The organism is Epibacterium sp. MM17-32 (assembly GCF_022348205.1).
In the GTDB taxonomy this organism is placed as follows: domain Bacteria; phylum Pseudomonadota; class Alphaproteobacteria; order Rhodobacterales; family Rhodobacteraceae; genus Epibacterium.
On record NZ_JAKRFC010000002.1, the window covers coordinates 227027 to 339824 of the forward strand.

A 112798-nucleotide genomic window follows, 5' to 3' on the forward strand; every position below is an offset into this window, starting at 1 on the left:
ACTCCGCCACCGATTGCTTTATTGCCGCAGGCTTTGGCCTGTTTGGCTTCATCCTCAAGCGCCTGCAACTGCCCGCCGTACCGATCATCCTCGGCATGGTTCTGGGCGGCATCATGGAAGTGAAGCTGCGCGCCGCCATGGCGCGGGTAAAGACCCCCTTTGATTTCATTGACCGCCCGGTGGCGTTCATCCTGTTCACTCTCATCTTGATCGTGCTGGCGACGCATATCCTTCGCATTCGCAAGGAAGCGCGCGAGCTGAAGGAGGCCGAATGGCAGACCAAGACCTCATCAACACGATTCGGAGCACTCCTGTTGCGCCGCAAAACCTCTTTCTTGAAGGAGCATGGACGCAAGGTTCGGGCACGCCACGCGAAGCTACTTCGCCGATTGACGGATCTGTTCTGACCACATTGGCCACGGCCACTGCGGCGGATGTCGACCGGGCCGTCGCCTCTGCGCGGCGGGCGTTCGAGGATGGCCGCTGGTCAGGGCTGGCGCCTGCGGCGCGCAAGAAAGTGCTGCACCGGATCGCCGACAGGATCGAGGCCGAGGCGGTGGCGCTTACGGTGCTCGGCGTGCGCGACAACGGCACCGAATTCAACATGGCGCTGAAGGCCGAGGCGGGCTCTGCCGCCGGGACCTTTCGCTATTACGCCGAGGCGCTGGACAAGGTGGCGGGCGAAGTGGCCCCCACCGCGCCGGATGTGCTGGGGCTGGTGCAGCGCGCGCCCGTCGGTGTGGTGGGGGCGATCGTGCCATGGAACTTCCCGCTGATGATCGGCGCGTGGAAATTGGCGCCCGCGCTCGCGATGGGCAACTCCGTGGTGCTGAAACCGGCCGAGACCGCGTCGCTGTCGTTGCTGCGGCTGGCAGAGATCTGTTCGGACTGCGGCCTGCCGGATGGCGTGCTCAATGTTGTGACCGGGCCGGGTGCTGTGACAGGTGCCGCGCTGTCGGAGCATATGGATGTGGACGTGATGGTCTTTACCGGTTCTGGCGCGACGGGACGGCGGTTGCTGGAGGCCTCGGCGCGTTCGAACCTCAAACGCTGCTATCTGGAGCTGGGCGGCAAGTCGCCCAACATCGTCTTTGCCGATGCCAAGGATCTGGACCACGCCGCCAAGGTTTCCGCCATGGGGATCTTTCGCAACTCCGGGCAGGTCTGTGTCGCAGGCTCCCGCCTGCTGGTGGAGGAGTCGATTCATGATGAATTTGTCGCGCGGGTGGTGGACCATGCCAAAGCACTGACGGTCGGTGATCCGTTGGATCTGGGCACCCAGATCGGTGCGGTGAATTCTGAGGTTCAACTGGAGGCCAACCTCGCCCATGTGGAGCGCGCCATCGTCGAAGGCGGCGAAGTGCTGTGTGGTGGCGGGCGAATTTTGCAGGACACTGGCGGGACCTATATGGCCCCCACAGTCGTGACCGGCGTGACCCAGCAGGCGAGCCTGTTTCAACGCGAGGTGTTTGGGCCTGTGTTGGCGGTGACCCCGTTCAAGACGGAAGAAGAGGCGCTGCGGCTCGCGAATGCCACCGACTATGGCCTCGCCGCCGGGGTCTGGACGCAGGATCTGTCGCGGGCGCATCGCTGTGTTGCGGGCATACGCGCCGGTGTGGTGCATGTGAACACCTATGGCGGTGCCGATAATACGGTGCCTTTGGGCGGTGTTGGCCAGTCCGGTAACGGACATGACAAATCCCTGCATGCGCTGGAGAAATACGTCGATCTGAAAACCGCCTGGTTTCAGTTGTGACGGGAGCGCGGCCCTGGCTGCGCCCGGACCGCGCGGCCTCCGGCGGGGATATTTGGAAGAAGATGAAGACGGGCGCGGGAGGCGCCTGAGGGGAGAATGAGATGAGCGGTGAAAAGACGATCCTTGTGGCCGGGACCTGGGACACCAAGGATGATGAGCTGTCCTATCTGTCGGAGGTGATCCGGGGACAGGGCGGTCAGGTGCTCCGCATGGATGTGAGTGTTTTGGGCGATCCAAAGCTGCCCACGGATGTCTCAAAACACGAGGTGGCCGAGGCGGCGGGCAGTTCCATTCAGGCGGCCATCGACAGCGGGGATGAAAATACCGCGATGCAGATCATGGGGGCGGGATCGGCCCGGCTTGCGCTGGATCTGTGGCGGGAGGGGCGTATTCATGGTGTGATCGTGCTGGGCGGCACCATGGGCACCGATCTGGCGCTGGATCTCTGCGGGGCATTGCCGCTTGGGGTGCCGAAATATGTGGTGTCCACCGTGGCGTTTTCGCCGCTGCTGCCGCCGGATCGCATTCCGGCGGATGTGCAGATGATCCTCTGGGCCGGGGGACTTTATGGATTGAATGACATCTGCAAGGCGTCGCTCAGTCAGGCGGCGGGGGCGGTTCTGGGTGCATCCCGCGCGGTGGAAGCGCCGACGTTTACGCGGCCGATGATTGGGATGACCTCATTTGGCAAGACGGTGCTGCGCTACATGGTAACTCTGAAACCGGAGCTTGAACGGCGCGGGTTTGATGTGGCGGTGTTTCATGCCACCGGAATGGGCGGACGGGCGTTTGAGAGCCTCGCAGGCGATGGTGCCTTTGCTGCCGTAATGGATTTTGCACCGCAAGAGGTGAGCAATCATCTGTTTGGCGGGCTCTCGGCCGGTGAGGGGCGTATGACCCACGCGGGTCGCGCGGGCATCCCGCAGATGATCGCACCGGGCTGCTACGATCTGGTGGATTTTGTCGGCTGGCAGGGCGTGCCTGCGCCGCTTCAGGGGCGGGAGTGCCACGCCCACAACCGCCTGCTGACCGCCGCCATGCTCTCGGCAGAGGAGCGCCGCACGGTGGCCCGGGCGATCTGCGAGAAACTGTCAGGCGCCAAAGCCCCCGTTGCCTTCTTTCTTCCCACCGAAGGCTGCAATGAATGGGATCGCAGCGGCGGAGATCTGCATGACGCCGACGGGCTGGCCGCCTTTTGTGACGAGATCCGCCGCGCGGTGCCCGGCACGGTCGACCTGCAGGAGCTGGCCTGCCACATCAACGACGCCCCCTTTACAGAGGCCGTTCTGGCGCAGTTTGACCGCTGGATCGCCACCGGGGTGATCGAGCGCTAAGGCGGGCCTTTCCGATGCCAGGCGGGGCGGCGATCAGCTCGGCGTCTCCGCGCGGGTGCAGGTCCAGACCGTGCGGCTGGAGACCTCTTCGACCTTCTGAAACCCCGCCTCGCGCAGGATGGTCTTGCAGCGACGCATGCCCTTGACCTCATAGGCCTCCGGGTGGAATTCGATGACGATGGCGCGGAAGGGCGCGAGATCCATCGCTTCGAGCAGCGCCAATTCGCCGCCCTCGATGTCCATCACCAAGACGGTGGGGGTCAGCTCGGCAACGACCTCGGCCAGATCGACGGTGGGGACCTGCACCACGCGCGACGGGCGCCCGGCCTCGTTCAGCAGCGAAGAGCCGAGAAAGCTGTTGCGCAGGTGGAAGTCCATACTGTCGGGTCGGTCCGTACCGGCAAAGAGCACCTGATTGCGCAGCTCCACCCGATCGCCAAGATCATTCATCTGGTGCAGGGCGCGAATGACAGGGACCAGTTCCGGGTTGGCCTCGAACGACAGCACCTTTTCGGGCTTGGCGTTGGTTGCGATCACCGCCCCCACCACGCCAAGGCCGGCGCCGACCTCCAGCACCCGATCGTCTTCACGCACCACATGCAGCGCGCCGGCAATTTCCTGGCCCTCGTACCGCGCCGCATTGATCCGATTGATCCGCGTTTCGGTCAAAAAGGACGACTGCGGCACCTTCACGCCAAGGCAGGTCGCAGCGACCTCCTGCGTCACCACCGGGCCCGCATCATGCGGTGCCACTTCTGTATCAGACATGTTCTGCTCGTTTCGCCTGAGTTGATTATGCCGTCACTCTGGCGCGGTCTTCGATGCAAAAGCAAGCGCAGGCCGCAGCGGGCCTGCGCATCGACCATCACCTGTGTCCCGGTTCAGACAATCCGTCAGACAAAATGCACGTAGAAATCGCGCAAGGCGTCGCCTTCCAGATCACGGGTTTTGCGGACCTCTTTTTGTTTCATGTAGACGTGATTGGCGACCAGATCAGCACCCACGGCCTGCGTCAGCGCGACGTCCTTCTCCAGATCCGCCACCGCGCCCTTCAGCGTCATTGCGGTGCTTTCGCGGGTATCGGTGCGATCGAACCCATCGCCGGTTTCCATCGGCCCCAGTTCATAGCCGTTCTCCACCCCAAGCCGTGCCGCCTGCAACAGCGCCGCCACCGTGGTGTAGGGGTTCGATGAGGCATCTGCCATCCGATGCTCCAGCCGTGCCTTGGCTCCGCCCTCGGAACTGATCCGCGTGGTGACATTGCGATGATCGCCGCCCCAGTTCTGCCAAAAGCCCGACAGGCTGCCGGGCTGCAAGCGCATGTAGCTGTTGGCGGTGGGCGCGATCAGACCGGCCAGACCCTTGTGGTGATGCAGAAACCCGGCAAGGCAGCCGCGCGCCAGATCATTCATGTGCTCCGGCCCGCCCTTGGGTCCGGAGGACAGCGCATTGCCCCCGGCCTCATCCGCGAATGACAGGTTCACATGCATGCCCGAGCCTCCGGCCTGCGCCACCGGCTTGGGCATGAAGGTCAGGACGATCCCGTATTCCAGCGCAATCTCCCGCGCCATCAGGCGAAACAGCACGATGTCATCCACCGCCTTCACGGCATCGTCAAAGGTCAGCGTGTATTCAAACTGCGGGCTGTCAAACTCGGCGGTAATCATATCGAGCGAGAAGCCCATCTCATCCGCCATCGCCCAGATCCGGTCGTTGAACCGCAACGGGTCCGCAAACGGTCCGGTGCCATAGACCACGCCGCCCGGCGCATCATAGGGCACCAGCCGGCCATAATCGTCCGGCTGCAGGGCAAAGGCCTCCAGCTCGATGCCGATTTTTGGCGAGAGCCCCTTGGCCTGCCAATCCGCCACCGCACGTTTCAGCGCCCCCCGTGGACAGAGCGTGAGCGGCGCGCCCGCATCATCATAGAGATCGCCCAGAACGATCTTAGTGGAGGCATGCCAGCTGTCGCGGATCTCCTCGCCGCGCCAGCGCAGTTCCATATCCGGCAGGCCCTGTTTCACCATTGATCCCGGCGCATCCAGCAGATCGCGGTCGTAGTGGGTGCCAAAGACGGAGCGGCAGAACCGGGTGTCATCGTCTCCGATCTTGGAATGCGGCAGATATTTTCCGCGCATGATACTGAGATGGTCGCAGAAAAGCGCACGCAGGCGGGTTTTCATTTGGCTTCCTTTCCTGTTGGAGGCCCGCGCATCTTTGGCGTGCGTCTTGGCCTTGGGATCTGCGGAACGCGCCCATGTAAGGGCAGCGCCCGATCCTAGGGTGGGCGCAAAAGCGCCCTCCCTGGGGGGAGGGTCGGGCGCTGCCCGGGCTCTTCGCCCGGGCGACCCAGTTTCAACCTGACGAGCTTGAGCCTACGCGGCTTCCACCCGAACCGGCAATTCCTTGATGCCGCCGACGAAATTCGAGCGCAGGAATTTATGCGCACCGGCTGGCTCGATGGACTTGATCCGCTTGGCAAGCTCCTGAAACAGCACGGTGACCTCCAGCCGCGCCAGCCACATGCCAAGGCAGACATGCGGGCCGAACTGGCCAAAGGACAGGTGCCGGTTGGGATTGCGCATCAGGTTCACCCGGAACGGGTCGTCAAAATAGCTGTCGTCGCGATTGGCCGAGGCAAACCAGTAGAGCACCTTGTCGCCTTCGCGGATGGTCTTGCCGTGCATCTCTACATCCTGCGTCGCGGTGCGGCGGAAATAGAGCGCGGGCGTCGCCCAGCGGATGATCTCATCCGCCGCCGTCTCCCAGACCTCGCCGCCCGCCTGCATCTGCGCCAGAAGCTCCGGCTGATGACACATCGCCTGAATGCCAGCCGCGATGGAATAGCGGGTGGTGTCATTGCCCGCCGCCACCAAGAGGCAGAAGAAATTGCGAAACTCGGTCTCGGTAATGACCGAGCCGTCCCGCGCCGGCTGCAGGATCATGTTGAGCACGCCCGAGGTGTCGCCCGCCTTTTCCTTCGCTTCCATCAACTCCTTGGCATAGATGTATAATTCCGCACCCGCAGGAGAGTTGAAGGGCATCATGCGGAATTCATCCGTGTCCATTTTATCCAGCACATGCGAGGTGAAATCCGGGTCGGTATTGGCGATCAGTGCGTCGCCCTTCTCCACCAGCCATGGCAGATCCGCGTCCGGCAGGCCCACCACACGCCCCAGCATCCGCATTGGCAATTGCCGGGCGATCTCCTTGGTGGCGTCAAAGGTGCCCTTTGCCAGCGCCGCGTCCAAAATTTCGGCGCAGAGGGCGCGGATGTCGTCCTCATATTGCGCCATGGTGGTTTTGGAAAACGCCTTCAGCAGCTTCATCCGCACCTGTGAATGGTCTGGCGGGTCGGTCTCCTGAAAGGTGCGCCGCGCGAGGTATTCCTCATAGGTCTGATCTTCCATGCGGATGCCGCGCGCCGAGGAGAACACCTCTGTGTTCTTGTTCATCCTGGTGATGTCATCGTAACGCGTCACCGACCAGAAATTCTGCCCGTCCGGGTAGTCTGTCCAATGCAGCGGATCATCACGCCGGAGCCGGGCAAAGGTGTTGTGCGGCGCACCACCGGCAAAGGCGTCATGGCTCGACAGGTCCGCGTATCCATCATCGGTCGGGGTCCAGATCGTCATGGCGGGGCTTCCTTTGGGTTGCTTCACATGTATATTATTAAGCACTGTAAATATGCATATGGGAAGCCTGAACATGCGCATTGCGATTTTGATGACCAATACGGACGACAGCGCCTTTGCTCACAGGCACCCGATGGATGGTGAGAAGTTCACCACGCTAGTACAGATGGCGCGGCCCCACTGGTCCTGTGATGTTTTCGCGGTGAAGGACGATATTTTTCCCGAAGATATAAGTACTTATGACGGCACGATGATCACCGGCAGCCCAGCCTCAACACGGTCCGGCGCGCCGTGGGTGACGCGCCTTTTGGACCTGATCCGGCAGATGCATGCGCTGCGCCTGCCGCTTTTTGGGGCCTGTTTTGGTCATCAGGCGATTGCGCTCGCCCTGGGTGGTCGCATCGACACTCTGCCCGGCGGCTGGGTGCATGGCCGCACCGAGAATCACCTGGTTGCGCGCCCGGAGTGGGCCGCCGACCTGCCGGATGTGGTCTCGATCTACGGCTCTCATGTGGAATATGTACGCGACTTGCCGAAAGGGGCCGACCCGTTGATGACCCGCGATGGCCACAACACCGGATTCACCCTCGGCACCCATATCGCCACCAGCCAGCACCACCCGGAAATGACCCATGCGTTCATAAGCGCGCTGACCGAAGAACTGCGGCAGGACATGGGTCCCGAGATCTACGCCCGCGCGCAAGAGAGCCTAAAGAAGAAGGTCGACCAGCCCGCGCTGGCAGAGGCCATCGCACGGTTTTTCGAGGCTGCGCGCGCCGCCTAGCCAAGGGCGGCCAGCAGATCCATCACCGTGACCTGATCAAACAGTACATGCGCCTGCATGGCGGCCTCGGCACCGTCGCGGTCATGCGACAGGATCAGCGTGGCGATCTCGCGATGTTCCAGCGCCGATTGCGCAATGGCACCCGGATAGCGGTAGCGGGCACGGTAATAGGCCATCAGCTTGCGGGCATTGGTCTTGATCATTTCGACCAGAAACGGGTTTGCCGCGCCCAGCGCGACCGTTTCATGAAACCGCAGGTTCAACTGGTAATACCCATCGGGGTCGGCGTCGCCCTTTTGGGACGCATGCGTCTCGCAGGCTGTGACCACCGCGTGCAGCTGCTCTCGCAACACAGGCGAGATTCGCCGCGCGGCCAACCCCGCCGCCTGCCCCTCCAGCTGCGCATGCACCTCCTGGATGGCGAGGAATTCCTCCAGCGTGGGTTTGAACAGCACTGCGCCCTTGCGGGGCAGACGCCGGATCAGACCGGAGGCTTCGAGCTGGATATAGGCCTCGCGGATCGGGGTGCGCGACACGGAATGGCGCGCGGCCAATGCGACCTCGTCAATCTCCTGCCCCGGCGCCAGCCGCCCGGCGTCGATATCCTCAAGGATCGCGGCAATCAGCGTATCTGTCTGCCCGGCCATCGCTGTCTCCTGCTGCCTGCCCCCTGCTTACGGCAGCAAGGGCAACCTTGGCAACGCGGCAGGGCAACCCGCCTGGGAGGTCACCTGAATGCGTTACCACTTTTTGCTAATGTGTATTTTTGTGTTACATTTCTCTTGAGCCGAATCGAGCGCGGGCGTAGATTGATCCTGCGTCGCGCAACATGCGGCGATGCACGCCAAGTTATTCGGGCCGAGTATTGGGCCAGGACCGGAGGAGCCAGCCATGTACGCGCAAATGGTCAAATCGACCGGCACGGGACTAAAATCCGCGGACGAGATGAGCGCCGAGGAGCGCGCGTTTCAGGCCCGCATCGACGCGGGCGAAAAGATCGAGCCCAAGGACTGGATGCCCGAAGGCTATCGCAAGACGCTGATCCGCCAGATCGGCCAGCACGCCCATTCCGAAATCGTCGGCCAACTGCCGGAGGGCAACTGGATCACCCGCGCGCCAACGCTGGAACGCAAGGCGATCCTCCTGGCCAAGGTGCAGGATGAGGCTGGTCACGGGCTCTATCTCTATTGTGCCGCTGAAACGCTGGGCGTCAGCCGCGATGAGATGACCGAGATGCTCTTGGATGGGCGGATGAAATATTCGTCGATCTTCAACTACCCGACGCTGACATGGGCCGATATGGGCGCGGTCGGCTGGCTGGTGGATGGCGCGGCAATCATGAATCAGGTGCCACTGCAACGCACGTCCTTTGGCCCCTATTCGCGTGCGATGATCCGCGTCTGCAAGGAAGAGAGTTTCCACCAGCGTCAGGGCTTTGACATCATGATGAAGATGGCGCAGGGCAATGCCCAACAGAAGGCGATGGCTCAGGATGCGCTCAACCGCTTCTGGTATCCGGCGCTGATGATGTTCGGCCCCTCGGACAAGGACTCGGTCCATTCCGCACAGTCGATGGCGTGGAAGATCAAGATGAACACCAATGACGAGCTGCGTCAAAAGTTCGTCGACCAGACTGTGCCACAGGCCGAATACCTCGGCCTGACGGTGCCGGACGAGAACCTCAAGTGGAACGAGGAAAAGGGCGGCTACGACTTTACCGAGCCCGATTGGGAGGAGTTCTTTGAGGTCATCAAGGGCAACGGCCCCTGCAACACCGACCGTCTCGCCGCACGTAACAAGGCCTGGGACGATGGCAAATGGGTACGCGAGGGCATGATGGCCCACGCCGAGAAGAAACACGCCCGCAAGATGGCGGCCGAATAAGCGCCCCCTTCGTTTTGACATTCCCTGCGGCAGCGCCGCGCGCCCGCAGCCCCGGGCGCGCCCTGTCTCAGCACCGAAAGGACCAAACATGAAAACCGAATGGCCCCTCTGGGAAATCTTTATCCGCGGTCAGCATGGCCTCAGCCACCGTCACGTCGGCAGCCTGCATGCGCCGGACGCGGAAATGGCGATCAAGAACGCTCGCGATGTCTACACCCGCCGCAACGAAGGCGTGTCGATCTGGGTGGTCGAGGCGGCGCAGATCACCGCCTCCTCTCCCTCGGAGAAAGGCCCCATGTACGAGCCCTCCGAGAGCAAGGTCTACCGTCATCCGTCCTTCTACGACATTCCCGAAGACGTGGGGGCGATGTGATGTCGCGCGACGCTGCTTTTTATGAGTTCCTGCTCAGGATGGGGGACAACACCCTGATCCTCGGCCACCGTGTCAGCGAATGGTGCGGCCACGCGCCGGTGCTCGAAGAGGATATCGCGCTGGCCAATACCGCGCTCGACCTGATCGGTCAGACCCAGATGTGGCTTGGTCTTGCAGCGGAGGTTCAGGGCGAGGGCAAGACCGCAGATGATCTGGCCTTCCTGCGCGATGCCTGGGATTTTCGCAACCTGCTGCTGGTCGAAATGCCAAACGGCGATTTTGGCCAGACCCTGATGCGGCAGTTCCTGTTTGATGCCTGGCATGTGCTGCAACTGCGCGCTCTGTCTCAGTCTACCGATGAACGTATCGCCGCAATCGCCGCAAAGGCGGTGAAGGAAGCGACCTACCATCTGGAGCGCTCTGCCGAGACCGTGGTGGCCCTTGGCGACGGCACCGAGGAAAGCCACGCCCGGATGCAGGCGGCGCTTGATTACCTTTCCCCCTATGTGGGCGAGATGTTCCTGAGCGACGCGGTGGATACGACGCTGGTCGAGGCCGGAATTGCCCCCGATCCCGCTGGTTTGCGCGCGGACTACGATGAAACACTCGCCCGTGTTTTGGGCGAGGCGACGCTGACGCTCCCCGAAGCCCGCCGCGCCCGTGGCGGGGGCCGCAATGGCAAGATGCACACCGAACACCTCGGGCATCTGCTGACCACCATGCAGTGGATGCAGCGCGCCTATCCGGGAGCGACGTGGTGATGCTCGCGTTTACGCGCACAGGGCATCCCCCGGCCTCGGGTGGGGGTGAAGCCCCCTCCCGGGGGGGAGGTCGGGGGCTGCCCGGCCTATCGTCCGGGCGAGGTGTCTGAATGCAAGACACGCAATCCAACCAACCCTCCCTCGCGCAGATCTGGGAATGGCTCGATGCGGTGCCCGATCCGGAAATCCCGGTGATCTCCCTCGTCGACCTCGGCATCGTGCGCGATGTTGAGTGGAGCGACGACGGTCTCATCGTCACCCTGACGCCGACCTATTCGGGCTGCCCGGCGACCTCGATCATTCGGCTGGATGTGGAAACCGCACTGGCCTCTCACGGGGTTGAGCGCGTGGAGATCAAGACCCAGATCGCGCCGCCCTGGACCACCGACTGGCTCTCGGACAAAGGCCGTGCCCGGCTGGAGGAATACGGCATCGCGCCCCCCTCCCCCGCTGGCGGCCCCGACCATTGCCCCCGCTGCGGCAGTCCTGAAGTGACCCGCGTGAGCCAGTTCGGCTCCACCCCGTGCAAGGCCCATTGGCGCTGCAACAGCTGCCTGGAACCTTTCGATTATTTCAAGTGTATCTGAGGAGGCTTGGCTCATGGCCCGCTTTCACCCGCTCGAAGTCACCGACATCAAACACACCATCCGCGATGCGGTGGTGGTCACGCTGAAGCCCGTCAATGGCGCGGCGGCAGAATTCGACTTCACCCAAGGCCAATACCTGACGTTTCGCCGCGATTTCGACGGCACCGAGTTGCGCCGCAGCTATTCGATCTGTGCGGGCAAGGACGAGGGTATCCTGCAAGTCGGCATCAAACGGGTCGATGGCGGCGCCTTTTCGACCTGGGCCAACACCGACCTCAAGGTCGGCGATACGGTCGAGGCGATGCCACCGCAGGGTCGGTTTTTCACCGATCTCGATGCGGCGGCCGAGAAACACTATCTGGGCTTTGCTGGTGGCTCCGGCATCACGCCGGTGCTGTCGATCCTGAAAACCACCCTGCAGGCCGAACCCCAGTCCCGTTTCACACTGGTTTACGCCAACAAGGGCATCAACTCGATCATGTTCCGCGAGGAGATCGAGGACCTGAAAAACCGCTACATGGGGCGTCTGTCGGTGATCCATGTGTTGGAAGCCGATGCGCAGGAGGTGGATCTGTTCACCGGGCTGGTCACGCAGGAGAAATGCGCCCAGCTGTTCGAGCGCTGGATTCCGATCCAGAGCGTCGACACCGCGTTCATCTGCGGACCTGAGCCGATGATGCTCGGCATTGCCGAGGCCCTGCGCACGGCAGGCCTGACGGACGCGCAGATCAAGTTCGAACTCTTCGCCTCCAACCAGCCCGGACGTGCAGCGAAAAAGGCTGCCAGCAGTGACGCCGCCGCCAGTGCGCCGGTCACCGCTGCCATCACGTTGGATGGGGCCACGCGCTCGGTGACGCTGGATCGCAATACCAGCGTGCTCGAAGCGGCATTGGACAACGCCATGGATGCTCCGTGGTCGTGTCGCGCCGGCGTCTGCTCCACCTGCCGCTGTCGCGTGATCGAGGGCGAGGTCGAGATGGCCGCCAACCACGCGCTGGAGGATGATGAAGTCGCCAAGGGTTTTGTGCTGTCCTGCCAGTCCTACCCGGTGACCGATCACCTGGTGGTCAGCTACGACGAATGACAGGCGCCTGGTCCAGACCAACCTGAGACGGGATTGGCTCTGGACCTTGCCGGGCGTGCCGCCTAACGTCCCGATCGTATCCAATCCGCATTCCCAGACCCGAGGTTCCCATGGCTGTCGGCAAGAGTATCCGCACCTATTTCAACGGCCAATGGCATGACGGCGATGTGCCGATCATGTCCGCCGCCGACCATGCCGCCTGGCTTGGCTCTTCCGTCTTCGACGGCGCGCGCTGGTTTGACGGCGTCAGCCCGGATCTGGACAAGCACTGCGCCCGCACCAATGCCTCGGCGGAGGCGCTGATGATGGCGGCAACGGTGCCCGCCGACCAGATGGTGGAGATCGTGCGCGAGGGGCTCGAAGGGTTTTCTGCCGACAGCGCCGTCTACATCCGGCCGATGTATTGGGCCACCGACGGCGATCAGACCCTGATCGCCCCCGCGCCAGAGGCGACGCAATTCGCGCTCTGCCTCGAGGAAATCCCGATGGCCCCCGAAGCCGCCTCGGCCACGCTCACGCGGACCCGCTTTCGCCGCCCGGTTCTGGAGTCCGCGGTGGTCAATGCCAAGGCCGGCTGCCTTTATCCCAACAACGCCCGCATGCTGCGCGAAGCGCGTGCCAAGGGCTTCACCAACACGCTGACCTGCGACGTGATGGGCAATGTGGCCGAAACCGCCACCGCCAATATCTTTATGGTCAAGGATGGTGAGGTGTTCACGCCGATTGCCAACGGGACGTTCCTTGCCGGCATCACCCGCGCGCGCCACATCGAGAACATGCGCGCCGATGGGATCACCGTGCATGAGACCGTGCTGGGCTATGCGCATTTCGAAGCCGCGGATGAGATCTTCATGTCCGGCAACATGTCCAAGGTGACCCCGGTCACCGCCTTTGACGATGTCACCTATCCCCATGGCCCCGTCACCCGCCGGGTGCGCGAACTCTATTGGGACTGGGCCAAATCCGGCACCTGAGACGCGCCGTCACGTCATCTCAACAAGAAAGGGAGCCCTCCCGCCCCCGCGCGATCTTCTGGCTGCGCCAAAGATCCCTGGCGGCGTTGGGCCGCGCATCGCAGCCCTGACGGGCCGCGATGCGGTTGCATCCAGATCCTGCCCTCGCCGCAGAACGCAACCGCGCCGGACGGCAGTCCGGCGCCCGGCCCAACGGATTCCATGGCATTTTCAATGCAATGGAAGCGGGCGGGAGGTCCCCCTTCCTCCGGTGGTTCGCCGCGCGGCGCGGACAACGGGCGCGACCGCAGACCTCTATTGCGCGGGACGGTTGCATCAGCCAATATGGCCGGGACACGACAACAGAGGTTTTGATGCGCAAGTTCCTGGTCGTCCTCGACGACAGCCGTGAATGCCTGAACGCCATGCGCTTTGCCGCCATGCGCGCGTCCAACACCGGTGGCGGCGTGGTCATCCTGTCGATCATCCCGCCGGATGAATTCAACCACTGGATCGGCGTCGGCGAGGTGATGCGCGAGGAGGCCCGCGAGCGCATCCACGCCCACTTCGAAGTCTTTGCCAAATGGATGCGCGACCGTCAGGGCGTCGATCCCGAACTGGTCATCCGCGAGGGCGACATCGTGCCGGAAATCCTCGCCCAGATCGAAGCCGACCCGGAAGTGGGCGTGCTGGTGCTGGGCGCCGCCAGCGACCGCAAGGGCCCCGGCCCCATCGTCACCCAGCTGACGCGCACCGCCGGCACGCTTCCCTTTCCGATCACCATCGTCCCCGGCGACATGTCCAAAGAAAAGCTCGAGGCCATCACCTGACGCAATCCGCCACGCCGCATCGGGCAAACCCTTGCATTTCGCGCCGCAGCCTTTAATTTAGAACCATTCCAAAACCCGACAGGCACCGGGCCGACCGCCCGGGCCAGTCTGACGGAGAACCGAGATGTTTATCCAGACCGAATCCACGCCGAACCCGGCGACCCTGAAATTCCTGCCAGGCCAGACCGTTCTGGATGCTGGCACCGCCGACTTCCCCTCGGCCGAAGCGGCGTCGAAATCACCGCTGGCGCAGCGTATCTTTGCGGTCAGCGGCGTGACCGGCGTGTTCTTTGGCAATGACTTCGTCACCGTCACCAAGGACGACTCGGTCGAGTGGGACCACATCAAACCCGCCGTCCTTGGCGCGGTGATGGAGCACTACCAGTCCGGCCAACCGGTGATCGACGAGGGCGGTCAGCAGGCCTCCGGCCATGCCGAGCACAGCGGCGAAGACGGCGAAATCGTCGACCAGATCAAGGAGCTGCTCGACAGCCGCGTGCGCCCTGCGGTGGCACAGGATGGCGGCGACATCACCTTCCACGGCTTTGACCGCGGCGTTGTCTACCTGCACATGCAGGGGGCCTGCGCGGGCTGCCCGTCCTCGACCCTGACGCTCAAGATGGGGATCGAGAACCTGTTGCGCCACTACATCCCCGAAGTGACCGAGGTCCGCCCGGTTGCCGTCTGAGGCAACCCCGGCTGAAACACTCCAGGCGCCCGATGCGGCGCCGCACGATTTTGGCGGGGGACGGATCTTGTTTCGTGCCCCGCACTTCCCCGCTCCGTCCGCCACGACCTTGACGACTGGCGCCGCACCGGAGCAACAGATGCCGCCACCGCGACGCTCTCCCCGCCCCTGCCAACCGCATGTTCCCGTGACGGATGCGTCCTGCATCATGCGGCGCCACGCGCGGACGGCTTGCCTTGGGCGGGCGGCTCTGCCAGAGACCGGCTGACCGCAGCCACAAACCACAGAGACTGAACCGAGATGCCGACAGACGCCCCCCTGATCCTGGGTTTTGACACCTCAGCGGCCCATTGCGCGGCGGCGTTGTTGCGCGGCAACGAAATTCTGGCGCAGCGCCGCGAGGACATGGCCAAGGGCCAGGCGGAACGCTTGATGCCACTGCTCGAGGACCTCCTGACCCAAAGCGGCGTGACATGGGCGGATCTGGACGCCATCGCGGTTGGCATAGGACCCGGCAATTTCACCGGCATCCGCATCTCCGTCTCTGCCGCACGCGGCCTTGCGCTGGGACTGGATGTGCCCGCCATCGGCGTCTCCAGTCTTGAGGCCCAGACCTTTGGAACCGCAGGCGTCGTGGTTTCCAGCCTCGATGCGCGCCGCGAGGGGCTTTATGTGCAGGTTTTTGGAACGCTAACCGGATCGCAGCCCCGCCACTGCACACTCGACACGCTGCCAGACATTCCCGCACACGCCGAGCCGTCGTGCATCGGACATCGCGACGAAGACATTGCCCCTCTTTGCGCAGGGACGGTCACCTCCCCCCGCTATCCCATTGCCGAGGCCATCGCCCGTGTCGCTGCCACTCGACTTGACCGGATCGATCTGCCCGCACCGGCACCGCTCTACCTGCGCGAGGCCGATGCCGCCCCCTCGCGCGAGCAGCCGCCTGCCCTGCTCGATGACTGATCCAATGCCACCGCAGGCCGACCCTGCGGCGCTTGCCGCCACGCACACAGCGGCCTTTACCCAGTCCCGACCGTGGACCGCGCAGGAGTTTGCAGAGCTTCTGGCGGATCGGTTCACCCATCTGACCGGCGACGCGCGTGCCTTTGCGCTGGTGCGCGAAATCGCGGGCGAGGCCGAATTGCTCACCATCGCCACCCATCCCGATCACCAGCGGCAGGGCCTCGGCCGCCAGATCATGCAGAGCTGGATGAAAACCGCCGCAGAGCGGGGCGCGACAGAGGCTTTTCTTGAGGTCGCACAAGACAATACCGCCGCACAGGCGCTATACTCGGCCTGCGGATTCGGTCTTGTCGGGATTCGAAAGGCCTACTATCCGCGCCCGACGACGGCAGCGGCGGATGCATTGCTCATGAAACGGCGACTTCCCTAGGGGAAGTTGGCGATTTTTGGACCGGTTGGTCAAAAAATTGTTGACCCCGGACCGGCACAGCAGGCTAAATCGCTCCACCTTTTTGAACGGACACGCCCGCCACGCGGGGCAGAAAAAGAAAAACTGGGAGTAACTGAATGACCCTGATGAAATCGCTCATGGGCGCGGCGGCAGCGGTTGCGCTGACCGCAGGTGCGGCTCTGGCAAACCCGGCGCTGATCTTCGATCTCGGCGGCAAGTTCGACAAATCCTTCAACGAGGCGGCCTATAACGGTGCCAAACGTTGGGCGGATGAGACCGGCGGCAAATATCTGGAAATCGAAATGAAGTCCGAAGCCCAGCGTGAACAGGCGCTGCGCCGCTTTGCCGAATCCGGCGCCAACCCGATCATCACCACCGGTTTCGCCATGAGCGCACCGCTGGCGGATGTGGCCGGTGACTATCCGGACACCAAATTCGTCACCATCGACGGCTGGGTCGATGCCCCCAATGTCCATGTGGTCAGCTTTTCCGAGCACGAAGGCTCCTACCTCGTGGGCATGATGGCGGCGCAGGCGTCCAACTCCGGCACCGTCGGCTTTATCGGCGGCATGGATGTTCCGCTGATCCGCAAATTCGCCTGCGGCTACGCCCAGGGCGTCAAGGCTGTGAACCCGGATGCCACCGTGATCTCCAACATGACCGGCACCACCCCGGCGGCCTGGAACGACCCGGTGAAGGGCTCCGAGCTGACCAAGGCGCAGATCTCCCAGGGCGCGGACGTGATCTATGCCGCAGCGGGCGGCACCGGCGTGGGCGTTCTGCAAACCGCCGCGGATGAGGGCATCCTCTCCATCGGCGTCGACAGCAACCAGAACCACCTGCACCCGGGCAAGGTCCTGACCTCGATGCTGAAGCGCGTGGACGTGGCAGTCTACAACATCCTGCAGGCCGGCGAAGACCTCGAAGTGGGCAAGGTCACCCTCGACCTCTCCGACAACGGTGTCGGCTATGCGATGGATGACAACAACGCCGAGCTGGTCAGCGATGAAATGCAGGCCACCGTCGAAGAGGCCAAGGCCCAGATCATCTCCGGCGACATCGAGGTTCACAACTACACCAGCGACGACAGCTGCCCGGTTCTGAACTTCTGATCGACATGATCCGCGCCCCGCTCCGCCATGGCAGATCTGCCCGGCGGGCGGGGCGTTTGCATATGGCCCGGAGGTCGCGTCCGCGTGCCCTCCGGGTTTGGTTTTTCCCGTCCCGGTCCTTCTTAACATGATCATAATGCGCAGCACGCACCCTGCGCGCATGAACCGGCGATGAGGCGACAGGGGAGCCCCGATGACGGCACCAGCAATCGAACTCAAAGGCATTTCCAAGGCCTTTGGCCCCGTCCAGGCAAACAAGGACATTTCCATCCGCGTCGAGCCCGGCACGATCCACGGGATCATCGGCGAAAACGGCGCGGGTAAATCCACGCTGATGAGCATTCTCTACGGGTTTTACAAGGCCGACAAAGGCGAGATCTGGATCAAGGGCAACAAGACCGAGATCCCCGACAGCCAGGCGGCCATCTCTGCCGGCATCGGCATGGTGTTTCAGCATTTCAAGCTGGTGGAGAACTTTACCGTTCTGGAAAACATCGTGCTCGGCGCCGAGGATTCCGGCCTGTTGATGCCCTCGCTCTCTCGCGCCCGCAAGGAACTGAAGGAGCTGGAGGAAGAATACGAGCTCTATGTCGACCCCGACAAGCGCATCGACGAAATCGGCGTGGGCATGCAGCAGCGGGTGGAGATCCTGAAGGCGCTCTATCGCAAGGCCGAAATCCTCATTCTGGACGAGCCCACCGGGGTGCTGACCCCGGCCGAGGCCGACCAGCTGTTCCGCATCCTCGACCGTCTGCGCTCGGAAGGGAAAACCATCATCCTGATCACGCACAAGCTGCGCGAAATCATGGAATATACCGACACCGTGTCGGTGATGCGGCGCGGAGAAATGACCGCGACGGTCAAAACCGCCGAGAGCAGCCCGGAACATCTGGCCGAGCTGATGGTGGGCCGCAAGGTACTGCTGCGCGTGGATAAAGTACCCGCCACCCCCGGCAAGCCGATCCTCGAGATCGAGAAGCTCTCGGTCGTCGACAGCGCCGGCGTGCAGCGCGTGAAAGACATCGACCTCACCGTGCGCGCGGGCGAGATCCTCGGCATCGCGGGTGTTGCGGGCAATGGTCAGTCGGAACTGCTGGAGGTGCTCGGCGGTATGCGCGAGGGCACCGGCAGCATCCGGATCAACGGCGCACCGCTGCCGCTGTCCGGCGCGGGCTCGGACGCCCGCGCCCGCCGTCACGCCGGCATCGCCCATGTGCCCGAGGATCGCCAGCGCGAAGGTCTCATCATGGACTTCCATGCTTGGGAGAACGTCGCCTTCGGCTATCACCGCGAAGAGATCTACAAAAAGGGCCTGTTCCTCGACAATGCCGCCCTGCGCGCCGACACCGAGGCCAAGATGGCCAAATTCGACGTCCGCCCGCCCAATCCCTGGCTCGCTGCCAAGAGCTTTTCCGGCGGCAACCAGCAGAAGATCGTCGTGGCGCGCGAGATTGAGCGCAACCCCGACCTCCTGCTGATCGGCCAGCCCACCCGCGGTGTCGATATCGGCGCCATCGAGTTCATCCACCAGCAGATCATGGAGCTGCGCGACCAGGGCAAGGCGATCCTGCTGGTCTCGGTGGAGCTTGAGGAGATCCTGTCGCTCAGCGACCGGGTTGCGGTGATGTTTGACGGCAAGATCATGGGCGAACGCCCCGCAGATCAAACCGATGAAAAAGAACTCGGCCTGTTGATGGCCGGCGTCGCGGGGGAGGCCGCGTAAATGGAAAAGATGCCAAAATGGGCCGATGTGGTGCTGATCCCGGTGATCAGCCTGCTGTTGGCCGCACTTATCTCCGCAATCGTGATCCTGCTCATCGGCGAAAGCCCGATGGAGGCGCTGGACCTGATGGTCACCGGCGCGCTGGGGTCGACCTATGGCTGGGGCTACACGCTCTATTACGCCACCAACTTCCTCTTTACCGGATTGGCGGTGGCGGTGGCGGCGCACGCCGGGCTGTTCAATATCGGTGGTGAAGGTCAGGCGATGATCGGCGGGCTGGGGCTGGCGCTGGTCTGCCTCTATATCCCCTTCCCGCATTGGACCATCGCGCTGGTCTTTGCCGCCCTCGGCGCCGGGATCTTTGGGGCAGCCTGGGCCGCGATCCCCGCCTATCTGCAAGCCAAACGCGGCAGCCATATCGTCATCACCACCATCATGTTCAACTTCATCGCGGCAGCGGTGCTGAACTACATGCTGGTGAGCGTGCTGAAGCCCAAGGGCGCGATGGACCCGGCCACGGCCAAGTTCCCCGAAAGCACGCAGCTGCCCTCCCTGCATGAGATCCTTGCGCCGATCGGCATCGAGTTCTCCAAATCCGCCCCCGCTAATGTCACGCTCTTTGTCGGCATTGCCGCCTGTATCGTGGTCTGGGGCCTCATCTGGCACACGCCGTTGGGCCACGAGATCCGCGCCTTGGGCAAATCCGAGCGCGGTGCGGTCTATGCAGGTATTTCGCCGGTGCGCACGGTGATGATCACCATGCTGATTTCCGGCGCGCTCTGCGGGTTGATGGCCACCAACAACGTCATGGGCGAGGCCGAGCGTCTGGTGCTGAACGCCACCGAGGGCGCAGGCTTCATCGGGATCGCGGTGGCCCTGATGGGCCGCAACCACCCGTTTGGGGTCTTCCTGGCGGCGATCCTCTTTGGGTTCCTCTACCAGGGCGGTGCGGAGCTGGCGCTTTGGACCAATATCCCGTCCGAGCTGATCGTGGTCATTCAGGCCCTCGTGATCCTGTTCACCGGCGCGCTCGACAATATGGTGCGCATGCCGATTGAAAAGATCTTCCTCGCCTTCCGGAAGGAGAACGCCTGATGGATTTCCTGACACTCATTCAGGTGCTCGACAGCACCGTGCGCATGGCAACGCCGCTTCTGCTGGCCTGTCTGGCGGGGCTGTTTTCCGAACGCGCGGGCATTTTCGACATCGGCCTTGAGGGCAAAATGCTGATGGCGGCGTTTTTCTCTGCCGCCGTTGCCGCCGTCACCGGCAATGTCTGGCTTGGCCTTCTGGCCGGGATCGCTGCGTCGATGGCCCTGTCCGGCCTGCACGGGCTGGCCTCGATCACCTTCCGTGGCAATCAGCTGATCTCCGGCGTGGCGCTCAACTTCCTGGCCTCCGGTCTCACGGTCCTGATTGCCGAGAGCTGGTTTCGCCAGGGCGGGCGTACGCCGTCGCTGTTCACCGAAGGCCGCTTCAACGGGATTGAACTGCCCTTTGCGATTGGCCCGACCGAGGCCGAAGCCGCCGACCGCCCGCTGAACGAGCTGATTGGCGAGGCCAATGTGATCCAGCAGATCTGGTCCGAGCTGATCTCCGGCCATTCCATTCTGGTCTATGTCGCCGCCCTGATGGTGCCGCTGACATGGTGGGTGCTGTTTCGCACCCGGTTTGGCCTGCGCCTGCGCGCCGTGGGGGAAAACCCGGCTGCCGTAGACACCGCCGGGGTCTCCGTGCGCGGGCTGCGCTTTGCCGCGATCGGCATTGCGGGCGTGCTCTGTGGCATCGCCGGCGCCTATCTCGCCACCGGTCTGCAGGCGGGTTTCGTCAAGGAAATGACCTCCGGTCGCGGCTATATCGCGCTGGCTGCCTTGATCTTTGCCAAATGGCGGCCCTGGCACGCGCTTGGGGCCTGCCTGCTGTTTGGTCTGTTGCAAGCGGTGGCTCTGCGGTTCCAGAGCATCCAGCTCGGGGGCGTGTCGATCCCGGTGCAGGTGATGGACGCCCTGCCCTATATCCTGACCGTCGTGATCCTCGCAGGCTTTGTCGGCAAGGCGATCCCGCCGCGCGCCGGTGGGCAACCCTATGTGAAGGAACGCTAGGTCCCCGGACCGTCTTGATCCGACCGGCAGGCCGATCAGCCCCCGCCCTCCCACAGGGCGGGGGTTTTTGCGTTCAACCGCGCCGGCCCTGTGCGCCTCGCCACTGTGTGCCCGGGCGATTCGAGCGCCGCGCGCCGCCCACCCCCTGCAGTGCGTCTGTAGCGCCTCCGCCTCACTTGCCGCACGCGGGGCGTTTTTCTGCCCATCACGGTCGCTTTCCCGGAGTGGCTGATCTAAGCTTTATAAAACCTCAGCCGGGTCACGCTGCGCGGCAGCATTTTTATTGATTCACCAGCCAATAAAAGACTAGTCAGGGATATGAATATCTACCTCCCCATCGCCGAAGTTGCCGTCAACGCGTTCCTTGTCCTGGGACTCGGCGGTCTGGTTGGCGTGCTCTCCGGCATGTTCGGCGTCGGCGGAGGCTTCCTGCTGACGCCGCTGCTGTTCTTTATCGGCATCCCGCCTGCGGTGGCGGTGGCGACCGGCGCCAATCAGATCGTGGCCTCCTCCGTCTCCGGTGTGCTGGCACATCTGCGGCGACGCACGGTGGACCTGAAGATGGGCGCGGTGTTGCAGGGCGGCGGGCTGATCGGGGCGACGCTGGGCGTGGCGATCTTCAACTATCTGAAATCGCTGGGTCAGGTCGATCTCTTCGTCACCCTGTGCTACGTGGTCTTCCTCGGCATTGTCGGCGGCCTCATGTTCATCGAGAGCCTGAACGCCCTGCGCAAATCCAAACGCGGCGCGCCCCCCAAGCGCAAACAGCGCGGCTGGGTCCACGCGCTGCCGTTCAAGATGCGGTTTCGCACGTCGGGCCTCTATATCTCGGTGCTGCCGCCGGTGGCGGTCGGGGTCTTTGTCGGCATGCTCACCGCGATCATGGGGGTTGGCGGCGGCTTTATCATGGTGCCGGCAATGATCTACCTCCTGGGCATGCCCACCAAGGTCGTGATCGGCACCTCGCTGTTCCAGATCATTCTGGTCACCGCCGCCACCACCATGATGCATGCGATCACCAACCAGACGGTGGACATCGTGCTGGCGGTGCTGCTGCTGATCGGTGGGGTCGTCGGCGCCCAGTTCGGCACCCGCATCGGCACGCTCCTGAAGGCAGAGCAACTGCGCATCCTGCTGGCGCTTCTGGTGCTTCTGGTCTGTGCCAAGCTGGGGCTCGATCTGCTGCTGGAACCAAGCGAGCTCTACTCCCTGAACCCGCTGCGGGAGGCCCGGTGATGCGCGCGCTTCTGACCTTCCTGCTGCTGGCCACCGCCCCGCTGCTGCCCGCGCTCCTCGTCACGCCACCGGCACAGGCCGAGGAGGTCGTGCTGGGTCTCAGCCAGGACCGGGTCGCCATCACCGCGACCTTTGACGGCTCCGAGATCCTGATCTTCGGCGCCGTCAAACGCGAGGCCCCGATCGCGACCGACGCACCGCTCGAAGTGGTCGTCACCGTTTCCGGCCCCAGCGAGCCGGTGATGGTGCGCCGCAAGGAACGCGAATTCGGCATCTGGGTCAACACCGACAGCGTCGCGGTGGATTCCGCGCCCAGCTTCTACGCGGTGGCAACCTCCGCCCCCTTCTCCGACGCCCTGAGCGATACAGAAGACCTGCGCCACAAGGTGTCGATCCAGCGGGCGATCCGCTCGGTCGGGGCGACGGTCGAAGGGGCCCAGGCCTTTACCGAGGCGCTGATGCGCATCCGCGAGGACCGCGGCTTCTACACGCTTCAGGAAGAGGCCGTCGCGCTGGATGAGCAGACCCTGTTCCGCACCGCCCTGCGCATGCCCGCCGATCTCATCGAGGGCGAATATGAGACGCGCATCTTCCTGACCCGGGCCGGGCGGGTGATCTCTCGGTACGAAACAGTGATCGAGGTGAACAAGGTCGGGCTGGAACGCTTCCTGTTCAACCTCTCGCGCGAACAGCCGGCGATCTATGGCGTGCTGGCGCTGGTCATCGCCATGCTGTCCGGCTGGGGCGCTGCCGCCCTGTTCCAGATGTTGCGCGACCGCTGAACCTGGCGCGACCGCGCCGCGCGTCAGCGCGGCGCCCGGCCCAACCAGAGGCCACGTGCCGCACGGCGCGGGGCATATGGGCGGGAGCGCCCCCGTCCCGGGTTTCGCCCCCTTCGGTGTCTCTCAGCCGGTGCCCCTCAACCGGCGCCTCTCAACCGCGGCCGATATAGGGCATTTTTGTTGCCATCACGGTCATGAACTGCACATTGGCCTCTAACGGCAGCTCCGCCATATGCAGAACCGAGCGCGCCGCATCCGCCACATCAAAGGTGTCCATCGGCGGCGCGTCCGGCTGTGCCTCGGCCTGCCGTTGCGCCAGGTCCGCCACCATCGGGGTGCGGGCATTGCCAATGTCGATCTGCCCGCAGGCGATGTCATAGGCACGCCCATCCAGCGACAGCGATTTGGTCAACCCGGTGATCGCCGCCTTGGTCGCCGCATAGGGCACACTATTAGGGCGCGGCACATGTGCGGCGATGGAGCCATTGTTGATGATCCGCCCGCCCCGTGGGTTCTGGTGGCGCATCCGGGCAAACCCCGCCCGCGCGCATAGGAACATGCCGTTGAGATTGACGTTCACCGCCGCAAACCAATCCTCCAGCGCGATCTCGTCAATGGTGCCCGGCGGGGTAAAGATGCCAGCGTTGTTGAACAGCACATCGATCCGCCCGGCCTCGGTGCAGAAGTGATCAAACGCGGCGTCGACCGCCGCAGGGTCGGTCACATCCGCAGGCAGCACCACGGCACGGCGTTGACCCGCGGCGATCTCCGCCAGCTTTTCCGCCCGCCGTGCCAGCAGGCCGACCGTCCAGCCGCGCCCGAGGAACAGCTCCGCCACCGCGCGGCCGATCCCGGAACTGGCACCTGTGACCAGAATGGAGTGTGTCATGCCGGCGCCTCCTCACCCTGTGCCTCAAGCGTCAATGTCGGGGCCGCCACCTGCCGCAAGTCATCGACCGGCAGCGGGCCTGTGGGCTTCGCCAACCGATTGCGCACCACCCAGATCAGCCGCTCCTGCGCGCGGGTGATGGCCACATAGGCCAGCCGCTTCCACAGGGGCTGGCCCGCCTCCACCCGCCCCATCCGGGCGGCTGCGTAAATATCGGGGGCAAAGACCTGTGCCGTATCCCATTGCGAACCCTGCGCCTTGTGGATCGTGACCGCCGCGCCATGCAAAAACGTGGCCCCCATGCGCGCGGCAAAGGGAATAAACGGTTCTTCTTCCTCGGGTTTTTCGATCTTCACGATGGAGGCGGCAGAGACCTGCGGGTCTTCTGCCCCCATCACATGCAGGCGCGAAAAACCAGGTTTGCGGCCGGGCCCGAGGTAGATCACCTGCGCGCCCTTAATCAGGCCGCGCGCCTCCAGATCCAGCCGTTTCTTGCGGTGCTTCAGCGGCAGCTCCAGCCCGTCACAGATCAGCGGTTCACCCTCAAGAAGCTGATCTTCGGGCGCGCCATGCACCGCGCGAAACGCGTTGATCAGCCGGATGCGCGTATTGTTGCGCCAGACCAGCACCGGCGAGCGTGCCATCAGATCGACCTCGACCCGCTGTCCCCAGACCACGCGCTCATCCTGACGGGCCTTGTCCTCCACCATACGCTCGAAATCTTCAAACCCTAGTTGCGGGTCCGCCAGCGCATGGGCCAGATCGAGGATCGGGTTGTCGGCCTCCTGGCGGTGAATCCGGTTGAGGATCAGCTTGCGCTCTTCGGGCAGGTCCTCAAACACCATCGACCCCGATTGGTTCACCGGTGCCAACTGCGCGGGATCGCCAAACAGCACCAGCGTCGGGAAAATCTCCTTCAGATCCTCGAACTGGCGATTGTCCAGCATCGAGGCCTCGTCGACAAAGCCGATGTCCAGCGGCTCTTCGCGCCGTTTCCAACCCGTGATGAAATCCGAACCCCGCAGCCCTGCCGCCGCCAAAGCGCCCGGCATGGATTTGTTGGTGGCATAAAAGGCTTCGGCGCGCGCCAGCGCCTCCTCGCTCAGCCCCTCGATCTCGGGCCGCTCCCCCTCGCCCGCCAGCCACTCGGCAATGCGCTCATATTCTGGGTCATAAACCGGGGTATAAAGAATGCGGTGGATGGTGGTGGCCGGCACACCGCGCAGGCGCAACACGCTTGCCGCCTTGTTGGTGGGCGCCAGAATGGCCAGGGTGCGTTTGTCGGCTTTCTTGCGGCTCTCGTAATCGCCCGAGACCACCTCGACCCCGGCTGCAGCAAGAGCCTTGTAGAACTCCGCCAGCAATAGCGTCTTACCCGATCCGGCCTTGCCGATCACCGCTGCCACGCCGGTTTCGCCGCGCGGTGGATGCAACAGATCCTCGCCCAGATCGACACCCGCCTTGCGCAGCTGTTCGGTCAGGGCATCAAAGGCTTGCGCCTGGTCATCGGAGAAGCGCAGCTCGGGCGCTGGCGTCGGGGCCTGTGTCATGGCGCGACCCTACAGCCGCACGCCAGAGGGCACCAGTGGGAAGGCGCATCGCAACGGCAGAAGTTCCACCCCGCTGCCCCCGGCAGGATCACACCGCGATCAGCCCCATGGTGATCGCCCGGGCCACCGCATGCGTGGTGTTCTGGGCTTGCAACTTGCCGCGCGCCCCTTCGATATAGACCCGCAGCGTATGCTCCGAAATCTCCAACGCCTCCGCCACACGCGCCCGGCTGCGCCCCTCGGCCAGCAGGCTCAGCGCCTCGATCTCGCGCAGCGACAGGGGCTGTTCGGGCAGCGGATAATAGGCCATTTCGAAATCCAGCGCCCGCCGGTTCACGTAATGCGCCACCAGGATCAGATCACGGCCATGTTTGCGGGTGAACTTGTCCCAGACATCGCCATCGCAGGTCTTGCTGACACTGAAAATGGCATATTGCCCCGCCGGTCCACGCACCGGCACGCTATAGCCCTGGCTGCCCATCCCAAAGGCAAGGGAATCCTTGCGATAGGCCGCCGCCAGTCGCGACGACCAGTCCAGATCCCGCCAATCGACGGGATGAACCGCAGTATAGCAGCCCACCGCCACCGGATCGATCCGGTGGTATGACATCGCGGAATAGCGGTCCTGCCAGGCGGTCGGCAGGGTGGAACAGCCATAGATGCTGCCGCAGCGATCCACCCAGCGATAAAAGACATGATCCACGTCGATCTGAGAGCGGAACCGATCCATCACCTCGCCGATCTCTTCGAGGTTGGCTGCGCTCTCGATCAATTCGAGAGTTGTGTTCAGGGTCTGACGTCTCACCATTCTCTCTCGTACCTACTCCCGACGCATTGCACCGCCGCAGCCGTCCCATCCGGAACCCGCCGCGTGGCACGGCGTGCCCCGCGGCGCCGGGCATTGGACGCCGGTCTGCGCCGCTCCACGCGCGCGCCATGTCCTTCAGAACACGGTCCTGCAGAACACGGGATCTGCGCACAGTTCAAACTTGGCGTAATGATAGTGCAACCTCCGGCCCGGCCCACTCCGGCCCGTGAGAAATCTCACTGATCCCTATCCTCGTCCGTCAGTTGTATCAGAACAATCCTCTCTAGTTCGACGACGAAAACCTATCAAAATGATAAAACCCGGCCGCGCGTGGCGACCGGGTCACGTTTTGCTGCAGTCTCCGGCCCCGTGCTCCGGGACGGGCGAGGCGCCTAGCCGTGCAGAACCTCTTCGAGGGTGCGCAGCCCGGTCCTCGGCGCCTGCACCAGCACCGACATATTGCCGGGCTTGTGCTCGTTGCGCAGCATCTTCATATGCGCCGCCGGCAGATCCGCCCAGGTAAAGACCTCGGACATACACGGATCCAGACGGCGCTCGATCATCAGCTTGTTCGCCGCCGAGGCCTGCTTGAGATGCGCAAAATGGCTGCCTTGCAGACGTTTCTGGTGCATCCACATGTAGCGCACGTCGAAGGTGCAGTTGAAGCCGGAGGTGCCCGCGCAGATCACCACCATACCGCCCTTCTTCACCACGAAGGTCGACACCGGAAAGGTCGCCTGGCCGGGGTGTTCGAACACCATGTCGACGTTATTGCCCTTGCCGGTGATCTCCCAGATCGCCTTGCCGAACTTGCGGGCCTCGCCGAACCATTCCGCATATTCCGGCGTATTGACGGTGGGAAGCTGTCCCCAGCAGTTGAAATCCTTGCGGTTGAGCACGCCTTTTGCGCCCAGGCTCATGACGAACTCGCGCTTGCTCTCGTCCGAGATCACGCCGATCGCATTGGCCCCGGCGGTATTGATCAGCTGGATCGCATAGGACCCCAGCCCACCGGAAGCGCCCCAGACCAGCACGTTCTGGCCCGGCTTCAGGTCGTGCGGCTCGTGGCCGAACAGCATCCGATAAGCGGTGGCCAGCGTCAGCGTGTAGCAGGCGCTTTCCTCCCAGGTCAGATGCTTGGGCCGCGGCATCAGCTGCTGGGCCTGCACATTGGTGAACTGGGCAAAGGAGCCATCGGGGGTTTCATAGCCCCAGATCCGCTGGCTGGTGGAATACATCGGATCACCGCCGTTGCACTCCTCGTCATCGCCGTCGTCCTGATTGCAGTGGATCACCACCTCGTCGCCGACCTTCCAGCGCTTCACCTTGTCCCCCACGGCCCAGACAATGCCCGAGGCATCGGAACCGGCGATATGATAGGGGGCTTTATGGCCGTCAAAGGGGCTGATCGGCTGGCCGAGTGCGGCCCAGACGCCATTGTAGTTCACGCCCGCCGCCATCACCAGAACCAGCACTTCGTTGCTGTCGAGGGTGGGCACATCGACCACTTCCTGCTGCATCGCAGTATCCGGCTCGCCATGGCGTTCCTTGCGGATCGCCCAGGCGTACATCTTCTTGGGCACATAGCCCATCGGGGGAATTTCCCCCATTTCATAGAGGTCTTTTTGCGGTGCGTCGTAGGTCATCATGCCGTCCTGCGTGTCCAGAGCCATGTCGGCCTCCCTTGGTCTCGATCTCTCTCGGCGCAGTGGTTCTGCAACGCAGAATCGCGCCGTTCTCCCCCAAGGAGTACGAACGGAAAGGTAATAAAGCAACCCCTGTCATTGCCTATTTGTAATTTTATGACCCAGCGGATGCAGAATTTCCTTTTGCGCCCGCAGAAACAGCCTCCGTTTCGGGAGGCGGCTCCAGGGCAGCGGGCACCAGATGGGCAATGGAGTTGGCGTAGTAGCGCAGCATGTCGATCTGGGCCCGCTCCGGGGTGACCAGCCCCCCGGATGTGCGGATCAGCCCGCGCCTGCGCATCTGCAGCACCGCGCTCCGGATCGCCACATCATGGGCGTGTTCGGGCAAATGAATGCTGGCCAACGGCATCCGCGCCACGGTTTCGCGCAGGGCCTGTAGGAGTGCCGCCTCACTCATCGCGCCGCGTTGCAACAAGAGATAGCTGACCATCGGCACTGGCAGCACCGGCACCACCTCTCCGATCCGGCGCATCAGCTCGGTCGACAGCATCCGCGCGCGATCTTCACGAGAGGTCTGCGGCAGTTCGCTAACGCTGAGCGGGCGGCCAAAGCTCACCGCCGCCTGCCCTGCATGCTGATACCGCCCGGTCAGCCAGAGCCAGAATTGCCGCAGCAAACGCAGCATCACCGCGCCGATCCGCGCCCGGAACCGCCGGTCGCCGGTCTGCGCCGCCCGGATCAGGATCTTGTCTTCCAGCACCCGGTCATAATTCAGCGCCACCGGCACAAAGACCACGTCCTTGCCCACCTCGGCGCTGCCATCCACGATGTATTTGAGCAAGCCATGTTTGGGCGGGGCCATCGCCCCCGTGAGGCTCAGGCCCCCTTCGGGAAACATCGCCTGCGTCACCCCCGCCCGCGTGGCCAGCCGCACATAAGCCGCCAGCACCGCCCGGTAGAGCGCATTTTGCGATTTGCGCCGGATGAAATAGGCTCCCATCGCCCGGATCAGCCGGCTCAGCGGCCAGACCCGCGCCCATTCACCCACCGCGTAGGACAGGGCCGAGCGTTTGGCGACCAGATAGGTCACCAGCACGTAATCCATGTTGGAGCGGTGGTTCATCACAAAAACCACGGTGGCGTCACGGTCGATGGCCTTCAAAAGCCCCTCGTCGTAACTGCCCAATCGCACCCGGTAGATCGCGTTCGACAGCAGCCGCGCCGCCCGGATCGCAAAACTGAAATAGGTGAACGCCGAAAAGGACGGCACGATCTCGCGCGCGTAGCGCCGCGCCTCCTCAAAGGCGACGTTTTCCGGGATGCCCTTTGCGGCCGCATGGTCCGAGACCGCCTGCGCCACCTGCGGGTCATAGATCAGCCGCTGGATCATATCGTAGCGGCGCGCCAGCTTGAACGGTTCGATCGGACGCTCCAGCCGCTGATTGAGCCGCGCCACTGCCCGTTCCAGCCGGCGGCGAAAGAACCAGCGCACCGAGGGAAACAGGAAATGCGACGCAAATGTCACCGCCGCAAACAGCAGGATCAGCACAAAAGCCCAAAGAGGAAGTTCAACAGTCTGCGTCATACCCGCACTCTTACTGCGCCCGCCTCTCGGCACAACTGCAACCGCGCATCTTCTGCGGTCGCAAAAGTCGCAGTGCAGCAATTGCCGCAACGCGGCGAATTGACAAGGTAGCATAATTCCAGTTTAGATCACCTCAACGTAACTTTATTGCTCACTCGATGATTCACGAGGCCCGCCATGTCGCTCGCGCAGAAAGACCGCCCCGAAGCCCCCAGCCGGGACCGGCCCTGGCTGATCCGCACCTATGCGGGCCATTCCACCGCCTCCGCGTCCAACGCGCTCTATCGCGCCAACCTTGCCAAGGGGCAGACCGGCCTGTCCGTGGCCTTCGACCTGCCCACCCAGACCGGCTATGACAGCGACCACGTGCTGGCGCGTGGCGAGGTGGGCAAGGTCGGCGTGCCGGTGGGGCACCTGGGCGACATGCGCAGCCTGTTCGACCAGATCCCGCTGGAACAGATGAACACCTCGATGACCATCAACGCCACCGCGCCCTGGCTGCTCAGCCTCTATATTGCGGTGGCCGAAGAACAGGGCGCGGACGTCTCCAAACTTCAGGGCACGGTGCAGAACGACCTGATCAAGGAATACCTCAGCCGCGGCACCTACATCTGCCCCCCGGCTCCCAGCCTCAAGATGATCGCGGATGTGGCGGAGTACTGCTATACAAACGTGCCCAAATGGAACCCGATGAACGTCTGTTCCTACCACCTGCAAGAGGCTGGCGCGACGCCGGAACAGGAATTGGCCTTTGCGCTCGCCACCGCGCAGGCGGTGCTGGACGAGCTGAAACCCCGCGTGCCCGCCGCGGACTTCCCGGCGCTGGTCGGGCGTATCTCGTTCTTCGTAAACGCAGGCATCCGCTTCGTGACCGAGATGTGCAAGATGCGCGCCTTTGTGGACCTCTGGGACGAGATCTGCCTGACACGCTACGTGGTCGAGGACCCCAAGTTCCGCCGCTTCCGCTACGGCGTGCAGGTGAACTCGCTCGGGCTGACCGAGCAGCAGCCTGAGAACAACGTTTACCGCATCCTGATCGAAATGCTCGCCGTGACGCTGTCGAAAAAGGCCCGTGCCCGCGCGGTGCAACTGCCCGCGTGGAACGAGGCCCTTGGCCTGCCGCGCCCCTGGGATCAGCAGTGGTCGATGCGGATGCAACAGATCCTCGCCTATGAGACCGACCTGTTGGAATACGGCGACCTCTTTGATGGCAACCCGGTGGTGGATGCCAAGGTCGAGGCGCTGAAGGACGGCGCCCGCGCCGAGCTTGCCACGCTGGAGGGTATGGGCGGCGCGGTTGCCTCCATCGAGTACATGAAATCCCGCCTCGTGGACGCCAACGCCGAACGCCTGAACCGGATCGAGGCCGGCGAAACCGTGGTGGTCGGCGTCAACAAATGGACCGAGGGCGAACCCTCGCCGCTGCAGACCGAGGATGGCGGCATCATGACCGTCGACCCGGCGGTGGAGGCCGACCAGATCGCGCGCCTTGAGGACTGGCGCAGGAACCGCGACACGGCCGAGGTCACCGCCGCGCTTGCCGGGCTCCGCGAGGCCGCCAGCACCGGCGCCAACATCATGCCCGCATCGATTCGCGCCGCCAAGGCCGGTGTCACCACCGGAGAATGGGCCGAAGAGATGCGCAAGGCCTATGGCACCTATCGCGGCCCCACCGGGGTCTCGGCCTCCGTCTCCAACAAGACCGAAGGGCTGGACGACCTGCGGGACGCGGTGAATGCGGTCTCCGACCAGCTGGGACGGCGGCTGAAATTCGTGGTCGGCAAGCCCGGTCTGGACGGTCATTCCAACGGCGCCGAGCAGATCGCCTTTCGCGCCCGTGATTGCGGAATGGACATCACATATGACGGTATTCGCCTCACGCCGCAGGAACTTGTCGCCAGTGCGCGTCAGGACGGCGCCCACGTTGTTGGCCTTTCGATACTGTCGGGCAGCCATTTGCCGCTGGTTGAAGACACCCTGACGCAATTGCGCGACGCCGGGCTCACTCATGTTCCGGTTGTTGTGGGCGGGATTATTCCCGACGAAGATGCAAAGAAACTGCTGAACATGGGGGTGGCGCGGGTCTACACCCCGAAGAATTTCGAGTTGAATTCGATCATGATGGATATCGTAGAACTGGCAGGTGCAAACTCTTCAGTTTAATTCACGCTCCGCTGAATTTCGCCAAAAAACAAAAAAATGAAAATTAGATGCTGAATAGCATCCAGAATTCGGGCAATAAGAGCGTTAGCCCGGATTTTGATCCGTGGCCACTAATCTACGGAGTAAAACAATGTCTCTTGACCTGACCGAGATGTCCCGCAAGGAGCTGCTTCAGCTCCAGAAGGACGTTGAAAAAGCACTGAAAGATGCCGAGCAACGCGAACGCACCGAGGCCCTGAAGGCCGTTGAAAAGGCTGCGGCGGAATATGGTTTTTCGCTGGATGAAGTCCTGACATCGCCCAACAAGGGGGCGGCGCGGAAATCAAAGGCGACGCCGAAATACCGCAATCCGGAAAATCCGGACGAAACGTGGACAGGCCGTGGCCGCAAACCGCATTGGGTGCATGCCGCCCTGAGCAAAGGCGTTGATATTTCTGAACTCGAAATCTGAACCGGGATCGCAATAAGTGACAGTTCATATTGGAGCAGAAAAGGGCGATTTCGCCGAAACCGTGCTCATGCCGGGCGATCCTTATCGTGCGAAATGGGCAGCGGAGACCTTTCTGAGTGATGTGCGCCTCGTCAACGAGGTCCGCGGCATGCTCGGGTTCACCGGCACGTGGAAGGGGCATCGGGTCTCGATCCAGGGCAGCGGCATGGGCATGCCATCGCTGTCGATCTATGCCAACGAGCTGATCCGGGACTTCGATGCCAAGACGCTGATCCGGATCGGATCCTGTGGCGGCATGCAACCCCACGTCAAGGTGCGCGATGTCATCGTCGCGATGACCGCAACCAGCGTCAACACGCCCTCCTCTAGCATTTTCAAGGACGTGAACTTTGCGCCAACGGCCGACTGGTCGCTGCTGCGCAACGCAGTACAGGCCGCCGAGGCGCAGGGGCTGACCCCGCATGTCGGGGGTATTTATTCCTCTGACACCTTCTATGACGAGCGCCCGGACCTGAACGAACAGATGGTCCGCCATGGTGTGCTGGGCGTGGAGATGGAAGCGGCGGAGCTTTATACGCTGGCCGCCCGCCACGGTCGCCGCGCATTGGCGGTCTTGACCGTGTCGGACCACCTGCAAACCGGCGAGGCCCTCCCGTCCGAGGAGCGGGAGCGCAGCTTTGGCGAGATGGTCGAAATCGCCCTCGCCGCTGCCTTCACCTGAGGTGACGCCACAGCGGGATCGGGACTGTACCACTCACCAGCCCCGGCCCGCGCAGAAAACAAACAAAGGGCCGCCAGCGCGGGCGGCCCTTTGTTATTGGCAGCCCTTTATATTGGCAGCCTGTCTATTGGAAGCCGGGCGTGCTCAGCGTCCGTGGCTGCGGTCATAGCCGTTGAGTGCGGGGCTGTGCCACGCGGCCAGGCTGCCCTCTTTGGGGGCGAAGACCTCCACCAGCATCGGATGGCAGGCCGCCGTATCGCTGGAATGCTCGGCCGAGCAATCCCCGCCCGGGCAGGCGCTCATGGCGCCAAGGAGGTCGATCTCGGCAAAAAACTCCAGGTAATCGCCCGGGCGCACCGGGCTTGCTTTCATGAAATACTGGCCGGTATCGCGGGTAAAACCAGTGCACATAAAGACGTTCAGCACGTCATGCACATGCGGTTCCGCCTCCGCCAGCGACAGGCCAAGGTGATCGGCCAGCGCCCGGGTCAGGTTTGAATGGCAGCAATGGTGATACTGGCTGCCTTGCAGCAGATTGCCGGTGTAGGGGTCACATCGCGTGCCAATCACATCATGCACGGAGCCGCCATAGGCATCGATGCCGTACCACTCCAGCGTATCGGCAATGATCGTCGCCATCGGGCGCATATAAGGCAGGTTCGACCACAGCCGCTCGCCCGTGGTGACATGGGTGCCATGCAGGGCGCGGGTCTTGCCGGAAAAGAACCGCTCGGAAATATCATTCCGGTTCCACAGGTTCAGATCCCCGACCTGCGGCCCCACAATGGAGGAGATACGGAAAAACTGCCCGGCGGCGACCTCAAAGGTGGCCGCTTCACGCGGCGGCACGGTGACCTCTGCGACCTTTTCCGCGCCGTCCCGTGCCGCGCGGTAGAGCGTCAGATCGGGCTTTGGCAGGGTCTCGTTCGGATAGCAAATCACCGGCGGCACCGCACGGCGGGTGTCTGCGTCGGCGGGGATGGGGAATTGGGTGTCGGACATTCTGCGCGGGTCTCCCTGTTCTGTTTTCTACCTGATACATGGCTTAACAGAACAAGGACAGCACCCGGACGACGGTTCACGCGCCTAGGGGCGTCTCAGCGTCCTGATGACCTCAGAGCACCACAACATCCAGCGGCGGGAAGCCGTTGAAGCCGATCGACGCATAGGTGGTGGTATAGGCCCCACAAGAGTGGATCACCACGCGGTCGCCGGATTTCAGCCCCAGCGGCAGCTGAACGGGCTGCTTTTCATAAAGCACATCGGCACTGTCACAGGACGGCCCCGCCAGCACACAGGCACCCATGGTCTCATGGTCGCGGTCGGTGGTGATCTTGTAGCGGATCGCCTCGTCCATGGTTTCCGCAAGACCGGAGAACTTGCCAATGTCGAGGTAAACCCAGCGGTGCAGGTCACTCTCGTGCTTGCGCGACACCAGCATCACCTCGGCAGCGATCGCACCGGCTTCGGCCACCAGTCCGCGGCCCGGCTCCGCCATCACCTCAGCCGCATCGGGGAAGCAGGCATTCACCCGTTTCATGACCGCGGCGGCATAATCCTGCGGCGCCATCACCGCATTGCGATAGCCTGCCGGGAAACCGCCCCCGATGTTCAGGAGCTTGAGGTCGTGGCCTGCCGCACGGGCCGCTTGCCAGACGTCGGCAACCTGATCGAGGATCGGCTCCCACATCTCAGGCTCGCGGGTCTGCGAGCCGACATGGAACGATAGCCCATGTGGCACCAGACCCAGCGCCACACAGCGGTCCATCAGCCCCACCGCCATATCCGGCGCGCAGCCGAATTTGCGGCTCAGCGGCCAATCGGCAGAAGACGCCTCAACGAGGATTCGAATGCAGATATGTGCGCCCGGTGCGTGCTCGGCGAGTTTCTCCAGCTCTTCCACCGCGTCCGCCGCATAATGGGTGATCCCCAATGCGTGCGCAAATGCGATGTCTGCGGGTTTCTTGATGGTGTTGCCAAAGGTGATGCGCGCAGCAGAGGCACCGGCAGCGCGGCACATCTCGATCTCGGCGCGGCTGGCGGCATCGAAATTCGACCCCAGCGCGCAGAGACGGCGCAGGATTTCCGGCGCCGGGTTGGCCTTGACGGCGTAGTGGATACGCGCCCGCCCCAGACCACGGGCAAGACCCACGTACTGACGCGCCACGGCCTCGCTGTCGATGACCAGCGTCGGGCGCTCGAACCGGGTGTTGGCGATATAGTGCAGGTGGCGGGGGACAGGGTGTGCGTCGTCGCGGGCAGCAGGCCCGGTCACATTTACATTCATGGTCATCTCCAAAAGACCCGGCCATATATGACCGCTCAGTTCCATCAGAGACGTTACCGTCGCTACGTAACCCTAGGGCTGTGAACCCTTTCGACAGAGGCGCGTGCGTTGGCGTCTTGAGCGCGCGTATCAGGCAAAACCTCGAGTCGATCAAGCACCAATTTCTGCAAGGAAGATATTTCTTTTCTGCATGGCTCCGCCTGCGGGCGCGCGCCACGGGGAACCGGCCTGGGTGACGCATCCCGGCGGCGCATCCCTCACTGCCATCTGCGACTTTGCAGCCTTCAAACAGCCGCAAGTCCCACGCGGCCGACCACATCGCATCCCCGAGAGTCCCCTCACGTTGGCACAACAGCCGCCCTGCGCGAGAGCGCGCATGAACTGGGAGGATGCGGGAGGAAGCGAACCTCCACGCAAGTTGAGTAAGCTATCAGCCAATGCTTTGGACACGAAGTTCCGGCCAGAGCGTTTGCCAGCGCTGTGCCTTGTTTTCGTAAGTTTCCGCGTCGAAGTAGGGAAGTGAATTCGGTCTGATAACTAAGTGATCGAGGTCCGCGAAGCCTTTGGGGGCATATACGTTCGCGATACCATCAGCCGATCCCGCGACGCCGAACATGCAAGCTGTCGCAAGAAAGCGGTCGATGCCGTCGGTCGCTCGTTGCAACGGGTCGTAAGGCACGCCAAATTTGTCCGGGTACCATAGATGGACCCGTGCTTGATTTCGAATTTCTATCTCTGCGTCAATACCGGCAAGTGCCTGCATGGCTTGGCGAATTGCGGCGTCCTCAGCTTCCCATGATAGGTCACTGTCATCGAAATAAAACAGGTCGTAATCTTTGATCCCATAACCGGGTGTGCGCCCGGTCTTTCTATTCCAGACGGTCTGGAAAAGACATCCGGACACCAACCAAACATCATTGAGCCCTGTGTAAGGCAGACGCTCCAAGATAGCCCGGTTCACTGGGTTGCCTAAGACAATTGAAGCAAATTCATCTGAGTCCATCTAAGCGCCAAGAAGAGTTTAAGATTCAGGTATACAGCAAGTACCTGAGAGTTCTTGCCAAAGCGATTGGTTAGACACCAAGGCAGGATCGGCATGGCGGAAAATTGCATTATTGAGCTTTTCGCGGAACTTCGCCTCACCGAGAACAAACGACGGGGTCTCCGGATATGGTCGTCGCATTCGCCGGGGGCGCTCCCGCCCCTTTGACCCTGCATCACAGATGCCGGGCAAAGCGTTGGGCCCGGCGCCGCCCCTGACGGGGCGGCGTGTCAACTGCCGCAGCCGAGCGCCGGGGTCAGCCCCGGCCCTGGCCGCGGCGGCAGTGCAGCGGAGCGCCGGGACCGCCCTCGACCGCTCCGCAGAAGGCACAGCGCCAGCCGCCGGCGCGGCGGTCCTGTCGCCAGCGGCAGTTGCGCGTCAGCGTGGTGGTGCGACGCCGCCAGTAGAGATAGGTCAGCGTGCCCAGCAGGAGGAGGATCAGAAGAACAGGCATATGCCGCATCTAGAGGCAGCGCCCCGGGGGACGCAAGCCATGGCGCTGGTGTTTTGAACCGCGACGCGCATCGGACCCTGCAGCCCGCAGCGCACCAGCCGGCCAGACCGTTGGTCGCACCACGGCAGTCGGGGCGCGGGGACTGGCGCGTCAGGCGGCCTCGTAATAGGCGACGACGCCGTCCTGCGGTGCCTCCACCTCGTGCAGGGTCACCGGCGGCTCCGGGCTGTAGTAGGCCCAGCTGTCTTCCAGCACGGCCAGGGCGTCGGTCGCCACTGCAACGGCGGCATCGGCAAGGATCTGCGGGGCGGACAGGGGGGATGTCATTGGGGAACCTCTCGGGTTGTCGGTGTCTGCGTCTCCCTCGACCGCCAATCTAGGCGCCCCGCCGCGGTGCCGCATCCCCTTGTTTTGCAAGCACGCCATGCATCCCGTGCAGATGTGGCGCCGGGTCGCATGGTCTGCCGCGCACCGGTGCCCCCTGCCCTGTTGCGGGGGAAGCGCACGCGGCATTGTCCCGGGCTTCAGATCTCTGTGGCACACTGGGCGGGTCGCGACACACCCAAAGACCAGGAGACCGGCCCGCCAGAGACCACCCCCTCATTGGGTGCAGGCAGGGTCCGATCCGAGCTCACTTTCGGACATGGGGCTTTCCACCCCATCCGATCCTCCGCCTTGATGGGCGGCCGCCTATTCTTCCTTCACGGGAGGACCCGTTAGGCCGATAGGCCGAACAGCCCCCGACCCTCCCCCCGGGAGGGGGCTTCACCCCCACCCAGGCTCGGGGGCCGTTCTCTGATCCCGTGAGGTCAGGCAAACAAAAACCCCGCAGCCGCTCTGGGCTACGGGGCAATTCATGCAACCTACCGGTCCCGGATCAAACGGTGCGTTCGACCATCATCTTCTTGATATGCGCGATCGCCTTGGCGGGATTAAGACCCTTGGGGCAGGTTTTGGCGCAGTTCATGATGGTGTGGCAGCGGTAGAGCTTGAAGGGGTCTTCCAGCTGGTTCAGGCGCTCTCCGGTGGCCTCGTCCCGGCTGTCGATGATCCAGCGATAGGCGTGCAGCAGCGCGGCGGGGCCGAGGTAGCGATCGCCGTTCCACCAATAGCTCGGGCAGGAGGTGGAGCAGGACGCGCACATCACGCATTCATAGAGACCATCGAGTTTCTTGCGGTCCTCGATGGACTGTTTCCACTCCTTGGCGGGGCGGTTGGTCTTGGTTTCCAGCCACGGCATGATCGAGGCATGCTGGGCATAGAAATGCGTCAGATCCGGGATCAGGTCCTTCACCACCGGCATATGCGGCAGCGGGTAGATCTTCACGTCGCCCTTCACCTCGTCGAGACCATAGATACAGGCCAGCGTGTTGATCCCGTCGATGTTCATCGCACAGGACCCACAGATCCCCTCGCGGCAGGAGCGGCGGAAGGTCAGCGTCGGGTCGATCTCGTTCTTGATCTTGATCAGCGCGTCCAGAACCATCGGGCCGCATTTGTCCATGTCGAGGAAATAGGTATCCACGGACGGGTTCTTGCCGTCATCCGGGTTCCAGCGATAGATCTGGAACTTGCGGACATTGGTTGCGCCTTCTGGCTTGGGCCAGGTCTTGCCTGTGGTGATCTTGGAGTTTTTCGGAAGTGCGAATTCGACCATGATCGTGTCTCCTTGCTTAGCTGCCCGCCACGGCTGCAAGGGGCAGCGCGCGCGGGGAGAGGGCTGGGCCCGGAGCGATCCGGGCGTCATGCGGGGCGCAGGATCTGCGCGATGTGTCGGGGCGGAGGCTCACGTCAGCACCTCCGGGTCAAAATCGGGCTGCGCCGCAACACGCGTCATCCGCGCCGCATCCGCAGGAAAGAGGGCCGCAAGCCGGTCCATGAAACTGCGGTCCAATACCGCCACGCGCAGCAGCGCGCGATACTCCGGGTCCGGCGCCATCGCCTGCCAGCGTGCCGTGACGCGCAGGCCTCCGGCCTCCGGGCTGCCCGCGTCAAAGCTGGATCCACCGCCATAGCCCTGCACCGCGCCGAGGGTGTTGTCCCGCACCGGCAGGCCCAGATCGGTCAGCACCCGCGCCCGATAATCCGCATCCGTCGCCCAGTCGTCATAGCAGATCGCGCAGCGTGCGGCGCTGTCGGCCTCCAGCACTTCGGCCAGGAGATCGCCATAGGTCGCCAGCGCCCGCGCCATCACCGCCATGCGATCCGCAGACCGGTAGGTTTCATTGCGTTGCAGCTTTTTCAACAGCGACGCGCTCCAATTGAGGAAGCTGCGGTAAATCAGCAGATCGCCGTCGAAACTGGTGCTTTTATAGGGGCCAGACAGGTTGTCCTTGCTGTCAAAACGCAGATGCAGCGTGTCCTCGTAAGAGAGCAGCAACAACGCCCCGTCACCTGCCCCTGCCGCGGCATCCCGCAGGCTGCCATCATATCGCTGGCCCGAGACCTCGATGCCATTGTGGTTGCGCAGCGGGTCATGACCGGGGCGGCAATTGTTCAAAAACAACGCATGATCCGCGTTGCGTTGCAGCCAATTGGCAATCGCATGGTTGCCGGATCGGCGCATGCCGGTCATCCGCAACGCCGATGCGGGCGCAATGCCAAGGGCGCTCCAGACATTTTCGACGGTGGCGAGGGCTGCGACAGAGGTCATGCCATCCCCCCTGCCGCCTGCGCAAAAGGGGCGCTTGCGGCCTCTGCCTGTTGGTCGGTTTCCAGCCGCGACAGCCAGTCCTTGTCGCTCTCATAGCCCAGCGTGATCAGATCGTCGCCATGACACTCCAGATAGCGCTCTGCGGCGGCGCGCGGCAGCTTGGACGGCCACTGGCGCGCCTTGCCCGAGGAGACATGGGTCGCGGTGCGCCCGACGCCGCTCTCGGAACTCAGGCCGCCAAACAGCGAATTGTCATAGTAGATCTGCCGCGCGGTTTCGATTTCGGCCTCGCTGAAGCCGAAGAAACGCAACACGCCAATAAAGATCGCGCAGTCCTGATCCGCAATCAGATCCTCATAGCGCAGATCCATCGCGCGGTCATGCCCATAGGGCCAAGCGAGCATTTCATTCAGTGTTTTCAGATGCATATTCTGCATCTCGAAATCCAGCTTGGCCGCCGGATCAGGCAGCGCCTGCAGGTGTTCCTGATAGCTCTTGCCACCAAGATCCTCGCGCGGGCCATGCAGGAACCTCTCTTGCCGGCCGGGACTGTTTTCGTGGTACCGCGCCCCGGACAACAACACATCGCGCGGATCGCGGATGATGTGCAGGAACCTTGCTTCTGGATTGTCGAACAGCTCCGGCGCAAAGGCCCCGGCCCAGTTCACCACAATCGCACGCCCCGTCTGCGGGATTTTTTTCCATCTGGCCGGATTGTGAACCGGCACGAAAGGAATATCGAGCGCCTCCCCGATCAAACGCCAGACACGCCGCATCCAGACGGTACCCGTCTTGTGATGCGTGCCGACGCACAAGATTCGAGGAGGCGCAACGCTCATTTAGAAGGTCCGTGCCTTCGGCGCGATGGTCTTGAGGCTGATGCCGCCTTCGTCCTCATTGGTCAGCGGATCAACGATCACCGGACGATAGCTGAGGGTGGTCTTGTTGCCCTCAACCCGCGCCACGGTGTGCACGCGCCAGTTGTCATCGTCGCGCTCGGCGTAATCCTCATGCGCATGGGCACCACGGCTTTCCTTGCGCGCCTCGGCCCCGACGATGGTCGCCAGCGCGTTGGGCATCAGGTTGGTCAGCTCCAGCGTCTCCATCAGGTCGGAGTTCCACACCAGCGAGGTATCGGTGACGTGGAGATCGTCAAGCTTGGCGGCGATTGCCTCCATCTTGCCGACGCCTTCCTTGAGGGTCTTGTCGGTGCGGAACACCGCCGCATCCGCCTGCATGGTGCGCTGCATTTCCAGACGCAACTCTGCGGTGGGCGTGCCGCCCTTGGCGTTGCGCAGCCCGTCAAAGCGGTCAAACGCCTTGTCGATCGACGCCTGGTTCAGCACCGGGTTCGGCGCCTCTGGGTCCACCACCTTGCCGGCGCGAATGGCCGACGCACGACCAAAGACCACCAGGTCAATCAAGGAGTTGGAGCCGAGACGGTTGGCACCATGCACCGAGGCACAGCCCGCCTCACCCACGGCCATCAGACCCGGCACGACGCCGGTCGGGTTGTCCTCGGTCGGGTTCAGCACCTCACCCCAATAGTTCGTCGGGATACCACCCATGTTGTAGTGCACGGTCGGCAGAACCGGGATCGGTTCTTTGGTGACGTCGACACCGGCAAAGATCTTCGCAGACTCGGAGATCCCCGGCAGACGCTCCGCCAGGGCCTCGGCCGGAAGGTGGGAGAGGTTCAGGTGGATATGGTCGCCGTCTGCGCCGACACCGCGCCCCTCACGGATCTCCATGGTCATGGAGCGCGAGACATAGTCGCGTGGCGCGAGGTCCTTGTAGTTGGGCGCATAGCGCTCCATGAACCGCTCGCCTTCGGAGTTGGTCAGGTAGCCGCCTTCGCCCCGCGCGCCCTCGGTGATCAGACAGCCGGAGCCGTAGATGCCGGTCGGGTGGAACTGCACAAACTCCATATCCTGAAGCGGCAGACCTGCGCGCGCCACCATGCCGCCACCGTCGCCGGTGCAGGTATGGGCCGAGGTTGCCGAGAAATAGGCCCGGCCATAACCGCCGGTCGCCAGCACCACCATCTTGGCGTTAAAGACATGCATGGTGCCGTCATCAAGCTTCCAGCACACCACACCCTGACACTGCCCGTCCTCGGACATGATCAGGTCGATGGCGAAATACTCGATGTAGAACTCGGCCTTCTGCTTGAGGCTCTGACCATAGAGCGTGTGCAGGATCGCGTGGCCGGTGCGGTCGGCGGCGGCACAGGTGCGCTGCACCGGCGGGCCTTCGCCAAACTCGGTGGTGTGGCCGCCGAAGGGACGCTGGTAGATCTTGCCTTCCTCGGTGCGCGAGAAGGGCACGCCGTAGTGTTCAAGCTCATAGACAGCCTTGGGCGCTTCGCGGGCGAGGTATTCCATCGCATCCGTGTCACCCAGCCAGTCGGAGCCCTTGACGGTGTCATACATGTGCCACTGCCAGCTGTCGGGCCCCATGTTGCCCAGCGAGGCGGCGATGCCACCCTGTGCGGCCACGGTGTGCGAGCGGGTCGGGAACACCTTGGTCACACAGGCGGTGCGCAGGCCTTGCTCTGCCATGCCGAGGGTGGCGCGCAGACCCGCACCACCGGCACCGACAACCACCACGTCATAGTCGTGGGTTTCATATTCATATGCTGTTGTCATTTGTATCGTGTCCTTCGCGCGGATCAGAGGGCGAGCTTGACGAGGGCAAACAGCCCCGCGGCAATCAGGGTGTAGGAAAACGCCGCCACGGCGATCAGCAGCAGTTTACCGGCCAGCCCGTGCACATAGTCCTCCACCGCGACCTGCGTTTCGCGCATCAGGTGAATGACGCCGACCACAAGGGTCAGCCCGGTGATGATGGCGGGAAGCGGCCGGGCGTAATAGGCCAGAACCTCTTCGTAGGTGCCGCCAAGGCCGAGGCCAAAGGTGATCACAAAGGCCGGAACCAGAACAACCAGCAGGATCGAGGTGACCATCATCTGCCAGTGGTGATGGGTGCCGGTGCCCCCTGCGCCCAGACCTTCGGCGCGCTTACGGTCAGTCAGAAATCGCATGTCAGATCTCCTTACAGCACGATGGCGGCGAGGATCGCCAGCACGGTTGCGCCCACGAACATGCCGCGCGCCATCTTTTCGGAGGTGGCGACCTCAAGGCAGTAGCCGAAGTCCCAGATCACGTGCCGCAGGCGGCCCAGCATGTGGTAGAAGATCGCCCAGCTTGCGAGCAGCAGCACAATGTCGCCGACAAAGCTGCGCAAGAGCCCGTCGATCACTGCAAAGGACGACGCGGAGGTCGCAGCCGCCAGCAACCACCACACCACCAGCAACGCCGCCCCGAGCGAGGCAATGCCGGTGATCCGGACCATGATGGAGGAGATGGAGGTAAGCTGCGGCCGGTAGTACGGCCCAATCATAAAGGGCGATAGCGGGCGGTTGCCCCGATTGACATCGGCCATGTTGGCTCCTTTCCGGTTAGCTGACGACGTTTTAGCCTATTTTTGCGCACTGTCACGCAAACGAGTGGTAAAAATCGCCTGTTAACGCTGCCGTTTGTGGCAATTTCTCCACGTTGTGATCACAAGCCAGATTGCTGTGATCACAAACTCCGATCCCAAGTAGAACAGTCAGAATCAGCACCGCCCATGCAAGGCAGAGGCATTCCCGATCCCCCCGGGACCGGACCACCTGCCACAGATCCGGTGCTGACCCGGGCCACGCAGCGCTGCCAGAGCGGCTTGCGATCGCAAGCCCGGCGCCCGCGCGCAAAGGCCGGCAGGGTCACATGCTGCCGGCCTCGGTATCTGATCCGCGCGCTGATCCGCGCCCTCGCGGTCAGGCGGCTTTGGTGTCAGGTTGCCTTGGTGTCAGGCTGCGTCGGCATCCGGGCGGCTGAAGTTGACCTCTCGCGTCACCTGCCAGCGTCCTGCCTCGAACACAAAGTCGATGCTGAGATCAATATGCATCCTGGGACCGCCCACCGGGATCTTGCGGGAGATCAGCACATGGCCGCGATCACCGCTCACCGTCAGGCTGTGGATCTTCGACCACATGTGCTCTTCGGGGATCTTGTCCTTGAAGGACTCGCCGATCAGCGCCATGAAACCCTGCTTGTCCAGGGTGACGAGACGGCCGTCGATGCTCAGATCCATGACCACGATGTCGTCGTGATAGATCCTGTCCAGCTCTGCCATATTGGCGCTGGTGCCGAAGGTCATCAGGTCCTGCACCTTGTCATGCAGGGCTTGCTCGGGGGTCTGTGTCATGGGGGTCTCCGTTTTAGGCGGCATAGGTGCCGTTGACAGGCGCGGCCTTCATGGGGCCACGACGAAACCCGATGCCCTTGGCGATCCAGGCCAGATCCGGGCGGGCAAAGGGCACGTTCGAGATGTCGATGATTTGCAGCACCCGATCCTCGTTCAGCACAAACAGGCCCGGCTCCGCGAAGGGCTCTGACACGTCCTGCCCGTTCCGGGGATCGGAAACATAGAGGCCGAGCGCCTGCATCTGGTCCACGGACAACCCGTAGGCCACCTCGTAACGAGGGTTCACCTCCGCCATCTGGGCGGCGGCACGGACGGCACTGTCGGCAGACACCGCCACCACATCGACGCCCAGCGCATGCAGATCGTCGAGGGTGTCGTTCAGCTGGCGCAGGTATTGGGTGCACAGCGGGCAATGTTTGCCGCGATAGACAACGACAAGCATCCAGTCAAAGCCCGCAGCGGGCGTTGAAATGTCGCGCGTGCCGCCATCAAGCACAGGAAGGGTGATCGCCGGAAACACCGTTCCGGCGGCAAGTTTGGGACTGGTCAATTTCGGGGACTCCTTATATGTATTGATTGATACATAAGTAGCGAACACACAGGGCGTCAAGGATTCTATATTGACTGTTACAAAAAAATTAGGCCGCCCCCGGACTTTCGACTACGATCAGGCGTTGCTGAAGGCGATGGCCGTGTTCTGGGAGAAAGGCTATGATGGCGCCTCGATGCGCGATCTCACCGGGGCCATGGGGATCACCGGGCCAAGCCTCTATGCGGCGTTTGGCGACAAGCGTGATCTCTACCTGAAGACCATCGACCACTACCGCGCCTCAGATGCCTGCACGCCGCTGGTCGTGCTGGAGGGCGAAGAGGACATCGAAACCGCGCTGCGCGGCTTTCTGGTTGCGGTCATCACATCGGCCACGGAGCATGACAGCGGCGCCAAGGGCTGCTTTATCAGCTCCAGCGTCGTGGCCTCGGTCGGTCAGGTGGAGGGCGTGGCCGCGCGCGTCGAGGAGACGATCTGCGAGGCCGAGGCGCGGCTGACGGCCCGCTTTCAGCACGAAATAGACAAGGGCACCCTGCCGCCCGATTTTCCGGCGCGGGAACGGGCGGCGCTGCTGTTCGACATCCGCCAGGGCTACATGTTCCGCGGCCGGGCCGGATGGACCCGCGCGCAGATGCTGAAGGACGTGCCGGAGCGGGTGGCCCTGCTGCTGTCCTGAGCGCCGCCGCGCCGACCCGCGCCAGTCATGTCAGGTCAGCTCGGGTTAGGTCGGATCAGGTCAGGTCGGATCAGCGGGCAAGCCCGGCGGTCTGCTTCACCACCTCGCGCAGCAGCTTCTTGCGGATTTCGCGCGGGTAGTCCTCATAACTGTCCGCATAGACCACAAAGGCGCCGGGGCCGTGGATGACATGTTCGAAGAAATAGGCGGCGAGGTCGTCCTCGCTGGCCTCGATCGCAATGGCGTTGACGGTGACCCGCGCCGCCGTCAGCCGGGCCCGCAGTGCCTCCGGGGCGATGCCCTCGTTGGACGGCCCGTCGCCCGACACATCCACCACCCGGCGGCGGCACTGCGGAACCGCGTCGAACATCGGCAAGGCAAAGGTCAGCAGCTCGCCGATGGCGGTGGAGTAGTTGCGCCACTTGCGGGAACTCTGTTCCACCGCATCGGCAAACCCTTCCAGCGCGACAAAATCCGGCACCGCGGTCCAGGGCACGGTGAGGGCCTGACGGGACATACCGCTCCATTGCACCAGCGCCACCTGCGCCTCTGCCCGCACCAGGGCCTCGCTGACCAGCGGGTCGCGCAGGGCAAAGGCCAGCCCCTGCATCTGCAGGTCATACTCGCGTGGGTCGACAGAGCCGGAGACATCCACCGCCAGCACCAGCGCAAGGTCGCAGGCGCGCGCGCTCCCCGGCAACAGGGCAGCGACCGCACTCACAGCCAAGAGGATCACATCGCGCATGGGATCGAGACTGCGGCCACCGGCCCGTGGGGGCAAGATCAAAGCGCGACCGCGGCCGCGACCTCGCGCATATGTCATTACCGGGCCGGGGCACCGGCGCATCGCCTGAATGCCAGCCGCTGGACCAGACGCGCGGGTCAGACAGGCAGCTCAGACAGGCATCAACGCCCAGTAGTCGAGATCCAGCAGCACCTCGGGCAGGTATTTGCCATCCGCGCCCCTGAGCTGGAACGGCGCGCCGCCGGAGGTCGCGACCAGCCGCAAGCGGATCGCTCCGACGCCGGGCCTGTCGGCCTCTGCCTTGTCGAGCACCTCGGACCAGGCGCGGATCGTGGTGCCGGACACGCAGGGGTTTGCATGCGCGCCGCCATTGAGCCCCACGATCATCTGCGCATTGGCCAGCCCGTTGAACGACAGCGCCCGCGCCATGGAGATCACGTGACCGCCATAGATCAGCCGGGTGCCATCGGGGCGCGCGGTGGTGTCGAAATGCACCTTGGCGGTGTTCTGCCACAGGCGGGTGGCCAGCATATGCTCGGCCTCCTCCACCGTGACACCATCGACGTGGTCGATCTGCTCGCCGATGGCATAGTCGCCCCAGCGGTGCGGCTCTCCGGCCAGTTCAAAATCATAGGCCGAGAAATCTAGCCCCGTCGGCAGCGACAGGTCTGCCGCAGTCAGGGCCGGTTGCAGCTCCGGCACCCGGGTCTCCGGTGCGTCGGCGTCGAGGTTGCCCTTGCGCACCATCACCCAGCGCACATAGTCCAGCACGCAGTCGTCGCGCTGGTTGAGCCCGCGCGTGCGCACCCAGACCACCCCGGTCTTGCCATTGGAGTTCTGCTTGAGCCCGATCACCTCGCTCTCGGCCCGCAGCGTATCGCCCGCATAGACCGGCAGATGCCAGCGCCCCTCGGCATAGCCCAGATTGGCGACTGCGTTCAGCGAGATATCCGGTACCGTCTTGCCAAAGACGATATGGAACGCCGCCAGGTCATCCAGCGGCGCGCCTTTGTCGTGACCAAGACCAACCGCGCGGGCAAATTCATCCGAGGAATAGAGCGCATGCCGCGCCGGGTAGAGCGCATGATAGAGCGCCCGCTCGCCGCCCGAGACCGTGCGTGGCACCGCGTGGCGGATCACCTCGCCCAGCCGGTAGTCCTCGAAAAAACGCCCGCGGTTGGTCTTGGTCATGTCAGTGCGCCCCCAGCTTGGTGTCGGGGGTATAGGTGCCGTCCACCTCCTTCACCACCGACTGGCCGCAGCGCATGATGCCCTTGACCGGGTCAAAGGTCTGGGTCGGGCTGCCGTAGAGCTCCCAACCCTTGTTCAGCGCCTCGGTGACCTTGTGGCAGAAGGCAGAGGTGTCGTCCTCGCTCAGGAAACGATAGAGTTTCATGTGTTACCCCGGAAATGGTGAGGGCCCGATCAGCCCGTGGATATAGCCGATCACACCGACCAGCAGGAAGGAAATCGCCAGGAACATCAGCCCCTTGGCGGTGGTGCCCTTGGGGCCTGGGGTCCATTCCGGCTCGGCGCGGTTGATCGCCATGACCTCGACCCCGGCCCAGACCAGCAGCGACCCGAACAGGATCACCGAGGCCAGATCACCGTTGACCAGCAGATGCGCCACCGCCCAGAGCGAGAAGCCCAGCAGCATCGGGTGGCGCATCTTGTGAAACAGCCGCCCCTTGCGCGGGCCCGGGCTGGTGAAGAACAGTGCCAGCACCATCAGCGCGTTGTTGATATGCACCATGAAGGACGGCGGCGCCCAGACATGGATGTAGTCGATGCCGCGATAGCCGATGACCATCAGCACCACGCTCGCCAGCAGCGCCAGCGCCACCAGCCCCTTGCCCTTGTCGCCGAGGGCCGCGCGTTGCGCCGGGGCGAGGCGTTTGAACAGGTGGGCGGCCCACCACAGGATTATGCCAAGTATCAGAAGTGCCATGTCTTTCTCCAACATCAGACCGGTGCCTGATTACAGCCCTATCCGCTGAGAGAGGCAATTGCATCTGCTTTCGCGATGATTTCACGCGCGGTCACAACATGCAGGTTTTCAACAATGCGGCCATCGACCACGGCCACCCCCTGCCCCGCGGCAGCGGCGGCGTCAAAGGCGGCGATCTGGCGGCGGGCCAGATCGACCTCGGCCTCCGAGGGCGCAAAGGCGCGGTTGGCGATCTCCACCTGCGCCGGGTGGATCAATGTCTTGCCGTCGAACCCCATGTCGCGACCCTGTTCGCATTCCGCCATCAACCCCGCGTCATCCTTGAAGGCGTTGTAGACCCCGTCGACGATCACCTTGCCCGCCGCCTTGGCCGCCAGCAGGCACAATCCAAGACCACTCATCAACGGCAGGCGATCGGCGCGGAACCGGGTCTGCATGTCCTTGGCCAGATCATTGGTGCCCATCACCAGCCCCTGCAGCCGCGGATGTGCGGCGATCTGGGCGGCGTTCAGCATGCCCTGCGGCGTCTCCATCATGGCCCACAGCGGCAGGTCCCCGGTGATCTCTGCCAGCGCGTCGAGGTCGGCGGGCGAAGACACCTTCGGCAGGAGGATGGCGTCACAACCCATGTTGGCAGCCGCCTCTGCATCCGCACGCCCCCATGCGGTGTCGAGCCCGTTGATCCGCACGATCTTCACGCGGTTGCCATAGCCGCCTGCCGCCAGCGCCTCGGCCAGGGTGGCGCGGGCGTTGTCCTTCTCCTCTACCGAGACCGCATCCTCCAGATCAAAGATGATCGCATCCACCGGCAGGCTGCGGGCCTTGTCCAGCGCGCGGGGCTTTGATCCCGGAATATAGAGGACGGAACGATGAGGGCGGGCGCGCGGATCCATGGGGCTCTCCAGATCTGACAAGGTCACAATATTACCCAAATCGCTACATTTGACGCGGAATAATTTCAAGGCGAATTGCGCCGCATCGCAGAAATTATCCAGGCGGCGTGTATCGGAAATCTGATAAACGCTTGAATTACAACATGAACGCCCCATTAACCAGTTCTTTGGACCTCTCTGTCAGTCTGAACCATACCGGCGCTCTTCTCCGGCGGGTGTTCCGCTCTGGCGCCATGTGGGCCTTGGGTCCGCAGTCATGATTACGTCACCAGAAAACCGGTCCGTCCCAGGTCGCCGGGGTGCCTGTTCGGCGCCCTGCCGGGGGAGCCGTTCCGAAAGGGGTAAAACCTATGATGAAGACGCTGTTCACATTCTCCGCAGGGCTGATCCTGGCCCTGACCGCCCAGATGGCCACCGCCCAGAGCCAGAATTGCGCGCCGCGCGAAATGGTCGTGAAGCGGCTGGCCGAGAAATATGGCGAGAGCCGCCAGAGCATCGGCATGGGCCAGCAGGGCATGGTGATGGAGACATTTGCCTCCAACGAGACCGGCTCCTGGACCATCACCGTCACCACTCCCAACGGCATGACCTGCCTGGTGGCTTCGGGCCAGTCCTATGAGGTCCTGGCCGAGGCGCTGCCGGCGATGGACACCGACGCCTGATCGCACCGGACCCGGCCGCCACGACCCGCACGCGGGGACGCGTTCGGGTCAGGCCACCCCGCGCGTGGGGACGCGTTCGGGCAAGGCCACATGGGGTCAGGGGCTGCGGGTCTGGGTGCAGGGAAGGGTCTGCAAAACCCGGGCATAAGGGATGCGCAGGTCCCCCGATTCGCCGCATCACCAGCGATGTCTCACCGCGTGTATCGTCTCGGCACCGTACTGTGCCGGGGCGCCCCGCGACGCCAGCGTCAGGGTGCAGCAGCGGGGTCGGCCGCGCCATCCGGTGCCCGACTTCCTTCGCAAAATCAACACATGTTGTCGCAAACAGACACAAAGCAGCACCCCTCTCCGGAAATGCCGCATCGCAGAACACTTGCGAAGCGGCACCGAACGCCGTAGGCATCGGGTCAGAAATCAACCGGACCGGAGAGATTATCCCATGGCACGACCCAAAATCGCCCTTATCGGCGCAGGTCAGATCGGTGGCACCCTCGCGCATCTTGCAGCCCTCAAGGAACTTGGCGACGTCGTTCTGTTCGACATCGCCGAAGGCACCCCCGAAGGCAAGGCGCTGGACATTGCCGAATCCGGTCCTTCCGAGGGCTTTGACGCCAGCCTCAAGGGCACACAGGACTATGCCGACATCGCAGGCGCAGACGTCTGCATCGTGACCGCAGGTGTGCCGCGCAAGCCGGGCATGTCCCGCGACGACCTGCTGGGCATCAACCTCAAGGTGATGAAATCCGTCGGCGAAGGCATCCGGGACAACGCCCCCGACGCCTTTGTGATCTGCATCACCAACCCGCTCGACGCGATGGTCTGGGCGCTGCGCGAATTCTCCGGCCTGCCGCACGAAAAAGTCTGCGGCATGGCAGGCGTGCTGGACAGCGCCCGCTTCCGCCACTTCCTCGCCGAGGAATTCAACGTCTCGATGAAAGACGTCACCGCATTTGTGCTGGGCGGCCACGGCGACACCATGGTGCCGTCGGTGCGCTACTCCACCGTGGCCGGCATCCCGCTGCCCGATCTGGTGAAGATGGGCTGGACCACCCAGGACAAGCTCGACGCCATCGTGCAGCGCACCCGTGATGGCGGCGCCGAAATCGTTGGCCTGTTGAAAACCGGCTCTGCCTATTACGCGCCGGCGACCTCGGCGATCGAGATGGCCGAAGCCTACCTGAAGGACCAGAAGCGCGTCCTGCCCTGTGCCGCCTATGTGGACGGCGCGCTGGGTCTGAACGGCATGTATGTCGGTGTGCCGACCGTGATCGGTGCCGGCGGCATCGAGCGCATCGTCGACATCAACCTGAACGCGGAAGAGCAGGCCATGTTCGACACCTCCGTGAACGCGGTCAAGGGTCTCGTGGACGCCTGCAAGGGCATCGACAGCTCGCTGGCCTGAGCCACGACACGATAACACAGATCAAAGCGCCCTGTTCCGGGGCGCTTTTTTCTTGTCCCTGCGGTGTCACGCTGCACCGCAATTGTGGAGCCCCCGCACATGCCCCCGCACCAGACACCGCCGGAGATCGAGACCCGACGCCTGCTCCTGCGTGGCTGGAAACCGGATGATCTGACCCCATTTGCCGCGATCTGCGCTAACCCGGATGTCATGCGCTACATCGGCACTGGCGCGACCCTGACGACCGAGGACACGGCGCGACGCATCGCATCCTTCGAGGCGCATTGGGCGGAGCGCGGATATGGTCTGTTCGCGGTGCAATCGAAGGCCACCGACGACCTGATCGGCTTTGCCGGGTTGTCCTGGCCCGGGTTCCTTCCGGAGATCCTCCCCGCGGTCGAGATCGGCTGGCGGTTTGCCAAGGCACACTGGGGGCACGGCTACGCCAGCGAAGCGGCAACGGCGGCGCTGGAGTTTGGCGTCGGGACGCGCGGCCTCACGGAGATCGTCAGCATCTACCAACCCCAAAACGCCGCCTCCGGGCGCATCATGCAAAAGCTCGGGCTGGTATTTGACCGGCGCACCCTGGACCCGAGCTGCGGGCGCGCGGTCGAGGTCTATCGCCTGCCCAGACCGTGACGGCCGGGGGATCGCCCCAACAGGGCGACGGGTGCGGTCGCCTGAAACGCACCCATCCCACATCGCCCAAGGGTGCAGAGGCGCCCGGATTCCGACCACATGAAACCGCCCCGACTGCCGCTGCAAACAGTGACCTCCAGTTGCTGGAAGCCTCTTGACGCCGGGCACATCCTGCATCCGCCTTCGGGGAATGCCTGCACGAATCGGCTGTTTTTTAGCGTTTCAGTTATGTGATCACACCCCCCAAACCTGTGATCACAAATCCGAAAAAACTTCATCATTTAGCGCTCACCGGGCAGAAAACCCTTTAACCTCCTGTTTGAAGACGGCGTACTAGCAAGGGACAATTGCAGCCAGACGGGACAGTTTCTCATGAACATCCACGAATATCAGGCCAAGGCCCTCCTCCGCAGCTACGGCGCTCCGGTTTCCGACGGGCGCGTGGTAAAGAAAGCCGACGAAGCCAAGACCGCAGCCGGTGAGCTGGACGGGCCGCTCTGGGTGGTGAAGGCCCAGATCCACGCGGGTGGCCGCGGCAAGGGCTCCTTCAAGGAGGCCGATGCGGGCGAAAAAGGCGGCGTGCGCCTGACCAAATCGGTGGAAGAAGCCGCAGAAGAAGCCAAGAAGATGCTGGGCCGCACCCTTGTGACCCATCAGACCGGCCCGGCGGGCAAGCAGGTCAACCGGATCTACATCGAAGCCGGCTCCGGCATCCAGACCGAGCTCTATCTGGCGCTGCTGGTGGACCGCGTGACCTCGCGCGTGTCGTTTGTATGCTCCACCGAGGGCGGCATGGACATCGAAGAGGTCGCCGCAGAGACCCCGGAAAAGATCCTGTCCTTCTCCGTCGATCCGGCCACCGGCTACCAGCCCTACCACGGCCGTCGCATCGCCTTCTCCCTCGGCCTTGAAGGCGCGCAGGTGAAGCAGTGCGTGAAACTGATGGGTCAGCTCTACCAGGCCTTCATCGACAAAGACATGGAGATGCTGGAGATCAATCCGCTGATCGTGACCGACAGCGGCGACCTCAAGGTGCTGGACGCCAAGGTCGGGTTTGACGGCAACGCGATCTATCGCCACGCCGACATCGCCGAACTGCGCGACACCACCGAGGAAGACCCCAAGGAGCTGGAAGCGTCGAAATACGACCTGAACTACATCGCGCTCGATGGCGAGATCGGCTGCATGGTGAACGGCGCAGGCCTGGCGATGGCCACCATGGACATCATCAAGCTGTATGGCGCGGAGCCTGCGAACTTCCTCGATGTGGGCGGCGGCGCCACCAAGGAGAAAGTGACCGAAGCGTTCAAGATCATCACCTCCGACAAGAACGTCAAAGGCATCCTTGTGAACATCTTTGGCGGCATCATGCGCTGCGACGTGATCGCAGAAGGCGTGATCGCGGCCGTGAAGGAAGTCGGTCTTGAGGTGCCGCTGGTTGTGCGTCTCGAAGGCACCAACGTCGAGAAGGGCAAAGAGATCATCGCGACCTCTGGCCTGAACGTGATTGCCGCGGATGACCTGTCCGACGGGGCCGAGAAGATCGTGAAAGCGGTGAAGGGCTAAGTTGGTCAATCACGTTGCCATAGCAAGCGTCGGCTTTGCCGTGTTCATATTCATGGTGCTTATTCTGCTTGGAGCAGAAGCCATGAGGAAAACACACGGTGAAGGCACCTTGCTGGAGGGACAACGAGATATTGCTGACAAATACGGTTGGGGTGACTGGGAGCGTATCAAACAACATCCGCACATGCTGATGGTTCAAGTCTGGATGCTTCGCTTTGCCACCCTCGCCGCCTTTTTCTTCACTTGTTGGCATGCAGCCAGTGCAGTCAATTCTTTGTAGGAAACTTCCAAGATGGCAGTCCCCGTCGACCATAACACTAAAGTGATCTGTCAGGCCTCACCCGCCCGCAGATTTCATGGTCGTGGGCCGGCAGCCATAGTGTGATCTGAGCAGAGATACTGAACCCGATGAAGCTTTCGACTTATATCATCTCTCTGACCCGTGCCAAAGGGCGTCATGCGCAGATGCGTGCGACGCTGGCGGATGCGGGTATAGAGGCGGAGTTTGTCGAGGCCGTGGATCTGGCTGAAGCCTCGGAGGCGGAGCTGTTGCAGCAGTGCAAGAGCTTTGGCCCCTGGGGGGTGTTTGCCCATGGCAACATGGCCTGCACCCTGAGCCACGCCAAGGTTTGGGAGCAGTTTCTGGCGTCGGATGCGGATGTTGCCCTCATTTTTGAGGATGACGTCTTCATCTCGTCGGAGTTGCGCCAATGGACCGCGGATCTGAGCTGGTGGCCGCAGGGCTGCGATCTGCTCAGTCTGGAGTTCTGGCGCAGCAATACCATGAAAGTGCTGCTGGGATCAGAAACGCACGCACATCTGGGCCGCGACGTGGCGCCGATGTTGTCGCGCTATCCCGGCGCGGCGGGCTATATGCTGACCCGGCGCGGGGCCGAGGTGCTGCTGGCACAGGCGCCGTTCGATCAGACCGTGGACTCGCTTCTGTTCAACCCGATGGTGTCCGGGCCCGCGCGGAGCCTGACCCCATATCAGATCACCCCTGCCCTGGTCACACAGGGCAACACCCCTCCTGACGAGGGCACCTTTCTGGGCCATGCGCAACGCAAGCCCGAGGGTGCGCTCTACCGCAAACAAAAACGCCTGCGGGGCATGGCCGAGCTGCGCGCTCTGCCCCTGCATCTCCTTCGCCTGATCTCGGGACGCGCACGGCTTGTGCGGGTCACCTATGCGGATCGGGCGCTCACCGACGACAGCGCGGCACGTGCCGCCGAGGCACAAACCGCATAATCGAAAGGAAAGGACATCATGGCAGTCCTCATCGACGAAAACACCAAAGTCATCTGTCAGGGTCTCACCGGCTCTCAGGGCACCTTCCACACCGAACAGGCCATCGCTTATGGCACCAAGATGGTCGGCGGCGTGACCCCCGGCAAGGGCGGTCAGACCCACCTCGACCTGCCGGTGTTCAACTCCGTGCATGAAGCCAAGCACGTGACCGAGGCCAACGCTTCGGTGATCTACGTGCCGCCGCCGTTTGCCGCCGATTCCATCATGGAGGCGATCGACGCCGAGATGGAACTGATCGTCTGCATCACCGAGGGCATCCCGGTTCTGGACATGATGAAGGTGCAGCGCGCGCTCGAAGGCTCCAAATCGCGCCTGATCGGCCCCAACTGCCCCGGCGTGATCACCCCCGACGCCTGCAAGATCGGCATTATGCCCGGCCACATCCACAAGCGTGGCTCGGTTGGTGTTGTGTCCCGGTCCGGCACCCTGACCTATGAGGCCGTGAAGCAGACCTCTGATATCGGTCTGGGCCAGTCTTCGGCTGTGGGTATCGGCGGCGACCCGATCAAGGGCACAGAGCATATCGACGTGCTGGACATGTTCCTCGACGATCCGGAAACCCAGTCGATCATCATGATCGGTGAGATCGGTGGCTCTGCCGAGGAAGAAGCGGCGGAATTCATCGCCGAGCAGAAGAAGAAGGGCCGCTGGAAGCCGATCGCAGGCTTCATCGCAGGTCGCACCGCCCCTCCGGGCCGCCGCATGGGCCACGCGGGCGCGATCGTTGCCGGCGGCAAGGGCGGCGCCGAGGACAAGATCGAAGCGATGAAATCCGCAGGCATCGTGGTTGCCGACAGCCCGGCCACCCTGGGCGAAGCGGTTCAGAAAGCGATCGCAAACGGCTGATGCAACCGCATCCGACATATAGCGAGAGATCATCTGATGATCTGCGGGGTGGGCGTTTTGCGCCCGCCCCGGTTCTGCCTGTCCTGCGCAGAGCCACGGACCCTGTTGCTGATGCGGCGCTCTGGCCGCCTTCGCCACAAGATCCGCCAGCCCCCTGATACGGAATTTACGCCCTTTCGGGCTTTCAGCCCCGGACAACAGGCTGATTGCTTACGGTCCAAACCCATATGAGGCATAACAATGACCGACCAAAGCCCCAACGACATCTTTCATGCGTCCTCTTTCATGCAGGGGCACAATGCGGAGTATCTGGAGCAGCTCTATGCCCAATACGCCAATGATCCGGGTGCGGTGGACGCCGCCTGGGCAGAGTTCTTCCGCGCCATGGGCGACGGCGACATGGACATCAAGAAAGAGGCCGCCGGGCCGAGCTGGGCACGCAGCGACTGGCCGCCGGCCCCCGACGATGACCTGACCGGCGCGCTGACCGGCGAGTGGCCCGCCCCGGCCGAGGCCAAGGCCGCCGGCAAGAAGATCGCGGATAAGGCCAAGGAGCATGGCGTTGCGGTGTCCGATGACGCCATCAAACGCGCGGTGCTCGACTCGATCCGCGCCATCATGCTGATCCGGGCCTACCGGATCCGGGGCCATCTGGCCGCGGACCTCGACCCGCTGGGCATGCGCGCCAACACGCCCCACCCGGAGCTGGACCCCAAGACCTACGGTTTCAACGATTCCGACATGGATCGGCCGATCTTCATCGACAATGTGCTCGGGCTTCAGGTCGCACCGATGCGCCAGATCGTCGACATCGTGAAGCGGACCTATTGCGGCACCTTTGCGCTGCAGTACATGCATATCTCCGACCCGGAGCAATCGGCATGGCTGAAAGAGCGTATCGAGGGCTACGACAAGGAAATCCGCTTCACCCGCGAGGGCCGCAAGGCGATCCTCAACAAGATGGTCGAGGCCGAGGGGTTCGAGAAATTCCTGCACGTCAAATACATGGGCACCAAGCGGTTTGGTCTCGACGGCGGCGAGAGCCTGATTCCGGCAATGGAGCAGATCATCAAGCGCGGCGGCAACCTGGGCGTCAAGGATATCGTCATCGGCATGCCGCACCGGGGCCGCCTGTCGGTTCTGGCCAATGTGATGCAAAAGCCCTATCGCGCGATCTTCAACGAATTCCAGGGCGGGTCGTTCAAGCCCGAAGACGTGGATGGCTCGGGCGATGTGAAATATCACCTCGGCGCGTCCTCGGACCGCGAGTTTGACGGCAACAAGGTCCACCTGTCGCTGACCGCGAACCCCTCGCACCTGGAGGCGGTGAACCCGGTGGTGCTGGGCAAGGTCCGCGCCAAGCAGGACCAGCTGAATGACCGCGCGGATCGCACCGCGGTGCTGCCGATCCTGCTGCACGGCGATGCGGCCTTTGCGGGTCAGGGCGTTGTGGCGGAGTGTTTTGCGCTCTCCGGTCTGCGCGGCCACCGCACCGGCGGCACCATGCATATCGTTGTGAACAACCAGATCGGCTTCACCACGGCGCCGCATTTCTCGCGTTCCTCGCCCTACCCCACCGACAACGCGCTGGTGGTTGAGGCGCCGATCTTCCACGTCAACGGTGACGACCCGGAGGCCGTGGTGCATGCAGCCAAGGTCGCAACCGAGTTCCGCCAGAAGTTCCACAAGGACGTGGTGATCGACATCTTCTGCTACCGCCGGTTTGGTCACAACGAAGGCGATGAGCCGATGTTCACCAACCCGCTGATGTACAAGAAGATCAAGGGCCACAAGACCACCCTGAGCCTCTATACGGAACGTCTGGTCAAGGACGGCCTGATCCCCGAGGGCGAGATCGAGGACATGAAGGCGGCGTTTCAGGCGCATCTGAACGAGGAGTTCGAGGCCGGCAAGAACTTCAAGCCCAACAAGGCCGACTGGCTGGACGGGCGCTGGTCGCACCTCGACAGCAAGGACGAGGATTACCAGCGCGGCGAGACCGCCATCAAGCCCGAGACGCTTGACGAGGTCGGCAAGGGTCTGACCACCCTGCCCGAGGGCTATCCGGTGCATAAGACCATCGGGCGTTTCCTCGATGCGCGCAAAAAGATGTTCGACAGCGGCGAGGGCTTTGACTGGGCCACCGGCGAGGCGCTGGCCTTTGGCTCGCTGCTCACCGAGGGTTATCCGGTGCGCCTGGCGGGGCAGGACTCCACCCGCGGCACCTTCTCGCAGCGGCATTCGGGCATCGTCAATCAGGACACCGAAGAGCGCTATTACCCGCTCAACAACATCCGCAAGGGTCAGGCCTCTTACGAGGTCATCGACTCGGCGCTGTCGGAATATGCGGTTCTGGGGTTTGAATATGGCTACTCGCTGGCGGAGCCCAACGCGCTGACGCTCTGGGAAGCGCAGTTCGGCGATTTTGCCAATGGCGCGCAGATCATGTTCGACCAGTTCGTGTCCTCGGGTGAATCGAAATGGCTCAGGATGTCGGGCCTTGTCTGCCTGCTGCCGCACGGGTTCGAAGGCCAGGGGCCGGAGCACTCCTCCGCGCGTCTGGAGCGGTTCCTGCAGATGTGCGGTCAGGACAACTGGATCGTGGCGAACTGCACGACGCCGGCGAACTACTTCCACATCCTGCGCCGCCAGCTGCACCGGACCTTCCGCAAGCCGCTGATCCTGATGACGCCGAAATCGCTGCTGCGTCATAAGCTTGCGGTCAGCAAGGCGCATGAGTTCACCACCGGATCGTCGTTCCACCGGGTTCTGTGGGATGACGCGGAAACCGGCGCGTCGGAGACCAAGCTGGTCGAAGACAAGAAGATCAAGCGCGTGGTGCTGTGCTCCGGCAAGGTCTACTTCGATCTGCTGGAAGAGCGCGACGCCCGGGGCATCGACGATGTCTACATCATGCGGATCGAGCAGTATTACCCCTTCCCGGCGATCAGCCTGGTGAAGGAGCTGGAGCGGTTCAAGGATGCGGAGATGGTCTGGTGTCAGGAAGAGCCCAAGAACCAGGGCGCCTGGACCTTTATCGAGCCCAATATCGAATGGGTTCTCACCCGCATCAAAGCAAAACACACCCGTCCGGTTTACGTCGGACGCGCCACCTCGGCCTCGCCTGCAACCGGCCTGGCCAGCGAACACAAAGCCCAACAAGCGGCGCTCGTTGACGAAGCGCTGAGCATCTGAGGAAGATTGAGATCATGACCACCGAAGTGCGCGTGCCCACCCTGGGCGAATCCGTGACCGAAGCCACCGTCGCCACCTGGTTCAAGAAACCGGGTGACAGCGTGGCGCAGGACGAGATGCTCTGCGAGCTGGAGACTGACAAGGTGACCGTCGAGGTGCCGGCGCCCGCCGCAGGCACCCTGGCCGAGATCGTCGCCAAGGAAGGCGAGACCGTCGGCGTCGATGCGCTGCTGGCCAATATCGCCGAGGCTGGCGAAGCGGGCCCGGAAACCCCGGAGCCGAAAGCCGACGACAGCGCAGGCCAGGCCCCGGCCGCAGGCGCGGGATCCGTCGATGTGATGGTGCCGACCCTGGGCGAAAGTGTCTCCGAGGCGACCGTCTCCACCTGGTTCAAGAAAGTCGGCGACAGCGTCGCGCAGGACGAGATGCTCTGCGAGCTGGAAACCGACAAGGTTTCCGTCGAGGTGCCCGCACCTGCCGCCGGCGTTCTGGCAGAGATCACCGCGCCGGAAGGCACCACCGTCGATGCATCTGCCAAACTGGGCGTCCTCTCCGGCGACGGTGCAGCGGTGGCGGCGGCCCCGGCTGCAGCGCCCGCGGCCACTGACGCGCCTGCCGCCGCGTCCAAGGACGTCGCCAATGCGCCATCGGCGGAAAAGGCGATGGCCGAGGCCGGTCTCTCCGCATCGGATGTCAAAGGCACAGGCCGCGACGGACGCATCATGAAAGAAGACGTCTCTGCCGCAATCGCCGCCGCAAAATCCGCGCCCGCCCCTGCTGCGGCCCCTGCGGCCCCGCGCGCGCCGGTGTCTGCCGATGATGCCTCGCGCGAAGAACGCGTAAAAATGACCCGTCTGCGCCAGACCATCGCCAAGCGTCTGAAGGACAGCCAGAACACCGCTGCCATGCTCACCACCTACAACGAGGTCGACATGACCGAGGTGATGGCGCTGCGCAACGAATACAAAGACCTGTTCCTGAAGAAACACGGCGTGAAACTGGGCTTTATGTCCTTCTTCACCAAGGCCTGCTGCCATGCGCTGAAAGAAGTGCCCGAGGTCAACGCCGAGATCGACGGCACCGACATCGTCTACAAGAACTTCGTCCACATGGGCATCGCCGCTGGCACGCCCACGGGTCTGGTGGTTCCGGTCATCCGCGACGCCGATGCGATGTCCTTTGCCGACATCGAAAAAGCGATTGCCGAGAAAGGCGCGCGCGCCCGTGACGGCAAGCTGTCGATGGCGGAAATGCAGGGCGGCACCTTCACCATCTCCAACGGTGGTGTCTATGGCTCGCTGATGTCCTCGCCGATCCTGAACCCGCCGCAGTCCGGTATCCTGGGCATGCACAAGATCCAGGACCGCCCGATGGCGATCAACGGCAAGGTGGAAATCCGCCCGATGATGTATCTGGCGCTGTCCTATGACCACCGTATCGTCGACGGCAAAGGCGCTGTGACCTTCCTCGTGCGCGTCAAGGAAGCGCTGGAAGATCCCCGTCGGTTGTTGATGGATCTGTGATTTGTTGGATGCAAACGGCAAACGGTGGAATGTTGCGCGACTCTCACTGAGAGTTGCGCAAATTCTCCTTTTCGGCGTCTTTGTTCAGCAAGCCTATCCGTCTGTTCGAAGTGTCTACCATCTGTGGCGCGCTCCTGATCTACTGTGGTACGCGCTCACTGACACTGGATTGGGTGCGCTGACCGTCCTAGTGATGTTTGCACTCTTCAGAGTGTCCAAGGCCGTTGTGGCAACGATGGCGAGCATGTTCGCAATAGCGGGCGTTCACGATTTCATTCTATATGAGTGGCGCGACTGGATGCTGGATGATCTTATGTGGGCAATTCCTTTCGGATTATCAGCCATATGTCTATTCATCTCGATTTATTTCGACAAACGTTTCAGCCCGCCCCTTCCCTCCGTTTAAACCTGATCCCCTGTCTCCCATGACGCAAAATCTCCCTGCTGCCGATCTACGCGAGACCTTGGTCCGATTAGCCGAGGGCCTAGATTACTTTCGCACGTGGCGCATTGCTCAGCTGGAAGCCACGCTCCCAGCGGGAGAAACGCTGGATCTCAACTCCGTTGTGGTGCCCGGGAGTTTCTTTCTAGATATTTACGATCAGCAGTCTCGCAAAAGCGATCGCAAGCAAATTCTAAAAGAGGTCCAAAGCTGGTACGCCCACACTGCCAATGAATTTCATGCGTTTATGAAATCCGGCGAGCAGGAGGTTGTGCAGGACATCACCGCTTTCCTCGCCCGGTTTCGCGCGGATATCGGGTTTGATTTCTTTTCGGAGTCTGGCCTCATACGCAAAACGATGAACAAGGCCGTAAAACGCGGCAAACTTGTAAATGACGCGGAGTGGTACGTGCTTCAGGAATTTATGGTGGGCGGTACAGCGGGCGATTTCACCCCCGAGGAGATCGCCCAGATCCAACACCTGATGACAGAGTATGAGAGCGCAAAATGACCCCCGAACTCACCGCCCTCACCCTTGCTGCCCTGCTTCAGGTTTTTCAGATCGCCTTGATGGCGGTGCCCGCGAACCTTGAGCTGAAGTCGGGCCAGACCATGGGGCCCCGTGACCGGGACCGCATGGGCGGGGACCTGCAAGATCAGGTCTCCAAACGCACCGCGCGGCTCTTCAGGGCGATGAACAACCACTTTGAGGGGCTGATCCTCTTTTCGATCGCCTGCGTCGTGGTCACGCTCGCGGGGCAATCCTCTCTGTTCACCACCGTCTGCGCCTTTTCTTACCTCGGCGCGCGGGTGCTTTATATCCCGGCCTATGCCTTTGGCTGGGTGCCGTGGCGCAGCCTGATCTGGGCCGTGGGCTATCTCGCGACCGCGGCGATGCTGGTGGCCGCCCTGATATGAGCATCACTAGGCATATCCTGCGCCTGGGCCTACTTGGGCTGGGGCTCGGCGTGTCCATTTTCGCCTATACCAAGGTGATGGCGCGCACGGGGTCCGGCACACCGCCGCCAATGGCCGAAGTCAACCAATTGGCGGATGAGATCCTCGTGGTCAAATCCACCCGCGCGCTGCATCTGCTGCGCGACGGCGAAACCATCCGCAGCTACGACATCTCGCTTGGGGCTGCACCCGAAGGCCACAAACAATCCGAGGGCGACGAGCGCACCCCCGAAGGCCGCTATAAAATCGACTGGCGCAATCCAAACTCCATCGCGCATCTGAGCCTGCATATCTCCTACCCCAATGCCGCAGATCAGGCCGCAGCCAAAGCCGCGGCGCGCGATCCCGGCGGCAACATCATGATCCACGGCCTGCCCAATGGCTGGGGGGCCTTGGGTGCATTGCACCTGATGCGGGACTGGACCGACGGCTGCATCGCGGTGACCAACGCCGAGATGCGCGAGATCTGGTCGCTTGTGCCAAACGGAACTCCGATCACCATCACGGAGGCGCTCTGATGATCCTTCAGATCGAACATATTCGCTCTGGACATTATCGGGCGCATCTTCATCTTTTCACCAATACCTCGGGGGAGGCCCGCATGGGCCGGGGGCAGCGCCCCCTCCCCGCTCAACTCCAAAGGAGCACATGACCCATGGCATCCTATGACGTCATCATCATCGGCGCCGGCCCCGGCGGCTATGTCAGCGCCATCCGCTGCGCCCAGCTGGGCCTGAAGACCGCCATCGTCGAAGGCCGCGACACCCTCGGCGGCACCTGCCTCAACGTGGGCTGCATCCCCTCCAAGGCGCTGTTGCACGCGACCCATATGCTGCATGAGGCGGAGCACAACTTCGGCGCTATGGGTCTCAAGGGCAAAAGCCCCTCGGTCGACTGGAACCAGATGAAATCCTACAAGGATGAGGTCATCGGCCAGAACACCGGCGGTGTCGAGTTCCTCATGAAGAAGAACAAGATCGACTGGCTCAAGGGCTGGGCCTCGATCCCCGAGGCGGGCAAGGTCAAAGTGGGCGACGACACTCATGAGGCCAAAAACATCGTGATTGCCTCCGGCTCCGTGCCCTCTGCCCTGCCGGGTGTCGAGGTCGACAACGACAAGGGGATCGTGGTGGACAGCACCGGCGCGCTGGAACTACCCAAGGTGCCAAAGAAAATGGTCGTGATCGGCGCGGGCGTCATTGGCCTCGAGCTGGGCTCGGTTTATGCGCGTCTCGGCGCAGAGGTCACCGTGGTCGAATATATGGACGCGGTCTGCCCCGGCATGGACAAGGACGTCCAGCGCGGCTTTAAGCGCATCCTTGAAAAACAGGGCCTCACCTTCATCATGGGGGCCGCCGTCAAGGGCGTGGAAACCACCAAATCCAAGGCCAAAGTCTCTTATGAGCCGAAAAAAGGCGGCGACGCCGAGGTTATCGAGGCCGATGTGGTGCTGGTCGCCACGGGGCGTAAACCCTATGCCGAGGGCCTTGGCCTTGGCGCGCTTGGCGTCAAGATGACCGAGCGCGGCCAGATCGCCACCGACGCGCAATGGGCCACCAATGTCAAAGGCATCTACGCCATCGGCGACGTCATCGAGGGTCCGATGCTCGCGCATAAGGCCGAGGACGAGGGCATGGCCGTCGCCGAGGTGATCGCGGGCAAACACGGACATGTGAACTACGGCGTCATTCCCGGTGTGGTCTACACCACGCCGGAGGTTGCGACCGTCGGTGCCACCGAGGACGCGCTCAAGGCCGAAGGTCGCAAGATCAAGACCGGCAAGTTCATGTTCATGGGCAATGCGCGCGCCAAGGCCGTGCATCAGGCCGAGGGTGGTTTTGTCAAACTGATCGCCGACAAGGAAACCGACCGCATCCTCGGCGCGGCCATCATCGGCCCCGGCGCCGGCGATCTGATCCACGAGATCTGCGTGGCGATGGAATTTGGCGCCTCTGCCGAGGATCTGGCCCTGACCTGCCACGCGCACCCGACCTATTCCGAGGCCGTGCGCGAAGCCGCCCTTGCCTGCGGCGACGGCGCGATCCACAGTTAAGCCCAACCGGGCCCGGCGGAGCAATCCCGCCGCATAAATCATCGGCCCGCCACATCGGCGGGCCGTTTCCGTCTGCAAAGGAACGCAACCATGACCGTCAGCCTGCAAGTGCTCTATCCCGCGTCCGACGAGGCGCAGTTCGACTATGACTACTACGTCGAGACCCACCTGCCCCTGATCGAGGAGCACTGGGGCGATCTGATCGAGACGGTCGAGGCGGCGCGCGGGCTGGCGGGCGGCCCGGATGTACCGCCGCCCTACCTGCTGATTGCCACGATCACCTTTCCGGATATGGAGGCGCTCGATACCGCCATGGGTGAAAAAGGCGGTGTCATCATCGACGATGTGGCCAATTTCACCAATATCCGTCCGCAGATCCTGGTCGGCGAACTGCTGATGAGCTGACCCCGGAGGCGCCCGACCGGCGCTACGGGAGCGCGGTGGGACCGGCAATTGGTCGCGGCGTCATTCCCCCGCCTGCGCGGGCTGGCGCCAGGTCATCCCCCGCGATGCCAAAACCATCCGGATCAGCGGCCCCGGCATGATCGGAATCATTTGCCCAAGGGGCCGGTTTTGCCCTAAACGCGAGCCATGGATCATTTTCTCTACCGCGATGGCGCATTGCACGCCGAAGACGTCCCCGTAGCCGAGATTGCCGCTACGGTGGGCACGCCGTTCTACGTCTATTCGACCGCGACGCTCCTGCGCCACTTCCGCCTGTTTGACGAGGCACTGGAAGGCACCGACCATCTGGTGTGCTACGCGATGAAGGCCGCCTCCAATCAGGCGATCCTGAAAACGCTGGCCGCGGCGGGTGCGGGCATGGATGTGGTCAGCGAGGGCGAATATCGCCGCGCCAAGGCCGCAGGCGTGCCGGGCGACAAGATCGTCTTTTCCGGCGTTGGCAAGACCGCAGCGGAGATCCGATGCGCGCTGAGCGGCGGCATTCGGCAATTCAACGTCGAGTCCGAACCGGAAATGGACGTCATCAACGCCGTCGCGCTGGAACTCGGCACCACCGCGCCGATCACCGTGCGGGTGAACCCGGATGTGGATGCCAGAACCCACGCCAAGATCGCCACCGGCAAATCCGAGAACAAATTCGGCATCCCGATCGCGCGCGCCCGCGAGGTCTATGCCCATGCCGCCAGCCTCCCGGGGCTTGAGGTCATCGGGATCGACGTTCACATCGGCTCTCAGCTCACGGATCTCGACCCGTTCCGCCTTGCGTATCAAAAGGTTGCGGAGCTGACGCAGACCCTGCGCGACGATGGTCACGATATTCGCCGCCTCGATCTGGGCGGCGGGTTGGGCATCCCTTACACCCGCTCCAACGAGGCACCGCCGCTGCCTGTGGAATACGGCCAGATGATCAAGGAAGAACTCGGCCATCTGGGCTGCGAGATCGAGATCGAGCCGGGCCGTCTGGTGGCGGGCAACGCAGGCATCATGGTCTCCAAGGTGATCTACGTCAAAGAGGGCGAAGGGCGCGATTTCCTGATTCTGGATGGCGCGATGAACGACCTCATCCGCCCCGCCATGTATGAGGCCTATCACGATATCATTCCGGTGGTGGAGCCTACGCCGGGACTGGAACCCAAGCCTTACGATATCGTCGGACCGGTCTGCGAAAGCGGTGACACCTTTGCCAAGCAGCGCCAGATGCCGCCGCTGGGGGCGGGCGATCTGGTCGCCTTCCGCAGTGCGGGCGCTTACGGCGCGGTGATGTCGAGCGAGTACAACTCGCGCCCGCTGATCCCCGAGGTTCTGGTGCATGGCGATCAATTTGCGGTCATCCGGCACCGCCCGACCTTTGACGAGATGATAAATCGCGATACCATCCCGGAGTGGCTGTAACACGCTCCGCCCTGCGCCGGTCCGGGACTTGATCCCGTCCGGGCGAGACCGGCGGTGGCGGGTCTGCAGCCCGGCGACAGGTGGTCTCTCCCCTGTCGGGACCCGCGCGGAGGCACAGCGGCATGACCGAGCAGCACACCCCTGACCCGTCCGACGAGGTCGGATCGTCCCCCCGCCCACCGGCGCTGGCACCGCTGCGCCGGGCGATCGTGATGACCCGGCTTGGCCTTGTTGCGGAACGCCTGTGGCGGGCGTTCTGGCCCTTGGTCACGATCCTGTTCCTGGCCACCGGCATCGTATTGCTGGGCGGCTTTGACTGGCTGGCGGTCGAAGCGGTCTGGGCGCTGGTCGTCATCACCCTCTTGGGCAGTGCGGCCGCGTTGGTCTGGGGGGGCTTGCGCTTTCGCTGGCCCCGTTACGAGGATGCGCTGATCCGCCTCGACCAGACCCTGCCGGGCCGCCCCATTGCCGCGCTTCTGGATACCCAGGCCTCCGGGGCGACCGACCCGGCCTCGATTGCCCTGTGGCAGGCGCATCAGGACCGCATGGCCGCCCGCGCCGCCCGCGCCGAAGCCCCGGCGCCGAACCTGCGGCTGCATGACCGTGACCCTTATGCGCTGCGCTATGTGGCGCTGCTGGTGCTGGTCACCGGAATCCTGTTCGGCACCGCCTGGCGCGCCGGCAGCGTGGCCGAGCTGTTGCCGGGCACGGGCACCGCGGGCCTGTCGGGCCCCACCTGGGAAGGCTGGATCGAACCGCCGCGCTATACCGGCCTGCCGACGCTCTATCTGGGCGACATGACCGGGACGGAGCTGCGCATTCCCGAAAACAGCCAGATCACCCTGCGCTTTTACGGCGAGGTCGGCGATCTGGCCCTGGCCGAGACCGTCTCCGGGCGCACCGGAGAGCTGCCCTCGGCGACCGATCCGGAACAGAGCTTTGCCGTCACCCGCAGCGGCGATCTGACGATCGACGGGCCGGGCGGCGACAGCTGGCAGGTCTCGGTGATCGCCGACGCGCCGCCGGATGTGGCCATCACCGGGACGCCGGATCTGGCCGCGGACGGGACCATGACGCTGCCGTTCGACGCCGCCGATGATTATGGCGTGATTGGCGGTCAGGTGACCATCACGCTGGACGACACTGCATTGCCGCGCACGCATGGGCTGGCGACGCCACCGGATGCGCGCGACCCGATCACCGTGCCGCTGCCCCTGTCCCTGACCGGCGACCGCCGCATGTTCAGCGAGGCGCTGGTCGAGGATTTCTCCGCCCATCCCTGGGCCAACCTGCCGGTGGTCTACAGTTTTCGCTCAGAGGATGCGCCGGGTCAGCAGAGCAGCGCCGCGACCCTCTCTGCGCCGCTGACCGCGCGCCGGTTCTTTGACCCGATGGCGGCAGCCCTGATCGAACAGCGCCGCGATCTGTTGTGGGCGCGGGCAAATGGCCCAAGGGTGGCGCAGATCCTGCGCACCCTCAGCCACCGCCCGGAGGATGTGTTTCCCGATATGGGCAACTACCTGCAACTGCGCACGATCCTGAAGCGGCTCGAAAGCTTTGGCGCGCAGGGCCCGATCAGCGTGGCACAGCAGGAGGAGATCGCCACCGCGCTGTGGGATCTGGCCTTGCAGCTGGAAGAGGGCGATGTCGGCGATGCGCTGGAGCGTATGCGCCAGGCTCAGGAACGGCTGAGCCAGGCAATGCGGGACGGGGCCAGCGACGAGGAAATCGCCCGCCTGATGCAGGAACTGCGCGAGGCGACCGAGGATTACATGCGCCAGCTGTCGCGGCAGGCGCAGGAACAGGGCGACTCGCAGGACGGCGGCGAGGAGGGGCAGCAGAACAGCATGCAGCTGAGCCAGTCCGACCTGCAGGCGATGATGGACCGCATTCAGGAGCTGATGGAACAGGGCCGCATGGCCGAGGCCGAACAGGCCCTGCGCGAGTTCCAGCAGATGATGGAGAACATGCGCGTCACGCAAGGCGAAGGTGGTGAAGGCGGCAGCCCGGGCCAGGAGGCGATGGAAGGGCTCGCCGAAACCCTGCGCGATCAGCAGGGCCTGTCCGATCAGGCTTTCCGCGACTTGCAGGAACAGTTCAATCCCGATGCGCGCCGGGGGGAAAGCCAGGGCAACGAAGGGCGCAATGGCGGGCTTGGGCGCGGCCAGTCCCACGAGGGCGGCCAGGGGGGGCAGGGCGGCAGTGACGGCCAGTCCCCCGGTGAGCGCGACCAGAGCGAGGGCGGTCAGGGTCAGGGCGGCAGTTCCGCCCCCGGCGCCGCCCCCGGCAGCCCCGAAGATCTGGCGCAGCGGCAACAGGCCCTGCGCAACGAGTTGCAACGCCAGCGCGACGGTCTGCCTCTGGGCGGTCCCGAGGGCGACGCGGCGCGCGACTCCCTCGATCAGGCCGGGCGCGCCATGGAGGGCGCCGAAGAGGCCCTGCGCGGTGGCGACTATGCCGAAGCCATCGACCGCCAGTCCGAAGCGATGGAAGCGCTGCGCGAAGGCATGCGCGCCCTGGGCGAGGCGATGGCGGAACAGCAACAGCAGGGCCAGCAGCCGGGCAACCAGCAGGGCCTCGGCAACCGCCAGGGCAACGCGCTCGATCCTCTGGGCCGCGACCGCAGCGGCCAGGGCGGCGACATGTTCAGCCGCGACAGCATCAGCGACGGCCAGGCCTATCGCCGCGCCTGGGATCTGCTGGAGGAAATCCGCCGCCGTGCCGGCGAGCGGGAGCGCAGCGAAAGCGAACGCAATTACCTGCAACGTCTGCTGGACAAATTCTGACCCTCACGGCCCCGCAGCGGGACAGAAACACAAACGCCGCGTTCGGCCTTTGGCGAACGCGGCGTTGTGCTGTCAGTGTCGAATAACGGTGTTGGCTCAGTCCGCCGCCAGCGCGCTGGCCTTGGCATCAAGCCACAGACGCAGCTGGTCGACCCAGGCCACATAGGCGCTGATGTAAGGATCGGCCTGCGGCAGGCGCTCGGCAATGGCGGGGGCATTGGCGTAGACCAGAATCGCCGCCACCATCAGCAGGATCATCAGCACAAAGCCGCGTGAAAAGCCGCTGCGTTGCCGGGCACGCGGCAGATCCTGTTCCGGGGGCGGCGTCGCAGAGCCGCTGCCGCTGGCAAAGCCGCTGTTGATCTCTTCGATGTCCGGCAGCAGGTCGCGGCGGGAGGTGGTCTCCGGCATCGCGCGTTCGGACGCCCCGGCATCCTCCCGGGGGCGCGCCGCCGGCTCTGCTGGTGCCGGGTCGGGCGCGGGGGGCTCGCCCCGCATCCGCGCCACACGGTCCTGCGCCTGTCGCGCACGGCGGCTGGCCTCATCCTCGGCAGGATCGGCGAGGCCCAGTTCGGCCTGGGTTTCCAACCCGTCCTGCCCGGATCGGAGGGCGCTTTCGCGCAGGGCTTCCTCGCGCAGCACGCGGGACACTTCGGGATCCAGACGACGCTTGGGCGGTGCATCCACAGGGCGCGGCGGCGCAGTCGCCGCCTCATCGTCGGTGTCGTCCTCCTCGTCCTGAGCCGCAGCCTTCTCGGGCGCTTCCGGGTCCTCCTGCCAGGTGGCATCGGCCGCGGCGGCGGGGACCTCGGGCTCGGGCGCAGGCGGCCAGACCTCCTCGGCGGGAGGCTCGGGGATTTCCTGCGGTGCGGGATCCGATGCGGGATCAGCGGGAGCCGGGTCGGAGGGCGGCGTCGGGCCGGGTTCTGGAGACGGTTCGGGTTCTGGAGACGGTTCGGGCGCTGGCGTCGGTGTCGGCTCCGGGTCCGGCGCGGGTGCTGGCTCGGGTTCCGGTGCCGGTTCGTCAGGCGCCATAGCCGTCGACGCCGCGGGCTGTGCCGCGGTTTCAGCCAGCATGCGGGCGGAGGGTTGAAACCAGGTATCACCGCAATTGGAGCATTGCACATCGCGCCCGTCGTCCGGGATCACGTCCTCGGGCACCTCATATTGTGCGCCGCAATTGGGGCAAATCAGTCTCATCCGGTCTCCTTGGCGGGCCCTGTGACCCCGAAAAGGGTGAATTTCCCTCTAATCATAGTAACTTCCTGAAAGGCAAGAAAGAGCCAATCCCCGCCGGGCCTCCAGATTGCGCGCCGCAGCCGGTTGCGCGCACCATTGAAACTGCCGCCTTGCTCGTGCAAAACACCGCGACGCAACGCGGAATGGCCGCGCGCTGGCAGAAACCTCGGGCTGGGATGCAATCGTGATCGAACTCGAAGATGTGGGCTACAACTACGGCGGAGGAGAGCTGTTCAGCAACCTTTCCGTGCAGCTGGCGCCCGGCTCCTTCCACTTTCTGACCGGCCCGTCCGGTGCGGGCAAGACCACGCTGCTCAAGCTGTGCTACGGGGCCCTGACGCCGACCTCGGGCCATGTGCGCGCCTTCAACATGGACGTGAAGGGGCTGGACCGGGACCAGATGGCCTATCTGCGCCGTCGCGTCGGCGTGGTGCATCAGGACTGCCGCTTTCTCGACCACCTGCCGGTGGTGGAAAACATCGCCCTGCCCCTGACGGTGTCGGGTCGCGGCCTGATGGAAGAACAGGCGAACCTGCAGGAACTGATGAACTGGGTCGGCCTGTCCGAGCGGATGGACGCCCTGCCCCCGGAACTGTCGGGCGGCGAGCGCCAGCGCGCAGCCCTGGCCCGTGCGGTCATCCTCAGCCCCGATGTGATCATCGCGGACGAACCCACCGGCAACGTCGACTGGGAAATGTCTCAGCGCCTGCTGCGGCTGCTGGTGGAGTTGAACCACATGGGCAAGACGATCCTGGTGGCGACCCATGACCTGCCGCTGATCCGTGCCGCCAAGAACCAGGTGCAGGCGCGGGTGCTGCGGCTGTCGAACCGACAGATCGTCTCGGCGGGGGCAGACCTATGAACGCGCTGCGCAAGCTCATCATCGGTGACGCCCAGGCCGACCGGGTGGTGCCGCCCTCCGGCTTTACCGCGCAGCTGACGCTGTTCGTCTCCGGCGCGATGGCGTTTCTCTGTGTCTTTGCGCTGGCGCTGTCGCTGGCCTCGGGTCGGGTGGCCACGCGCTGGTCGGATGAGCTGGCGCGCGCCGCGACCCTGCGCATCAATGCGCCCGCCGAACAGCGCGATGCCCAGACCCAGGCGGCGCTGGAGATCCTGCGTCAGACCCCCGGCGTGGCCAGGGCCCGGGCGCTGACCCAAGAGGAACAGGCGGCGCTGCTGGCGCCCTGGTTCGGTGCGGGGATCCCGCTGGACACGCTGCCGGTGCCGCAGCTGATCGAGGTGACCGAGGACGATCCCGGCTATGATGCCCAGGGGCTGCGGCTGCGGTTGCAGGCGGAGGTGCCCGGTGCGGTGCTCGACGACCATGCCCGCTGGCGGCGCCCGCTGGTGGAGGCGGCGATCGCCCTGCGTCGTCTTGGTGTGGTGTCGATCCTGCTGATTGGCGGCGCCATGGCCGCGATGATTACGCTGGCGGCCAATGCCGCCCTTGCTGCCAACGCGCAGGTGATCGAGGTGCTGCGGCTGGTGGGGGCGCAGGACAGCTATATCGCGCAGGCCTTTGTGCGCCGTTTCACCCTGCGGGCGCTGACCGGGGCCGCTGTCGGCGTCGGGCTGGGCATGATCGGCGTCTGGCTGATGCCGGCGGCCTCGGAGGAAGGGGGCTTTCTCACCGGGCTTGGCTTCCAGAGCTGGCGCTGGCTGTTGCCGCTCCTCATCCCGCCTGTCGCGGCGACCGTGGCCTTTGCGGCCACCACCCGCGCGGCGCGCAAACGTCTCGGAGAACTTGCGTGACCCTTGCCTTTCAATATCTTCGCTCGCTGATCTACGTGATCCAGATCTATGCCGCCATGCTGCTGCTGGGCATCGTCTTTGCCCCTTATGCGCTACTGTCGAAGAACGGCGCGCGGCAGGCCTGCAAGACCTATGCCCGCTGGGCGCTGTGGAGCGCGCGCTGGATGGTCGGCATTCGCACCGAGGTGCGTGGCACGGTGCCCACCGGCGAGGTCATCGTCGCGGCCAAGCATCAGAGTTTCCTTGATATTCTCGTCATCTTCAACGCGCTGCCGCAGGCCAAGTTCATCATGAAGCGAGAGCTGATGTGGACCCCGATCATCGGCGTCTATGCCAAGCGCCTGGGATGCATCCCCGTCAACCGGGGCCGCCGCGGGGCCGCGATCGCCCGGATGGTGCAGGATGTGGCCAAGGAGTTCACCGAACCGGGGCAGCTGGTGATCTACCCGCAAGGCACCCGCGTCGCGCCGGGCGCGCAGAAGTCCTACAAGGTGGGCAGCGGCGTGCTCTATGCGGAGTTGCAGCAGCCCTGCGTTCCGGTCGCCACCAACGTGGGCCTGTTGTGGCCGCGCACCGGCATCCTGCGCAAACCCGGCCTCGGGGTCGTCGAGTTCCTCGACCCGATCCCGCCGGGACAGCAGCGGGACCTGTTCATGGCCGAGCTGGAGCGCCGCATCGAGAGCCGATCAGATGCATTGATGTCAGAATTGGGGTTTGAACACGATGGACTTCGTCAACACGGTTGAAGATCTGGAGGCGCTCTACGGGACACCGGGAGCGCCTTCGTTACGTAAAGTGGCGCGGCAGATGACGCCGCTCTATCGCAAATGGATCATGGCCTCGCGCCTGTGCATGCTGGCCACGGTCGGGCCGGAGGGCACCGACGACAGCCCCCGCGGCGATGACGGTCCGGTGGTGCAGGAACTGGATCCAGGCACGCTGGCGCTGCCGGACTGGCACGGCAACAACCGCATCGATTCCTTGCGCAATATCGTGCGCGACGGGCGGGTATCGCTGATGTTCCTGGTGCCGGGATCAAACAACGTGGTGCGCGTCAATGGCACCGCCCGGGTGACCGCCGATCCGCAGATGCTGCAACGGTTCGACAAGAACGGCAAGCTGCCCCGCAGCGTCATCGTCATCCGCATCGGTGAAATCTACAGCCAATGCGCCCGCGCCCTGATGCGCGCCCGGATCTGGAGCTGCGGGGATGAAAGCGCGGATCTGCCATCGATGGGCGACATCCTGGCCGAACAAACAGCCGGCGAGGAAGGTGGCCCCGCCTATGACGCCGCCTGGGCCCCGCGTGCGGCCAAGACCATGTGGTAATCTGGGCAGGCTCGGTTTCGGGATCGTTGTCAGGGGCCGGAGAAAGGTCGGACGCTCAGGGCACAGAGATACCGGAACCGGCCTCAATCGCTCCAGACGACGCCCACGCGGGCCTCGCCGGAGACATGAATGCCCGGCTCTGTCGGCGGCGTAGGGGCTGGTGCCCGGGGTGGGCCGCCGACATCGCAGGCGGCCAGCCCCAGCGTAATGCAGATCAGGCCGACCCGACGGCAAAGCGCCCCCGGCCCACGCTGCGCGCATCGCATTGCAAGCCCAGACATCACGCGGCGCGCCCTCACAGGCCGACGCTGACGGTGACGGGGCCCTTGCTGACCCCAAGGGCACCACCGAGGTGGATACCGCTGTTGGAGATTCCGAGACCCGCGTTCAGGCTCGGGCGCACCGGTTCGCCGTCGACGCCGCAAGCGCCGAGGAACGCCGCCACACCTAGCACCATCAGAACACGGGTCATGGTCGTTCTCCTTGCGTCGGGCTCAGCCCAGGATCTGTTTCCAGCGCGCCACCTGCGCGCGCACCTGCGCGGGCGCGGTGCCGCCATAGGATGTGCGGGAATTCACGGAATTTTCCACACCCAGTACCGAGAATATATCCTCGGTGATGCCCGCGTGCACGGATTTCATGTCCTCAAGGGTCAGATCCGGCAGATCAACGCCGCGCCCTTCGGCCATCGCGACCAAAGCGCCGGTCACATGGTGGGCATCGCGGAATGGCACCTTGAGAACCCGCACCATCCAGTCCGCCAGATCGGTGGCGGTGGAGAAGCCAGACCCCGCCGCGGCCGCAAGGCTGTCGCGGTTGCCGGTCATGTCCTTCACCATGCCTTCCATCGCCGCAAGCGCCAGCATCCAGTTGTCGGCGGCATCAAAGACCTGTTCCTTGTCTTCCTGCATGTCCTTGGAATAGGCCAGCGGCAGGCCCTTCATCACCATCATCAGCGCCGTATTGGCACCAAAGATCCGGCCCACCTTGGCGCGGATCAGCTCGGCGGCGTCGGGGTTTTTCTTTTGCGGCATGATCGAGGAGCCGGTGGAGAACCGATCCGAAAGCGTCACAAAGCGGAACTGCGCCGAGGACCAGATCACCAGCTCTTCGGCAAAGCGCGACAGATGCATGGCGCAGATGGAGGCCACCGACAGAAACTCCAGCGCAAAATCACGGTCCGAGACCGCATCAAGCGAGTTCGCCGTCGGGCGGTCAAAACCAAGGGCCTCGGCGGTCATCTCGCGATCAATCGGGAACGACGTCCCCGCCAGCGCGGCAGAGCCAAGGGGCGATTCGTTCATCCGTTTGCGGGCATCGCGGACGCGGCTGAGATCGCGACCAAACATCTCCACATAGGCCATCATGTGATGCCCCCACGTGACCGGCTGCGCGGTTTGCAGGTGGGTAAAGCCCGGCATCACCCAATCCGCGCCGGCCTCGGCCTGATCCACCAGCGCGCCAATCAGCGCCAGAAGGCCTTTTTCTGCGGCATCGAACTGATCGCGCACCCAGAGTTTGAAGTCGGTCGCGACCTGATCGTTGCGCGACCGGCCGGTGTGCAGGCGGCCCGCCGGTTCGCCGATGATCTCCTTCAGGCGCGCCTCGACATTCATGTGGATATCTTCGAGCGCGGTGGAAAACTGGAACTGGCCGCTTTCGATCTCTGACAAAACGGTGAGCAGCCCTTCACGGATCGCCTCGGCATCATTATCCGTAATCACACCGGTGGCGGCGAGCATTGCAGCATGCGCCCGTGAACCGGCAATATCCTGCGCTGCCATGCGCTGGTCGAACCCGATCGAGGCATTGATGGCCTCCATGATCGCGTCCGGTCCGGCGGCAAAGCGGCCGCCCCACATCTGGTTCGAGGTCTTGTCTGTCATGGCCAACCCTGGAGATACTATGCGTCTAGTTCGTCAGCTTTCCCTTTATATGGCCCTTGCCCTCGGTGCAAATGCCGCCTTCGGCGGCGATCTCAGCGCGGTAGAAGCGCTGCGCGAGGGCGACATGAAGAAACTGGTCTTTCACACCGAGGCAAAACCGGCATCAAATGCCAGTTTTGAGCTGGCCGATGGCGCGGGTGAGGCGCAGCTGTCGGACTATGAGGGCAAATATGTCCTGCTGAACTTCTGGGCCACGTGGTGCCCGCCCTGCCGCAAAGAAATGCCGATGCTCTCGGCCCTGCAAGACGAGTTCGGTGGCGAGAATTTCGAAGTTTTGACGCTGGCGACGGGACGCAACAACCCGGCCGGGATCAAGAAGTTCTTTGACGAAATCGGCGTCACCAACCTGCCGCGCCACCAGGACCCCAAGAGCGCCGTGGCCCGCGACATGACCGTTCTGGGCCTGCCGATCACCGTGATTCTGGACCCGGAAGGCAATGAAATCGCACGGTTACGTGGCGAGGCCGACTGGAGCTCCGAGAGCGCCAAGGCCGTGATCGGTGCCCTTGTGGCCGGGTCCTGACGCACGTTCTGGACCGGTCGCACCGCCCGGTCTTGCAGCGTCTTTCGGCTGCGGACCGGGTATTGACTAAAATGCGCCTCTTAATCTCCACGCAACTCTTTTGAGAGAAGTTAGAGTTCAATGGACAACTCGGACGGTGGCGGCACTGCGCCGGTCACCGCAGACCGATGGGGCGTGCGAAGGTGAAGAAACGGCATTTCTGGAAAACCGACATCCCGGAAGGGGCGGAAAACCCACTCTCGGCGGCCATCGTCGCCCGGGATCGCAGCGTGGTCGATATGGTGGCGGAGGCGGTCAAGCACGACCAGACCCTGCTGGCCTATCAGCCCATCGTGCAAAGCCAGGCCCAGGACACGATCGCCTTTTACGAGGGCTATATCCGGGTCATGGATGCCACTGGTCGCATTATTCCCGCTCGCGAATTTATGAGCGTGATCGAAGAGCGCGAGTTGGGGCGCAAGCTCGACTGCCTCGCGCTGGAACAGGGCCTGCGGGTGCTGCAACGCAATCCCAACGTGCGCCTGTCGATCAACATGTCCGCCCGCTCCATCGGCTACAGCCAGTGGAACAAGGTGCTGGAGCGGTTCCTGGAACGGGACGAATTCCTCGGCGAACGGCTGGTGCTGGAGATTTCCGAAGCCTCCGCCATGGCGGCGCCGGAACTGGTGATCGACTTCATGGACCAGATGCAGCAGCACGGCATCGCCTTTGCGCTGGATAATTTTGGCGCTGGCACCACCGCGATCGGACATTTCCGCGATTTCTTCTTCGACGCGGTGAAGATCGACGGGCAGTTTGTCCGCGGCGTCAGTGGCAATCACGACAATCAGGCGGTGATCCGGGCTCTGGTGGCGATCGCCAAGCAGTTCGACATGTTCATCGTCGCCGAATCCGTGGAACGGCAAGAGGATGCCGATTTCCTGGTGGATGCTGGTGTCGATTGCTTGCAAGGGTTCCTCTACGGTGCGCCAACGATCACGCCCCCCTGGCACGAAAAGGGCGAGACCCGCGCCCGCGCCTGATCCGCTGCCCTAACGACTGCAACCTCCCCTGCCCCGGGGCGGCGATCACCTCTGTCCTGTCTTGGTATAGCACGGACGCAAGGTCGCGTTTGCCAGCTGTGCCCCTGTGCCGGTCCCTCCAGTCCCGGAACGTCCTTTTTGCGCCGAACCCGGCTCCGCTGCGCCGAAACCATTGCTGCACGTGCACGGTTGGGCTATCCAGTGAGAGAAAGGGAGGAGACGTCGCACGATCCGGGTGACGCTTTACACACCCCGGCGCGTCGGCATTTCCGCATTTAGTGCAGAGGACTGACCGAATGACCAACGTAGTAATCGCATCCGCCGCGCGTACCGCCGTCGGCAGCTTTGGCGGCGCGTTCGCCAATACGCCCGCCCATGATCTGGGCGCCGCCGTGCTGGAGGCCGTCGTGGCCCGCGCCGGCATCGACAAATCCGAGGTCTCGGAAACCATCCTCGGCCAGGTGCTGACCGCAGCCCAGGGCCAGAACCCCGCCCGTCAGGCCCATATCAACGCGGGCCTGCCGCAGGAAAGCGCCGCCTGGGGCATCAACCAGGTCTGCGGTTCGGGTCTGCGTGCTGTTGCACTGGGCGCCCAGCACATTCAGCTGGGAGATGCGTCCATCGTGGCCGCGGGCGGTCAGGAAAACATGACGCTCTCCCCCCATGCCGCCAACCTGCGCGCAGGTCACAAGATGGGCGACATGCAATATATCGACACCATGATCCGCGACGGCCTGTGGGATGCCTTCAACGGTTACCACATGGGGCAGACCGCCGAGAACGTTGCCGCGAAATGGCAAATCTCCCGCGACATGCAGGATGAATTCGCCGTGGCCTCGCAGAACAAGGCCGAAGCAGCGCAGAAGGCGGGCAAATTCGCCGATGAGATCGCCGCCTTTGTCGTCAAGCACCGCAAGGGCGACATCACCGTGGATCAGGACGAATACATCCGCCACGGCGCCACCATCGAGGCGATGCAGAAACTGCGCCCCGCCTTTGCCAAGGACGGCTCGGTGACCGCGGCCAATGCCTCCGGTCTGAACGACGGCGCCGCCGCCACCCTGCTGATGAGCGCCGATGAGGCCGAGAAGCGCGGCATCGAACCGCTGGCGCGCATTGCGTCCTATGCGACGGCGGGCCTCGACCCCTCCGTGATGGGCGTCGGCCCGATCTATGCGTCGCGCAAGGCGCTGGACAAGGCTGGCTGGACCGTGGACGACCTCGACCTGGTCGAAGCCAACGAAGCCTTTGCCGCCCAGGCCTGCGCCGTGAACAAGGACATGGGCTGGAACCCGGAGATCGTGAACGTCAACGGCGGTGCCATCGCCATCGGCCACCCGATCGGCGCATCGGGCTGCCGCGTCCTGAACACGCTGCTGTTTGAAATGAAACGCCGCGGCGCGAAAAAAGGCCTCGCGACGCTGTGCATCGGCGGCGGCATGGGCGTCGCCATGTGCGTGGAGCGCCCGTAAAAAGCTCAGTCCTGATTGGAATATCGGCAATTTTGGGGGCGTCTTCGGACGCCCCTTTGTTTTTCGTTCCCCCGTTACAATCTCCGGTTTAGTGTAGGGGCACGGCCTGAGGCGTGGCGCAATTCTGCAAGCGCAAAATGGTTACGAAATTTTATTGCCACTTGGCGCACTGCCATGCAATAAGATTACAAAGTGAAGTAAAGAAGTTGGAGGACCCTCACATGGCTCGTATTGCCCTTGTTACCGGCGGATCGCGCGGTATCGGCGCCGCTATTTCCAAGACTCTTCAGGCGCAAGGCTGTCAGGTCGCCGCGACCTATGCCGGCAACGATGCCGCAGCTGCACAGTTCACCGAGGAAACCGGGATCAAGACCTACAAGTGGAACGTGGCCAGCTATGAGGAAAGCAAGGCCGGGATCGAACAGGTCGAGGCGGAGCTTGGCCCCATCGACATCGTTGTCGCCAACGCCGGCATCACCCGCGATGCGCCGTTTCACAAGATGCAGCCCGAACAATGGCAGCAGGTGATCGACACCAACCTGACCGGCGTGTTCAACACGGTACATCCGGTCTGGCCCGGCATGCGCGAGCGGGGTTTTGGCCGCGTTGTGGTGATCTCGTCGATCAATGGTCAAAAGGGCCAGTTTGCACAGGTCAACTATGCCGCAACCAAGGCCGGCGACCTCGGCATCGTGAAATCGCTGGCCCAGGAAGGTGCGGCCAAGGGCATCACCGCCAACGCGGTCTGCCCCGGCTATATCGCGACGGAAATGGTGATGGCGGTGCCCGAGAAAGTGCGCGATGCGATCATCGGACAGATCCCCACCGGACGTCTGGGCGAGCCCGAAGAAATCGCACGTTGCGTCGGGTTCCTCGCCTCGGACGAGGCCTCGTTTATCAACGGCTCCACGATTTCCGCAAACGGCGGCCAGTTCTTCGTCTGATCGCCCGGGTTTCGCAACGCTATGAACAGAGCAAGGGCCGGTTCGTGATGAACCGGCCCTTCTCTCATCCCGTAAGGGCCTGTTGGTCAGCTCGCGCGCGCTGAGGTCCAGCGGGAAACCCGATATCCCGAAGCCGGTGCACGGCGGCGGGCAAAGATCCATGAGAGCGCATCGCGCAGGACCTGCGCACGCGCGTCGTGGGCCCGGGCCATGCCCTGTTTCACTTCGGCTGTTGCAGTATATTCAATCATCCTGGCCACCTTTCGGTTTAGCGTCTCTGTTGTGTCCTCAATATGCGCATTTGCTGGATTGACGACAAACGAGAGTTTTGCGAGCTTCGGTTAAGTTATTCTTGGGTGAACCGTGACCGACCGCCTGCCCCCGCTGACCGCTTTGCGCGCCTTTGACGCAGCTGCCCGGCATATGTCCTTTGCCAAGGCGGCGGAGGAGTTGAATGTGACTCCGGCCGCCTTGTCGTTTCAGATCAAATCGCTGGAGGCGCATCTGGGCGCGCCGCTGTTTCACCGCCTCAATCGTGCGGTGGAATTGACCGAGGCCGGGGCGGCGCTGGCACCGGGGGCGGACGCGGGGTTTCAGGCCCTGAGTGCGGCCTGGCGACAGGCGCAGCGGGTGCTGGACACCACCTCGCTGACGGTGACGGCGGGGCCGGCGCTGACGGCAAAATGGCTGGCGCCGCGGCTCTATGACTTTGCCCGCAGCCATCCCGACATCGACCTGCGCCTGTCGGCGGGGTTGCGGGTGGTGGACCTGCGCCGCGACAGCGTCGATGTGGCGATCCGATTCGGCTATGGCGTTGACGAGGATCTCGTATCGCAACCCGCGCGCCCGGAGTGGCTGACCCCGGTGATGACGCCGGAGCTCTATGAGCGGTTTCCCACCCCCGAAAGCCTGCGTGAAGCGCCGCTGATCTATGATGACAGCATCAGCTTTCTCAGCCCCGCTTGCGACTGGCCCACATGGTTTCGCGCCCTGGGGCTGGCGTTCACGCCGGGCCATGGCACCCATTTCTCGCACGCGGATCACGCCATTGATGCCGCATGCGCCGGGCTGGGCGTCGCGCTGGGACGGCGCCCGATGATTATCAAGGATGTGCAGGAAGGCCGCCTTGTGGCGCCGTTCAAGATCGCGATCGAAACCGAGGCCCGGTTTCGGTTCCTGTGCCTGCCCAGCACCCAGGATCGGCCGCAAATCCGGGCATTTCGCGAATGGTTCTTTGCAGAGATCGAGAGAACTGCACATATGTGGGACGATTTTCAAATCATCCCGGTCAAGGATCTCTGACGCCCCATGCCCCGCACCCGCGCCACCGCCATTGGATTTGTCGCTGTTCTCCTCTGGGCGCTTCTGGCGCTGTTGACGGTCGGCTCCAGCCCGACGCCACCGCTGATGCTGAATGCGATCTGCTTTACCATTGGTGGGGTGATCGGGCTGATCTGGGTTCAGATGACCGACAGTTGGGCCCAGCTGCGCCGGGTGCCGCTGCGGGTCTATGCCTTTGGCTCGATCGGGGTGTTCGGCTATCACGCGCTCTATTTTTCGGCGCTGCGGGCGGCGCCGGCGGCCGAGGCCGGGCTGATCGCGTACCTCTGGCCGCTGCTGATCGTGCTGTTTTCCGGCCTGCTGCCCGGCGAGCGGCTGCGCGGGGGGCATTTCCTCGGGGCGCTCTTGGGGTTTGCCGGGGCGGCCTGCATCATCACCGGGGGCGGTGAGGGGTTTCAGGCGCAATATCTGCCCGGCTACGGCCTTGCCTTTCTGTGTGCGCTGTTCTGGTCCAGCTATTCGGTCGGCTCGCGCCTGATGGGGCATGCGCCCACGGCGTCGGTTGCGGTGTTCTGCCTGCTCAGTGCCATTGCATCCGGCGTGCTGCATCTGCTGGTGGAAGAGACCGTCTGGCCCCTCGGCCTGTTGGGCTGGAGCTCGACCCTGCTCCTGGGTCTCGGCCCCGTGGGGCTGGCGTTCTACGTCTGGGACATCGGCGTCAAACAGGGCGACATTCAGATGCTGGGCACCAGTTCCTATGCCGCGCCGCTGCTGTCGACACTGATTCTGGTGGCAGCGGGGATCGCCGCGCCCTCCTGGGGCCTGGCACTGGCGGCGCTGCTGATCACCGGCGGTGCCCTTCTGGCCGCGCGGGCCTCCGTCACCGCCTGAGCGGGCGGCATATCCTGCGCCCCGGAGGCGCAGACCGGCATATTTGCCTTTCTCAAATAGAAAAGGACCTCGCGCTTGGCGAGGCCCTTCATCCTGTCACTAACCGGGACCGGTTGGGATAAAGCCCCTAGGCGGCCCGTCATCGGATACTGTGGATCGGTCTTATGCAGGTGCAGAGAACCGATCTGCCGCGCCGCTATGCGTGGGAGAGACGCTCGATCTCGTCCTTCAGGCGCAGTTTCTCTTTTTTCATGGATTTGACTTGGAGGCGGTCTGTGGCCGGGGATTTCTCCGCTCGTTCCACTTCAAAGCTCAGATGCTCGTGCTTCTTCTTCAGTTCGGTGAGATGCGAGCTGAGGCTCATGTCATTCCTCCTTTTCAAAGCTTGATGCCAACAACATGGGGATTGGAGCATGGATCTTTCAACCTGTCACGCCGCAGACGCACAATTCAGAACGGTTCTTTTGTGCAAATTGCAACTTTTGGCTAAAACCCGCTCATCCAGCCCCACCTGCGGGCAGCCACATTCGGCTTTGCCTATTCAAAAGCACAAAGATAGCGCAAATCTTCGACCCGCTGCGGCGCGGTCGGCGATTCAGCGTTGCGGCCAGGGCAAGGCGGCTCCGTCGCGCAAGACGGCGGTGACTTCCGCGCTGTAGTCGGCGCCGTCGCGTTCGTGCCGCGCGCCCGCATGCAGCACCAGCGGCGCATGCAGGCGAAAGGCAGCCCGCCCGCCTTTTCGTGCGCGCAGGATCACCAGCTCCGCCCCGCGCCCCACCCTGGGCGCCAGCGGCAGCACCTCCAGCGCGCCCAGTCGCCCGGCAGCGGCGGCCAGCATGTCGGGCAGACGATCCGCGCGCTGGATCATATGCAGATACCCTTTGGGCGTCAGCCGCCGAGCGGCAGTGTCGATCCAGACCGCCAGCGGGGTCGCCTCGCCCAGGGCCGTCCGCCGCCCGGCGTCCTGCGCCGGGCTATGGGCGCCAGCACGGTAATAGGGCGGGTTGGCGATCACGTGGTCAAAGCTCTGCTGGCGCAGCCTATCCGGCAGCTGTTCGAGATCCGCACAGTCGACCTCTGCCGCGATGCCATTGGCAGCGGCATTTTGGCGCGCCAGTTCCGCATAGGGGGGTTGCAGCTCGACCCCGGTGAGGGTCAGCCCCTCCACCCGCGCCCCAAGGCAGAGAAACGCCTGCCCCGCGCCACAGCCCAGCTCCAGCACCGATTGTCCCGGACGCGCGGCAACACTGGCCGCCAGCAGCACCGGATCCACCCCGGCACGATAGCCTGTCCGGGGCTGGGCAAGGGTGAGGCGCCCCCCGAGGAAGCCATCATGGCTGAGGTCGGTGTCGGAAAACACCGCCGGGTCAGTCACGGTCCGACACCGGCAGATCGTTGTCGCGCATCACCACGCGCGCCTCCGCCAGATCATCGGGATGCACCAGCAGGCGACGCGGAAAAATCCCGATGCCCCCTTCAAGAACGCTCATATTTACGTCCATTTCAAAGCAGTCTATACCCTCCCCGTTAAGAAGGGCGGTGGCAAAGGCCATGATCGTCGGATCGGTGCTGCGCAGAACTTCCTTCATATCCATGGATCTAAGGGCAAGACCGGGGTCTTGTCGAGCCTATCAGTCGGGAATGTGATGAACCAGGTGATGACGCAGAAGCCCCATGAATTGCTGGCCGCCACCCTTGCGGAGGAACTGGAGGCCGTGAACCGGCTGATCCGCGAGCGGATGGCCTCGGAACATGCCCCGCGCATCCCCGAAGTGACCGCGCATCTGGTCGAGGCCGGCGGCAAGCGGCTGCGCCCGATGCTGACGCTGGCGGCAGCACGGATGTGTGGCTACACCGGCGACCACCACCTGAAGCTGGCGGCGACGGTCGAATTCATCCATACCGCGACGCTGCTGCATGACGATGTGGTCGACGAAAGCGCCCAGCGTCGGGGCCGCCCCACCGCCAACCTGCTGTGGGACAACAAAAGCTCGGTTCTGGTGGGCGACTACCTCTTTGCGCGCAGCTTCCAGCTGATGGTGGATACCGGATCGCTGCGGGTGCTGGACATCCTCGCCAATGCCTCGGCCACCATTGCCGAGGGCGAAGTGTTGCAGATGACGGCAGCGACCGATCTGGCCACCACCGAAGAGATCTACCTCCAGGTGGTGCGCGGCAAGACGGCGGCGCTGTTCTCGGCCGCCACCGAAGTGGGCGGCGTCATCGCGGACGCGCCCGAAGCGCAGGTGCAGGCGCTGTTTGACTATGGTGACGCGCTTGGGATCGCCTTCCAGATCGCCGATGACCTGCTGGATTATCAGGGCGACACCACAAAGACCGGCAAGAACATCGGCGACGATTTCCGTGAACGCAAACTGACGCTGCCGGTGATCAAGGCGATTGCCGAGGCCACCGATGAGGAGCGCGCCTTCTGGCAGCGCACCATCGCCAAGGGCCGGCAGCAGGACGGCGATCTGGAGCACGCGCTGGAACTGATGGCAAAATACGCCACGCTGGAGGCAACACGCGCGGATGCCTTTGGCTGGGCGGAAAAGGCGAAATCCGCGCTCGCGGTCCTGCCGGAGCACCCCATTCGCACCATGCTGATCGATCTGGCCGATTACGTGGTGTCGCGGCTGAACTGACCGCGCGGGTTGGGCGGGCTGCCGGGCTCGGCGGGCCAGGCCGGGGCGGTTCAGGTCAGTTCGGTCGCCACGCACCACCACTCGGGATGTTCTGCGCCGATCTCATAGGCGGCGAAATGGGCGGCTTTCATGCTGGGATAGAGCGCAAAACAGGTCGACCCCGACCCCGACATCCGCGCCATCAGCGCATCGCGGGTGCCGCGCAGATCGCTCAATACCCGGTCGATCTGCGGCGCGACCTGGATCGCCGCAGGCTCCAGATCGTTGCGCTGCACCTCCAGCCAGGCGGCGCAGTCTCCGATGCCGTCAAACAGCGGCACCTCTGCGGGCATCGGGGGATTGTCGCGTGACGCAAGCGCCGAGAACACGGCCCCCGTGGGCACTTCGACGCCGGGATTGACCAGCAACGCCGGCAGGCGTGGCAAGGCGACGGCCGTGATCTCCTCTCCGATGCCCTGCATCCGCGTCGCCGCAGCGGTCATGCAGACCGGGACATCCGCCCCCAGCGAGAGCGGCAGAGCGTCCGGAAACGTCCCCCCCTGCCTGGTCACGGCGTTCAGCAGGGCCGCCGCATCCGAAGACCCGCCCCCGATACCGGCCCCATGCGGCAGGGATTTCTCCAGCGCGATCTGACCGGTCCACCCGGCACCCTCTGCCGCGCGCCACACGAGGTTGCGCGCATCCTCCGGTACACCGGGGGCAAACAGCCCCGACACCGCCAGCGACAGCTCTGGACCGGGGGTCAGACGCAGCCGGTCCCCCACGTCCGCAAACGCCACCAGACTGTCGAGCAGGTGATAGCCATCGCTGCGACGGCCGGTGACATGCAGGGTGAGGTTGACCTTGGCCGGGGCAAAGACCTCAGCTGTCGTCATTGGCCACCTGCAAGGGGGCCGCGCCTTCTTCGGCCAGAACCACATCCAGGCCAACTTCCAGCTTGCGGCGGATACGCTCCGGGTCGGCTTCGGCGTTGGTGTCTTCGGGATCGACGAAGGACAGGGCGCGCTTCCACTGGAATTCGGCCTCCAGCTTGCGGCCCACGGCCCAGTAGACATCCCCCAGATGGTCGTTGACCACCGGATCCACCGGCATCAGCTCCACCGCGCGTTCCATATGCCCGACAGCCGCCGCGTAATCTCCAAGCCGGTAGAGCACCCAGCCGAGGCTGTCGACGATATAGCCGCTGTCGGGGCGCGCGGCGACCGCGCGTTCGATCATCGCCAGCGCCTCGTCCAGCTTTTCCTGACGCTCCACCAGCGAATATCCGAGGTAGTTCAGCACCTGCGGCTGGTCCGGGTCGATCTCGAGCGCGGCGCGGAAATCGGCCTCCGCCGCGTCCCATTCCTGCAACCGCTCGTGGCAGATGCCGCGCGCATAGAGCAGGAACCAGCGATTGGGGGCGTCCTCCTCGCTGAGGTCGAGCGCCCGATTGTAGGCCGCCACGGCGCCGGCATAGTCCTCCTGCTGGCGCATCAGATCGCCCAGGTCGATGTGCACGGCGATGTGCTGCGGGAAATCGCGCACCAGCTGTTCCAGCACCTCCTGTGCCGCCTGCGGATTGGCCGACCGGCGCAAGGCCTCGGCGCGACCCAGTTCGGCGGCGTGGAAATCGGAGTGATCGCGCGGCACTTTCTTGTAGGTGGCGATCGACAGCTCGTAGCGACCCATCTGATCCAGCAGACCGGCGCTGAGCAGGATCGCGTCCACATGCGCGGGGCTGAGGGTCGCGGCCATGCGCGCATACATCAGCACGTAGTCGCTCGCGGCCTCGCCCGACAGCGCCTGCCCGAGGCTGAAGAACACCTCGGCCATGCCATCCCGAGGCGTTGGCGCGATCGAGAACGCCAGCGTTTCACCGGTGGCGAGGCGGTCCGCCAGATCCGTCAGCGCGGGGTCGAACCCGGCGCCGAAACTGTCCACCAGCACCTCGAGCGCCTGCTCGTTGCGGCCAAGCTGCGACAGGATCTGCACCCGGGCAATGGCCGCGCGGCGGGAGGAGCGGCCCAGTTGGCCCTCATTTGCGGCCAGCAGCTCCTCGGCGCCCTCGTAATCGCCGACAGAGGCCAGCGCCAGCGCCTTGTGATAGAGCGCAAAGAAGCGCAGCCCGTCCTGCCCGGCCACCGCATCGAACTGGGTCAGCGCCTCTGACACCGCGCCGTTGCCCATGTAGGCCCATGCGTCCAGCAGGCCGTCGACCAGCGGGCTGATTTCGAATTTTTGCGCATCACGCGCCAGCAATCCGGCGTAATCCTCCTCAAGCGCGAGGTTGCCGGCCATGACGATATTGGCGACCTGGCTGCGCACGCCGGCCTCCCACATCCGCTGCGCCACCGGCAGGGCGGATTTCACATTGCCCAGCGCCAGCTGCGCATAGACGAGGTTCTCCATCAGGGTGACGTTCTGCGGGTCGCGCACCAGCGCGCGGGTGTAATATTTGGCCGAGGCGGCAAAATCGCTGTCGTAGGTCGCGGCCCGCCCGGCCAGGTAAGCCCCGGCCAGCCCGTCCGCCACCGCCATCGGGCCAGTGGTCAACAAAAGCGCGGCGGCGCAGGTCAGGGAACGGAGATAGGATACGGGCACGAAGGGGCCTCCAGAGCAGGATCACAACAATCTGGATCGGAGCGTAGACGCCAGCCCTGCAATGCGCAATGGGGCGCCCCGCAGGCGCCCCATCAAAGTGATCACGAATGGCATATCTGCCGGTTACATGTTCGGATAGTTGGGTCCATCCCCGCCCTGCGGCGTGGTCCAGTTGATGTTCTGGCTCGGGTCCTTGATGTCGCAGGTCTTGCAGTGGACACAGTTCTGGAAGTTGATGACGAACTCGGCCTTGCCGTCCTTTTCGACCACCTCATAGACACCAGCCGGGCAGTAGCGCTGCGCGGGTTCGTCGAACTTCGGCAGGTTGACGGAGATCGGCGTGTCCTTGTTGCCCAGCCGCAGGTGGCAGGGCTGGCTTTCCTCGTGGTTGGTCGCCGCAAAGGAGACGTTGGTCAGACGATCAAAGGACAACACGCCATCGGGCTTGGGATAGTCGATGGGCTTGTGCTGTTCGGCCGGTTCCGTCGCCTCGGCATCGTTCTTGCCATGACCCAGCGTGCCAAAGAGAGACAGGCCAAAGAGGTTGTTGGTCCACATGTCCAGACCACCCAGCGCCAGCGAGGCGGTGAGACCCCATTTGGACCACATCGGTTTGACGTTGCGCACCATCTTGAGATCCTTGCCGATGGCGCCATTGCGCACCTCCGCCTCATAGGCGGTCAGCTCCTGATCGGTGGTGTCGGCCTTGATCATCTCATAGGCCGCTTCGGCTGCGGCCTTGCCGGACAGCATGGCGTTGTGGTTGCCCTTGATGCGCGGCACGTTGACCATGCCCGCGGAACAGCCCAGCAGCGCGCCGCCCGGGAAGGTCAGTTTCGGCATCGACTGATAACCGCCCTCGGTGATTGCGCGCGCGCCGTAAGCGACGCGTTTGCCGCCTTTCAAAAGCTCCGCCACCATCGGGTGATGCTTGAAGCGCTGGAACTCCATGTAGGGATAGAGATGCGGGTTCTTGTAGTTCAGGTGCACCACAAAGCCCACATAGACCTGATTGTTATCCAGGTGATAAATGAACGAGCCACCGCCGGCGTTGGAATTCAGCGGCCAGCCCATGGTGTGGGTGACGGAGCCTTCCTTGTGCTTGGCGGGGTCGATCTCCCAGATTTCCTTCATGCCGACGCCGTATTTCTGCGGCTCCTTGCCGTCAGAGAGACCGTACTTGGCGATGACTTCTTTGGAGAGCGACCCGCGCACGCCCTCGGAGAGGAAGACGTATTTGCCGTGCAGCTCCATCCCCGGTTCGGTGTTGGGACCGTAGGAACCATCTTCTTCGAGGCCGAAGACACCCGCGACCACGCCTTTGACTTCGCCCTTGTCGCCATAGACCAGCTCGGAGCAGGCCATGCCGGGGAAGATCTCGACGCCCAGCTCCTCGGCCTGCTCCGCCATCCAGCGGCAGACATTGCCCATGGAGACGATGTAGTTGCCGTGGTTGTTCATCAGGGGCGGCATCGGCGCGTTGGGGATGCGGAGCTGGCCCGCCTCGCCCAGCATGTAGAAATTGTCGTCCTTGACCGGAACGTTCAGCGGCGCGCCCTTTTCCTTCCAGTCGGGCATCAGCGCATCGAGACCGCAGGGGTCCAGAACCGCGCCAGACAGAATATGCGCGCCGACCTCGGACCCCTTCTCCAGCACCACGACGTCCAGATCGGCGTCGAGTTGCTTCAGACGGATCGCGGCCGACAGACCGGCAGGACCGGCCCCGACGATCACAACGTCGTATTCCATTGCTTCGCGTTCAATCTCGGCCATTCGGCGTGCTCCTTGGCTATCGTGCGGACCTGCGCGTCTGGTCCTTGGCTGGTTGGCGCAATGTGACTGCGCTGGCGGTGTGGCGCAACATTCTTGCGCGGTTGCTTAGCGGGTGCAGCATGGAGAGGTCAATCCATACCCTACGTAGGTTCCCTGACAGACCCGGAAAATACCCCCTTGGCGCGCCGGTTTTCGTCACCCGAGACGCGAATAACGGCGTGAATCGACAGGAGTGTCAAGTTTCGGGCCGATCTCCCATCAGATATCGTGGTCCCTGGCCCTTTTTGGCGGCCCGGTCCTCTGCATTATAGAGCGCACAGGTGGGCAAAGACAGGCAACCGCAGCCAATACAGCCATCCAGATCGTCGCGCAGTTTTTCAAGCGTTGCGATTCGCGCGTCCAGATGGCTGCGAAACCCCGCCGACAGGCGCGACCAGTCGTCCTTGGTCGGGGTGCGCTTGTTGGGCAGGCTTTGCAGCTGCTCGCGGATTTCCGGCAGGGTAAAGCCGAACTTCTGTGCAATCATGATAAAGCTCAGCCGGCGAATGTCGGCGCGGTGGAACCGGCGCTGGCCGCCTGCATTGCGCCAGGGCTCCAACAGGCCCTGCGCCTCGTAATAGCGAATGGCCGACACCGCGAGGCCGGTGCGCTCGGCCAGATATCCGATCGACAGTCCATGGGCTGCGGGCATGCGGTAGATCCTTCCGTAGCTGGTGGGCCGGGCGACGGGCCAATCATGGGGCCGGGTAAAAAACGCAGGGATCGGCCAGAAACCTCTTGAGCTAAAGTTAGGTTTAGAAATTATCACGGATGGAGGCAAGACATATGGAAGGAGCCTCCGCGATGACTGCAACGCTCGAACACGCCAATATCTGCGTCAGCGATCCCGACAAGACCGCCGCATGGATGGAAAAAATCTTTGGCTGGCACATCCGCTGGCGGGGTCCGGCCCTGAACGGCGGCTACACCGTGCATGTGGGGTCCAAGGACAGCTACCTCGCGCTCTATGCGCCCGCCGAGGGTCTGGCCGACCCGACCCCGCGCTATTCCAGCAAGGGCGCGCTCAACCATCTTGCGGTCGTGGTCGAGGATCTCGATGCCGCCGAAGCGGCAGTGAAGGCGGCGGGCTACACCCCCAAAAGCCATGCGGATTATGAACCGGGACGCCGGTTCTATTTCCTCGACGAAGAAGGGGTGGAGTATGAGCTCGTTGAGTATGATTGACCTTCTGTTCCTGGCCGCAAACGGACCGCGCGGGTTACGGGACTTCGGCCCCGCGCGGCGACATCGGGCGCGGCCTCCACGGCCTCCCAGCCTGACCGGGCCGCTGCCGCCGAGGCCCCGCTGGCTGCGTTAAACACCCGCAGCAAACAGCAAAAGCCCGCACATCCCGCGCAGCCCCCCTTGCAATTGCGTCCATGATTGGGTCAGGTATTTGCCAACACGACGGCTCGCCCCGCTGCTCCTCGCGGCGGGGCGGCGGCGTTCAAGAGACATGAAACAACAACAAAAGAACGAACCACGAAAGCGGACAAGACCATGGACAAGATCCCGATGACGCCGACGGGCTTTCAGGCGCTGGAAGCGGAACTTAAGAATCTCAAGAGCGTGGAGCGCCCGGCCATCATTCAGGCCATCGCCGAGGCCCGCGAGCTGGGCGATCTGTCGGAAAACGCCGAATACCACTCCGCCCGTGAAAAGCAGTCCTTTATCGAGGGCCGTATCAAGGAGCTCGAAGGCGTGCTGTCGCTGGCCGATGTCATCGATCCGGCAAAACTGTCGGGCGCGATCAAGTTCGGCGCCAAGGTCACCGTGGTGGACGAAGACACCGACGAAGAGAAGACCTGGCAGATCGTGGGTGAGCATGAGGCCAATATCGAGGCGGGTCTGCTGAATGTGAAATCCCCCATCGCGCGCGCCTTGATCGGCAAGGAAGAAGGCGACAGTGTAGAGGTGCGCACCCCCGGCGGGGATCGTGCCTATGAGATTCTCAAGATCACCTACGCCTAGGCAAAACCAAGCACACAGAGGGACATAGCGGGCAGGACATGACCACCGATCCCAGCCAGAAGGACCAGCCCTCTGCCGCCCGGCAGGCCGGTATGGCATTGCCGGAACTGGAGAGCAGTTCCCGGACGCCGCTTGGCCTGCCCGAGCTGGCGGCGCTGGCGCTGGCGGTGCTCTGGGTGCTGGTTATCCTTGCGGTCTATGTGCTGGCGCCCGACATGGCGCTGTCGACCGAGTGGAACGCACCCTTGGTGCGGGTGCTTGCGGTGATGATGCCGGTGCTGATGCTGCTGGTGGCCGCGATCGCGCTGCGGTCGGCCCGGATCATGCGCGAAGAGACGGATCGCCTGCATGCGGCGATTTCCAGCCTGCGTCATATGTATCTTGCCCATACCCAGGCGGCAGCCGCCGTGTCCGAGCCCTCGGTGACCAAGAAGCTGGAAGAGATCGCCGAAACCGCCCGCAAGACGGAGACGGTTCTGGCCACCTTCCAGTCCACCCGCCGCACGCCGGAACGGCTGGCGATTCCGTCCAAGGCGATGGAGGCGGTGGCCGAACAGGGATCGCTGGAGCTGGGCACCTCTGCCGAGGACATGTCGCCGCCCTTGTCCAATGAGCATTTCATCCGGGCGCTGAACTTCCCGGAGTCGGCTGAGGATGAGGATGGCTTTGTCTCTCTGCGCCTTGCGCTGAAGGACCGCCACGCGGCGCAGGTGATCCGCGCCGCCCAGGATGTGCTGACCCTGCTGAGTCAGGAAGGCATCTATATGGATGACCTGCGCCCCGACCGCGCCCGCCCCGACATCTGGCGGCAGTTTGCCAACGGCGCGCGCGGGCGCGCGGTCGCGGCACTTGGCGGGGTGCGGGACCGGTCGTCGCTGGCGCTGTCGTCGGCGCGGATGAAGCAGGACCCGCTGTTTCGCGACAGCGCCCACCATTTCCTGCGCCGGTTCGACCAGATGTTCACCCGGTTCGAGGCGGAGGCGACCGATACGGAGATCTCCGCCCTGAGCGACACCCGCACCGCCCGTGCGTTCATGCTGTTGGGGCGTGTTGCGGGCACCTTCGACTGATGCGCAGCGCGTTTGGGGCTGCGGGCGCATGACCCTACGCCCGGCCCGCGCCGAGGATGCATCAAGCCTTGCGGCCCTGTCGCTGGAGGTCTGGATCAGCACGTATCTGCGCCGGGGCATCAACGCGCATTTTGCGGATTATGTGCTGTCAGAGTTTACGCCGGCCCGAATGGCCGCATTGATCCAAGCGCCGGATCAAACCATCATCGTCTCGCAGAACCAGGATGGCATTGATGGCTACATCCGCGTGGCACACCGCTGCCCGGACCCGCTGACAGGCGACCACCAAACCGAGGTCGCCACGCTCTACGTGCAGCCGCGTCATCATGGCAAGGGCATTGGCCGCGCGCTCTTGTCAGCCGGCATGCGGGCCGCACAGGAGGCGGGAGCTGCTTCGGTCTGGCTCACCACCAACTCTGAGAATGCGCCCGCCGTCGCCTTCTACCTCGCTCAGGGCTTTGAGCGGATCGGCATCACGCAGTTTTGCATTGAGGATCAGGCCTATCAAAACGATGTTTTTGCGCGGGCGCTGAACCTCTGACGACATCAACCGGGATGAAGCGACGGGGAAGCTCCCGCCCGTCACAGCTGCATTATAAATGCAGCCGTTCCCGTTGGGCCCGGCGCGCCCTGCGGGCGCGGCCCGCGATTTACAGCGATAGGGGTCGTTCAGGCGCGACCCACAGCGCGCCCGCAGGGCGCGCTGCCGGGCCCAAACGGGGGTGGTGGCATCTGTGATGCCGCCGCGCTCGGCGGGAGCGCTCCCGCCCGCCCTGTCACCCCATGCCAAAGCTGGCGAAAGGGATAAATCGTACAGGACCCCCCGGCGCGATCTCGGCGGCCCCGTCGGGCAGTTCCACCAGACCCTCGGCCCAGCTGAGGCCGGAAATTCGGCCTGAGCCTTCGGATTTAAACACCTCCGCCCGTCCTGCCCGCATACGCGCGCGCAGATATTCCCGCCGCCCTGGCTTCTTGCGTTTTGCAAAGGCGGCTGGCACCTCGAACCCCTGCGGCTCTGCCCAACCGGCGCCGGCCATCAGCCCCATCGCGGGGCGGGCGAACACCAATGTACAGACCAGCGCTGCCACCGGATTACCCGGCAGGCCAAAGACCGGCGTGCCCTGCCACAGTCCCAGCGCCAGCGGGCGGCCCGGTTTCAGCGCGATGCGCCACTCCTGCATCGCACCGGCCTCGCGCAGCAGAGCCGACACATGGTCCTCATCCCCGGCCGAGGCGCCGCCACTGGTCAAGATCACATCCGCCTGCGCGGCGGCCTGATCAAAGGCAGCGCCAAGCGCGGCGCGGTCATCTTTGATCCGCCCCATATCCACCGTCTCAAAACCGAACTGCCGGATCAGAGCCAGCAGCATCGGACGGTTGGCATCGTAGATCTGACCCAGGCCTGCTGGCTCTCCGGGGCCCACCAGTTCATCGCCGGTGGAGATCACCGCCACCCGCAGAGGTTTGCGTACCAGAAGCTCGGCAAGCCCGGTGGCAGAGGCCAGCGCCAAATCCGCTGGGGTCAGCACCCGGCCTGCGGGCAGGATCACATCGCCTGCGGCCACATCCTCGCCCGCCTTACGGGTATTGGCCCCCGGTTTCAGCGGTCCGTTAAAGGCGACAGAGGCCCCATCCGTGCGCACGTCTTCCTCAAGGATCACGGTATCGACGCCCTCGGGCAAGGCCGCACCCGTCAGGATGCGAATCGCCTGTCCGGGTGGCACTGCGCCGTTAAACGGCACCCCGGCAGCGGCACGCCCTGCCACCAGCGGCATCACATGCGCTCCTTCGGGACGCCCACCGGCAAAGCCATAGCCATCCACCGCCGTATTGGGTTGCGGCGGATTGGAGCGCAGCGCAATTGCATCCTCGGCAAGGACACGCCCCAGCGCCTCGGACAAGGACACGGTCTCCGCCCCGGTCACCGGTCCCAGACGGCCACGCAACAGTGCCAACGCCTCATCCACGGGCGTCCAGTCCACCCCTTGCGGCAAAGCGAAACAATCATTGCTGAGAGGTGGCGGTGTGAGGGTCATCGGTCAGGCTCCACGGCGAAGATCCAGCCCTCTTCCAATGCGATGGGGGCGGTCACGTTCAGGTATCGGTTCAGGTCTGCCACAGGGCGACGGGCGAGGTCCAGCGCCACGCTGTGCACCTGCCAGGCGTCCTTGATCCACTCGTCGGGGGCCGGCGGGACCGTGAGCGACGGCCAGATCTCCAGCAGCGCAACCGATGCATCAAGCGGCTCGAACGGCCAGACCGCCACATGGGGCGTAAACCCTGCGCGCAGTCGGTGCAGCACCGGCAGGCCCATCATAACCTGCCCGCCAACCGCACCCACACCAGACATCTGCCAGCACGTGAAGCTGCCCTTGGCACGGTGTTCCACCGCTCGACGATCCGCAAAGGGGTTGTGATAACGCACCTTGCGACGCGGCAGGCCGGGAATGTCACGCCTCAGCCCATTGCCCCAGAACGGACCCGGCCTCTGCGGTCCCGACCCAAGGCTCAGATTGATTTCACCCGCCAGATCAAAGCGATTGTTCGCCTTCGGCGTATCCTCGATCCGGTCAGCGAACCATTGCCACAGGGCCAGTGGGTCGGGCTTGCCCGTCATCTCCGCGGCAAAGCCTGCGGGATAACCAAACGGGAAATCGAACCCAAGCGCCACCCTGCGGCCCGCTGTCAGTTCGGTGTCAATCAGATCGGCCAGCCACTCCTGCGCCAACGCGCGATTGCGCAGGTAGACAGGGGGCTCAGCCGCGCCCCCGCGCGCCACGCAGGCCCAGATGGCATCCTTGCGCGGGCGTGGTCCGGTGTCGTTGCCCCCGGACCAATCCACCATGACAAAGGTGTCAAAGCCCCTCAGAGCCCCAGCTCCGCCGCGATAAAATCGGCAATCGCCGCCGTGTCATCGAGATCAAAGACAGGGCGATCAAGCTCCAGCGCCGTATCAGATGCCACCGCGCGGATGGTTGGATCGTTTGGCGCGATCAGCGCCGTCGAGGCCTCCGCCCTGTGCACTTCGATCTTTGGATGGGTCTCGCGCTTATAGCCTTCGATCAGGATCAGGTCGACCGGGCGCATCCGGGCGAGGAGTTCCGTCAATGAGGGTTCCTGCGCGCCGCGCAGCTCCTGCATGATGGCGACGCGATTGGGCGAGGCCAGCACCACCTCTGATGCGCCCGCAACACGATGACGGTGACTGTCCGTGCCGGGCTGGTCCACATCGGTGGCGTGATGGGCATGCTTGAGGGTCGAGACCCTGAGGCCACGCGCGGTGAACTCCGCCACCAAGCGCTCCATCAGCCCGGTCTTGCCGTTGTTCTTCCAGCCCGTCACCCCATAGAGCTTCATCGCAACAGACCCTCTGCCCGCGTCAGATCGTCGGGCGTGTTGACGTTGAAGAAGGGATCAAAGGGCTCCGCCTCAAACAGGGCTTCGCGTCCGCCGTGCTGGTCCGTCCACAGAACCACCTTGCGCAAACCGCCCTCAAGCGCTGCACGCAGATCATCGCGCAGGGCAACCGGCCACAGACCAAACGTCGGATGCCGATTCACGCGCCCCTTGCCGCCGGATTTGAGCACCTCATCACCGCTCTTGGGCGTGGTTGCCAGAACCAGCGGGTGGCTCTGCCCATCAGAGGCCGCGACCAGCCGCGCCACCAGATCATGCGGGAAAAACGGCGTATCAGCCGCCGCCGTGACAATCGCCTCCGCCCCCTGTTCCGCCGCCCAATCGAGACCCGCAAGAACCCCCGCCAACGGCCCCGCAAAGCCTTCGATACTGTCTGGGATGACCGGCAGCCCAAAGTCATCAAACCGCGCCCCGTCACCATTGGCGTTGAGCGCGATCTGACGCACTTGCGGTGATAGCCGGTCGATGACACGCGCCATCAGGCTCTGACCGCCAAGGGACAAAAGCCCCTTGTCACCACCACCCATCCGGGTGGCGAGACCGCCTGCAAGGATCACTCCAAGTGGCTGGGTCATGCTGTACCCTCCTGTTTTCGCCATACGGCGATATCCTTCAGAAGCATTGCACGCTGGTCAGTAGAAAGAGTGCCCGTTGGTATGACAATCACACTCGGCCCAAGGAAACAGAAGAGATAGCTTTGGTCCTCAAGCACCCGGTCCACAGCGCTCCAGTCAAAGCGAGACAGCCCCAATTGCGATACCAGCTCAAGCCCATTTGCCGAGAGATCAAACCGCTGCAAAGTACGCAAAATCGGCGTACTCAGGAATTGCTCTGCCATGTCACGCCGTCTCAGAATTTTGACGCTGTATAGAACTGCTATAGCCAAAACAGTCCCGAGGAAAGGTCCCCAAACCCCTTGCTGGTGAGGCGATGCGCCCCCAAGTCTTAATACGATAAATGCTAAGACAATTCCCCCTGCGCAGACCATCCCCCCAAACAACAATGAAACGACATGACCCAACCAACCAGTAGATGTTTTGGGTCCAGAGCGTCGGCATTTTTGCATCGCACGGGCCAATACCTTCGGGTCCAGCGGGCGGGTGACTTCAATCGTGTGGGTCAAAATATCTATCTCTCGTTTATTGAGACTATTCAAATTCGCTCGCGGCACTGCGCCCCGCGCGATCAATCCGCGCTCTTGCGGCGGTGTTTCTTGTCTTCCTCCGGCATGGCGCTTGGGTCCACATCGCGCGCCAGACGCTCCTCACCCGCCAGACAGACAAACCGCTGCCCGCGCATCCGGCCGATCAGAGTCAGCCCCACCTGCCGCGCGATTTCCACGCCCCATGCGGTAAAGCCAGAGCGCGAGGCCAGCACCGGGATGCCCATCATCGCGGTCTTGATCACCATCTCCGAGGTCAGCCGCCCGGTGGTATAGAGGATCTTGTCCGATGCCTCTGCCCGCTCCGACAGCATCCAGCCGGCGATCTTGTCCACCGCATTGTGGCGCCCGACGTCCTCCATGTAGACCAGCGGGTGGTCCTGATGACACAGCACCGTGCCATGAATGGCCCCCGCCTCCAGATAGAGCGAGGGCGTGCGGTTGATCTCATGTGCAAGCGTATAGAGCCAGGATGTCTTCACCGGCGTTGCGGGCAGGGTCACGCCCTCAAGCCCCGCCATCATATCTCCAAAGACGGTGCCGACCGCGCAGCCGGAGGTTCGGGTCTTTTTCTGGAGCTTTTCTTCATGCGAGGTCTCGACCTCGGTGCGGACCACCACCGTCTCGACTTCTTCGTCGTAGTCAACGCGGGTCACGACATCGTCAGCGCTCAGCATGCCCTGGTTTTTCAAAAACCCCAGCGCCAGATACTCCGGGTAGTCGCCGATGGTCATGGCGGTGACGATCTCCTGCCGGTTCAGATAGATCGTGAGCGGGCGCTCCTCGACCACCGAAATCTCGGCCTCTTGACCAAGATGATCAACGCCCGTGACCTTGCGAGTCAGACGCGGGTTGCCGGGGTCCGGTGCAATACGGTATTCCGTTGCCACGTTAAGTTTTGCCAATTGCCAAGCGCCTCCAACCCGCGTAGCCATGTGAGGCATAACCTAAGGCCCCGTCATGCCAATCTCCACCGTGAAATCCGCCTTTTGGAAAGGCATGCGCGACAGCGCCCCGTTTGTGCTGGTCTCCGGCCCCTTTGGCCTGCTGTTCGGCGTGCTGGCCGCCGAGGCCGGGCTGAACGTGATCGAGGCGTTTTCCTTTTCGCTTGCGGTGTTTGCCGGCTCTGCCCAGTTCACCGCGCTCCAGCTGATGCAGGAACAAAGCCCGACGTTGATCGTGCTGATCTCCGCCCTCGCCGTGAACCTGCGGGTGGCGATGTATTCGGCCTCGCTCACGCCCTACCTGGGCGATGCGCCGCTCTGGCAGCGGGCCTGTGCGGCCTATGTCACCGTGGATCAATCCTATGCTCTGTCGATGATCGAATTTGAACGCCGCGCCGACTGGGGCACGTCGGAACGGATGGCCTATTTCTTTGGCACCAACGGGCTGGTGGCGCCCTTCTGGATGGTGGCGACAATCACCGGCGCGTTGGTGGGGGCATCGGTGCCGGACAGTCTCGGGCTGGATTTTGTGCTGCCGATCGCCTTTCTGGCGATGATCGGGCCGATGCTGCGCACCCCGGCGCATGTTGTGGCCTGTTTCACCGCCTGTGCCGTCGCGCTGCCGGCGGCGATGCTGCCCTACAACCTCGGTCTGATCGTGGCCGGGCTGGCCGGGATGATGGCGGGGGCGCAGGCAGAACTGTGGTTCGAACGCCGCACCGCAACCAAGACGGAGGTATAGGCATGGGTGGGCCCGAAATGAGCTTTGATCGCAGCACGCTCTGGATTGTCATTGCCGGATTGGCGGTGGGCTCTTATGCCCTGCGCTTTGCCTTTATTGGGCTCGTCGGCAATCGCGCGATGCCCGCCTGGCTGATGCGGCACCTGCGCTATACGGCGGTGGCGATCATCCCGGCGCTGGTGGCGCCGCTGGTGGTCTGGCCGGCCCCGACCGGGGGCACGCCGAGCTTGATCCACTTCGCAGCTGCCGCGCTCACCTTTGCAATTGCGGCGCTAACAAAGAACGTGCTTCTGGCGATGGTGTCCGGTGCCTGCAGCCTGTGGGTGCTGATGTATCTCACCGGCTGAGCCCGCCGGAGCGCTCAAGGGCCGTCTTGCAGCCCTGCAAACGGCGCTTTTGGACAGGCGGGCCTTAGGTTCTCTGGCTCAGAGGCACAGGCGCCCCATCAGCTGCCGGTATCTGCGTTCAGGCTGGCATTGCCCGCCTCCAGACCCGCAGAGAGATCCTCGCTGTCGTTTTCATAGTATTTGTCGGTCTCGACACCGGGAAACAGCGCGAATTGTTCCTGGAGTTTCACCGGATAATAGGTCACGTCGATGCCCTCGAAGCCCGGGATCTGGCGCAGGATCGACGAGGTCGCGTTGGCGCAGAACGCACCCGGGACGCGGCCATTGGTGGTGACCAGCTGATAGGCCGTCTGAGCCTGCGCGGGCGTCAGCGCGACCTCCTGCGTCACCACGTGAAAGGTCTCGCGCGCATGGGCGCTGCGATAGGCCTGAAACACGCGCGGGGAGATGCCAAACAGCACGTCCTGACGCTCCGGCACAACATCGGCGTAGAACGAGCCGGCCGGATCAAAGATCACACGTTCGGAGGCATTCACCATCAGCGCCGTGTGTCCGCCCTGGCCGGTCCGGTTGTTCACCACCGTGATCAGCGTCATCGACGGCCCGCCCGCATCCCGATACCGCACCGCTGCGATCGTGTCGGGATCAGCGTCCGGACGTTGGGGCGCCGCGCATCCGGCAAGTGCCGCGCAGAGCGCAAGGATCAGGATCGGCTTGCGCATCGGACGGTGCTCCTGAATGTCGCGGCGAGATGGGGGGCTAGTCAGACGAGCAGAACTCAGGTTGCGAAGATCGCCAGGAACAGGGCAAAAACAACCAGCGCAATGCAGAAACGCGTGACGAAGGTCATGAAGCCCGCGTAGGTCTGTTCTTGAACGGTGGTATCCATGGTGCCGTGCTTGTGTTCAGCCATAACTGTGAAGTCCTGTTCGCATCTTCCTGTTGCACGTGGTGATACTGGATTTCAAAACGGCTGTCACCACCCCACGCACCGGACTTGTTTCAAAACCACTGCGGCAACCAACCGCAGACCTAGCGCCTCGTCAAAACCATGGCGGCGAGGGGCAACTCCCGCCCCTTTGTGCATGAGGCAGAGCCTCCCGCAAAAGCGTTGGGCCCGGCAGGGGCGGCGCCGAAGGCGCCGCCCCTGCCCCCCGGCGATTTGCAAAGCAAAGCGCAATCCCTCAATGACCGAATGGAACGGGCCGCCCAGATCGTCCAGCCCGGGCTCATCCCATCAGGCCTGGTCTTCCAGCTCCGCCACCAGACGAAACCCGATCCGCTTGGCTGGTTCTTCCGGTTTGGGCTTGGGCATCGCCCGCAGGATCACGTTCAGCTGGCTCACATGCTGCACCAGCTGCGTTCGGGCGCCACGCGAATCGCTGCCGTAGAAGGTCACGATGTCCGGGTCAAAATGCCCCATGCCCTCGATCCGCAGCACCCCGGCATCGCCGCCGGCAAACCCCATCGCCACCTCATGCTCGCCATCCAGCGTTTTCTCAAAGTTCTGGATGTAGAGGATCAGCCGTTCATAGGCCCAGCGCGCCGGGCTCTTTTGCTCTGGCGCGGGCACCTTCTGCATCGGGGCCGGCACATCCTTCAACGCCGCGGGCGCATCGGGATCCGTATGCACCTCGCGATGGCAGGGCAGCGCCGCCGCCTCTGCCGCCTCGGCGCTGGTGGAAATCTTGTCATCCATTGGAAAAGTCCTTGGGTCGTCGATATTTCACCCAAGGTGGCAGGCTTAGCGCCGTTGGTAAACCCAAGCCTCATCATCGCGCCGTGTGCGCGAGACCTGGCCGGTGCGGTAGAGATGATTGACATGGGCCACCGCCTCGACCAGCGCGAGGCCGTATTCGCCCGGTCCAATGGTGCGTTTGAAGAGCGGAGGAAAGCACTCGGCGGCGCTTTTGGGACTGTCCAGGTGATCCAGCAACCGGTCCAGCGCGCCGTGGTGATTGTCGATCAATTGCCGCATCCGGAGCGGCAGCCGGGTAAACGGCAGCTTGTGCCCGCCCAGCGCCAGATGCTCGGGGCGCGCCAATGCCGCCAGTCGCTCGCAAGCCTCCAGCCATTCCGCCAGCGGATCGGCCTCGGGCTCAGTCGCATAGACGCCGATATTGGGGCTGATGGAGGACAGCACCTGATCGCCGGTCAGCACGAGGTTATCGTCCCGGCTCCAGAAGGTTGCGTGCTCCGGCGCGTGGCCATTGCCCATATGCACGTCCCAGTCGCGCCCACCCATGCGAAACACATCGCCCTGCTGCACGCGGGTGAAGCCCAGCGGCATCGGGTAGACTGTGTCGGAGAAGTTAAAGGGCCGGTCGGCCTTGCGCGTCGCGTAGGTCTCCGGGTCCATGCCGGCGCTGCGATAATAGGCCAGTGTTTCCGCAGGCCATTCCTCCTGCACATCCAGCGTCAGCATCCGGGCAAACAGCCAGGCCGTGCGGGTGGTGACCAGCTCCGCGCCGTGTTCGGACTGAAACCAGCCCGCATTGCCGATATGATCGGGGTGATGATGAGTCACCACCACCCGGCGCACGGGTTTGCCGCCCAGAGGCCCCGCCATCAACTGCTCCCAGATGCGGCGGGTCTTGTTTGAGGACATGCCAGTATCCACCACCGTCCAGCTGTCTCCCTCGTCGAAGGCGTAGACATTGACGTGATCGAGTTTCATCGGCAGCGGCAGGCGCATCCAGAGAACGCCCTCGGCGACCTCAATCGCCTCGCCCTGTGCGGGCGGCTCTTCCCACGGAGTGCGGGGGGCCACGTCGGCGACGGAAACCATCAGCTTGCCAGCTCTTCTGCGGTGAGGGCAAAGGCCCCCGCAGCGCCTTCACGGGCGTGGATCAGATAGGCTGCGTGCTGGGGCAGCATCCGCTTGATGTAAAACCGCGCCAGTTTCTCACGCGCACCGCCTTTGTCCGCCAAGGCCGCCGCAAGGTGATAGTGCCCGCCCAAAACGCGGGCGAAGGCCATCAGGTAGGGCACAGCCCCGGCAAAGCGGTCCTGCATATCTGCGTCGACCAGCCATTCGGTGGCTTCGCGCAGGGTTTCGCAGGCCTGCCAGACGGCCTCGGCCATATTGGGATGGGTGGGGCGGGCGCGCTCGGCCTGTTCTTCGATCTCGTCGATCAAGCGATGCGCCATCTCGCCGCCGTCCATCATCTTCCGCGCCACAAGGTCCATGGCCTGAATGCCATTGGTGCCCTCATAGATCGCCGTGACCCGCACATCGCGGTAGAACTGCGCCGCACCTGTTTCCTCAATGAAACCCATACCACCATGCACCTGCACGCCCTGCTCGGACACGCGGATGCCGGTCTCCGTGCCAAAGGCCTTGGCAATGGGTGTCAGGAAAGCCGCGCGGGTTTTCCATTCGGCATCCCCTGTGGCGGTGCCCATATCGATGGCCCCCGCACAGGCCAGCATGATCGCGCGCGATGCATAGACATCGGCCTTCATCTCCATCAGCATCCGGCGCACATCGGCGTGGTCCACGATGGTTCCCGTGCCGCCCTCTACCGGGGTCTTGCCCTGTTTGCGCTCCAGTGCATAGGCCAGCGCGTGCTGATAGGCCCCTTCGGCTGCGCCAACACCCTGACCGCCCACACCGAGACGGGCGTTGTTCATCATCGTGAACATCGCCGCCATGCCGCCATGCTCCTTGCCCACAAGCCAGCCAGTAGCGCCGTCGTATTGCATCACACAGGTGGGGGAGCCATGCAGGCCCATCTTATGCTCAAGACTGACCACCTTGAGGCTGTTGGCCTTGCCCGGGTTGCCGTTCTCGTCTGGCAGGTATTTGGGCACCAGAAAGAGCGAGATACCCTTTGTTCCGGGCACCCCATCCGGCAGCCGTGCCAGCACCAGATGGCAGACGTTCTCGGTAAAGTCATTGTCACCCCAGGAGATATAGATCTTCTGGCCGGAGACCGCATAGGTGCCATCGCCGTTGTCTTCTGCTTTTGACGACAGCGCCCCCACGTCAGACCCCGCCTGCGGCTCAGTGAGGTTCATGGTCCCCGACCATTCGCCAGAGATCAGCTTGGGCAGATAGAGATCCTTCAGCGCATCAGAGGCATGATGCTCCAGCGCCTCGATCTGGCCCTGGCTCATCAGCGGGGCCAGTTGCAGGCTGAGGCACGCGCCCGACATCATCTCATTGACTGCGGTGGTCAGCGACATCGGCAACCCCATGCCGCCATATTCGGGGTCCGCGCTCATCCCGATCCAGCCGCCCTCGGCGATGGCCTTGTAGCCGTCACCAAACCCCGGCGAGGTGCGCAGGACGCCGTTTTCCAGCCGCGCCGGTTCCAGGTCGCCGGCGCGTTGCAGGGGCGCCATGACCGCATCGCACATCTTGGCGGCTTCGGTCAGGATGGCGCTGGCGACATCTGCATCCGCATCGGCAAAGCGCTCGGTCGCGGTGATGCGATCAAAGCCGAGGATCTCGGACAACAGGAACTGATATTCGGAAACGGGGGCGCGATAGCTCATCTGAGGGACCTCTTCTCATCGGGGCGGCGTGGCGTGCGCCATGCGGGCCTGCGCCGCTTGGCAACCGCGCCCATAGCCGTTATTTACTGTGCCTTGGCCCATGTCGTAAACTGCCCCGCACCGCACGCAATCAAAACGCGGCGTCATCGGGCAAAGTGACGGAACGGCCAATGAATGGATCTACCCCAAGAGTTGCGCCGATGACCCAAAGCCCGATCAAGACCGAAGCGCTGGATGCCGCGCCCGCCGGGATCGCCCGTGCGGCGGAATTGTTGCAGGCCGGCGCGCTGGTCGCCTTTCCGACCGAGACGGTTTACGGGCTGGGTGCGGATGCGCGCAATGGCACCGCGGTGGCCGGGATCTACGCCACCAAGGGGCGGCCGGCGTTCAACCCGCTGATCGCGCATGTGGCGGATGTGGCATCGGCGCGCGCGCTGGTCGAGTGGAATGACATGGCCGAGGCCATGGCAGCGGCGCACTGGCCCGGCCCCCTGACGTTGGTCCTGCCGCTGCGATCCGGCCATGGCGTGTCACCGCTGGTGACGGCAGGGCTCGACACGCTGGCGGTGCGCGTGCCCGCCAAGGCCTGCGCTCGGGCGTTGCTGGCGGCGGTCGGCGGGCCGGTGGCCGCGCCCTCTGCCAACCCCTCCGGGCGGATCAGCCCGACCACCGCAGCGCATGTGGAGGCGGGGCTTGGCGGCAGCATCGCGGCGATCCTCGACGACGGCCCCTGTACGGTGGGGGTGGAATCCACGATCCTCGGACTGGCCGGCGATGTGCCCGTCCTGCTGCGCCCCGGCGGGCTGTCTGCCGAAGAGATCGAGGCGACGCTGGGGCATGCGATTGCCGAACGCGACAGCAGCGACCCGCTGACCGCGCCGGGGCAACTCCTGTCCCACTACGCGCCCAAAGCCAGCGTGCGCCTGAACGCGACACGGTTTGAGCCCGGCGAACTTTCGCTTGGGTTTGGCGCCGGTCAATGCGACCTCAACCTGTCGGCTACGGGCGACCTGCGCGAGGCCGCAGCCAATCTTTTTGGCCATCTGCATGCGCTGGATGCGCGAGCCAGGCCCATTGCGGTAGCGCCGATCCCCGAACAGGGACTGGGCGTTGCCATCAATGACCGCTTGCGGCGCGCTGCCGCCCCGCGCTGACACGCGTTGGTGCCGGAGCTCCCTGCGGCAAGGCCCCGCAACCACTGATCTGCCCAAGACCCAGACGCGCGCTCAGTCGCGCGCCAGATGCGACCGAACCCGCGCCGCGTCAGCGGCGCCGGGCCCAACGGGAGGACGGCATGTCCAATGCCGCCCGACGGGCGGGAGCGCCCCCGTCTCGCCGCCCCTGCCCCGCTGACCCTGACGGATCAGGCGTGACCGGCATCCATCGACAGGTTCAACGGCGTCACACCGATGCTGGCCAGCGCCGCCTCCCATTTTTCATCCGCCGTATCGGTAAAGATCATTTCCGGCTCGGCCTCCGCCGTCAGCCAGCCGTTCTGGGCAATCTCATCCTCCAGCTGCCCGGGCCCCCATCCTGCATAGCCCAGCATCACCAGAAACTGCTCCGGCCCGCGCCCCTCGGCGATTTCTTCCAGCACATCCAGCGTGGCCGTCATCGAAAACCCGGGCTTCACCGGCAGCGAGTTCACGGTCGAGATATATTCATCCGAATGCAGGACAAATCCGCGCTGGGTCTCCACCGGCCCCCCGAAATAGACCGGCGCGCGCCCGGGCGTCGGTTTGGTCTCGATCTCCAGCTGGTCGAACAGCGTCCTGAGTTCCACGCCGGGGGCGAGCTTGTTGATAATCAGCCCCATCGCCCCTTCATCCCCGTGCGAACACAGAAACACCACCGAGTTGTCAAATCGGGGATCCCCGATTCCCGGCATGGCGATCAGCAACTTACCTGTCAGTTCCATGTGACTGCCTCTGTTGCGGCGCGTGGCCTTTGGACCCAGCATGACGCGCAGGCGCGCCACATGCAACCCTGCCCCCCTTGGTCATAAACACCCCGGAACTGTCACGTTTGAGTTACTTCCCCAAGCGCTCTCCGGGATGTGACTTGGCTTTGACGGTGCCCGGAGGCAATAGCTCTGGGCATGACCTTGCATCCTTCCTGGCGTACCCGCCTTGCGATCCTCCTGCTTGCCTGGGCTGCCCTGACCGCGGCCGTGGCCCCCGTTGCCGCGCAGCAGGACATGGCTGACCTCGTGTCCATCGATGTGCTCGATGGCGGCCCCTCTGCCGACGGGCGCTACATGGGAGCATTGCATCTGCGCCTCGCAGAGGGGTGGAAAACCTACTGGCGCGCGCCGGGCGATGCCGGCATCCCGCCGCAGTTCAATTGGCACGGATCGCGCAATATCGCCGATCTGCGCATCACCTGGCCCACCCCGGAGGTGTTTCTGACCTCGGGCATGCGCACCATCGGCTATCACGACGAGCTGGTGCTGCCGATCGAGATCACCCCCAAGACACCAGGCCAGCCGATCCGCATCAAGGGCCGGATGGAACTGGGGCTGTGCAAGGATGTCTGCATCCCCTCCGAGCTGCGCTTTGACCATCGCGCCGACCTGACGGCCGGACGCCACCCGGCCATCGCGGCCGCGCTCGCGGCACGGCCCTACTCCGCCAGCGAGGCGCAGGTGCGGGCGGTGACCTGCCGCCTGTCGCCCACGCCCTACGGGCTGAAAGTCTCCGCCCGCATCGCGATGCCCTCCGCCGGCGGCGAGGAATACGCCGTGATCGAAGGCGACGGCACTCTGATCGCGACGGAGACCAAATCCTGGCGCGAGGGCCGCGAGTTGGTCGCCGAGGCCGAGCTTTTGCCTGCCGCAAATGGCCCGGTTGCGGTTGACCGCTCCGCCCTGCGCTTTACGGTGCTGGGCACATCGCATGCGGTGGACATCCGGGGCTGCACGTCGGGCTAAGGGCCCATCGTCACGCTGCTCCCTGTCATCGCCGCGCCCTTTGTGTCGACAGAAGGCCTGCCCCTGATGACCGATCCAGCCCCGGCCCCGCCGCGCCGACCGATCCTTGGTGCCCTCGGGGTGGTCTGCGCCCATATCGAGGGCGAGGATTGCGTGATCCTTGTGAAGCGCAAGAACCCACCCAATGCGGGTACATGGGGGTTTCCCGGTGGTCATGTGGAGCTGGGTGAAACCGCCGCCGAGGCCGCCGCACGCGAATTGTGCGAGGAAACCGGTGTTGTCGCGGCCCCCGGCGCGCAGCTGATGACGCTCGACGTGATCCCGCGCAATGCGGATGGCTCGGTGGGCGGGCAGTATTTCCTTGTCGCGACGCTGTGCCATTATGTCTCCGGCCAGCCGGTGCCCGATGATGATGCGCTGGAGGCCCGATGGGTCCCGGTTGCGCGGATCGAGGATCTGGGCCTTGAGCTGTTGGACCGGGTGGCGGATCTGGCGCGACTGGCTCAGGCGTCCTGGCGCGATGTGCCCCGCGCCGCGCCCATCGCGCCGATCACATAGGTCACCCCGCCCAGCACAACCAACCCGACCAGACACAGCAGCAGTGCCGCGCGGATGGGGGCAACCTCGGCCAGCCCCGGCAGCATCTGCCGAAGGCTTGCGGGCAGCACGCCGTTTGCCATGGTCCAGCCAAGGGTCACCGCGATCCAGCCGACCTGTGCCAGACCGCTCAGCAGCATCAAGCCCCGCAGGCGGCGGGCCCCCGCATGCGACCCCGCAGCCAGGGCGCGTTTCAACGACCGGATCGGGCGGGCCACATCGGCCTGGATTGCGACCAGCGCCGGCACCACCAGCAACACGAGGAACATGCCAAACCCAAGGCCATAGACCAGCGTGATGACCGTGGGTTTCAGAAACTGCGCCTGTTGCGAGGTCTCATACATCAGCGGCGCCAGCCCCAGTACGGTGGTCAGCGTGGTCAGCATCACCGGCCGCAACCGGTCCGCCGCCCCATCTATGATCGAGGGGATCAACCCGCGCTCCTGCGCGTATTCGTCAATGGTCGAGACCAGCACGATGGAATCGTTGATGATGATCCCGGTCATCCCCAAGAGCCCCACGACGGTGAACATGCTCATCGGCAGCTCCCACAGGTGGTGGCCCCAGATGGTCCCGACGAGGCCAAACGGGATGATCGCCATCACCACGATCGGACGTGTCCAGCTGGAGAAGATCCAGCACAGCACCAGATAAATCCCGGTGAGACACAGGATCAGCCCGGTGCGCGCATCGCTGAGGAACTCGTCCTCCTGCTCGCTGAGGCCGGACAGGCGGAACTCGATCTGACGTTCCTCGGCGATCTTGGGCAGGATCTCGGTTTCCAGCGCCTCGATGATGGCCTCGGCCTGCACCGGATCATCCTCGGAGATGTCGCCGGTGACGGAAATCAGCCGCACCCCGTTTTCGCGCCGGACGGTTGAGAACCCGGTGCGCTGGCTGACGGTCACGATATCCGCAAGGGGCACATAAATCCCCGACGGCGCGCGCATCTGGGTGCGTTCCAGAAAGTCCGCTGTCAGCTCCCCTTCAGGGAGTTCCACCCGGATCTGGGCAGAGCGCGGCCCGTCCGGGTAGGTGGCGGCCTCGATCCCGTTCAGACGCCGACGCAGGGCCTGGCCTAGGTTTTCAATCGTGAAATTGAGCGCTTGGCCCTGCGGTGTCAGATCCAGAACCAGCTCTTCCTTGTCATAGGCGAGGTTGTCTTCCACCGCCGAAACCTCTGGATAGCGGGTCAGGGCGGTTTTCAGATCTTCTGCGGCGGCCTTCAGCGTGGTGACATCAGCGCCATAGAACTGCACGTCCAGCGCATCGCCACCGGGACCGGAGCGCCAGCCACGGAAGGACACCACCTCGGTCAGGGGCAATTGCACCACGCGCTCCTGCAACTCGCCCACAAAGGCAAAGCTCGAATAGGGGCGCAGGTCCGCATCGATCAGCTCGATCGCGATACTGCCGAGTAGGTCGCTGTCCTTGGTTTCTGTCCCGGCAAGGCCCCGGCCCGTGTTGCCACCCACTTCGGCCATGACAAAGTCGACCGGATTGCGGCCATAGCGCTCCTCATATTCTGCCCCCAATGCCTCGACCGTGCGCTGAAATTCGCGCATCTGCTCCAGCGTGTCGGCGCGGGTGGCACCTTCGACCATGGCAAAATTGCCGGACACCGATGCCCGCTCTGGCGCGTTGAAGAAGCGCCAGGTGACATCGCCCTTGATGAACAGCGCCATCTGGCTGGCCAGCAGCACAAAGGCACATGCCACCACCACGTAACGCGCCCGCACCACACCCACCATCAGTGGCCGGAACAACCGGTCCCGGCACCAGCGAAAGCCCCGGTTCACCACCCGGTTCGGCGCGTCATACCAATGCCGCTCGCTGGTGTGCGCGAGGGCGTGCGCCATATGGTTGGGCAGGATCAGGAAACACTCCATCAGGCTCGCCGCCAGCACCGCAATGACGGTAAAGGGAATGTCGGCGATCAACTCGCCAAACCGCCCGCCGATGGCGACCAGGCCGAAAAAGGCGATCACGGTTGTAAGCGTTGCGGCAAAGACCGGCATCGCCATGCGCCGGGCGGCGTTTTCGGCGGCGACCATTGGCGGCTCGCCCAGGCGACGGGCGCGGAAATCGGCGTGTTCGCCCACCACGATGGCGTCATCCACCACGATCCCCAGCGTGATAATCAGGCCAAAGAGCGAGATCATGTTGATCGTCAGCCCACCGATATACATCAGCGCAATGGCAGCAAACATGGCCGCCGGGATGCCAGCAGCCACCCAGAATGCAATGCGGGCATTGAGGAACAAAAACAGCAGGATCACCACCAGCCCGAGCCCCATCAGACCGTTGTCGACCAGAATATCGAGCCGCCCGGTGATTGCCTCGGCGCGGGTGCGGATGAGCGAGACCTCCACCCCCTGCGGCAGCGACAGGTTCATCTCGGCCACGACGTCCTCGACCTGCCGCTGGATCCTGATCGCGTCGCCCTTGTCAGAGCGGTCCACCCGGATCGACATGGCGCGGTTGTCGCCGACAAAGTAGCTGCGCTGGCGATCCACGCCCTCGACCCGGATTGTGGCCACGTCGCCAATCGTCAGCGCCGAGCCATCCGCCTCGGAGCGCAGGACAACCGCCTCCAGTTCCTCGGGCGTGCGTTTCTGGGTGCCGGTGCGCACGCGGGCGTTTGCGCCCTCGACCTCGCCCGCCGGGTTGATCTCCACCTCGGCGGCGATCACCGACGCAATTTCCGCCATGGTAATATCATGGGCAATGAGCTGGCTGGAGGGCACCTCGACAATGGTGCGGGGGGCGGCGACACCGCGAATGGTGGTGCGGGTGACACCGACCTCAAAGAGCCGCAGGATCAGCTCATCCGCCAACAGCCCCAGTTGCTGCGCCCCGACCGGGCCTGTGATGACGATATCGGTGACGCGATCGCGCCAGATCGCGCGCTCGACCTCCGGGTCTTCGGCGTCTTCGGGCAGGGTGGTGACCGCATCGACCGCGTTCTGCACATCATCGGTGGCGCGGGCCATGTCCCAGCCGGGTTCGAAGTCGATGTCGATCACCGCGCGCCCCTCGCGCGAGGACGACTGGGTCTCTTCGACCCCGTCCACCGCCAGCAGGGCCGGTTCCAGCACCTGTACGATGGCGCTGTCGACGTCCTCGGGGCCGGCGCCCTCCCAGATCACAGAGACATCAACGGATTCGACAATCACATCCGGAAAGAACTGCGCCCGCATATTGGGGATCGCGGCGGCGCCAAGCACCAGCAGCAGCATCAGCAACAGGTTCGCCGCCGTGCGATGGCGGGTGAAATAGCTCAGGATGCCGCTGGCCTTTTGGGTCGGTGTGATCGCCATGAGAAGTCACCTGTGCTTGATCGGGGCGCCCCCCCTGGAGGGCGGGCGGCGGACACGACGTGGGCCCGCGCCGAAGGCAGGCGTCAGCCGCCCATGTTCTGTTCGATGCGCGTCACCAGCTTTACGGGAACGCGCGCCTGTTCCAGCTGCGCCAGCACGCGGGTCTTCACCGCACTGGGCATGCCGCCATTGCCGGTCACAAAGGCCTTGAGCCGGGCGCGGCGCTCTTCTGTGAGTTCGATCAGGTCCGGCTCGGACGTGACAGCCGCATTCTCCGCACCCTGCGTCAGCGGGCGCACCTTGATGCCCGCCCCCAGCAGCGGCGTGCGTCCGGTCACCACCTGTCGCCCGGCCAACCCGGCGCCACGGACCAGAATGTCATCGCCCTGCCGGCGCACCAGTTGAACCGGCAGCTCCTCAAGACGGTCATCCGTCCCCAGAACCAGCACGGTCTGGCGCGAATCCATCGCCGAGGCCGGCAGGCGGGCCAGGTTCTCGATCACCGGTTCGCGCACGGTGACGGTCACAAAATCCCCCGGCTTGAACCCTGCAACCGTGTCCAGCCGGGCATAGATCAGACGCCCCGACTGACCATCGCCAACCGCGCCGCTTGCACGGGCAAGCTGACCGGCCGCACGGATCCCGGCGCCAGCTGCATCCAGCGTCACCGTGACCTCGGCCGGGATCAGGCGCCCCGCCTCATCGAGCAGGCGGGCATATTGCGTGGTCGATACCCGGAACGCCACTTCCAGCTGATCCGGGTCTACCAGTTGGGCAAGGATTTCATTGGCCGACACCAGACGCCCCTCGACCAGGGTGACGGATTGCAGGGTGCCGGTGAACGGCGCGGTGACGGTGGTGTCCTCCAGATCGCGCTGCGCCTCGTCCAACGCGATCTCGGCCCGTGCCACCAGGGTGCGGGCCTGATCCACGCGCGCCTCGGCCTGGCTGACGGCCTGGCGTCGGGTCAAAACCGACTGGCGGGCGCTGGTCGCGGTCAGTTCCGCCGCCTCCACCAGCGCTTCGGTACCGACCCCGCGTTCCTTCAGGTCGACCTGACGCTGATAGGCCCGCTCCTGCAACTCGGCCTGCATCCGTGCGGTTTCCAACTCGTCCCGGGCCAGCACCAGCGCCCGGCTGGCATCGCGGCTCTCGGCCTGGGCGTCCATCATGTCGGCTTCGGCCCGTTCCAGGGCGGCGCGGGCATCCGCCTTGTCGATCTGCACCAGCGTATCGCCCGCCGTGACCGCGCCGCCGTCCTGAAATGCTTCGGCAAGGGTGACGACACGCCCGGAGACCGCGGCCCGCAACTCCAGCGTGCGGCGGCTTTCGACATGGCCAAAGCCGACCATTTCCGGCTGCTCGGGCCCAAGGCGCGCGGTCACCACATTGACGGCAAACACCCGCTCGCGCGCGGGCGGAGCGATCCGTTCCTCTGCCAGGCTCTGCTGGATGGCAGAGTGGATCATCTGCACCGCAAACAGCACCAGGGCCGCCGTCAGCCCAAGCAGGAACAAGCCCACAACGCTGTGTCGCAAAAATCGCATCGTCTTTCCTTTCGGCTGGCCGAAAGACCGGCTGGCCATGATATGCCCGACACTCGAACCACTGATGGATATAGCACGTATCCTACAGTCTACGTGCTTATACGTGACCGCAGATCATTTCCGTCGCAAATGTTCGTCAAGTCTGGGCATAATTTCTACGAAATTGCAGGGGCGATGCCGATAATCGAGCTGTTTTTGCAAAATCTCGTCCCAGGCATCCTTGCAGGCGCCCGGGCTGCCGGGCAGCGCAAAGAGATAGGTTCCCTGCGCAACCCCGCCCGTTGCGCGGCTCTGCACGGCGGAGGTGCCGATTTTCTGCATCGAAACAATGGTGAACACGGTGCCAAAGGCATCGATTTCCTTTTCATAGACATCGCGATGGGCCTCCACCGTTACATCGCGCCCGGTCAGGCCGGTGCCGCCGGTCGAAATCACCACATCGATCTCCGGGTCGGCGCACCAGAGGCGCAGTTGGTCTGCGATGTCGCGGCGTTCATCGGGCAGGATCTTGCGGTCGGCAAGAATGTGGCCGGCGCCTTCCAGCCGCTCGACCAGCACCTGACCGGAGCGATCCTCCGCCAGGCTGCGACTGTCGGACACCGTCAGGATGGCGATGCGGACCGGAATGAAATCTGTGCTGTCGTCGATACGGGACATGGCTGTCAGGCCCTTTCCAAGAGCGCGAGCCGCAGCGCGAGGCCCGCAAAAATACCACCTGTGATCCGGCTCATCCAGCGCGCCGCCTGCCCGCCGCCGGCGAACAGCGTGCGCGCCCGTCCGGCAAAGACCCCGACGCCACCGTTCACCAGCACGCCCCCAAGCCCGATGATCGCGCCGAACACCAGGAACTGCCCCAGCACCGATCCGGCCTCGGGACGGACGAATTGCGGCACAAAGGCCAGCACAAAAAGGATCACCTTGGGGTTGGTCAGATTGACCATCAGCCCGGCACGAAAGGCGCGGCGGGCGGGCACTGCCTGCCCCGGCGCTTCGGCTCCGCCCGGATGCCGGATCGCGCCCCACGCCAGATAGAGCAGATAGGCCACGCCGACCCAGCGGATGATGTCGAACAGCGCCGGCTGCGTCGCCACCACCGCGGCCACGCCAAGACCCGCCAGCGCCACATGCACCATGCCGCCCGCCGCCACGCCGAGGCTGGCCGCGATCGCCGGGCGGGGGCCGGATTTCAGCCCCTGACCGAGGCAGAACATCATATCCGCCCCCGGCGTGATATTGAGCGCCAGCGCCGCCGGAACAAAGGCCACAAGTGTGGACAGCGCGATCATGGCGTCACCTCGAACCAGTTGGGCGTGGGGCCGAGGTTGGCGCACTCCGTCCCCCCGATCCGGCCCCGATAGCCCCAGCAATCATGCACATGGCCATAGACCGCAAGCCGCGGCTGCGTCGCCTCGATGGTGGCGCGGATGCTGTCAGAGCCGATCGACAGCCCGGCCGAGGTGGTGTCGCCCGCGCCCTTGGGCGGTGAATGGGTCACCAGGATGTCGATCTCTCCCACCTGCGCCAGCTCTCGGGCGGCGGCACGCTCCGACAGGTCAAACGACCAGTCGCCAAAGGGGGTCTCCGGGATGCCGCCACCCAGCCCAAAGATCCTGAGCCCCTGGACGTCGGCCGCCTGCCCATGCAGCACGGTCATGAACGGCAGTGCACAGCCGTGCAGCTCCTCGGCGCTTTCGGCATTGCCGGGCACCACCACCATTGGCGCCGCGATCCCGGCCAGCATCTCCATCGCCCGCGGCAGGCCTTGCCGTGTATTGCAGAAATCCCCCGCGCCGATCACCAGATCCGCGCCGACACTGGCAGTCACCAGATCGACGGCCAGCTCCTCGACCAGGTGGAGATCGGAAAACGCGAGGATTTTCATAAGCAGATGTCCTTGATGACGGGATCAGTTCAGGCTGTTGAGCCGCGCGCGCAACTCCAGGAGATCGGCCCAGGCCTGGCGTTTGGCATGGGCCTGACGCAGCAGATAGGCGGGGTGGAACATCGGGATCACCGGCTTGCCCCAGGCCTGTTCCCACTGCCCCCGCAGCCGCGTGATGCCCCGTTTGCCCAGCACCGCCTGGCAGGAGATATTGCCCATCAGCACCAGCACATCCGGTTGCGCCAACGCCACATGGCGCTCCAGAAAGGGCACCAGCATGGCAATTTCCGCCGGCAGCGGGTCCCGGTTCTGCGGCGGACGCCAGGGCAGCACATTGGTGATATAGACATTCTGGTCGCGACTGAGGTCGATGGCGGCCAGCATCTTGTCCAGCAGCTGCCCGGCCCGCCCGACAAAGGGCTTGCCCTGCAAATCCTCATCCCGGCCCGGCGCCTCGCCGATGATCATCACCCGCGCCCCGGCCTGGCCGTCACAAAACACCAGGTTGCGCGCGCCGCGCTTGAGGTCGCAATGCTCAAAGGCCTCCATCGCCGCCCGCAGGCTGGGCAGCGCATCGGCGCCTTGGGCGGCCTTGGTCGCCTCCGCCACGGGGTCGATCGTCTTTGGCTTCACCGGTGGCGGCGGCGCATCGGCAGCGCGCGCGGCTTTGGGTTTCTGGTCTTCCAACCCGAAGCGATCAATGGGCGCGTCCATCATGACCTCGGTGGCGCCAAGCTCCACCTGCCATTCCAACAGCGCCCTTGCGCTCCAATAATCCAGTTCCGATTCCATGAGCGACACAGTAGCCCCCTGCGGCACAAAGGAAAACGCCTCATCACATGGGCACCCTCGCCTGCGTTTCGCGCCCTGCCCCGGTAGCCCACCGCTTGCCCCATGCGTGCCCCCCTCCTATAAGGGCCGAAACAGCGCGGAGTTCGCCCATGCAGCCCCCCTCTTTCGACCAGCCCCATCTCCTCGGGATCGAGCCGCTCCGGCCACATGAGATCACCGCCATTCTGGATCTGGCCGAAGACTATGTGGCGCTGAACCGGCAGACCGAGAAACATTCCGAGGCGCTGGCGGGCCTCACCCAGATCAACATGTTCTTTGAGAATTCCACCCGCACCCAGGCCAGTTTTGAACTGGCGGGCAAGCGTCTCTGCGCGGATGTGATGAACATGGCGATGCAGGCGTCCTCGATCAAAAAGGGCGAAACCCTGATCGACACCGCCATGACGCTGAACGCCATGCACCCGGATCTGCTGGTGGTGCGCCATCCGCATTCCGGCGCGGTGGATCTCCTGGCGCAAAAGGTGAACTGCGCGGTGCTGAACGCCGGCGATGG

117 protein-coding genes (2 of these 117 cut by a window edge) are annotated in these 112798 nt (G+C 63.9%); 62 read left to right on the top strand and 55 right to left on the bottom strand.

The features are described 5' to 3' along the window. The 3 genes from MHM88_RS04030 to MHM88_RS04040 form a co-directional block, all read left to right on the top strand. Positions 1-407, top strand: partial view of a tripartite tricarboxylate transporter permease gene (locus MHM88_RS04030; protein WP_239360262.1) — the 3' end only. Its footprint begins 1213 nt before the window's first position; 407 of the gene's 1620 nt are visible here — the last part of the coding sequence; the start codon falls outside the window, past its left edge; it ends in the stop codon at positions 405-407. Beyond that, positions 389-1756 carry an aldehyde dehydrogenase family protein gene (locus MHM88_RS04035; RefSeq protein ID WP_239361155.1) on the top strand — a complete coding sequence of 456 codons (1368 nt, stop codon included), beginning with the start codon at positions 389-391 and terminating at the stop codon, positions 1754-1756. The genes MHM88_RS04030 and MHM88_RS04035 overlap by 19 nt, the downstream gene beginning before the upstream one ends. Before the next feature lie 101 nt (positions 1757-1857). Then, positions 1858-3090: a Tm-1-like ATP-binding domain-containing protein gene (locus MHM88_RS04040; protein WP_239360264.1), complete on the top strand. Its 1233-nt coding sequence runs from the start codon at positions 1858-1860 to the stop codon at positions 3088-3090. 33 nt (positions 3091-3123) lie between these two features. Here MHM88_RS04040 and MHM88_RS04045 read toward each other — a convergent pair whose 3' ends face one another. The 3 genes from MHM88_RS04045 to MHM88_RS04055 all read right to left on the bottom strand — a co-directional run bounded on the left by MHM88_RS04045 (position 3124) and on the right by MHM88_RS04055 (position 6725). Then, a complete protein-coding gene (locus MHM88_RS04045; protein ID WP_239360271.1) occupies positions 3124-3858 on the bottom strand; it encodes an FkbM family methyltransferase in 735 nt (244 codons plus the stop codon). A gap of 125 nt (positions 3859-3983) precedes the next feature. Next, the gene (locus MHM88_RS04050; protein WP_239318848.1) at positions 3984-5273 is read right to left on the bottom strand and encodes a glutamine synthetase family protein; all 1290 of its coding nucleotides are present in this window, start codon (positions 5271-5273) and stop codon (positions 3984-3986) included. A 192-nt stretch (positions 5274-5465) separates the two neighbouring features. After that, positions 5466-6725: a cytochrome P450 gene (locus MHM88_RS04055; RefSeq protein WP_239360278.1), complete on the bottom strand. Its 1260-nt coding sequence runs from the start codon at positions 6723-6725 to the stop codon at positions 5466-5468. Positions 6726-6798: 73 nt separating this feature from the next. Here MHM88_RS04055 and MHM88_RS04060 point away from each other — a divergent pair, with 73 nt between their 5' ends. Continuing rightward, positions 6799-7509 carry a type 1 glutamine amidotransferase gene (locus tag MHM88_RS04060; protein WP_239360280.1) on the top strand — a complete coding sequence of 237 codons (711 nt, stop codon included), beginning with the start codon at positions 6799-6801 and terminating at the stop codon, positions 7507-7509. On the opposite strand, the gene MHM88_RS04065 is transcribed toward MHM88_RS04060, so the two are convergent. Then, complete coding sequence (locus MHM88_RS04065) at positions 7506-8156, bottom strand: GntR family transcriptional regulator (RefSeq protein ID WP_239360282.1); 651 nt, start codon at positions 8154-8156, stop codon at positions 7506-7508. The genes MHM88_RS04060 and MHM88_RS04065 overlap by 4 nt on opposite strands. A 244-nt stretch (positions 8157-8400) precedes the next feature. Between MHM88_RS04065 and paaA the strand changes: the two genes are divergently transcribed. The 16 genes from paaA (at position 8401) to MHM88_RS04145 (ending at position 23041) form a co-directional block, all read left to right on the top strand. Then, on the top strand, positions 8401-9393 hold the full coding sequence (gene paaA, locus MHM88_RS04070; RefSeq protein WP_239360283.1) for a 1,2-phenylacetyl-CoA epoxidase subunit PaaA: 993 nt from the start codon (positions 8401-8403) through the stop codon (positions 9391-9393). 88 nt (positions 9394-9481) lie between these two features. Beyond that, entirely contained in the window at positions 9482-9766 is a 285-nt protein-coding gene (gene paaB / locus MHM88_RS04075) for a 1,2-phenylacetyl-CoA epoxidase subunit PaaB (protein ID WP_065323761.1), read from the top strand. Continuing rightward, positions 9766-10527 carry a 1,2-phenylacetyl-CoA epoxidase subunit PaaC gene (paaC, locus tag MHM88_RS04080; RefSeq protein WP_239360285.1) on the top strand — a complete coding sequence of 254 codons (762 nt, stop codon included), beginning with the start codon at positions 9766-9768 and terminating at the stop codon, positions 10525-10527. Before paaB ends, paaC begins: the two co-directional genes overlap by 1 nt. Before the next feature lie 110 nt (positions 10528-10637). After that, entirely contained in the window at positions 10638-11114 is a 477-nt protein-coding gene (gene paaD, locus MHM88_RS04085; RefSeq protein ID WP_239360286.1) for a 1,2-phenylacetyl-CoA epoxidase subunit PaaD, read from the top strand. A 13-nt stretch (positions 11115-11127) separates the two neighbouring features. Continuing rightward, the gene (locus MHM88_RS04090) at positions 11128-12198 is read left to right on the top strand and encodes a 2Fe-2S iron-sulfur cluster-binding protein (RefSeq protein ID WP_239318839.1); all 1071 of its coding nucleotides are present in this window, start codon (positions 11128-11130) and stop codon (positions 12196-12198) included. Between the two features lie 110 nt (positions 12199-12308). Then, entirely contained in the window at positions 12309-13172 is an 864-nt protein-coding gene (locus MHM88_RS04095) for a branched-chain amino acid aminotransferase (RefSeq protein WP_239360287.1), read from the top strand. Between the two features lie 353 nt (positions 13173-13525). Next, positions 13526-13981: a universal stress protein gene (locus MHM88_RS04100; RefSeq protein ID WP_239318837.1), complete on the top strand. Its 456-nt coding sequence runs from the start codon at positions 13526-13528 to the stop codon at positions 13979-13981. A gap of 124 nt (positions 13982-14105) precedes the next feature. Further along, positions 14106-14669, top strand: coding sequence for a NifU family protein (locus MHM88_RS04105; RefSeq protein ID WP_239318836.1), 564 nt, complete (start codon positions 14106-14108; stop codon positions 14667-14669). 300 nt (positions 14670-14969) lie between these two features. Then, positions 14970-15635 (top strand): tRNA (adenosine(37)-N6)-threonylcarbamoyltransferase complex dimerization subunit type 1 TsaB, encoded by a 666-nt coding sequence (gene tsaB, locus MHM88_RS04110; protein WP_239360288.1) that lies wholly within the window; start codon positions 14970-14972, stop codon positions 15633-15635. Between the two features lie 4 nt (positions 15636-15639). Continuing rightward, positions 15640-16065 (top strand): ribosomal protein S18-alanine N-acetyltransferase, encoded by a 426-nt coding sequence (gene rimI, locus MHM88_RS04115; RefSeq protein WP_239360289.1) that lies wholly within the window; start codon positions 15640-15642, stop codon positions 16063-16065. A gap of 137 nt (positions 16066-16202) precedes the next feature. Further along, positions 16203-17198, top strand: a complete 996-nt coding sequence (locus tag MHM88_RS04120; protein WP_239318831.1) for a BMP family protein — start codon at positions 16203-16205, stop codon at positions 17196-17198. 193 nt (positions 17199-17391) lie between these two features. Beyond that, a complete protein-coding gene (locus MHM88_RS04125) occupies positions 17392-18921 on the top strand; it encodes an ABC transporter ATP-binding protein (protein ID WP_239360290.1) in 1530 nt (509 codons plus the stop codon). Then, positions 18922-20016 (top strand): ABC transporter permease, encoded by a 1095-nt coding sequence (locus MHM88_RS04130; RefSeq protein ID WP_239318829.1) that lies wholly within the window; start codon positions 18922-18924, stop codon positions 20014-20016. Further along, positions 20016-21023: an ABC transporter permease gene (locus MHM88_RS04135; RefSeq protein WP_239360291.1), complete on the top strand. Its 1008-nt coding sequence runs from the start codon at positions 20016-20018 to the stop codon at positions 21021-21023. The genes MHM88_RS04130 and MHM88_RS04135 overlap by 1 nt, the downstream gene beginning before the upstream one ends. Before the next feature lie 318 nt (positions 21024-21341). Further along, the gene (locus MHM88_RS04140; protein WP_239360292.1) at positions 21342-22259 is read left to right on the top strand and encodes a sulfite exporter TauE/SafE family protein; all 918 of its coding nucleotides are present in this window, start codon (positions 21342-21344) and stop codon (positions 22257-22259) included. Further along, positions 22259-23041 carry a TIGR02186 family protein gene (locus MHM88_RS04145; protein WP_239360294.1) on the top strand — a complete coding sequence of 261 codons (783 nt, stop codon included), beginning with the start codon at positions 22259-22261 and terminating at the stop codon, positions 23039-23041. Before MHM88_RS04140 ends, MHM88_RS04145 begins: the two co-directional genes overlap by 1 nt. Before the next feature lie 151 nt (positions 23042-23192). Here the strand turns inward: MHM88_RS04145 and MHM88_RS04150 are convergent, their stop codons facing one another. From MHM88_RS04150 to MHM88_RS04170, 5 genes are all read right to left on the bottom strand, one after another. After that, a complete protein-coding gene (locus MHM88_RS04150) occupies positions 23193-23930 on the bottom strand; it encodes an SDR family oxidoreductase (RefSeq protein WP_239360305.1) in 738 nt (245 codons plus the stop codon). After that, positions 23927-25480 (bottom strand): ATP-dependent RecD-like DNA helicase, encoded by a 1554-nt coding sequence (locus tag MHM88_RS04155; protein ID WP_239360307.1) that lies wholly within the window; start codon positions 25478-25480, stop codon positions 23927-23929. Before MHM88_RS04155 ends, MHM88_RS04150 begins: the two co-directional genes overlap by 4 nt. Positions 25481-25568: 88 nt before the next feature. After that, positions 25569-26288: an autoinducer binding domain-containing protein gene (locus MHM88_RS04160; RefSeq protein ID WP_239360309.1), complete on the bottom strand. Its 720-nt coding sequence runs from the start codon at positions 26286-26288 to the stop codon at positions 25569-25571. Between the two features lie 392 nt (positions 26289-26680). After that, on the bottom strand, positions 26681-27961 hold the full coding sequence (gene ccrA, locus MHM88_RS04165; protein ID WP_239318822.1) for a crotonyl-CoA carboxylase/reductase: 1281 nt from the start codon (positions 27959-27961) through the stop codon (positions 26681-26683). A gap of 127 nt (positions 27962-28088) precedes the next feature. Beyond that, complete coding sequence (locus MHM88_RS04170; protein ID WP_239360317.1) at positions 28089-29519, bottom strand: 1-acyl-sn-glycerol-3-phosphate acyltransferase; 1431 nt, start codon at positions 29517-29519, stop codon at positions 28089-28091. 177 nt (positions 29520-29696) lie between these two features. Between MHM88_RS04170 and MHM88_RS04175 the strand changes: the two genes are divergently transcribed. The 3 genes from MHM88_RS04175 to deoD all read left to right on the top strand — a co-directional run bounded on the left by MHM88_RS04175 (position 29697) and on the right by deoD (position 32854). Further along, positions 29697-31682, top strand: coding sequence for a protein meaA (locus MHM88_RS04175; RefSeq protein WP_239360319.1), 1986 nt, complete (start codon positions 29697-29699; stop codon positions 31680-31682). 130 nt (positions 31683-31812) lie between these two features. Further along, positions 31813-32133, top strand: a complete 321-nt coding sequence (locus MHM88_RS04180) for an H-NS family nucleoid-associated regulatory protein (protein WP_239318808.1) — start codon at positions 31813-31815, stop codon at positions 32131-32133. 16 nt (positions 32134-32149) lie between these two features. After that, positions 32150-32854, top strand: coding sequence for a purine-nucleoside phosphorylase (gene deoD, locus MHM88_RS04185; protein WP_239318806.1), 705 nt, complete (start codon positions 32150-32152; stop codon positions 32852-32854). Between the two features lie 144 nt (positions 32855-32998). On the opposite strand, the gene MHM88_RS04190 is transcribed toward deoD, so the two are convergent. The 13 genes from MHM88_RS04190 to MHM88_RS04250 form a co-directional block, all read right to left on the bottom strand. Beyond that, the gene (locus tag MHM88_RS04190; RefSeq protein ID WP_239360321.1) at positions 32999-33856 is read right to left on the bottom strand and encodes a DUF1989 domain-containing protein; all 858 of its coding nucleotides are present in this window, start codon (positions 33854-33856) and stop codon (positions 32999-33001) included. A 112-nt stretch (positions 33857-33968) separates the two neighbouring features. Then, complete coding sequence (locus tag MHM88_RS04195; protein ID WP_239360323.1) at positions 33969-35186, bottom strand: type III PLP-dependent enzyme; 1218 nt, start codon at positions 35184-35186, stop codon at positions 33969-33971. 385 nt (positions 35187-35571) lie between these two features. Continuing rightward, the gene (locus MHM88_RS04200; protein WP_239360325.1) at positions 35572-36144 is read right to left on the bottom strand and encodes a nucleotidyltransferase family protein; all 573 of its coding nucleotides are present in this window, start codon (positions 36142-36144) and stop codon (positions 35572-35574) included. Between the two features lie 295 nt (positions 36145-36439). Next, a complete protein-coding gene (locus MHM88_RS04205; RefSeq protein ID WP_239360327.1) occupies positions 36440-36637 on the bottom strand; it encodes a hypothetical protein in 198 nt (65 codons plus the stop codon). A gap of 150 nt (positions 36638-36787) precedes the next feature. After that, positions 36788-36964 (bottom strand): hypothetical protein, encoded by a 177-nt coding sequence (locus MHM88_RS04210; protein ID WP_239360329.1) that lies wholly within the window; start codon positions 36962-36964, stop codon positions 36788-36790. Positions 36965-37514: 550 nt separating this feature from the next. Continuing rightward, complete coding sequence (locus MHM88_RS04215; RefSeq protein ID WP_239360331.1) at positions 37515-38294, bottom strand: succinate dehydrogenase iron-sulfur subunit; 780 nt, start codon at positions 38292-38294, stop codon at positions 37515-37517. A gap of 129 nt (positions 38295-38423) precedes the next feature. Next, entirely contained in the window at positions 38424-39290 is an 867-nt protein-coding gene (locus MHM88_RS04220) for a hypothetical protein (protein WP_239360333.1), read from the bottom strand. Next, positions 39287-40129, bottom strand: a complete 843-nt coding sequence (locus MHM88_RS04225) for a sulfotransferase domain-containing protein (RefSeq protein WP_239360335.1) — start codon at positions 40127-40129, stop codon at positions 39287-39289. Before MHM88_RS04225 ends, MHM88_RS04220 begins: the two co-directional genes overlap by 4 nt. Next, positions 40130-41938 carry a succinate dehydrogenase flavoprotein subunit gene (sdhA, locus tag MHM88_RS04230; RefSeq protein WP_239360347.1) on the bottom strand — a complete coding sequence of 603 codons (1809 nt, stop codon included), beginning with the start codon at positions 41936-41938 and terminating at the stop codon, positions 40130-40132. It abuts the gene before it with no gap. A 23-nt stretch (positions 41939-41961) separates the two neighbouring features. After that, a complete protein-coding gene (sdhD, locus tag MHM88_RS04235; RefSeq protein WP_239360359.1) occupies positions 41962-42333 on the bottom strand; it encodes a succinate dehydrogenase, hydrophobic membrane anchor protein in 372 nt (123 codons plus the stop codon). A gap of 11 nt (positions 42334-42344) precedes the next feature. Further along, positions 42345-42734 carry a succinate dehydrogenase, cytochrome b556 subunit gene (sdhC, locus tag MHM88_RS04240; protein ID WP_239360361.1) on the bottom strand — a complete coding sequence of 130 codons (390 nt, stop codon included), beginning with the start codon at positions 42732-42734 and terminating at the stop codon, positions 42345-42347. Positions 42735-43142: 408 nt separating this feature from the next. Further along, on the bottom strand, positions 43143-43541 hold the full coding sequence (locus MHM88_RS04245; RefSeq protein WP_239360363.1) for a hypothetical protein: 399 nt from the start codon (positions 43539-43541) through the stop codon (positions 43143-43145). 13 nt (positions 43542-43554) lie between these two features. Further along, positions 43555-44091 (bottom strand): redoxin domain-containing protein, encoded by a 537-nt coding sequence (locus MHM88_RS04250; RefSeq protein ID WP_239360365.1) that lies wholly within the window; start codon positions 44089-44091, stop codon positions 43555-43557. Between the two features lie 70 nt (positions 44092-44161). Between MHM88_RS04250 and MHM88_RS04255 the strand changes: the two genes are divergently transcribed. After that, positions 44162-44767: a TetR/AcrR family transcriptional regulator gene (locus MHM88_RS04255; protein WP_239360367.1), complete on the top strand. Its 606-nt coding sequence runs from the start codon at positions 44162-44164 to the stop codon at positions 44765-44767. A gap of 70 nt (positions 44768-44837) precedes the next feature. Here the strand turns inward: MHM88_RS04255 and MHM88_RS04260 are convergent, their stop codons facing one another. From MHM88_RS04260 to MHM88_RS04280, 5 genes are all read right to left on the bottom strand, one after another. After that, complete coding sequence (locus tag MHM88_RS04260) at positions 44838-45512, bottom strand: DUF1194 domain-containing protein (protein WP_239318774.1); 675 nt, start codon at positions 45510-45512, stop codon at positions 44838-44840. Between the two features lie 150 nt (positions 45513-45662). Then, positions 45663-46703 carry a MaoC family dehydratase gene (locus MHM88_RS04265; protein WP_239360369.1) on the bottom strand — a complete coding sequence of 347 codons (1041 nt, stop codon included), beginning with the start codon at positions 46701-46703 and terminating at the stop codon, positions 45663-45665. 1 nt (position 46704) lies between these two features. Further along, positions 46705-46908 (bottom strand): DUF1737 domain-containing protein, encoded by a 204-nt coding sequence (locus MHM88_RS04270; RefSeq protein ID WP_068240441.1) that lies wholly within the window; start codon positions 46906-46908, stop codon positions 46705-46707. Positions 46909-46911: 3 nt separating this feature from the next. After that, a complete protein-coding gene (locus MHM88_RS04275; RefSeq protein WP_239360371.1) occupies positions 46912-47460 on the bottom strand; it encodes an NnrU family protein in 549 nt (182 codons plus the stop codon). Between the two features lie 38 nt (positions 47461-47498). Further along, entirely contained in the window at positions 47499-48353 is an 855-nt protein-coding gene (locus MHM88_RS04280; protein ID WP_239360373.1) for a CoA ester lyase, read from the bottom strand. Positions 48354-48703: 350 nt separating this feature from the next. Here MHM88_RS04280 and MHM88_RS04285 point away from each other — a divergent pair, with 350 nt between their 5' ends. From MHM88_RS04285 to MHM88_RS04365, 17 genes are all read left to right on the top strand, one after another. Next, positions 48704-49015 (top strand): hypothetical protein, encoded by a 312-nt coding sequence (locus MHM88_RS04285; RefSeq protein WP_239318764.1) that lies wholly within the window; start codon positions 48704-48706, stop codon positions 49013-49015. A 439-nt stretch (positions 49016-49454) separates the two neighbouring features. Then, positions 49455-50417, top strand: a complete 963-nt coding sequence (gene mdh / locus MHM88_RS04290) for a malate dehydrogenase (protein ID WP_239318763.1) — start codon at positions 49455-49457, stop codon at positions 50415-50417. A 99-nt stretch (positions 50418-50516) separates the two neighbouring features. Then, entirely contained in the window at positions 50517-51056 is a 540-nt protein-coding gene (locus MHM88_RS04295; RefSeq protein WP_239360375.1) for a GNAT family N-acetyltransferase, read from the top strand. Between the two features lie 372 nt (positions 51057-51428). Then, on the top strand, positions 51429-52622 hold the full coding sequence (sucC, locus tag MHM88_RS04300) for an ADP-forming succinate--CoA ligase subunit beta (RefSeq protein ID WP_239318761.1): 1194 nt from the start codon (positions 51429-51431) through the stop codon (positions 52620-52622). 1 nt (position 52623) lies between these two features. Beyond that, complete coding sequence (locus MHM88_RS04305; protein WP_239360377.1) at positions 52624-52902, top strand: hypothetical protein; 279 nt, start codon at positions 52624-52626, stop codon at positions 52900-52902. A gap of 128 nt (positions 52903-53030) precedes the next feature. After that, positions 53031-53870: a glycosyltransferase family 25 protein gene (locus MHM88_RS04310; RefSeq protein ID WP_239360379.1), complete on the top strand. Its 840-nt coding sequence runs from the start codon at positions 53031-53033 to the stop codon at positions 53868-53870. An 18-nt stretch (positions 53871-53888) separates the two neighbouring features. After that, the gene (gene sucD, locus MHM88_RS04315; RefSeq protein ID WP_239318759.1) at positions 53889-54776 is read left to right on the top strand and encodes a succinate--CoA ligase subunit alpha; all 888 of its coding nucleotides are present in this window, start codon (positions 53889-53891) and stop codon (positions 54774-54776) included. 240 nt (positions 54777-55016) lie between these two features. Further along, a complete protein-coding gene (locus tag MHM88_RS04320) occupies positions 55017-57971 on the top strand; it encodes a 2-oxoglutarate dehydrogenase E1 component (protein WP_239360381.1) in 2955 nt (984 codons plus the stop codon). A gap of 14 nt (positions 57972-57985) precedes the next feature. Next, positions 57986-59494, top strand: coding sequence for a 2-oxoglutarate dehydrogenase complex dihydrolipoyllysine-residue succinyltransferase (odhB, locus tag MHM88_RS04325; RefSeq protein ID WP_239360383.1), 1509 nt, complete (start codon positions 57986-57988; stop codon positions 59492-59494). 1 nt (position 59495) lies between these two features. Then, entirely contained in the window at positions 59496-59900 is a 405-nt protein-coding gene (locus MHM88_RS04330; protein WP_239360385.1) for a hypothetical protein, read from the top strand. A gap of 19 nt (positions 59901-59919) precedes the next feature. Beyond that, positions 59920-60447 carry a hypothetical protein gene (locus tag MHM88_RS04335; RefSeq protein ID WP_239360387.1) on the top strand — a complete coding sequence of 176 codons (528 nt, stop codon included), beginning with the start codon at positions 59920-59922 and terminating at the stop codon, positions 60445-60447. Beyond that, on the top strand, positions 60444-60854 hold the full coding sequence (locus MHM88_RS04340) for an MAPEG family protein (protein WP_239360403.1): 411 nt from the start codon (positions 60444-60446) through the stop codon (positions 60852-60854). The genes MHM88_RS04335 and MHM88_RS04340 overlap by 4 nt, the downstream gene beginning before the upstream one ends. Next, positions 60851-61411 carry a murein L,D-transpeptidase family protein gene (locus MHM88_RS04345; RefSeq protein ID WP_239360422.1) on the top strand — a complete coding sequence of 187 codons (561 nt, stop codon included), beginning with the start codon at positions 60851-60853 and terminating at the stop codon, positions 61409-61411. The genes MHM88_RS04340 and MHM88_RS04345 overlap by 4 nt, the downstream gene beginning before the upstream one ends. Positions 61412-61548: 137 nt before the next feature. After that, positions 61549-62946: a dihydrolipoyl dehydrogenase gene (gene lpdA / locus MHM88_RS04350; RefSeq protein ID WP_239360433.1), complete on the top strand. Its 1398-nt coding sequence runs from the start codon at positions 61549-61551 to the stop codon at positions 62944-62946. Between the two features lie 90 nt (positions 62947-63036). Beyond that, positions 63037-63351 carry an EthD family reductase gene (locus MHM88_RS04355; RefSeq protein ID WP_239360435.1) on the top strand — a complete coding sequence of 105 codons (315 nt, stop codon included), beginning with the start codon at positions 63037-63039 and terminating at the stop codon, positions 63349-63351. A 186-nt stretch (positions 63352-63537) separates the two neighbouring features. After that, complete coding sequence (gene lysA, locus MHM88_RS04360; protein ID WP_239360437.1) at positions 63538-64803, top strand: diaminopimelate decarboxylase; 1266 nt, start codon at positions 63538-63540, stop codon at positions 64801-64803. A 122-nt stretch (positions 64804-64925) separates the two neighbouring features. Beyond that, positions 64926-67589, top strand: a complete 2664-nt coding sequence (locus tag MHM88_RS04365; RefSeq protein ID WP_239360440.1) for a TIGR02302 family protein — start codon at positions 64926-64928, stop codon at positions 67587-67589. A 96-nt stretch (positions 67590-67685) separates the two neighbouring features. Here MHM88_RS04365 and MHM88_RS04370 read toward each other — a convergent pair whose 3' ends face one another. Then, positions 67686-68789, bottom strand: a complete 1104-nt coding sequence (locus MHM88_RS04370) for a zinc-ribbon domain-containing protein (RefSeq protein WP_239360442.1) — start codon at positions 68787-68789, stop codon at positions 67686-67688. Between the two features lie 223 nt (positions 68790-69012). Between MHM88_RS04370 and MHM88_RS04375 the strand changes: the two genes are divergently transcribed. From MHM88_RS04375 to MHM88_RS04390, 4 genes are read left to right on the top strand one after another with little or no spacing between them, the layout of a single operon-like run. Then, entirely contained in the window at positions 69013-69690 is a 678-nt protein-coding gene (locus tag MHM88_RS04375; RefSeq protein WP_239318748.1) for an ATP-binding cassette domain-containing protein, read from the top strand. Next, on the top strand, positions 69687-70580 hold the full coding sequence (locus MHM88_RS04380; protein ID WP_239360444.1) for an ABC transporter permease: 894 nt from the start codon (positions 69687-69689) through the stop codon (positions 70578-70580). The genes MHM88_RS04375 and MHM88_RS04380 overlap by 4 nt, the downstream gene beginning before the upstream one ends. Next, a complete protein-coding gene (locus tag MHM88_RS04385; RefSeq protein WP_239360446.1) occupies positions 70577-71326 on the top strand; it encodes a lysophospholipid acyltransferase family protein in 750 nt (249 codons plus the stop codon). The genes MHM88_RS04380 and MHM88_RS04385 overlap by 4 nt, the downstream gene beginning before the upstream one ends. Next, positions 71304-71909 carry a pyridoxamine 5'-phosphate oxidase family protein gene (locus tag MHM88_RS04390; protein WP_239360448.1) on the top strand — a complete coding sequence of 202 codons (606 nt, stop codon included), beginning with the start codon at positions 71304-71306 and terminating at the stop codon, positions 71907-71909. The genes MHM88_RS04385 and MHM88_RS04390 overlap by 23 nt, the downstream gene beginning before the upstream one ends. A 295-nt stretch (positions 71910-72204) precedes the next feature. Here the strand turns inward: MHM88_RS04390 and MHM88_RS04395 are convergent, their stop codons facing one another. Next, the gene (locus MHM88_RS04395; protein ID WP_239360450.1) at positions 72205-72381 is read right to left on the bottom strand and encodes a hypothetical protein; all 177 of its coding nucleotides are present in this window, start codon (positions 72379-72381) and stop codon (positions 72205-72207) included. 22 nt (positions 72382-72403) lie between these two features. Then, positions 72404-73795 carry an argininosuccinate lyase gene (gene argH, locus MHM88_RS04400; RefSeq protein WP_239360452.1) on the bottom strand — a complete coding sequence of 464 codons (1392 nt, stop codon included), beginning with the start codon at positions 73793-73795 and terminating at the stop codon, positions 72404-72406. A gap of 19 nt (positions 73796-73814) precedes the next feature. Here argH and MHM88_RS04405 point away from each other — a divergent pair, with 19 nt between their 5' ends. From MHM88_RS04405 to MHM88_RS04430, 6 genes are all read left to right on the top strand, one after another. Then, a complete protein-coding gene (locus tag MHM88_RS04405) occupies positions 73815-74378 on the top strand; it encodes a TlpA disulfide reductase family protein (RefSeq protein ID WP_239360454.1) in 564 nt (187 codons plus the stop codon). A gap of 182 nt (positions 74379-74560) precedes the next feature. After that, a complete protein-coding gene (locus MHM88_RS04410) occupies positions 74561-75400 on the top strand; it encodes an EAL domain-containing protein (RefSeq protein ID WP_239318739.1) in 840 nt (279 codons plus the stop codon). A gap of 296 nt (positions 75401-75696) precedes the next feature. Continuing rightward, entirely contained in the window at positions 75697-76872 is a 1176-nt protein-coding gene (locus tag MHM88_RS04415; RefSeq protein WP_239318738.1) for an acetyl-CoA C-acetyltransferase, read from the top strand. Between the two features lie 221 nt (positions 76873-77093). Continuing rightward, positions 77094-77816, top strand: a complete 723-nt coding sequence (gene phbB / locus MHM88_RS04420; RefSeq protein ID WP_239360456.1) for an acetoacetyl-CoA reductase — start codon at positions 77094-77096, stop codon at positions 77814-77816. 363 nt (positions 77817-78179) lie between these two features. Next, positions 78180-79118 carry a transcriptional regulator GcvA gene (locus MHM88_RS04425; RefSeq protein ID WP_239360459.1) on the top strand — a complete coding sequence of 313 codons (939 nt, stop codon included), beginning with the start codon at positions 78180-78182 and terminating at the stop codon, positions 79116-79118. A gap of 6 nt (positions 79119-79124) precedes the next feature. Further along, positions 79125-79988, top strand: coding sequence for a DMT family transporter (locus MHM88_RS04430; protein ID WP_239360462.1), 864 nt, complete (start codon positions 79125-79127; stop codon positions 79986-79988). Positions 79989-80184: 196 nt separating this feature from the next. Here the strand turns inward: MHM88_RS04430 and MHM88_RS04435 are convergent, their stop codons facing one another. From MHM88_RS04435 to MHM88_RS04445, 3 genes are all read right to left on the bottom strand, one after another. Then, the gene (locus tag MHM88_RS04435) at positions 80185-80352 is read right to left on the bottom strand and encodes a YdcH family protein (RefSeq protein ID WP_239318732.1); all 168 of its coding nucleotides are present in this window, start codon (positions 80350-80352) and stop codon (positions 80185-80187) included. Between the two features lie 231 nt (positions 80353-80583). Next, entirely contained in the window at positions 80584-81363 is a 780-nt protein-coding gene (locus MHM88_RS04440) for a methyltransferase domain-containing protein (protein WP_239360465.1), read from the bottom strand. After that, positions 81356-81577, bottom strand: a complete 222-nt coding sequence (locus tag MHM88_RS04445) for a DUF2007 domain-containing protein (protein ID WP_239318727.1) — start codon at positions 81575-81577, stop codon at positions 81356-81358. The genes MHM88_RS04440 and MHM88_RS04445 overlap by 8 nt, the downstream gene beginning before the upstream one ends. Positions 81578-81634: 57 nt before the next feature. Between MHM88_RS04445 and MHM88_RS04450 the strand changes: the two genes are divergently transcribed. After that, positions 81635-82633: a polyprenyl synthetase family protein gene (locus tag MHM88_RS04450; RefSeq protein ID WP_239361157.1), complete on the top strand. Its 999-nt coding sequence runs from the start codon at positions 81635-81637 to the stop codon at positions 82631-82633. 50 nt (positions 82634-82683) lie between these two features. Here the strand turns inward: MHM88_RS04450 and MHM88_RS04455 are convergent, their stop codons facing one another. From MHM88_RS04455 to soxR, 4 genes are all read right to left on the bottom strand, one after another. Then, positions 82684-83508, bottom strand: a complete 825-nt coding sequence (locus MHM88_RS04455; protein ID WP_239360468.1) for a 4-(cytidine 5'-diphospho)-2-C-methyl-D-erythritol kinase — start codon at positions 83506-83508, stop codon at positions 82684-82686. Next, positions 83495-85213: a tetratricopeptide repeat protein gene (locus MHM88_RS04460; RefSeq protein WP_239360480.1), complete on the bottom strand. Its 1719-nt coding sequence runs from the start codon at positions 85211-85213 to the stop codon at positions 83495-83497. Before MHM88_RS04460 ends, MHM88_RS04455 begins: the two co-directional genes overlap by 14 nt. A gap of 123 nt (positions 85214-85336) precedes the next feature. Next, positions 85337-86986, bottom strand: coding sequence for an electron transfer flavoprotein-ubiquinone oxidoreductase (locus MHM88_RS04465; protein WP_239360503.1), 1650 nt, complete (start codon positions 86984-86986; stop codon positions 85337-85339). A gap of 235 nt (positions 86987-87221) precedes the next feature. Continuing rightward, positions 87222-87677: a redox-sensitive transcriptional activator SoxR gene (gene soxR, locus MHM88_RS04470; RefSeq protein ID WP_239360506.1), complete on the bottom strand. Its 456-nt coding sequence runs from the start codon at positions 87675-87677 to the stop codon at positions 87222-87224. A 152-nt stretch (positions 87678-87829) separates the two neighbouring features. Between soxR and MHM88_RS04475 the strand changes: the two genes are divergently transcribed. From MHM88_RS04475 to MHM88_RS04490, 4 genes are all read left to right on the top strand, one after another. Then, entirely contained in the window at positions 87830-88210 is a 381-nt protein-coding gene (locus tag MHM88_RS04475; protein ID WP_239360509.1) for a VOC family protein, read from the top strand. Between the two features lie 315 nt (positions 88211-88525). After that, entirely contained in the window at positions 88526-88996 is a 471-nt protein-coding gene (gene greA / locus MHM88_RS04480; protein ID WP_239318717.1) for a transcription elongation factor GreA, read from the top strand. Positions 88997-89034: 38 nt separating this feature from the next. Continuing rightward, on the top strand, positions 89035-90066 hold the full coding sequence (locus tag MHM88_RS04485; RefSeq protein ID WP_239318716.1) for a hypothetical protein: 1032 nt from the start codon (positions 89035-89037) through the stop codon (positions 90064-90066). Between the two features lie 28 nt (positions 90067-90094). Then, entirely contained in the window at positions 90095-90607 is a 513-nt protein-coding gene (locus MHM88_RS04490; RefSeq protein ID WP_239360512.1) for a GNAT family N-acetyltransferase, read from the top strand. 235 nt (positions 90608-90842) lie between these two features. Here MHM88_RS04490 and glp read toward each other — a convergent pair whose 3' ends face one another. From glp to MHM88_RS04520, 6 genes are all read right to left on the bottom strand, one after another. Further along, positions 90843-92102, bottom strand: coding sequence for a gephyrin-like molybdotransferase Glp (gene glp / locus MHM88_RS04495; RefSeq protein WP_239360515.1), 1260 nt, complete (start codon positions 92100-92102; stop codon positions 90843-90845). After that, entirely contained in the window at positions 92099-92911 is an 813-nt protein-coding gene (locus MHM88_RS04500; RefSeq protein ID WP_239360517.1) for a molybdopterin guanine dinucleotide synthesis, read from the bottom strand. The genes glp and MHM88_RS04500 overlap by 4 nt, the downstream gene beginning before the upstream one ends. 20 nt (positions 92912-92931) lie before the next feature. Further along, on the bottom strand, positions 92932-93423 hold the full coding sequence (gene mobB / locus MHM88_RS04505; RefSeq protein ID WP_239360519.1) for a molybdopterin-guanine dinucleotide biosynthesis protein B: 492 nt from the start codon (positions 93421-93423) through the stop codon (positions 92932-92934). Next, positions 93420-94058, bottom strand: a complete 639-nt coding sequence (gene mobA / locus MHM88_RS04510) for a molybdenum cofactor guanylyltransferase MobA (protein ID WP_239360521.1) — start codon at positions 94056-94058, stop codon at positions 93420-93422. The genes mobB and mobA overlap by 4 nt, the downstream gene beginning before the upstream one ends. Next, positions 94055-94321: a YcxB family protein gene (locus MHM88_RS04515; RefSeq protein ID WP_239360523.1), complete on the bottom strand. Its 267-nt coding sequence runs from the start codon at positions 94319-94321 to the stop codon at positions 94055-94057. Before MHM88_RS04515 ends, mobA begins: the two co-directional genes overlap by 4 nt. A gap of 347 nt (positions 94322-94668) precedes the next feature. Continuing rightward, positions 94669-95550, bottom strand: coding sequence for a formate dehydrogenase accessory sulfurtransferase FdhD (locus MHM88_RS04520; RefSeq protein WP_239360525.1), 882 nt, complete (start codon positions 95548-95550; stop codon positions 94669-94671). 55 nt (positions 95551-95605) lie between these two features. Here MHM88_RS04520 and MHM88_RS04525 point away from each other — a divergent pair, with 55 nt between their 5' ends. After that, the gene (locus MHM88_RS04525) at positions 95606-96331 is read left to right on the top strand and encodes an AzlC family ABC transporter permease (RefSeq protein ID WP_239318708.1); all 726 of its coding nucleotides are present in this window, start codon (positions 95606-95608) and stop codon (positions 96329-96331) included. A gap of 2 nt (positions 96332-96333) precedes the next feature. Continuing rightward, a complete protein-coding gene (locus tag MHM88_RS04530; protein ID WP_239360527.1) occupies positions 96334-96678 on the top strand; it encodes an AzlD domain-containing protein in 345 nt (114 codons plus the stop codon). A gap of 98 nt (positions 96679-96776) precedes the next feature. Here the strand turns inward: MHM88_RS04530 and MHM88_RS04535 are convergent, their stop codons facing one another. The 5 genes from MHM88_RS04535 to MHM88_RS04555 all read right to left on the bottom strand — a co-directional run bounded on the left by MHM88_RS04535 (position 96777) and on the right by MHM88_RS04555 (position 101178). Further along, complete coding sequence (locus tag MHM88_RS04535; protein WP_239360529.1) at positions 96777-97400, bottom strand: hypothetical protein; 624 nt, start codon at positions 97398-97400, stop codon at positions 96777-96779. 56 nt (positions 97401-97456) lie between these two features. Next, positions 97457-97591 (bottom strand): aa3-type cytochrome c oxidase subunit IV, encoded by a 135-nt coding sequence (locus MHM88_RS04540; RefSeq protein WP_239318702.1) that lies wholly within the window; start codon positions 97589-97591, stop codon positions 97457-97459. Positions 97592-97915: 324 nt separating this feature from the next. Next, entirely contained in the window at positions 97916-98377 is a 462-nt protein-coding gene (locus tag MHM88_RS04545; protein ID WP_239360532.1) for a DUF6173 family protein, read from the bottom strand. 45 nt (positions 98378-98422) lie between these two features. Continuing rightward, positions 98423-99466 carry an MBL fold metallo-hydrolase gene (locus tag MHM88_RS04550; protein WP_239360534.1) on the bottom strand — a complete coding sequence of 348 codons (1044 nt, stop codon included), beginning with the start codon at positions 99464-99466 and terminating at the stop codon, positions 98423-98425. Beyond that, on the bottom strand, positions 99466-101178 hold the full coding sequence (locus MHM88_RS04555; protein ID WP_239360536.1) for an acyl-CoA dehydrogenase: 1713 nt from the start codon (positions 101176-101178) through the stop codon (positions 99466-99468). Before MHM88_RS04555 ends, MHM88_RS04550 begins: the two co-directional genes overlap by 1 nt. A gap of 200 nt (positions 101179-101378) precedes the next feature. Between MHM88_RS04555 and MHM88_RS04560 the strand changes: the two genes are divergently transcribed. Then, positions 101379-102332 carry an L-threonylcarbamoyladenylate synthase gene (locus MHM88_RS04560; protein WP_239360538.1) on the top strand — a complete coding sequence of 318 codons (954 nt, stop codon included), beginning with the start codon at positions 101379-101381 and terminating at the stop codon, positions 102330-102332. A gap of 209 nt (positions 102333-102541) precedes the next feature. Here the strand turns inward: MHM88_RS04560 and MHM88_RS04565 are convergent, their stop codons facing one another. After that, entirely contained in the window at positions 102542-103096 is a 555-nt protein-coding gene (locus MHM88_RS04565; protein WP_239360540.1) for a YqgE/AlgH family protein, read from the bottom strand. A gap of 180 nt (positions 103097-103276) precedes the next feature. Here MHM88_RS04565 and MHM88_RS04570 point away from each other — a divergent pair, with 180 nt between their 5' ends. Continuing rightward, complete coding sequence (locus MHM88_RS04570) at positions 103277-104107, top strand: protein-disulfide reductase DsbD domain-containing protein (protein ID WP_239360542.1); 831 nt, start codon at positions 103277-103279, stop codon at positions 104105-104107. Positions 104108-104173: 66 nt separating this feature from the next. Next, positions 104174-104665: an NUDIX hydrolase gene (locus tag MHM88_RS04575; protein WP_239360544.1), complete on the top strand. Its 492-nt coding sequence runs from the start codon at positions 104174-104176 to the stop codon at positions 104663-104665. On the opposite strand, the gene MHM88_RS04580 is transcribed toward MHM88_RS04575, so the two are convergent. The 6 genes from MHM88_RS04580 to MHM88_RS04605 form a co-directional block, all read right to left on the bottom strand. Continuing rightward, positions 104611-108024: an efflux RND transporter permease subunit gene (locus MHM88_RS04580; protein WP_239360546.1), complete on the bottom strand. Its 3414-nt coding sequence runs from the start codon at positions 108022-108024 to the stop codon at positions 104611-104613. The genes MHM88_RS04575 and MHM88_RS04580 overlap by 55 nt on opposite strands. An 83-nt stretch (positions 108025-108107) precedes the next feature. Beyond that, positions 108108-109571, bottom strand: coding sequence for an efflux RND transporter periplasmic adaptor subunit (locus MHM88_RS04585; RefSeq protein ID WP_239360548.1), 1464 nt, complete (start codon positions 109569-109571; stop codon positions 108108-108110). Between the two features lie 114 nt (positions 109572-109685). Next, a complete protein-coding gene (gene moaB / locus MHM88_RS04590) occupies positions 109686-110228 on the bottom strand; it encodes a molybdenum cofactor biosynthesis protein B (protein WP_239360550.1) in 543 nt (180 codons plus the stop codon). Positions 110229-110233: 5 nt separating this feature from the next. Then, complete coding sequence (locus MHM88_RS04595) at positions 110234-110857, bottom strand: LysE family translocator (RefSeq protein WP_239360553.1); 624 nt, start codon at positions 110855-110857, stop codon at positions 110234-110236. Beyond that, the gene (locus tag MHM88_RS04600) at positions 110854-111453 is read right to left on the bottom strand and encodes a metallophosphoesterase (protein WP_239318682.1); all 600 of its coding nucleotides are present in this window, start codon (positions 111451-111453) and stop codon (positions 110854-110856) included. The genes MHM88_RS04595 and MHM88_RS04600 overlap by 4 nt, the downstream gene beginning before the upstream one ends. Positions 111454-111477: 24 nt before the next feature. Beyond that, a complete protein-coding gene (locus tag MHM88_RS04605) occupies positions 111478-112245 on the bottom strand; it encodes a uracil-DNA glycosylase family protein (RefSeq protein ID WP_239361159.1) in 768 nt (255 codons plus the stop codon). 149 nt (positions 112246-112394) lie between these two features. Here MHM88_RS04605 and MHM88_RS04610 point away from each other — a divergent pair, with 149 nt between their 5' ends. Next, positions 112395-112798, top strand: the start of a protein-coding gene (locus MHM88_RS04610; protein WP_239360555.1) for an aspartate carbamoyltransferase catalytic subunit. It continues 556 nt past the right edge of the window; only the first 404 of its 960 coding nucleotides appear in the window; its start codon is at positions 112395-112397; the stop codon falls past the right edge of the window.

Coding starts and splice junctions, on each gene's coding strand:
- sdhA (WP_239360347.1), bottom strand. CDS start 41,938: ATGACAACAGCATATGAATATGAAACCCACGACTATGACGTGGTGGTT.
- MHM88_RS04310 (WP_239360379.1), top strand. CDS start 53,031: ATGAAGCTTTCGACTTATATCATCTCTCTGACCCGTGCCAAAGGGCGT.
- MHM88_RS04150 (WP_239360305.1), bottom strand. CDS start 23,930: ATGACACACTCCATTCTGGTCACAGGTGCCAGTTCCGGGATCGGCCGC.
- MHM88_RS04435 (WP_239318732.1), bottom strand. CDS start 80,352: ATGAGCCTCAGCTCGCATCTCACCGAACTGAAGAAGAAGCACGAGCAT.
- ccrA (WP_239318822.1), bottom strand. CDS start 27,961: ATGGCTCTGGACACGCAGGACGGCATGATGACCTACGACGCACCGCAA.
- MHM88_RS04535 (WP_239360529.1), bottom strand. CDS start 97,400: ATGCGCAAGCCGATCCTGATCCTTGCGCTCTGCGCGGCACTTGCCGGA.
- MHM88_RS04265 (WP_239360369.1), bottom strand. CDS start 46,703: ATGACCAAGACCAACCGCGGGCGTTTTTTCGAGGACTACCGGCTGGGC.
- MHM88_RS04355 (WP_239360435.1), top strand. CDS start 63,037: ATGACCGTCAGCCTGCAAGTGCTCTATCCCGCGTCCGACGAGGCGCAG.
- MHM88_RS04050 (WP_239318848.1), bottom strand. CDS start 5,273: ATGAAAACCCGCCTGCGTGCGCTTTTCTGCGACCATCTCAGTATCATG.
- MHM88_RS04155 (WP_239360307.1), bottom strand. CDS start 25,480: ATGACACAGGCCCCGACGCCAGCGCCCGAGCTGCGCTTCTCCGATGAC.
- lpdA (WP_239360433.1), top strand. CDS start 61,549: ATGGCATCCTATGACGTCATCATCATCGGCGCCGGCCCCGGCGGCTAT.
- MHM88_RS04275 (WP_239360371.1), bottom strand. CDS start 47,460: ATGGCACTTCTGATACTTGGCATAATCCTGTGGTGGGCCGCCCACCTG.
- MHM88_RS04145 (WP_239360294.1), top strand. CDS start 22,259: ATGCGCGCGCTTCTGACCTTCCTGCTGCTGGCCACCGCCCCGCTGCTG.
- sucD (WP_239318759.1), top strand. CDS start 53,889: ATGGCAGTCCTCATCGACGAAAACACCAAAGTCATCTGTCAGGGTCTC.
- MHM88_RS04430 (WP_239360462.1), top strand. CDS start 79,125: ATGCCCCGCACCCGCGCCACCGCCATTGGATTTGTCGCTGTTCTCCTC.
- sucC (WP_239318761.1), top strand. CDS start 51,429: ATGAACATCCACGAATATCAGGCCAAGGCCCTCCTCCGCAGCTACGGC.
- MHM88_RS04465 (WP_239360503.1), bottom strand. CDS start 86,986: ATGGCCGAGATTGAACGCGAAGCAATGGAATACGACGTTGTGATCGTC.
- MHM88_RS04455 (WP_239360468.1), bottom strand. CDS start 83,508: ATGACGACAGCTGAGGTCTTTGCCCCGGCCAAGGTCAACCTCACCCTG.
- MHM88_RS04140 (WP_239360292.1), top strand. CDS start 21,342: ATGAATATCTACCTCCCCATCGCCGAAGTTGCCGTCAACGCGTTCCTT.
- MHM88_RS04345 (WP_239360422.1), top strand. CDS start 60,851: ATGAGCATCACTAGGCATATCCTGCGCCTGGGCCTACTTGGGCTGGGG.
- MHM88_RS04525 (WP_239318708.1), top strand. CDS start 95,606: ATGCCAATCTCCACCGTGAAATCCGCCTTTTGGAAAGGCATGCGCGAC.
- MHM88_RS04180 (WP_239318808.1), top strand. CDS start 31,813: ATGTCTCTTGACCTGACCGAGATGTCCCGCAAGGAGCTGCTTCAGCTC.
- phbB (WP_239360456.1), top strand. CDS start 77,094: ATGGCTCGTATTGCCCTTGTTACCGGCGGATCGCGCGGTATCGGCGCC.
- MHM88_RS04105 (WP_239318836.1), top strand. CDS start 14,106: ATGTTTATCCAGACCGAATCCACGCCGAACCCGGCGACCCTGAAATTC.
- sdhC (WP_239360361.1), bottom strand. CDS start 42,734: ATGGCCGATGTCAATCGGGGCAACCGCCCGCTATCGCCCTTTATGATT.
- tsaB (WP_239360288.1), top strand. CDS start 14,970: ATGCCGACAGACGCCCCCCTGATCCTGGGTTTTGACACCTCAGCGGCC.
- MHM88_RS04055 (WP_239360278.1), bottom strand. CDS start 6,725: ATGACGATCTGGACCCCGACCGATGATGGATACGCGGACCTGTCGAGC.
- MHM88_RS04160 (WP_239360309.1), bottom strand. CDS start 26,288: ATGGTGAGACGTCAGACCCTGAACACAACTCTCGAATTGATCGAGAGC.
- MHM88_RS04295 (WP_239360375.1), top strand. CDS start 50,517: ATGCCCCCGCACCAGACACCGCCGGAGATCGAGACCCGACGCCTGCTC.
- MHM88_RS04340 (WP_239360403.1), top strand. CDS start 60,444: ATGACCCCCGAACTCACCGCCCTCACCCTTGCTGCCCTGCTTCAGGTT.
- MHM88_RS04285 (WP_239318764.1), top strand. CDS start 48,704: ATGATGAAGACGCTGTTCACATTCTCCGCAGGGCTGATCCTGGCCCTG.
- MHM88_RS04090 (WP_239318839.1), top strand. CDS start 11,128: ATGGCCCGCTTTCACCCGCTCGAAGTCACCGACATCAAACACACCATC.
- greA (WP_239318717.1), top strand. CDS start 88,526: ATGGACAAGATCCCGATGACGCCGACGGGCTTTCAGGCGCTGGAAGCG.
- MHM88_RS04605 (WP_239361159.1), bottom strand. CDS start 112,245: ATGGAATCGGAACTGGATTATTGGAGCGCAAGGGCGCTGTTGGAATGG.
- MHM88_RS04200 (WP_239360325.1), bottom strand. CDS start 36,144: ATGGACTCAGATGAATTTGCTTCAATTGTCTTAGGCAACCCAGTGAAC.
- MHM88_RS04445 (WP_239318727.1), bottom strand. CDS start 81,577: ATGAAGGAAGTTCTGCGCAGCACCGATCCGACGATCATGGCCTTTGCC.
- paaA (WP_239360283.1), top strand. CDS start 8,401: ATGTACGCGCAAATGGTCAAATCGACCGGCACGGGACTAAAATCCGCG.
- MHM88_RS04040 (WP_239360264.1), top strand. CDS start 1,858: ATGAGCGGTGAAAAGACGATCCTTGTGGCCGGGACCTGGGACACCAAG.
- sdhD (WP_239360359.1), bottom strand. CDS start 42,333: ATGCGATTTCTGACTGACCGTAAGCGCGCCGAAGGTCTGGGCGCAGGG.
- MHM88_RS04550 (WP_239360534.1), bottom strand. CDS start 99,466: ATGGTTTCCGTCGCCGACGTGGCCCCCCGCACTCCGTGGGAAGAGCCG.
- rimI (WP_239360289.1), top strand. CDS start 15,640: ATGCCACCGCAGGCCGACCCTGCGGCGCTTGCCGCCACGCACACAGCG.
- MHM88_RS04175 (WP_239360319.1), top strand. CDS start 29,697: ATGTCGCTCGCGCAGAAAGACCGCCCCGAAGCCCCCAGCCGGGACCGG.
- MHM88_RS04490 (WP_239360512.1), top strand. CDS start 90,095: ATGACCCTACGCCCGGCCCGCGCCGAGGATGCATCAAGCCTTGCGGCC.
- lysA (WP_239360437.1), top strand. CDS start 63,538: ATGGATCATTTTCTCTACCGCGATGGCGCATTGCACGCCGAAGACGTC.
- MHM88_RS04060 (WP_239360280.1), top strand. CDS start 6,799: ATGCGCATTGCGATTTTGATGACCAATACGGACGACAGCGCCTTTGCT.
- MHM88_RS04390 (WP_239360448.1), top strand. CDS start 71,304: ATGGACTTCGTCAACACGGTTGAAGATCTGGAGGCGCTCTACGGGACA.
- glp (WP_239360515.1), bottom strand. CDS start 92,102: ATGACCCTCACACCGCCACCTCTCAGCAATGATTGTTTCGCTTTGCCG.
- MHM88_RS04530 (WP_239360527.1), top strand. CDS start 96,334: ATGGGTGGGCCCGAAATGAGCTTTGATCGCAGCACGCTCTGGATTGTC.
- MHM88_RS04500 (WP_239360517.1), bottom strand. CDS start 92,911: ATGGTGGATTGGTCCGGGGGCAACGACACCGGACCACGCCCGCGCAAG.
- MHM88_RS04475 (WP_239360509.1), top strand. CDS start 87,830: ATGACTGCAACGCTCGAACACGCCAATATCTGCGTCAGCGATCCCGAC.
- paaB (WP_065323761.1), top strand. CDS start 9,482: ATGAAAACCGAATGGCCCCTCTGGGAAATCTTTATCCGCGGTCAGCAT.
- MHM88_RS04045 (WP_239360271.1), bottom strand. CDS start 3,858: ATGTCTGATACAGAAGTGGCACCGCATGATGCGGGCCCGGTGGTGACG.
- MHM88_RS04405 (WP_239360454.1), top strand. CDS start 73,815: ATGCGTCTAGTTCGTCAGCTTTCCCTTTATATGGCCCTTGCCCTCGGT.
- MHM88_RS04540 (WP_239318702.1), bottom strand. CDS start 97,591: ATGGCTGAACACAAGCACGGCACCATGGATACCACCGTTCAAGAACAG.
- MHM88_RS04280 (WP_239360373.1), bottom strand. CDS start 48,353: ATGGATCCGCGCGCCCGCCCTCATCGTTCCGTCCTCTATATTCCGGGA.
- MHM88_RS04130 (WP_239318829.1), top strand. CDS start 18,922: ATGGAAAAGATGCCAAAATGGGCCGATGTGGTGCTGATCCCGGTGATC.
- paaC (WP_239360285.1), top strand. CDS start 9,766: ATGTCGCGCGACGCTGCTTTTTATGAGTTCCTGCTCAGGATGGGGGAC.
- argH (WP_239360452.1), bottom strand. CDS start 73,795: ATGACAGACAAGACCTCGAACCAGATGTGGGGCGGCCGCTTTGCCGCC.
- MHM88_RS04595 (WP_239360553.1), bottom strand. CDS start 110,857: ATGATCGCGCTGTCCACACTTGTGGCCTTTGTTCCGGCGGCGCTGGCG.
- MHM88_RS04190 (WP_239360321.1), bottom strand. CDS start 33,856: ATGTCCGACACCCAATTCCCCATCCCCGCCGACGCAGACACCCGCCGT.
- soxR (WP_239360506.1), bottom strand. CDS start 87,677: ATGCCCGCAGCCCATGGACTGTCGATCGGATATCTGGCCGAGCGCACC.
- MHM88_RS04220 (WP_239360333.1), bottom strand. CDS start 39,290: ATGACCTCTGTCGCAGCCCTCGCCACCGTCGAAAATGTCTGGAGCGCC.
- MHM88_RS04210 (WP_239360329.1), bottom strand. CDS start 36,964: ATGACATCCCCCCTGTCCGCCCCGCAGATCCTTGCCGATGCCGCCGTT.
- MHM88_RS04205 (WP_239360327.1), bottom strand. CDS start 36,637: ATGCCTGTTCTTCTGATCCTCCTCCTGCTGGGCACGCTGACCTATCTC.
- MHM88_RS04415 (WP_239318738.1), top strand. CDS start 75,697: ATGACCAACGTAGTAATCGCATCCGCCGCGCGTACCGCCGTCGGCAGC.
- paaD (WP_239360286.1), top strand. CDS start 10,638: ATGCAAGACACGCAATCCAACCAACCCTCCCTCGCGCAGATCTGGGAA.
- MHM88_RS04450 (WP_239361157.1), top strand. CDS start 81,635: ATGAACCAGGTGATGACGCAGAAGCCCCATGAATTGCTGGCCGCCACC.
- MHM88_RS04395 (WP_239360450.1), bottom strand. CDS start 72,381: ATGACCCGTGTTCTGATGGTGCTAGGTGTGGCGGCGTTCCTCGGCGCT.
- MHM88_RS04515 (WP_239360523.1), bottom strand. CDS start 94,321: ATGGCAGAGCAATTCCTGAGTACGCCGATTTTGCGTACTTTGCAGCGG.
- MHM88_RS04065 (WP_239360282.1), bottom strand. CDS start 8,156: ATGGCCGGGCAGACAGATACGCTGATTGCCGCGATCCTTGAGGATATC.
- MHM88_RS04565 (WP_239360540.1), bottom strand. CDS start 103,096: ATGGAACTGACAGGTAAGTTGCTGATCGCCATGCCGGGAATCGGGGAT.
- MHM88_RS04100 (WP_239318837.1), top strand. CDS start 13,526: ATGCGCAAGTTCCTGGTCGTCCTCGACGACAGCCGTGAATGCCTGAAC.
- MHM88_RS04270 (WP_068240441.1), bottom strand. CDS start 46,908: ATGAAACTCTATCGTTTCCTGAGCGAGGACGACACCTCTGCCTTCTGC.
- MHM88_RS04195 (WP_239360323.1), bottom strand. CDS start 35,186: ATGGAACTGAGCGGTCATATATGGCCGGGTCTTTTGGAGATGACCATG.
- MHM88_RS04580 (WP_239360546.1), bottom strand. CDS start 108,024: ATGGCGATCACACCGACCCAAAAGGCCAGCGGCATCCTGAGCTATTTC.
- mobA (WP_239360521.1), bottom strand. CDS start 94,058: ATGACCCAGCCACTTGGAGTGATCCTTGCAGGCGGTCTCGCCACCCGG.
- MHM88_RS04600 (WP_239318682.1), bottom strand. CDS start 111,453: ATGAAAATCCTCGCGTTTTCCGATCTCCACCTGGTCGAGGAGCTGGCC.
- MHM88_RS04120 (WP_239318831.1), top strand. CDS start 16,203: ATGACCCTGATGAAATCGCTCATGGGCGCGGCGGCAGCGGTTGCGCTG.
- MHM88_RS04560 (WP_239360538.1), top strand. CDS start 101,379: ATGACCCAAAGCCCGATCAAGACCGAAGCGCTGGATGCCGCGCCCGCC.
- MHM88_RS04575 (WP_239360544.1), top strand. CDS start 104,174: ATGACCGATCCAGCCCCGGCCCCGCCGCGCCGACCGATCCTTGGTGCC.
- MHM88_RS04095 (WP_239360287.1), top strand. CDS start 12,309: ATGGCTGTCGGCAAGAGTATCCGCACCTATTTCAACGGCCAATGGCAT.
- MHM88_RS04260 (WP_239318774.1), bottom strand. CDS start 45,512: ATGCGCGATGTGATCCTCTTGGCTGTGAGTGCGGTCGCTGCCCTGTTG.
- MHM88_RS04380 (WP_239360444.1), top strand. CDS start 69,687: ATGAACGCGCTGCGCAAGCTCATCATCGGTGACGCCCAGGCCGACCGG.
- MHM88_RS04135 (WP_239360291.1), top strand. CDS start 20,016: ATGGATTTCCTGACACTCATTCAGGTGCTCGACAGCACCGTGCGCATG.
- MHM88_RS04370 (WP_239360442.1), bottom strand. CDS start 68,789: ATGAGACTGATTTGCCCCAATTGCGGCGCACAATATGAGGTGCCCGAG.
- MHM88_RS04335 (WP_239360387.1), top strand. CDS start 59,920: ATGACGCAAAATCTCCCTGCTGCCGATCTACGCGAGACCTTGGTCCGA.
- MHM88_RS04365 (WP_239360440.1), top strand. CDS start 64,926: ATGACCGAGCAGCACACCCCTGACCCGTCCGACGAGGTCGGATCGTCC.
- MHM88_RS04225 (WP_239360335.1), bottom strand. CDS start 40,129: ATGAGCGTTGCGCCTCCTCGAATCTTGTGCGTCGGCACGCATCACAAG.
- MHM88_RS04485 (WP_239318716.1), top strand. CDS start 89,035: ATGACCACCGATCCCAGCCAGAAGGACCAGCCCTCTGCCGCCCGGCAG.
- MHM88_RS04245 (WP_239360363.1), bottom strand. CDS start 43,541: ATGACACAGACCCCCGAGCAAGCCCTGCATGACAAGGTGCAGGACCTG.
- MHM88_RS04585 (WP_239360548.1), bottom strand. CDS start 109,571: ATGCGATTTTTGCGACACAGCGTTGTGGGCTTGTTCCTGCTTGGGCTG.
- mdh (WP_239318763.1), top strand. CDS start 49,455: ATGGCACGACCCAAAATCGCCCTTATCGGCGCAGGTCAGATCGGTGGC.
- MHM88_RS04215 (WP_239360331.1), bottom strand. CDS start 38,294: ATGGTCGAATTCGCACTTCCGAAAAACTCCAAGATCACCACAGGCAAG.
- MHM88_RS04320 (WP_239360381.1), top strand. CDS start 55,017: ATGACCGACCAAAGCCCCAACGACATCTTTCATGCGTCCTCTTTCATG.
- MHM88_RS04555 (WP_239360536.1), bottom strand. CDS start 101,178: ATGAGCTATCGCGCCCCCGTTTCCGAATATCAGTTCCTGTTGTCCGAG.
- MHM88_RS04125 (WP_239360290.1), top strand. CDS start 17,392: ATGACGGCACCAGCAATCGAACTCAAAGGCATTTCCAAGGCCTTTGGC.
- MHM88_RS04170 (WP_239360317.1), bottom strand. CDS start 29,519: ATGACGCAGACTGTTGAACTTCCTCTTTGGGCTTTTGTGCTGATCCTG.
- moaB (WP_239360550.1), bottom strand. CDS start 110,228: ATGTCCCGTATCGACGACAGCACAGATTTCATTCCGGTCCGCATCGCC.
- odhB (WP_239360383.1), top strand. CDS start 57,986: ATGACCACCGAAGTGCGCGTGCCCACCCTGGGCGAATCCGTGACCGAA.
- MHM88_RS04545 (WP_239360532.1), bottom strand. CDS start 98,377: ATGGATGACAAGATTTCCACCAGCGCCGAGGCGGCAGAGGCGGCGGCG.
- mobB (WP_239360519.1), bottom strand. CDS start 93,423: ATGAAGCTCTATGGGGTGACGGGCTGGAAGAACAACGGCAAGACCGGG.
- MHM88_RS04570 (WP_239360542.1), top strand. CDS start 103,277: ATGACCTTGCATCCTTCCTGGCGTACCCGCCTTGCGATCCTCCTGCTT.